The sequence below is a fragment of the Clostridium sp. JS66 genome, from assembly GCF_033561535.1.
GTDB lineage: Bacteria > Bacillota > Clostridia > Clostridiales > Clostridiaceae > Clostridium_AM > Clostridium_AM carboxidivorans.
Genome location: NZ_CP131467.1, coordinates 2710562 through 2825904, shown reverse-complemented (window position 1 = coordinate 2825904; position 115343 = coordinate 2710562). Strand labels below are relative to the sequence as shown.

The window sequence follows — 115343 nt, the reverse complement described above, 5'->3', positions numbered from 1 at the left end:
ATCACAAGTATCATTGAAGTCTCCATTTTTCATTTCCCTTAAATATTCATAATATGCACTATTATTTTGAGAAACTAAAACTTCTGAATCATTTACTGAACTATTTTTATTCCATTCTGATACCATTGAATTAACCCCCTTAAAATTTACTGATTGTGATTTGCCTTGAAATTTTGACATTATTTTTCCTCCTTTCAATTACATATTTTACATTATTTTACAAAGAATATATAATAAGTTTCCAATGATAAGTTGGAAATTTATATCTAATTAATTTTAGGTATAAAAAAAACAGCCATCCACCATGGGGCGAGAAGTCTGTTCGCGGTACCACCCAAATTTTTCACTTGATTTTATAACGGCATAACCGGCACAGCTTACTATTATTTCAGCCTGCAGCTCCAGGGTGAGTTTCAATATGCAGTATTTGTGGATTTTCACCTACTTCCACTCTCTGTAAAACACTAATCATATTTACTTGATCCCTATCTAAGCTTTTATATTATTTTGTATATATATTCCAAATAATTTGTATAAAAAAAACAGACCTCCGCTATGGGGCGAAGATCTGTCGCGTTACCACCCAAATTTATTACTCAATTATATAACGGCTTGCACCGGCACAGCTTACTATTATTTCAGCTTGCAACTCCAGGGTGAGTTTCAATATGTAACATTTATGAACTTCCACCAAAGCGTTCACTCTCTTTAAAATATTAACCATATTTACTTGGTCCCTATCACAGTTTTTAATGTTGTATATGAGTATACCTTAGATTTTATTTCCTGTCAATACATTTTTTAAATATTTTTGAAAATTTATTTTTTAACCTGTTTTGTTTTCTTGATTTTTTTAATTCTAACATTCATATTTTCTATTGTCAATACAAAAATATATTTTCATAATATTAACTTTTTTCATTTTATTGAATGTTTTATTTCATTTTAACCCTTTATTTGTTTCCAATCTTCAGCATAGTTTTCTAATATTTTACGAATAACCTCTCCAATTTTTGAATAACATTCATCACTTAAATTTGCAAGAGATATTCTTATAGACCACTCAGGTCCATGAAAACCACTTCCACTTAAAAGTACAATAGAAGATTCTTCTGCAAGCTTTAACAAAACATCTATTGGTCTATAATTATTTTTTAAGTAATTAGCAAATTCTTCACTATAGTTATATTTAGCCCATTCTAATAAATCAAACTGAGTATAATATGCAGCATCAAATGGATCCTTTGTAAGTTTCAATCCTAATCCTTTAAACAATAATTTTTGACGACGATGACAAATATCTTTAGTTAACTTTTTATATCTATTTTCCTTATCCACTAAAGCAAATAATGAGAAAAATGCCATTTGCACCTGCTGAGGAGTAGATAATCCTGCAGTATGGTTAAGAGCTACCTGCCTGCTGTCTGCCACAATTCTATCAATAAAAGGAATTGATTCAGGGTTAGTTGAAATTCCAGAATAACGTATTCTTGCTCTTTCTTTTTTATCATCATCAAGTTCTCTAAGCAGCTTATCAAATACATTATTTTCATATAGTGCAATTGTTCCAAGTCTCCAACCTGTTACTCCAAAATATTTCGAGAATGAATATACACCAATGGTATTGTACGGTAAATCTGCCATTAATGAATGAAAATCATCTACAAAAGTACCATATACATCATCTGAAATAATCATAAGATCAGGATTATGGTTTTCTACAATTTCCTTCAAATCCTTTACTATTTCTGGCTTCATTGCTACAGAAAGGGGATTACTTGGATTAACTATAAATAAGGCTTTTATACTTGGATCACAAAGTTTTTCAAGTTCTGAATAAGAATATTGACCTGTATGTGTTCCATTTTCACCCACTTCTTCTGCTAAAAGCTCAACTACTTCAAAATTGTATCTTGGTAAATGTGGAATTTCTAAATAAGGAGTAAAAATTGGAGCCATAAGTGCTATTTTATCTCCTTTTGATAGTATATTATTTGCAATTAAACTGTCAAAAATATAGCACATTCCTGCAGTAGCTCCTTCCACTGCAAATAAATCAAACTTTCTTTGTAAAGGCTCATTATAACATAGTTCTTGAATTAAATAATCATGAACTATACTTTCCACATGTTTAAGCATTCTATCTGGTACTGGATAATTATCTCCAATAATTCCATCTACTAGTTCATATATCCAATCATCAGCATCAAAACCTTTTACTGTCACACCATAATTAATCATTCTTCTTAAAAGTTCAATTCCTGGTGCATTTTCATTTTTATTTAAAAACTCTAAAAATCTAGCTCTAATTCCTGATTTTTGAGGCATGCCACCTAAATCATTATCACTCCATACTCTTCGACTTTCCTCTACAGCAAACTGTCCAAAGGTAAAGAAAGCTTCTCTAGGTGTCGCTGCAATCCAGTTAGGATTTCCTCTACCTGCGTCTAATAGTGAATGTGCACCACTTTCCTTACATTCTTCAGCTAAACTTATTAATCTATCTTTAAGTTCAAAAGGGCTAATTTTTCCATAAACTCTTTCTATTTCTTCACGTTGAAGATTATAGTTATTCATAATTTTTCCTCCTGATTAATTCATCTTTAATTTGAAAATTTTGCTATATAATTTTAATATTTTTCAGCATTGTACTTAATCATCTTCCACATCAATCTCAACTTTATCTTTTACCATTGAAGAAAGTATTATAAATGTCTCTGTGTTTCCAAATCTCTGTATTTTCTCAATTAGTCTTTCCAACTCTTCAATACTTCCTAATCTTGCTCTAAGAATTTTGCAATAAGGACCAGTAACATGATGACATTCTACTATTGACTCTTCAGTACTTATAAATTCCATGAACTTTTTAGTATTTTGCACTTTCATATCTAAATTTATAAGTACATTAATATTTTTTCCCAGTTTTTCATAGTTTATAATAGCTTTGTAACCAGATATAATATTTGCATCTTCAAGCCTTTTCATTCTTTCTGCTACTGCTGGTGCACTTAAGGACACCTTTTGTGCCAGCTCTTTCATAGATATCCTTCCATCTTCAAGAAGTATTTCAATTATTTTATAGTCAGTAATATCCATAAAACACACCTCCTAAAAAGATGTTTTTAGTAAAACTTCTTCTCAAATATTTCTTTTATTTTATTTAAATCTCTTGTAAAACCTAAAGCTGCTATAAGTTTGATTCTAGCCTTCTGACCAGGTAAGTTGTCTCCAAGAATTACTCCTTTTTCAGTAAGTTCTCTTCCTGCACCTTCATACCCATAATCCGCTGAAACTTTTCCTTTAAGGCATCTTGAAACTAAAACTACAGCTATGTTCTTACTTAAAGCATATTCTACACCTGATACCATTTTAGGAGGAATATTTCCTCTTCCCATACCTTCAATTACTATTCCATGACTTCCAGAATCCACACAAAATCTTAAAATGCTATCATCCATACCACAACCACATTTTATAAGTGCTACATTTCCATCAACTTTATCTGCAGGAATATATTGTTTTTTATCATAGCTGTAATAAAAATTGGCCTTATTATTATCAACAATTCCAATAGGTCCAAAATCCATACTTTTAAAAGTATCTAATGAATAAGTGCTAGTTTTAGTTACCTGAGAAGCAGAATGTATTTCTTTATTCATAACTACCATTACACCCTTATTAACTGCATCTTCAGATATTACAGTATTAACTGCATCCATTAAATTGGAAGGACCATCCCATCCAAATTCAGAACTATTTTTCATTGAACCAACAAATACTATAGGCTTTGATCCATTATAAGTTAAATCTACAAGATATGCAGTTTCCTCTAATGAATCTGTACCATGAGTAATTACTACTCCATCGTAACCTTCAATTTCAACTTTTTTTCTTATTATTTTAGATAACTCTAGCATTTTTTCTGGAGTCATATGAGGCCCTGGAACCATGCCAAAATCTAAAAAATCTATTTGTGCAATTTTCTCTATACCCGGAGTTAACTCAAGTATATCTCCACCACCCATAGATGGTACTGCTGCATTATTTTCATCTTTTTTCATGGATATTGTTCCACCAGTAAATATTATAATTACCTTTTTCATCGAACTGCTCCTTTTTATTATGTATTTGCTATGAAATAATGAATTCATCATTTAATGTAACTTTATTTTAGCACATTGATTTTGCATCGTACATATTTAAAATAAGGTTATAAATCATATTCACCTTATTTAATTATTTATTTTTTAAGATTTTGTTTACTAAAAAAACCAAAGAATGCTTTTATAATATTATTTGCAAGTAAGGAAATTTTATGTAAATAAAACTTCATTGAAAACTAATAAATATACACATAAAAATAAAAGCCAAGTATTATAAACTTAGCTTTTATTGGTTATAAATTATTCTATAATATTATTTTGCACTTGGTAAATAAGGTGCAACTAATTTTTCATATATGCCCCCTCCAATAAGTCCACCTATAATTGGTGCAAACATTGGTACAATAAGTCCATATGAGTTAGGTCCAAGCACTGATGGTCCCCATCCTGCTAACATGCAGAATAATCTTGGTCCAAAGTCACGTGCTAAATTCATTGAGAAACCAGTTAATGGTCCAAAAGAAACTCCTATAAATGCTACAGTTAAACCTATAGCTATTGCTGGAAATCCTGCTTTAGGACATCCTTCATTTCTTCCATCTGACACTGCAAATATAACTAATACTAAAAATGCAGTAATACACATTTCTACTAAAAATGCATTAGCCATTGTTAAACCTGCCTTTGGAAAAGTAGTAAATATTCCAGCTGTAGCCCAACCTGCATTTGATGCTCTAACTATATTTTTAGTACTTTCAAAAGCTGTAATAGTTGATCCATATAATGCATAAACTAATGCTGCTGCTAAAAAAGCTCCTATTATTTGAGATATAATAAATGGAACAACTTTCTTTTTATCAAAACCTTTCCATACTGCAAGTGCTATTGTAACTGATGGGTTTAAATGTGCACCTGAAATAACTCCAAATATAAATACTGATATGGTTATTGCTAATCCCCAACATATGGATAAGTCCCAAAAGGTTATGTTTGTTCCTGCTGCAACTAATGAGGCAACAGTTCCTATTCCTATAAACATGAAGACAAAGGTTCCTAAAACTTCCGCTAAACATTCACCAAATAAATTATTTCTCATAATAATTTCCCCCTCATATTTTAATATAATTTACTCACCATAAATTTCTTTAATTAAGTTTACTATATCTTCTTTAGTAGGTATTCTTGGATTAGTTTTTGTACAATTATCTTTTAGTGCTGCATCTGCCATATTTTCCAGCTTGTTAAATAGACTATTTTCATCTATACTTGCTTCTTTTAAATTTTTAGGAATATTTGTTTCTTTAGCAAGTATATTTATTGCACAAATAAGGCTATTAACTCCCTCTTCTATTGATGAACATGGTAAACCTAATACTTTAGATAATTCAGCATATCTTTTTGCTATTTCTGTTTCTTCCTGTGCTTCAAGATTTGCATTAAATTTAATTACATAAGGTAAAACAATTGCATTTGCCCTACCATGAGGAATATGAAAATTTCCTCCTATAGTATGAGCTATACTATGATTTATTCCTAAATTTGCATTTGTAAATGCTATACCTGCCATGCAAGATGCGTTATGGAGTTTTTCCCTTGCTATCACATTGTTTCCATCTTTATCCGGAATCATTTCATCGTCAACTAGAGGAAACTTTGCATTTCCCATAGTAATTACTGAAAAAGAAGTAACCTCAGATCCAGTACCACTTGTAGTTGGAATAGCTATAAATAATGGCTTAGAATATTCATCTCCACTGGCATTTAGTATTTTAACAGTAAATAGTATAATGCTTTTTGTAGCATCAATTGAAGAACCACCACCTAATGCAACTATCACATCTGCCTTAAAATTTATCATTTTATTTACTCCTGCAGCAACAGTTGCAATTGGCAGATCTGGTTTTATCTCTGAAAAAATTTCATACTCCAATTTATTTGATTTTAAAATACTAATTATCTTATCTGCAGCACCTGATTTGAGCATAAATGGATCTGTAACTATACACACTTTTTTATTTTTTATATTTTTTAAATATTCTACTGATCCATTATCAAAATAAATTTTAGGCTTAACGCTAAACGTATTCATATAATCCCTTCTTTTTCGTATAATATATAATGTTCTAATAGTACAATAACCACTATAACAACAAAATTGCCAACAGTTTTAAACTCATTAAGAAGTTACAATAAACTTTGAAGTAATTCTTTTCTTGGAGCAGCTATTACAGCTTTATTTACTAGCATTCCACTTTCAAGAGCAGTATTTGCCCCCACTGTTACAGCATTATTAACTGAACTTATGTCACCAGTAAGTGTTATGAAAGCCTTTCCTCCAATTCCAACTCCTAATCTAACCTCTATTAAATCTACATTTGCTGATTTAACAGCAGCATCAGCAGCAATAATAGCAGACACAATACTAAAGAATTCTAACACTCCTAAATCTTTTAATTTTTCAACATTATTAGCTGCATTAATTGCAGGAATTACTTGTGGATGCACATTTGGAACTAATAATTTATTAATTACAGATTCTTTTCCTGCAGCTTCTCCACGATTAATAGCTGCTTGAACAGCGCCCACATTTCCTGTAATCAAAATAATATATTTACCCGGACAAACAGTTTTAGCTAAAAGTAAATCTACTTCTGCAGATTTAATCATTTCATCTGCAACTTGTATTCCATGAGCAATACTATTTAATTCTATCAATCCTATAGTTCTTATCATTTTATCACCTCTGCTTAAATAGCTTTTATAGCTATGCTATCACTTATTTCAGAAATTGCCCCATTAATACTAGCATGAGCATTGGCTCCCATTTTTCCCTCTTCAACTTTTCCTATAAGCTGTCCTTTTTCCACAGTATCTCCAACATTAACAACTGGAATTGTTCCTGCACCTATTCCTTGCCTTAAAGGAATTTTCACTTCAGTAGGATTTATCTCTTCACCTTCCTGCAATCTTTGTTTTCTATATTTATCAAGCTGCAATCTAGCTATTAATCTACCTGTAGGAACTTTTCTATAGTCTCTTAGTATATTAGGTGTAAATGTATTTGTAGTGTTCTGCCATTTTACTCCACTTTCTCTTAACATTCCTTTTACATAAACATTGATACGCTTAGGTGATAATCTCATAGGGCAAGCATACATTTCACATACTCCACACTCACAACATATCATTGCTTGCTTAAGTACTTCCTCGTTCTGTTCTTTTAGTGCAATACTTCTCATAATTTTATGGGGATTTATTGGATGTCCTATAAGATTTCTAGGACACATATCCGTACAGAAATGACATTGTATGCAAGCTGACTTAGCTTGATTTTTCATATGTTCAATGGTCATTCGTTCTCTTTGAGCTAAATAATGATCCTCTGGCAGTACTATAATTGCACCATCAGTTTTTGTAATAACTCTACCTTCTATTTGATCCTTTGACATTCTCTTTCCCATCATAGGACCACCCATTATTATTGCATAGTCTTTAGTAAGCACACCACCACATTTTTCTAAAACCTCTTTTACTTTTGTGCCTATAGGTACTTTAACAATGGAAGGTTTAGCTACTTCACCTATAACAGTAACAAATTTATAAGTAACAGCCTTATCCTGCATAGCTTCAAATATATTGAGTATGGTACCAGAATTTGAAACCACAGCTCCAACATTTAGTGGAATTCCCGCTGGTGGTATTGTTCTTCCAGTTACTTCATAGACCAAAACTTGTTCATCTCCTGCTGGATAAAAAGCTCTACTTAAATGAAGTTTTATCTTAGAATCAAATTTTTCTATAGAATTTTTTAATGCTTGTATTTCATCTCTATACTCTTCTTTTAATCCTATTACTAAATGCTCTGCTCCAATAGCTTTACCTATTTCTTCTACTGCTTGTACTATTTCATTGCTTTTATTTCTCATCATATATTTATCTGATTGAAGTAATGGTTCACACTCCAATCCATTTACTATGAAATACTCAACCTTGCAGTTTAACTTAATATGAGTAGGAAAACCAGCTCCACCTGCACCTATAATTCCAGCTTGTTGAATTTTCTGAAGTAAGTCCACAATTACACCTCCCCTTTTTTAGTTAATAGTTAAGAATGAAAAGTTAATAGTTAATGTGGATTTTTTGCTACAGCAAAAATCATCCTTCACTATTAACTCTTAACTATTAACTCTTAACTATTATATTTCTCTAATTACACAATCCTAAATGACTCCGCCATAGTGCATCTTCTCTTTCTAGTGAAGGAAACTGCATTAGTTAACCCTTCTCCAGTAGGTCCAGCTATAGTGAAGGTAGTATATCCTTCACCACCAAAGCCAATTCCAGCATAGGATGGTGCATTTTTAACAAATATTGTTGTATCTATTGCTCTAGCCATTTTAGTTAAATTGTCTACATTTTTAGAATGCATAATAGCTGTGTGTCTATTTCCATGTTCATCTTGAACTGCAAGCTTTAATGCTTCTTCAAAATCCTTTGTTTTAACTATAGGAAGAATAGGCATCATAAGTTCTTCTTGAACAAAAGGATGGCTATTTTCTGCTCTATATATTAAGCATTCAACTCCTTCAGCATCATTTTTTCCAATGTTTTGTAGTATATATTTAGCATCTTTTCCTACAAAAGCTTTGTTTATAGAATAAGTATTTTTTTCTTTATTATGAACCAATACTAATTCAGCTACTTTAGCAGCTTCTTCATCATTTAATTCATATACTGCTCTATTATTTTTCATTTCTTTTATTAACTCTTCATAAACTTCTTCAACTACTAAAGCTTCTTTTTCTGCTATACAAGGTAAATTGTTATCAAAAGTGCAGCCAGCAATTATATCTCTTGCAGCCTTTTTGATATCTGCTGTTTCATCAACTACTACTGGAGGATTTCCTGCTCCAGCACCTATAGCCTTCTTTCCTGATGAAAGAACCATTTTAACTATTCCAGGTCCACCTGTTGCAACTACCATTCTTATTTTGTCATTTTTCATCATTGCATTTGTACTTTCTATTGATGGCTTCTTAACTGATGTAAGTAAGTTGTCTGGTCCACCTGCTTCTTTTATTGCTTTATTTAATGCTTTAAGCATAGCTAAAGATGATCTAAAAGCTCCTGGATGTGGTGAAAATACAGCAGTATTTCCTCCTGCAATCATTCCTATTCCATTACATGCAACTGTAGCTGCTGGATTGGTAGATGGTGTAATTGATCCTATAACACCAAAAGCACCATTTTCCACAAGTGTAAGCCCTTTATCCCCTGTAAAAGCTGTGGTCTGTAACACTTCAGTTCCTGGTGTCTTTTCTGCTGTTAACTTTAACTTCAAATATTTATGATCAACTCTGCCCATTCCTGATTCATTAACACAAAGATTTGCTATCTCCATAGCATTATCAATTATTGCTTTTCTCATAGCAGCTATTAATTTTTCACGTTGTTCAATTGTATAGCTTGAGAACTTTTTCTGAGCTTCATATGCTGCCTCTATAGCTTCCTCCATAGTATCAAATACTCCATCGCTAACTTCTTCTTTCAATTCCTTTTTATTCATTTCCTTTAAAACTTTTTCTATTATAAGTGATAATTCATTACTTTGTAATTCCATTTGTCAAACCCTCCTCAAAAGCTTTTAATCCATATTGTGCAACCTTCATATCCTGTTCAACGGTACCACCGCTGACACCTATTGCACCTATTATTTTTCCATTTATTTTTAGCGGAAATCCTCCACCAAAAGTTATTATTTTTTCAACGTTATTAATTCCATAAAGTTCACCAGTTGGCAATGATGCTTCCCTTAATTCATGAGTTGGAGATTTGAGTGCTGCTGCCGTATATGCCTTTCTCATGGCTATTTCTATACTTGCAAGTAGAGAATCATCCATACGCTCAAGCAACTTAATGTTTCCACTAAAGTCTGTTATGCAAATAACCATAGGCACACCAACTTCATGGGATTTTTCTGCACATTTTTCAGCTATATATTTAGCAGTTTCTCTATCAATAACTGTCATATTAAGCATGGCTTTATTACTTTCTTCTATATGACAATTATCTTCCATTTTGCCACTTTGATTAAACTTTTCTATGTTTTCTTTGGTCTTTTCAATTATATCTTTGTAATCAAAATATCTAGCTACGGCATAAAGACCATCAGATAATCTATTAGTATACTTCATTAAATTGCTGCTAACTTCATAGTTATTTTTAAGCTCAGATATACATCTTTCAGCTCTTCTTACAACTGTTCTTGCAATATCAAGATGTGCTGATTCTACAGTTCCTCCAGGTACTATAAATCCATTAAAGGAAGGCTTAAGTCCATCTAGCTTGTCTATAGTTTCTTCAAGAAATATTATATCTTCAGCTTTTATTCTTTCTTTGTAATAATCTGTTCCAAGGGAAGCAAGTTCAGCCCCAACTTCAAAAAGAGTCTTTTGAATTTTTAAAAGTATTTCTGAAAACTCTTTTTCTTTAATATAAGCTCTTGCTACACCTATAGATGAATTTACTTCATCTATAGTTCCATAAGCCCATACTCTTAAATCATGCTTTTCAGCTCTATCCCCGCCAACAAGGCTAGTAGTTCCTTTATCTCCAGTTTTGGTGTATATTTTCACTTTATCACCACCTAATAATCTGAATCCCATTCAACGGAATCAACAATACCCATAATTGAAGCATCTGCAGGTACAACCTTATCTGTAGCATCTAAATATCTTGCACCACTTCCTGTAACTACAATTACAGTTTCGCTAATACCTGCACCTACTGTATCAATTGCAACTATAGGCTCTCCTGATACTTTTCCACTTTCGTCTATCTTTTTAACTATTAAAAGCTTACTTCCAATAAACTTTGGATCTTTTTGTGTAGAGACAACTTTTCCAACAACCTTTCCTAAAAACATAATTACACTCCTTAACTAACAATATTTAACATTAATCTTGTTGTTATATATATAATCTTTTGCTAGAGGAGTTATTAAAGCACCCTCTTTAACACAAATTTCCTTAGACCTATTAACAGCTACTATAATATCCTCTGTTGTCAAAACTCCTGATAATACTTTGCCACTCACAGTAACTTTATTAACTATAGGGGTAACATTTTCTTCTTTCACTATAGTTTTATTTATTGGTTCTATGTTTGGAATAATTTCATTATTAATATTAAAACTACCATTTATAGCCTTCTTTATACCATCTGCATCAATAAACTTCATTCCAAAGTTAGTAAGTACATCTTGATATCCTAAAACGAACTTATTGTATGCTGGATTTTTGCTAAAACCTAAAGATATATTCTTAGGATTTTGCGGATCAAAACTATCCTTAACAGTAATTACCTCTTTGTTCATCATAAGAGCTTCGGCTATTCCTGTAGTAACTAAGTTATCTTGAATACCTGTAGCACATTTAGCTAAAGTGTTTCTTGTCATCATTGGTACTAATATTATGTCATCTTCTCTTACAGCTTTAGTCAGTTCAGCTTTGCAGTCTATTAATCTTCCATTTAAATTATTGATGTATTCTTCTGGTATAACTTTTTTAGCTGCTTCTGTCATTACTACGTCATATTGCAGCATTTTCATGGAAGCTAATGTTTCAAATATACTTTTTAAATTTACTGCACCACCAGATACAAATAAAAGAACTCGTTTGTTCATCATATTTATTATCTGTGCAATAATAGGTTTTAGTAAATCTTCAATATCCATTTACTCACCTCTCTTATCTGACACTATTCATAGATATTCCTATTGGTGTTACTAGTAATGGATTATATGGCTTTATAGTTTTAATACCTGTGTATTTTTCAACTACCTTTTCTATATCTTTAAGACAGCAGGTTCCACCTACAAGATAAATGGTCTCCACATCGTGCCCTTGTACGTGTCTTAAAACTATATCCGCCATTTTTTCTATTACTGGTCTAACTACAGGAAACACAGTATTATAATTATCAGGATTAACTTTAAATTTTTCAGCCTCTTCATATTCTATTCCCAGGCTTCCAGCTACTACCAAACTTAAATGGTGTCCTCCTGTAGGCTCATCTGCTGAATAAACTACTTCACCATTTTTTAATATGGATATTCCAGTAGTACCTCCACCTACATCCACTACTGCACCATCTTTTATTTTTAAAACTTCAGATGCAGCAGTAGGTTCATCAATTACATTAGTCACAATGAAATCTGCTGCTTCTACTACATTTTGAATAACCTTAACATTACCCTTGCTTATTCCTGGTGGTATGGCTGTAGCAGCATAATCTAAAGTTCTATTCAAAGTTTTTTCCAGCTTACTTTTTAATTCTCTAACTATTGTAACAGCCTTTAGATATTCAACCACTATTCCATCCTTTACAACGCTTGCAGGATAAATTTCTCCAGCTACTGGTACATTATTTTTATCTAATACGGTTATAACAATATTTGAAGTACCTAAATCAACTCCTACTTTAATTTCTTCCTTTTCATCTATTTCACTAGGTTTTGAAATAGTATCCTCCATTTGTTTAATAAACATATTGGCTTTATTTAGTATATCCTCTGTACTAGTGTTTCCTACCATATCCATCACCTGCTTCTACTCATTATCCTAATAAATTCATTATTTTTTAATTCTGCTGAATTAGCTTCATCAGTATCTAAATGCATTTCTAAAGCTGATGCTTCACTAACTCTAATAAGTACATTTTTAAATATTAATCCCTTATCTCCAGCAGTTTCTATATTTACAAGATCTCCATCCTTTACTCCATAAGCCTTGGCTTGTTCTGCAACCATGTGAATATGTCTTTTAGCACAAATAACCTTATTGTTAAAAGTTAGCATACCCTTTGGTCCAATAACACAAAGACTTGCTGAGTTTTCCAAATCTCCAGAGTTTCTAACTGGTGGCTTTATTCCTAACGCAAAGGCATCCGTTCTAGATATTTCAATTTGGCTGTATTTTCTTACAGGACCTAAAATTCTTACCTTCTGGAAAGAACCTTTAGGTCCTGCAATAGTTACTGTCTCATTGGCAGCAAATTGTCCTGGCTGCTTTACTTTACCTTTTATTGTAAGCTCATACCCCTTACCAAATAAGCATTCTAAATCTTCTTGAGTAACATGAATATGCCTATTAGATATACCTACAGGTATTGAAAAATCTCTATTTTTTATTTCACTTTTTGTCACAATATCTATCACTATATCTTTTATTAAATTTTCATTTATATCTACCATTTCTATCACCTTCTACTACCTTTATAGTTAATACATAAAGTTTTTGGCTGTCCTTTTTTTCTTGTACAAGCAGGATCATGGCATATGTTGCACACTTCATTATTTTCCTGTTCATTTAAAGGACTATCATCATGTGCGGACTCTTCCCCCTGCTCCTTCTCATTACTAACTTTTTCTTCTTGAAAAGCTTCAGGTGACCTTGGACTATCCAAACTGGCATCATTATCTTCTACTTTATCTTCAATCTTTTCTTCCACATCAACTATATCTTCTACTTTATTTTCTTCCTCAATACTTTTCTTTATTTCAACTTCTTTAGATTTAATACCTACAGTTTCCTCAGATTCAATAATTCCATCTATATTTTCAGCTGGTCTTGGTATTATAAGTGCTGCATATACCTTATTAATTTTAGCTGCACTAATTTTAGCTGCATCAATAGCAGCTTTCACTGCTCCTACATTTCCTCTTATTTTAATAGTTACAAGCCCAGATCCTTTAGTAAGTTCATACCCTATTAATTCCACATTGGCCGATTTAACACAAGTATCTGCTGCCTGTATTGCTGCAGCCATTCCAACGGTTTCAATAATACCGAGGGCTTCTTTATTCATTAAAACCCCTCCTTAAAAATTCAACTTAATCATACTTCTAATTTTTCTCAGGTAATTTTTATATTTAATTTATCAATAACAGAAATAACCGATGCTCTAATTCTCTCTATCAATTCCATATTAACGGATTCTATGTTTTTGAAAGGCATTGTCTTATAAAGTCTTGCTGCATTACATCCAATTATTCTTGCTTTTTCTTTCTCATACAAATTTAATTTCATATCAATAAGAGGCTTTTCTTCCTTAAGCTTGTTATAGTGAAGTACTATTCTATCCTCCATAACTCCAATAGCTATACCCATTCTGGATTCCTGTGCTTTAACATAAACCTCTCTCAAAATACTATCTTCACTAAGGTTCATATTTTTTATACTGTAAGGAATGCCTTCTTCTTCTATTCCAGCAAGAATTTCTTTTAGAAGAGCTTCTTTGAAATTTTTTGCACATACAAAAATGCAAGGCATTTCTAAATTATTAGCTATCATTTTAATTACCTCTCAAGCTATTGTAATGAGATATTACAAGTCCAGTTGCAACTGCATTTCTAGGTCCTTGATTTCCCCTTATGTTACCACTTCCACACACAACACCATAATGAGATAACTCATCAGAAATTATTTCAGGAATCTCAAAATCCAATGCAGATCCACCTACTAGTACAACAAAGTCAATACTTCTCAAATCATTATTAGGTGCAACATCTTTTAGTGCTCTAATAACATTAGTTACAAATACCTTTCTTTTTGCTTCTCTTCTAACCATTTTTATCTTTTCTAATGCATGCTTAGTTGGAATAGAAACCATTTCTTCATTTTTAACTATTATATTCCTTGCAAATAGGGATGCATCTAAAGGCTGTTGAAAGAAACATACACTTCCATCTTCATACCTTATATTAAAAAGACTTTCTACTTTAGCTAAAGGATTTTTCTTTATATCCTCTGCTAAATTATAATCTTCCAGCCCTAATTCAGATTTTATAAGCATTGTAACCATTTCTCCAGCGCCAGCATGATGAATTGATTTTACAATTCCTTCTTTGCTTATATATGCTGAATCTGTTGAACCTCCTCCAATGTCCAATATAACAAGAGGTTTGTCTGTTCCTGGAGTTGTAAGTGCTCCAAGTACTGCCATATTTGCTTCTACTCCACCAATTAAAACTTTTACTCCAGTTTCATCTTGCAGTTTTTTAGCAATAGTCTCCATTGGAAGCTTACTTGTCTTTACCATAGCTGCAAGAGCTACAGCATTTTCTAGTGCAAATTCTTCTGCTAAACCACCTTGAACCTTTTGAGGTATAAATGTATCTACAGCCAAAATATCTTGAATTTTTACATCTTCTATATTTTGTGCTGTTAAATCTCCCATTATCTGTCTTACTCGCTCAATCATGCCACCTACATTTGTACCTGATTCTCCAGTTACATCCTTTAAAGGCCACACTTCACTTAAGCTTTCCATTATTGCACTGGAACCTTGTTCTATCCCAATCTTATTTTGTTTTGTTCCCATTAGAATTAGTTTTCCAGCAGGTATAACTCTCTCCTTTACATCCCCTTCTGGGGTTCTTATGACAACAGCTGACCTGTTGCCAATAAGAGCCCTTGAAATTGGGATTATATGTTTTGTTTCTCCAGGTGAAAGTTTAAATACAGTAGCAAGTCCATAAGGATTAGATAACACCTTTATAGTTTTTCCAGGTGCCGCTACCTCAACTGCTGCAAGCATTCCCATAGGAACTTTATCAATATAAGCCACTTCATCTACAATAGGTATTTTCTTGTCCAGCCTATTTGATATTATTACTCCATCATCTGCTTGTACCACTGCTCCAGTGATTTCAACATTTCTCTTAAATGCTTCATTTAATTTCTTAGCTGCAGTTTCAAAATCCACTGATTTAGGAATTATACATATTACTTCTTCATTTGCATGAAGGTATTCTAGTTCATCAAGGAAAACCGTTTTACCAGTACCTACTCCCAGACCTCCTGGTGTATCAGGGTTATGACCTATCATAGTAGATTCTGTAATTATAGTTTCCGTTATGGTTTCCATGGCTACATCACCAATAACTGGAGTTGCTTCATTTATACATATAGTGTGCAATTTTTCTACGGGGGTACCTATATTATTGCAAGCTTCTTTCAAAGCAAGAAGCACTCCTGCCACATTATCAGTGGTCCCTTTAATTCCTGTGGTCTTAACCATACTGCTAGTCACAAATTTCAAATCAGCATCAAAATCAGCAATGGCAACTTCAGTGGTAGAATTTCCTATGTCAACTCCTGCTACAAGTTTCACTTGTATCACCTACCTAAACTTTTAGTCTATTTCTCTTTTCATATACTTCACAAGCTTCTCTAACAAGTGCAGCACTTATTTTTGCATTATATTTATTTTCTAATTCATCTGCTATATCAAGTAATTCCTGCTTTGCTGATCTATAAGGTCTTAATGCATTATAGATTTCAAGAACTCTATCATCTGGAACTGCTGTTAATTCTGCAGCTCTTCTAAGATTTTTTGCAAATGCATGTCTTCCTATAGATTCTGCTATTTCAGCTTGATATATAAGAACTTCTGGAGTTATTTTTATATCTTCTGCAGATACACTCCCATTCAATACACTTTCAATATTTATATCATTTAAGGTTTTACCACTTTTAGTTCTTATTAAATCGCTTCTCTTTTGAGCTAAAGGATAATCATTTTTAGTCAAGCTTCCAGAGGAATTTTTTTCGCATTTTTCTGCAGATTTATCTACGCCAGTTGTCATATTTTTTAAAACTTCATTGATTATTTGTTCTAATAAAGCGTTATTTTCCATAACTTCACCCCTATTCGAAAATTACTTTTAATTCTATAGGCTTAGCATGTGGTACTACATGTTCTGTTTCTTTTATATGAAGTATTGCTGCTTTAGCCTGATATTTTGGTCTTGCCATTTGATCATTTCTAACTGGAACTGGGTCTGGTGATTCTCCCTTAGCATATTTAGCAGCATTTTTACCTATAGCTCTAAAAGTTTCTCTATCTATTAATGGTGCTTGTGAAAATAATTCAAGGTTATTTAATGGTTGTAAATCTTTTTGATGTATAACTGTAGTTCCCTTAGATTGTATTCCTATGCCTATACCTGATCCACTTATTTTAGCAGCATCATTAGCCATAAAAGATACATCTGATGTACGCAGCGCTCTTACTACTCTTGGAGCAATTCCTTCTTCTTCTATACCTGCCAAAATTTCTCTTAACACTTCATCATGAGGTATTCCAACTATAGTTTCAGTTTGAGTTTTTCCAAAAGCTGCACCTAATGCTATAACAACCTCATCGCTTCTTTTTCCAATTTCAGCTGTACCAACTTCCTCTAATCTCATCTTACCAACTCTTGCAGGTGCAGTGCTAGATTTAACACTATTTGAACTTATACCTTCTGTTAATTTACTTAAAACCTGTTTGGTTATTAGCTCTATTAGTTCTTCATTAGATACTGAATTTACCATATATAAATCACTCCCCTACATTTTATCAGGATCTAAAGCGTTAGTGATATTCTTAATTTTTTCCCATTTCTCGCCTTCAAGTCTATATCCTGTTCCAGGTCCCATATAATCATTAATATCATTAACTGCACTTATAACATTGTAATTTTCATCAAAAATAGCTGACGTATGAAGGTAATCTCCTACTATTCTTTGTTTCAACAAATTAAGAAGTCTTTCAGAAATTTCCTGGAATCCACCTTTGTGAAGAGCCTTAACAATGTCAAGTCCTGTTACTCCACGAGTTAATAGCTCTTGAGCAGCTTTTAAATCCTCTACAACATTTCTAGCTGGCATATCTTTACTACCATGAGCATAAGTTGCTGCTTCAACTTCTTCATCAGTAATAGCAGGTAAGCCTAATTCTCTAAATACTGCTTGAATTGCTTTTGCTGCCTTATTTCTAATAGCTACTACATCTTCTTCTTTAACTGGAACAAGTCCTGCATCAACTTTTAAGTCTCTTTCCATGATTACCCAATCGTCATAATCTTCGGCATCCCAGTTTGAACCAGCAAACATGTTATCATAGTTTGGTGTACAGCTATATCCTGAACATATAAAATCAGTTCCTGGTAAGAATTGCATCATAGTTCTTGCAGTTCTTCTTATATCAGAATGAGTAAATGTCTGGTCATTACTTGAAGCAACTTCCAAATCTAACATTGTAGTTATAAGGTTTTCTCCAAGTACGGCTCTTATTCCACCTGGAACTGCTGCTGGAACACCTATACAGCTAACTGAACCATTTTGTAATCCTTGAGATCCAGCACCTTTAGTTATCATTATGCATCTTGCTTCTAAGTAAAGCATAGATTTTCCTTCTGCATATCCCATTTGAACTTCTGATCCAGTACCAGATGTAAATCTCATCTTAAGACCACGAGATGCATAAGCTGATGCCAAGAATGCTTTTGAATAAGGAGTATCATCACCATCAACAAATACGTTCTCAGTTCCATAAACAGATATAGTTTCTGCATATGCAGTATATCCAAGCATACCTAACTTAAGTTCTGTAGCTTCTTCTAAGGAACATTGAGTTAATATTCCTGGTCTACCAACCTGTCCTCCTACTAAAAGTGATAAAGCATTAAAAGGAGCATATCTTACTATACCTACTGTTGTTTCCATTTCATCAAAGCCTCTTAAAGCTGATTCAGCAGCATCTGCGGCAATTTGAACTGGATTATCACGTAAATTAGTAACGTGACATTGATTTGATGGAGTTCTTCTAGCCCTCATTTTTTGAAGAGCCATCATCATTTCAACTACATTTAGTTTATCAACTACTCCAACAAGCTTTGCAGGTGTTAAAGCAGTAGTTATTTTAACTATTTCATCTCTTGAAACATTTATATCTGTTAACATTCTAGCTATGGATAAAGAATCCATTGCCATAGCCTTTTCAGCATTTTCTATATTAATAGCATGATTAGCTAAGAAACTATCAATAAAGTCAAAATCTTCTCTCTTTTTTCCATCCATTTCAACTATTTTTCCATTTTCCACTTTAATGCTTGGAATTGGATCATTTGGACTTCCTATAGCTATTAATCCTACTTCTGGCCATTCTTTAACAAATCCATCATTGTGGACTGGTCTATTTTCTAAGGTTTCAAATCTTTTAGATTTTTTCATAGTAGCACCTCCACTTTTTAAATGTATGGTTGAGTATCTGATTTAGGATCTTGTCCCATTGATCTCAATATAGATAACCCAACTTCTCTAGCTGCAATTACAGATTGTCTAACAGCACCTGAATCTCCAGTAATTGTTATGATAACTTCATTTGAATGCGCTGTACCTGCTCCAGGACTAGCGTAAGTTACCATTTCAACATTTGCAGTTTTCATAGCTGTATCTGCCATTACTACACCAATACCTGCTGGAGCACCAACAATTACTCCAAAGGCCTTTCCAAGTGGAGCGCCAAATGCTTTTTCTAGTGCCAAGCTTGCTCTTGCCGTATATTGAAGTTCAAGATGCCCTACGTCACATCCATAAACATCTCCAAAGGTTCTATCCAATTCCTTAAGTGCAACCTCTACAGCTCTTCTAGCATCAGATACATCTTCTGCAGCTAATATGATCAAAGAACCATGTCCAGCTCCACCTTTTGTATCTCTTGCCATTTCAATTGATACCACTTCTGTATTAGTAGCTTTTACAGCTTCATCTGCTGCCATTATATGAGGACCTGCTCCTGTTCTTGCACTGATTATTCCTATTGAACGATATTTTTTATCTAGTCCCATTTTTTCATGTAAAAAATAGTCTACATTAGCTATAACTAAACCAACGGTGTCTCCTCTTGCAGCTCCTACGTATTCTGTTATTGCTGATGGTGCACTCATAGATAATACCTCCCTTTTTTCTTCTACCACATTTTCTTTTTCATTTATTTCTACAGCTTCTTTATCAAGTATACTTTGTGCTGCACTTTCAATAATTTTACTCATTTGTTCTTTATCTAAACTCTGCAAATTTATCTTATTTCCTAGTTCTGATAAAACCTTTTCAATCAACGCGTTATCCATAAACTTTTACCTCACATCTTTTCTATTCAGATAATTTAGGTAATATTTTTTCTACATCTGTATGTGGTCTTGGAATAACGTGTATAGATACAACCTCTCCAATTCTCTTAGCTGATGCAGCACCTGCGTCAGTAGCTGCTTTTACTGCTCCTACATCTCCTCTAACCATAACAGTTACAAGTCCTGATCCTATTTTTTCATATCCTACTAATGCAACGTTTGCAGCTTTAACCATTGAATCAGCTGCTTCAATTGCTGCAACTAAACCTTTTGTTTCTATCATTCCCAATGCTTCTTGTCCCATAAATATACCTCCTAAAAATATTAAAATAATTTTATTTGTTGTTATGGTTATATTTTATATTAATACAACCAACAATTTTTATAATATTTAGACTACTTTATTGTCAAAATCAACTTCTTAAAATTGTACTTTTTGTACCTGCTTATGTATTTTTTCGACATCAGCTAATATAATCACTCCAAAAAAATAATATTTTTTCCTAATTAATACTAATTACTAATTGCTTTTTGTATGCATTTATAAGTATAATAAAATCTATATAATAAGTTTTTTTGCAATTCTAACTTATGAGGTGTTTTTATGAGTAACTTAAATAAGTATACATTAGATGAAATTATCGACATATCGTCTCTACAAAGTATTCAAGATAAATTTTCTGAAATGACAAATATGGCTTCCATAACAGTTGATAAAACCGGTACTCCTATAACAAAGCCCAGCAGCTTCTCAAAATTTTGCAATCTAATAAGAACTTCTAAAGAAGGTTATAGGCGTTGTATGAACTGCGATGCTAAAGGTGGTTTGCATTCAACTTTACAAAAGAATCCCGCAATTTATACTTGTCATGCTGGACTTACAGATTTATGTGCACCAATTGTTGTAAACGATATTGAATTTGGTTCAATGCTTTTTGGTCAAGTTGCTGTTAAGGACAAGGATAATAAAGAATCTGTTGATTTGCAAAGACTATCTAAAGAATTGGAGCTCCCTATTGATAAGCTTGAAGCTGCATTAAAACAAGTAAAATCTATAAAATACAATAGAATAATAGCATCTGCTGATTTTCTTTCTTTATGTACAAATTTAATTGCAAAAATGGGAGTTGCCAATATAACTCACACTGAACTATTAAAGGAAACTGAAGAAAAAATGAAATTTCAACAGCTAGCTAAAGATACTCAAATTAAATCCATTCAATCTCAGCTTGATCCACACTTTTTGTTCAATACTTTAAATACAATTGCTGGAATGGCACTTATGGAAAACTGCAATGAAACTGCTAATTTGATATATTCTCTTTCAGATATATTGAGGTATAGTATTAAAAGCTCAAAAGATATGGTTGAAATAGAAACCGAATTGGAAAACATAAAAAAATATTTATTCATTCAAAAAATTAGATATAGTGACAAGCTTAATTATGATATAAAAATTCCAGAGGAAATATTCAAATATAAAATTCCATCAATGACTTTACAACCTATTATTGAAAACGCCATAATACATGGTTTAGAGCCTAAAAAAGATCCAGTAAAAGTTGAAATACACGCTAAAATGCTGCCTGATAAATTTATAGAAATTAAAGTAATTGATAATGGAGTAGGCATAAGCAATGAAAAATTAAGCATCATAAATGACAAACTTAATTCCACTACTATTAATGGAGGCATTGGAATCAAACTTGTTCATGATAGGTTAATATATTATTTTGGACCTGAATTCGGTATTAAAATTGAAAGTATTCCTAATATAAGTACAACTGTATACATTAAATTCCCACTTGTCGACTAAAACTTTTTAGGAGGTGTATAAATCATGTATAAGCTGTTAATTGTTGATGATGAAGCTTTTGAACGTAAGGTTATTCGATTTATGCTAAAGAAAAGTTTTTCCAATATAAAAGTAATAGGTGATGCTACTAATGGTGAAGAAGCTATATTATTAGCAAAAAAGCATGATCCCGATATAATTATCATGGATATTAAAATGCCAGAAAAAAATGGTTTAGAAGCACAGCAAGTAATTATGCAATTTAACCCCAATATAAAGACCATTATTTTAACAGCCTTTGATAATTTTAATTTTGCACAAAATGCCATTAAGCTTGGTGTAGTTGACTATATATTAAAACCAATAAAACCAGAAGAATTGAATGAATCCATTAGCAAAATCATATCACTATTGCAAAGAGAAAAAATAAATTTACAAACTTCAAAAGAATTAAATTATACAAAAGACTCTATTCATGAAGCCCTAGAATATATAAATAAAAATTTTAATAAAGACATAAGTCTTGAATCAGTATCAGATCACGTACATTTAAATCCTCAATATTTTAGTAGGTATTTCAAGAATAATACAGGCATAAAATTCACAGAGTATGTATCAAAGGTGCGAATAAAAGAAGGAAAAAAATTACTAGCATCTACTGATAAAAGTGTAAGTAGAATATCTATGGATATTGGATATATAGATCCTGCTTACTTCACTAAGGTTTTTATAAAATATGAAGGAATATCTCCTCACAAATATAGAGTTATGAAGAGAAAAAGCTCTATAAACTTGGATATTTCTTAGTCCATTTTATATATCAATAGAAATGGGGATAGTATTATGATTTAAGTACTATCCCCTTTATTTTAAACTTTATAAAATTATGCTCATTAGTTTTGCTAAATAAATTTATTGAAAATAACTATAACCCTAATACATCTTTAACTGTGTAAAGCCCTGGTACCTTTTCTTCTAAAAACAATGCAGCTTTACAAGCACCATTTGCAAAACATTCCCAATTATGTGCATGATGAGTAATTTCCAATCTTTCTCCCATCAGTCCAAACATAACTGTATGACTGCTAGATATATCCCCTGCTCTTAAAGAATGATAACCTATTGTACCTTCTTTCCTAGCACCTTCGCCTTCTCTGCCATATACAGCTATTTCACTTAAATTTTCACCCAATGCTTCTGCTATAATTTCTCCCATTTCCTTAGAAGTTCCACTAGGAGCATCCTTTTTATACCTATCGTGCATTTCTACTATTTCTATATCAGACATTCCTCCTATAGTTTCTGCTGAAATTTTTAAAAGCTTATACATAAGATTTACAACCATAGATGTATTGGCTGCAAAAACTACAGGAATACTTTTTGAAATTTCTACAATTCTACCATACTGTTCTTTAGAAAATCCAGTAGTGCCGCAAACCACTGCTTTTTTATATTCAAGTGCTTTTTCCATTATACTCATAGAACATTCTGGTGTAGTATAGTCAATGATTACATCAGTTTTATTTATGATACTTTCAAGATTATCTACCACAACTGCTCCTACTTTAATTCCTATGGCAGAAACCAATCCCACATCCTTTCCAATATAATCTCTTCCTTTTGGTGCCAAAGCTCCTACAATATTGAGTTCATTCATTTCATTAGCTATTTTTACAATAAGTTTTCCCATTTTACCCTTTGGTCCTGTTACAATTACATTCATACATTTATCTGGTTAACAAGTCAGCATCCTTTTATGTAAAATAAAATTTTACTAACTAAAGCATATAATAATATTCAGTCATCCTAATATTACATTTTCTATCATATGCCTAAACCAGTTTTCACCGCCTTTCCGTAAACGTTTAATAATTATCAAAAATAAGTCAGTCTTTTTATTTAATATATAAACTACTGCAATATAATACTAATTTATCATGTAATTAAATATAGTTCCATACTTTACTTAAATCTTTTAATATTAAATAATTCTATAAATATAAAATTGATGTAAATAAATTCATCTTTAGTAAAAAATAATTTATGTTCGATGACTTAAATACTTATTAATTCGAAAGCTAATTGCTAGGGTTGTGTAATATATTGTATTTCTATGCATAAAAGCATTAAAACATAAAAAAGCTAAAAAGTGATTTTATAAAATGTATTATATAAAAATTTACTCTATATAATACTTAATTATTAATCTACTTTCTAGCTTTTTATTATATATAACTTGTGCCTTTAATATTATTTACAACCCCCTTACTTTTTATTCACCAAATTCAATACCTCTGAAAAAGATAACTGTTTTTCTCCTTTTTTTTGTTTCCTTTTCACATAAGGTTCATTTAATTTTTGGTTTATTTCTAATTGTCTTATACTGGATATTTTACTTACCTCCATAACATTACCACCTTTTCAATTTAGTCTATATCCAAATTATACCATTTACTTTATTTGTAAATCAACCTTTTTTTCTATAATTGTACTTAGTATTAATAATTATTTTACACAATACTTTTTACAAAATTGTTTCATTAAAGTTACAATAGTGTTACATTGAAAACTTGTGCTTTTCAAAAAAATAAACATAGGTATTTCTACCTATGTCCATTTTTTAATAATTTGTGTTTTCAAGATTATATTATTAGTATTTTATCTAGTATTAATGGTTATTTTACAAATTCAATTAAACCTTCTTCTAACTTAGAAATACGAGCTAAAGAATACAAGTCATATCCCTTACTTATTATCATATCATGTCCAGGTTGAAAAGATTTTTCAATTACAATTCCTATTCCTGCAACTTTCGCCCCTGCTTCCTCAACTAAACGAGCTGCTCCAAGTGCTGCTTCTCCATTTGCTAAGAAATCATCAATAATTAATATATTATCTTCCTTTGTAATATACTTTGTAGATAATGTTAATTCATAATCACTACCTTTAGTAAATGAATGCACAGTAGTTTGATAAACATCTCCATCTGAATTTTTTCCTCTTTGTTTTTTTAATGTTACCATGGGTAAATCCATTTGCATTGCTGTCATAACTGTTGGAGCTATTCCTGAACTTTCAATAGTAAATATTTTAGTAATACCTTTATCTTTAAAATAGTTTTTAAAATCAGTTCCTATTTCATACATTAATTTTGGATCTACTTGATGATTCAAAAAAGAATCCACCTTTAATACAGTTGAGGACAATGCACGTCCTTCTTCTAAAATTCTTTTACACAATGTTTCCACTATATTATCACCTCATACATTTTTGTTTAACCTTGCAGACTTAGAGATTAACTTTTCCATACATTCTTGTCTGTACTTTAAGAAATATTTATCATACATGTAACCTGGCAAACTATAATTTTCAGTATTATAAAAAAACACCCCAATTCGCATTGAGGTGTTATATTTCAGAAAAATAGATATAAGTATACCTAAAAACTAAAATCAATACCTCGTAGTCTGCTAATTAACGGTAGCAGGTAGAAACCTTCGGACCATATTTCCGAATATATACGAGTTTCTTGCATGATACACCACATTATATCATATTTTGTCCTTAAAAACATTCTTTATTTTTACTAATGTACTAAATTTTTTTCCTAATCTATTGTAATTTGAATAGTTTTACAAAATAACTAAACAATGTATCTGGTTTTTCATCATCATAGTAATAATGAGATAAAGCATCGTCAAGCCATATAATTACTACACTTAGCAAATACCACGCTATACAATTATGTAAACATAACTGTCCTAAAAAATTAAATCTAATTGATGAATAATTCCATAGGTTTAAATGTAAGTATAAATTAAAAAATATACCTGCAAGCAGTTCCACCGCAGTAATTAAGGAACCACCAATAATTACCTGCTGCCACATTTTTAAATTATAATATCTAGGTTTATCATTTAAAGAACCTACAATTGCTGCACAAAACCCTCCTACTAAAAACATCCACAAGGAAGTCCATCCACACAAACTCCATTTTGATATTCCATTATAACCCACTAATGAACCACCAAAAGCCCTTGTTATTATTTCTACATTTAGATAAATGCTTCCAAAAAAAATAAAATGAATTAATTTATTTTTCCAATAATGACTGGACTTGTTATGTGTCATGTTATTTTCCCCTCCTATGCATATTAAAGTTCTTACTTAAGTTTATAAATCATTCTTTATATTTTTAGTATTAGTTATAAAACTAGATATATAACTTCCAAATTATTAAATCAACTCCCATGAATGGAATAAACTAATTTGATTTTCTCATGGATGCTAAAATTAATGAAATAATAGGAATTAGAATTATAAATATAATAGCATAAACAGAATATATACCAGCTTGATATGCTTCTTCTACTGATGAATTATACATAGTAATTGATAACACAATGCTTATAATTCCAACTGGAATTGCTATAGACCTATAAGATTGTAATTCAAAAAACTGTGCTATGGATAGTACTGTAACATAATAAAAAATACAAATTTTTAAAAACATATTAAATAGTAATGATAGTGCAATTAATATTTCAACTCTTGTTATAACTTCTCCTACATCTATAATTTTTGCTACCTGATATGATGTAAGAACATGTATAAAACCTATATTTCCAAGTACAGCTGTATTTCGTAAAATAATGAATAAAAAATACACACTTCCAATTATAAATCCTGTAAATGCCGATTTTTTTATTTGTTTTTTATCATTAACATATGGAAAAATCATTAAAAATACAACTATTTCACCAAATGGGATACTTACCATGATATTGGTTCCTTGAATAAATTCTTTTAAATTGATTTGAAAAAGAGGTAAAAAATTTGTTATATGTATATCTTTTATAGTGGATATTGTAATAAATAGAGCTACTACAATGGGTACTAAACTTAATATAAATCCAACTCTGGCTATAACTTCTAGTCCCTTTCTTACAGTATATATGCAAATCACCATAATTGATATTACAAATACACTAATATTAGTTTCCGAAAAAAGATATGTAGAAAAAAAATCTGAAATAAAACGTAAATTTGCAGGAATTATAAACCAAAAATAGCAAATATATAGTATGGATACAACCTTACCAAAATATGTTCCATATATCTCAGTATTCATCTCTATTAAATTTTTTTCAGGATACTTTTTACTTAGGAATACATAAACTAGTAGTAAAAATGATATTATAATAAATCCTGCCAGTAAAACTATCCATGTATTTTGTTTTGTTAACCCGCCTATAAAAGCCACCGTAAGTGTAGAAGTTTCAAGCAAACCAATAATTAAAAATATTAATTGTGTACTTGATATTACACCTTTTTCAATTTTCATAATTGATACTACCTCATACATTAAAACCTATTTTATTTATAATTTAAATGCAATAAATCCTTTACAACATACTCCATACCCTTTACAGGATTAGGTATAGGTATTTCTAGAATATAAAATAAACTTATTATAAAAGCTACAATTAAAAATACAAAAAATACTTTTAGTTCATGCCAATATCCACCCTTAACCATATGTGGAACCTCGTACAATATTATACTTATAAAAATAATCATCAATAAAAATACCATTTTTTATACCTCGCCATGATTAATACTATTCTTCCTTAGACATAATAGGTTTAGTAATTCTACCTGTTCTTCTCAATTTGGCATTTACGCTTACATCTACAGACATATTTCTAAAAACTTCATCCCACTCTTTTTCCATTTTAGCCCAATGTTTAGGATAATGCTGATATATAATATCTCCAAATCCAAATATATCTGAATTTAACTCTTGTGATTTTTTTACTGCTAACATTATTTCTTTCTTTATAGCCTCCTCTTCAGATTTTTGAATAATTTCAAAAGCCTTTGGATTTGCTAAATCTTCAGAAAAAGTTTGTTCCTGTAAATCCCCTTCTTGCTTTATTTCTATCTTAATACTTGGCTTATTATCCTTAATTTTGGGGGTTATTCTACTTTTAGAATGAGTTGTTACAATATTTATTTTATCGTCACTTGACGTATTTAAAACAATAACTCCATCTTTCATTTTATTAATTCCCCATAAAAGCCCTCGAGTTTCTTGTTTGTTAAGAGTTCCAATCATTTTATCTTTTTTAAACACTGCTGTCTCTGAAAGGTATGCTATTTTTTTGTCATTATCCCTTGAAACCTCAATTATAGGTGCAATGGGTGATGTAGTTTTACTCATCAATTTAGATGCAAAATCTCTTAAATCTACAGATGGTATTTGTGATATATCCTTTTCATTTTTTATCAGTTCTCCAATATTCCTTCCAGGAGTAGTCTCAAGTTCTGGCTTTATATTCAATACTTCACTAGCAGGCTGCTTAGATACTAAAACCCATGTCAAAAGACGAGTTTCCCTATACCGTAAGAAAAAGTCCACATACTTTTCGATGCCTCCTTCTGCTGCATCTTTTCCTAATATAATAATTTGATTATGTGAAAAAAATAGTTTACGATTTAATTTACGGTTAAAGGCTTTTGCTGCATCAGAAATACTTTTTCCCTTTTCCTTCAAATTTAAGTAACCAGCGTTACTTGTTTCACCATCTTTGTTTTTTGAAGAACTTTTTATACCTGATACATTAGCCAACTGAACAGTCATTTCTACAGGATAACCTTGTTCTCTTCCTTTATCAATTCCAATTCCCATTACAATAGCTAATTTGTTTATCTCATGAGCACTCCAGCAGGAAGTTAAATTCAAAGCTATCAAAATACATATAATTATTTTCAACCCTATATTTATGTATTTTTTCATTAGGTTCACCTCATATAATTACACCCATATTTCTAATTTTTCTTTTTTCCTTGTAGTAATGGCTCGGATTCCCCTGATTTTTGTCTTTTTAAATTACGCCACCCTATAGTTTCTGGTCTAGTAAGCATACTTCTCAAATGGGTTCTTACAAAACTATCCTTTAGGTCTTCTGTACTTAATGGAGCTAAAGGAGATAAATATGGCGTTCCAAAAGATTTTAAGGAAACAATATGTACAAGTACCACTAATGAACCAATACCAACTCCAAATATACCTAATGCACCACCTAAAATAAGAAATATCATTCGTAAAATAGCAGCTACATCCGTATACACTGGGACTACAAAGCTAGAAACAGCTGTTAATGCTACCACAATAACCATAAGCCCTGACACCAATCCTGCTGTTACTGCCGCCTCTCCTATTACTAAAGCTCCTACAATACTTACTGCCTGACCTACAGGACGTGGTAATCTAACCCCTGCTTCCCTTAAAATTTCAAAGGTTAGTATCATAAGACCAGCTTCCATAACTGCGGGAAATGGAACACCTTCACGACCTGATGCCATAGTAAGTAATAATGTAGTAGGTATTAATTCTTGATGAAATGTAGATAACATTACATAAGCAGCTGGAGATAATACACTTATAAAAAAGGACAAAAATCTTAAAATTCTTATAAGACTAGCAAAATATGTTCTTGAATAATAATCTTCTGCACTTTGAAATCCTTCAATAAAAAGCATTGGCATTGTAAGTACAAAAGGCGTTCCATCAACTAAAATAGCAGCTCTACCTTCTAATATTTTAGCAGCTGCTGTGTCAGGTTTTTCAGAATTCCCCACAGTAGGGAAAATAGAATAAGGTGCATCTTCTATAAATTGTTCAATGTAACCTGACTCCAAAATAGCATCTGTATTAATTCTATTTAGTCTTTGCTTTATTTCTTTTATAAGCTTAGGATTAACAATCCCCTTTAAATAAACAATAGATACACTAGTCCTTGTTTGTGTACCAATTTCCATTGTTTCAAAAGTCAAATTAGTATTTTTTATTTTGCGTCTTAATAATGTCATATTTGTAGCTATGGTTTCACAAAAACCTTCTCTAGGGCCTCTTACTACAACTTCAGTTTTTGGTTCTTCTACACCACGAGTTTCCCAGCCTTTTGAATGAATAATTAAAGCTTCACTACACCCCTCCATAAGAAATACAGTGTCTCCAGATAAGCATCCATCTACTATTTCATTTATGGATGTAATCTGTTTAACATTTCCAACAGAAAGCATACAATTTTTTATAATGCTTATGTTTCCTAATTCCAATTCACTCTCTAGGTTATATAATCTACTATCATACATAAAAGGTTTTATTATGAGTTCATTTATAGTTGCTTTTTCTGTCATGCCTTCTAAAAATACAATTGCAGCATTAATTTGCATTTTAGAACCAAAGGAAAATTCGCGATAAATTATATCATTGCTCGAACCTAAAATTTTTTTCAAGGTATTTAGGTTATCTTTAAGATTAATGGAAAGTTCAGGTTGTAGAACTTTCTTTTCTGAAGTTTGATTATTTACTTTGGGACTTTTAAGTTGTATAAACTTAAGCTTTTTATATAAATAGTTAAACACTTTCATTACCTCTAATTCTTATTTTATAGTACTATTATCTATTTAAATTTAAACTATTATTCATTTTCCTGTTCCTTTTTATCAGTATTTTTATTTAAAAAATTGTTGAACTCCGGGTTATTATATTTTATTCTAAAAACGTAAAGGAAAAACTGATATATGGCTACTACCAGCAAAACAAAAGTATATGTCCATGCGAATATAGCTAGTGCGTAGGGATAAAACCCTCTCCCCTCCAAGGATTTTTGTAAAAATTCTATAAACCACATATTATTTATCACCTTCAAAAATAATTCTATAATTCTGCTCTTTTCTTTTTTATCCAATAAATTATGAATAGTAAAACTGGATCAATGTTAGCATAAAATATACCAAAATAGTGCACATCAAATGGGAACATCCATTTGTGGTGTACATAACTAGGTTCAAATATAATAGAAAACCATAGTAGAGTAAATGCAACTAAAAAAATTGTTAGCCTATGATATTTTATTTTAAACAATGTAGTTATAACCGAAATAACAGCATTTAAATATGTAGACATCTTAAAAAATCCACCTAGAAACATAATAATTATACCTATAGCATCTATATTAGTAATTATATTTCCTATATTTATTAACCTTATAGTTTCTACTAAAGGAATTGCTGCAATAGAACTATACTTAACTCCTAATACAGTAATGTTCATAATTACGGAACAACAAAGCAGTATTCCAGACCAAAAAACTGCTTTCATTGCGGTTTTTCGTATCACCATTTTTTCATTTGCATAATTCCAATACATTAGAAAAACAAACATTTCTCCAAAAGGAAACATTATTACACTAGGCACAGCTTTTAAAACTGGCATGATACCACCTTGCAAAATTGGTGTTAATCTTCTGAAGTCCACATCTGTTGATATATAAACAAGTATATAAAGGCTAATGATAAATAATATAATAATAGGCATAATTATTTCACTGGCACGTGCTAGCACTTCAACTCCTTTTATTAAAACGTATATACTAACTAAAACAAATATAAAATTTATAAGCCATAATGGAGTTTCTGGAAGAGCAGTTATAGTTATAAGTTCTCCAAACTCTCTAAGATTACGAGCACAATGCCAAAAGTATCCTAATCCTGTAAGTATAACAAATGGAACCCCTAATTTTTTTCCTAATACAGTAAGAATTATTTCAACATAATTTTTATCTGGAAATGATTTTTGGAGTTCTGTATAAATCCATATAAACCCTAGTCCTATTAATAGAGCAATCAAAATGACAATCCATGCATCTTGTTTAGCATCAATGCCTAATACAAAAAGCGTGGTACTTCCTACCTCAAATACAAACATTAATGCGAATAGTTGATGTTTGCTTAAACGTATCATTTGAATCCCCTTCTCTGGCTCAAATTAGGTAATGTGATCTAGCTAATTTATGGTTTTCAATGAATAAAGCATATATTTTATACATACTTTAGTTTTATTTATAATTTTCTAATATATTATAAATATAATATTATAAGACCTACTTATTTTAAGTTTCTGTAATTTTAAATTTATTAATCTATTAATGTTTTTCCATAAAATATAACATCACCTATTTATGCACAAAATAGGTGATGTTATTATTGTCTAAAAGAAAACCATCTGCTATGTAAACTACCGCCTGTAATAAACAGTAGGCAGTTCAAAGCTGGTGGATCTTTATTAACAGCTTTTATATAAAATTATACTTTTTTTCATTTAACAATGAAAATTTAGTACATACTATTTTTATTTTCTAACTTTTTATTTTTTAAGTATGAAAGAAAATTATTCTCCTTTTCAATATGAACCTGTGCTAAAAGCATACCTATAAACATAAGCACACATCCCAAGATTCCTCTTGTTCCAAAGCTTTCATTTAAAATTAAAAAACCGCCTATACTTCCAAATACTGATTCCATACTCATTATAATAGCTGCCTCTGATGGTTCAGCATTTTTTTGAGCTACAATTTGAAGCGTATATGCAACCCCAGATGAAAGAATACCTCCATATAAAATAGGTATAATCGCCATAATAATTGAACTTATAGCTATTTTTTCTACAAATAAAGCATATATTAAACTAAGTATTGAACATGTAGCAAATTGAAGGAATGCTAATTTTAAGTTATCAACTTTTTTAGCAAAGTTATCTATCAAAAGTATCTGAACTGCAAAGAAAAAAGCGCATATAAGTTCAAGAAAATCACCATATGATATTGAAAATTTATCTGTTATACATAAAAAATATAATCCCATAACAGCAATTAGAGCACCAATCCAGGTATTAATACTAATACGTTGTTTTAAAAATATACCCAAAATAGGTACAACCACAATATATAGACCAGTTATAAAAGCAGCTTTTCCTGCTGTAGTATGCATTATTCCTACTTGTTGAAATGATGACCCTAAAAATATAAAAATTCCTGCAGCAACTCCTGGTAAAAATGCTTTTTTAAATTCCTTAGCATGTTCATGTTTTTCAACAGAACTATTATAAAAGAGAATAAGCGGAATTAAAGATATGCTTCCAAGTGCAAATCTTACGCCATTAAAAGTAAAAGCTCCTATATATTTTCCTCCAACTCTTTGAGCAACAAATGCAAATCCCCATATGCAAGCTGTAAGTAAAAGTAGCAAATTGGATTTAATTTTTTGTGTTTTCACTAAAGTTAGCCCCCTTATTTATGCAAATTTATGTATAAATATAAGTATAATACACATTTACTAAATAGTACACCTCTTTTCAAAAAATCAACTAACTTTATTTTAATATGAAAATAACTTAACTATCTAATGTATAATAGTTAAACCTTAAAACAACAAAAAATGGACAACTAAATTATATTTAATTGCCCATTTTTTAAAATTTACTATTCCACTACAAATTTCTTCTCCACTGTTTTATTCAATTTTTGTCCATTTTTTGATTTCAAGTCCCCAGTTATTATCAAGGTATACTCTTCGCCTTTTACAAAACCATCTTTAGTACTAATTTTCACATTATTAGATGAATCTAAAGAAATTTCCGTATCTAAAAGGTTTCCATCCTTGTCCTTAATCATAATATTTGTAGAATTTACACTTTGCTCATCTACTGCCTGTGTAAAACTCATATTCCAACTTGTCTTTTTATCATTTATTTCTTGATCAGGTAAAACTTTTTTAGCTGAGTATTTATTCACTTTGTCTAATGCTTTAGCTTCATTATCTGTTACCTTCTTTTGCAAACTAACAATTTTTTCCCTTAATGCAGTTATTTTATTTTTCAATTCGCTACTTTGGCTGTCGCTTATACCTTTAATCTTAGAAACATTTTTTTCTACTGTATTCAACTTGTTATTTATAGCATTTAATTTACCAATAAAGCTATTATTTCTTGAATTATCATCATTTTCATATTCCTTTTCGAATTCATCGCTTAATTCATCTTCTGTACCAGTTATATCAGTGTTATCACCACTAGATCCATCTGTTTGATTATCAACGGTTGTATCTTGGGTACCACTGTTTGTTGATTCATCTGATGTAGTCGTAGTATTGGTTGTATCTGTTGATGTTGATGTTGATGTTGTTGTTGTAGTATTATCTTCACCTGTTGTATTACTTGTATCTCCTGATTGAGTTGTGGTATCTGTTATGGGACTAGTAGTATTGTTTGTACTGTCCTCTGTACTCGATGATGAAGTTGTAGAATTAGTATTATCTGTACCTGCTGTTGAATCACTTGTACTTCCTGGCTGAGCCGTTGTATCTTCAGAGGAATTAGTTGTATTGTCTGTTGAAGTATCATTTGTATTACTCTGTGAAGTATCTGTACCAGTCTGAGTGTTATTTGTATCTGTTGGCGTAGCACTAAAATACTTGTCTATAGATTTTCCAATTTGATTTAGTGATAATTCTATCTTATCAATCCTATTTGACACTAAATAAATCTGTTTTGTTAACTTCTTATCACTGTTATTTTTTACACTTTTACTAGTGCTATTCTTTACATCACTATAACTAGTGTGCTTTAAATTATTGCCTTTACTATTTGTAGAAGCTGCCAATACAGTAGTACTTGATAAAGACACCATTAGTGCCACTGACAAAACTAAAATTTTACTCTTTACCACGGAAAATTCCTCCTTTATAAGAATATATTAATATTTTCGCTTTATTTATCTAAAACTTTATATATTTTTATTTTATTTTTAAATGAAATTAAAAAACATGTAATATTTTTTTGTTTTTTTACTTTTTATGCAACAAAAAACAACCTTTTGCAGGTTGTTTTGACAATATTATATAACTTTTAAATATTTCTCATCTATTATACAAACTATATGTATATATTTATAGTTACCCTATTCTAAATATACCTATTAAAAAAAAGATATTTTAAATTAGTATACTTGAATCTATTTTCCAATAGTTTCATTAAAGCTTCCTACTCTATAGCCTTGCAAATCCAATGTTACATATTTAAATCCAAATTCTTTTATTTTATTTGCAATAGTATCCAAAAGTTCCTCATTAAATAATTTGCTTCTATCATTTTTGCTCACTTCAATTCTTGCTAAATCTCCATGACATCTTACTCTAATAGCTCTAAATCCTATGCTCATCATATATTTTTCTGCATTTTCAATTTTTACAAAATCCTCTTCTTTTAATTCATTACCATAAGGTATTCTTGTTAAAAGACATGCATATGGAGGCTTATCCCAAGTGTTAAGCTTTAATTCTTTAGAAAAAGCTCTTATTTCTGCTTTTGTCAATTTACATTCTAAAAGTGGACTTTTTATTTCTAATTCCTTTAAGGCTCTAAGACCTGGTCTATAATCACCTATATCGTCAAAATTTGTTCCATCAATTACACAATCATATCCTTGCTCTTTAGCTGCATTCAATATCATACTAAATACTGCTGTTTTGCAAAGATAACATCTATCTTCTGGATTATATCTGATAGAATCAATAATTGGAGCTTCTATAATCTCATGTTTAACACCTAATTCTTTAACCAGTTCCTTTGCTTCTTCTATTTCCCATTTGGGGATATATGGAGATAAAATTGTCACTGCTTTTACATTATCACCTAATGCTTCCTTAGACACTTTAAGCAAAAATGTGCTATCTACTCCACCTGAAAATGCCAAAACTACTTTTCCTAAACTTTTAAGATATTTTATTAATTCTTTATACTTGTCATTATTTATCATGTATATTCCCTCACCTTTCATATAGAAATTATTTCACTTTTTATACTATAAAATTATTTATAGCTCTAACATAGTATTTATTCTTGAAAATTATATTTTTCTCCCAAGTAAACTCTTAAAACATTTGGAATTTCCAAATCTCTATGACCAATTCCATATGCTACCTTTTTTATTGAAAAACCTATTTTTTCAGTAAACTTTTCAACATTAGCTGCCAATATAGCTGCTCCTGTAGGTGTAGTTGTTTCAAAAGGCACCCTTCCAATATTAATTGGTATATCTTTTAGTATTTCAACAGTTGCTGGTGCTGGTATTGGTATAATACCATGAGCACATTTAACAAATCCACCTCCTAATTGAACTGGAGATGCAATAATTTTATCAACTTGCAAATAATCTAAACAAATAGCTGCTCCTACTATATCTATGATAGAATCAATAGCTCCTACTTCATGAAAATGCACTTCATATAAAGTTTTTCCATGAACTTTAGCCTCTGCTTCTGCTACCTTCATGAACATATCTAAGCTTAGTTTCTTAATATTATCTTTTAAATCACTTGAATTTATTATATTTTCTATGTCTTTTAAATTTCTGTGATGATGCTCATGAGTGTTGCCACTAATATGCACATGATTGCAGTGTTCATGTGCATGATGCTCTTCACTACTGTGGTGAATATGATCATGAATATGATGATCACCATTATGGTCATGTAAAACTTCTACTTTACTAATTGATTGTGAATTTACTATGACATCTACCCTGGTTCCCGTTATTCCTAGCTTTGCATCCTTTTTAATTTTTATTTCATACTCTGAATCTAAATTAAGCTTTAAAAGTTCTTCTATTAAATATTCTTTAGGAATCCCTAAATCTAATAATGCTGCTAAATTCATATCACCACTTATCCCGCAAAAACAATCATAATATAATATTTTCATGTTAATCACTCCTTACTAACTTTTGTGCTGCAAATAACATCTTATCTACTATTTAATAATATTTAATATATATAATACTATACTTTTTTTCAAATTCTTCATTTTTCACAATATTTTCACATCTTTATCTGCAATCATATCATTTTCCAAAAATAGTGCCTTCATTATAATAAAAATACTGTTGAACATTTTAACATTAATATGATATTTGTGAAAAGAAAGTAGAAATGAAAACTTAATTTTAAAGTAAATGAGCACCAGTGTTATTCACCAGTGCTTACTTAAACAAAATTTATTTATAATAAGGGGGACTTATTATATTAAATTTTATTATGTTTTGTTCATCTAGTACAATTATTATTATATATCTCAATTGTTACATCTTTGTGTAATTTTTGTTGATTGTTTATGTATATTTTTTTAACATTTTATGAATGAATCTTTTTTCTTCCATAAGGACATACATACAAACACATACCACATACAGGTACTTCTTCATTATTTTTCATTTCATTAAAATATCTATCACATTTTTTCACATCAAACCTCTCTTCTCGTTCTTCACCTTCTTTATAATTTCTACCATGTAGTGACTTAGTTGGACATATTTTCACACAAGCCATACAGCTTCCACATTTTTGTTCCATTTTTTTACCTGTAACATTCAAAGGTGCATCTGTCAATACGCTTATCCACCTTACTCTAGGACCATGATCAGGAGTTATTAACAGACAATTCTTGCCTATCCATCCATGTCCAGCTAACCTTGCTGCAAGCTTATGTGAAAATGCTGCATTTATGTAATCACTATTTACTCTTTCTGCTGCAGATATTGGAAGTGCTCTATACCCTTCCTTATTTATATATGAGCTTATTACTGAAGCTATATTATCCAGCCTGTTATTTATAACTTCATAACAATGATCATATTCTATTTTTACAATGTTATTAGAATCATTTAAGTGATCTACAATAGTAGAGGGAAACTCAATTCCCATTGAAATAGCTCTTGGATAACCAGCTACAAGCTCTCCACCATATTTAATAATTTCACTTTCATATTCACTTATATCTGCAACTCCATAATAGTCAATCATAAAATTGTTTAATATTTTTTTTATATTTTCTTCAAGCATAAAAACATCCCCTTATCTTTTTTTAATTATTTATAGTAAAATATTATTTAATATTAAACCCCTTTGCTGTATTTCTTCTATAACCTTTAGTATAATTAATATTAAGTATTTTTTTAAATATACATAACCTTTCCATTATAGAAATTAATAGATTTGCTATAAAAGTACCTACTGCAAACATTGCAAAGTATAAAATTATGTTTACTAATATAGATAAATGATACATATATTTATTTATATCCATTATTATTAAGATTGGTGCCAATTCTAAAATTAGAAAGATAATTAACTTTATTACGGATAATTGAATTGATTTTTGTGGACATGTATTGATGCATCTTTGGCAGCTTTCACAATTGCTGCTCCACTTAGGTTTTCCATTATGCATGCTTATTACTTTTGCCGGACAAACCTTTTCACATCTACCACAGCCAATACATGTGTCATCTGCTATAAATGTTTTTCCCAAAATCCTTCTTCCTAAATTAATAAACATAATAAAAACAACCCAGCTCACCGCTAACGCTATAGTGTTTAGTTTCTTAAAACTTTTTTCATTACTAATTATTCTTTTTGTTATTTCCATTGTTCTAATCTCTGCATCTTTAAATACTTTTTCTTCTACTTCTTTACTTTGAGGACTTAAAATTTGAGTGAAATTATAAGTATAAATAACCATATCAGTAAGAAATACTCTAAATCCTCTTTTATCTAGTATATATTTGACATGACTTAAGGATTGTCCTTCAGCTCCAGCAGATGTGCACAAAACAGCTGCCTTACATCCACTGGCAGCCTTAAGTTTTAAAATGTATTTTAACATAATTGAAGGAGTTCCAAAACCATAAACAGGAAAACAAAATATATGGAATTTATAATCACTTAATTTTCTAATCTTATCTTTTTCAATATTTAATAAATCTACTTCAAAGCCCCTACTTATTAATTGGCTTTCTATTGTCTTAACCATATGATAAGTATTTCCTGTTCCTGAAAAATAGTGAATAAGATATTTACACATAAATAATAATCCCCCTTTATCATTTACCAAATATACTATTTACAACACTCCAAAATACATCAATATCATCATTAACTTCCTCTGGTTTAAAGCCAACTACCCTAAGCATACTTATTCCTATGTACAATGCCATTAATGCATAAGCAGATTTACTTGCATCTGTTTCTTTAAAGATACCAATCTCATTTCCATAAGAAATAATTGATAAAATACCCTTATAATCATCTTTATATACCTCTTGCAAAACTGCCTGCAAATTTGTATCCAGCATTGCTCTTGAAAAGAAGCTTACAAACAATTTAGCCTTTTTAGCTGGAGGTATATTCATTGCTTCTACTCCACGAATTTCAGACACATTTATTTTAGGTTCAGCTTCCTTATCAATATTGTAATACTCCGGCAGAGCATTCTTTTGAACTATTTGAAGAATTTCAAAAGGTTTCATATCCTCTCTAACTTCACTATTTATCTTTGTATTATAGTAACTTAAAAATGCTCTAAAAGCTTCAAGAATAAGATTATCCTTACTTTTAAAATAGTAGCTGATAACACCCTTTGAACAATCAGCTTCTTTTGCCACCATGTCTAGTGACATTTTTTCTATTCCTATCATACAAATACACTCTAATGTTGAATTAATTATTTGACTTTTTCTTATAGGCTCCATTCCAACTTTAGGCATATAATTCCTCCTAGTGTATATTTATTTTATTTTGACCAGTCATCTTAAAAAAATTATATCATAATTTATAATAAAAAACAATTACAGGCTGCTACGACAAAAGAAGGAAATACATTCATAGAGGAAACAAGTTCTATGTCAGAACAATTAATTACCTACACAAAAAATAAAATAATTTACCATTATATATGGGCAGTAAATAATTTTTAAATTTACTGCCCATACATGTAATTTAAAACTTTTCTGAGCATATCAATACTCTATGCAATCTCCATCTTCTGGAATGAAGACCTGTGTTAAAAGTAAATTATCCTTTAAAAAATTTCTTAATTTTTTTCTCGTAAGCATGCAGTGATTCCAAGCTTCCATATGAACAACAATTACTTTGGAATTTGGTGTCTTGTTACAAATGTTAAGTATATCTTCTTTATCCATAGTAATAGGAATACCTCCCTCTGTCATCTGAGCAGCACCTGCAAAACTAATAATTACTTCAGGTACATAATCTTCCAATGCTTGTTCTACCTCTGAACACCATACTGTATCACCTGTTATATATAAAGAAGGTTCATTTTTAGTTTCAATAACATATCCTGAAACTGTTCCCATTTCTTTTGCAGTTTCACCTTTACCATGTTGTCCACCTACTCTTTTAAAAGTAATATCATTCCAAGAGCACACTTTTTCAATTGCATTAATACATTGAAATCCTTTTTCTTTCACCTTAATCTCATCTTCGGCTTGACAGAATATAGGTATGTCTTTAGGTATTAGCCTTACTGCAGTTTCATCAAAGTGATCACTATGCATATGAGTTAAAAGAACTGCATCAGTCTTTGTAATAATATTAGCATCAATTGGTAATTCCACCAAAGGGTTTTTATTTTTATTTGAAACATTAGGAATACAATCCATTTCTCCTTTTTTACTAAGCACCGGGTCAACTAAGATTACCTTATTATTTATAGTTAACCTTATTGTTGCATGACGTATAAGCTGAATTTTCATAGTTTTTCCTCCTTTTATATGATATATTAATTATATGTCATACTGCTTTTACTTGGAGAAAGTAGTTGTATGTTTTCAGTTACACCATGAAAGGAAGTTTATAATTATGCTTGATCAAACAGATATGAAGATTTTAACCTTATTAAAAGAAAATTCCAGACTTCAATGGCGTGAAATTGGAGAATTAGTTCATTTAACAGGGCAAGCGGTAGCAAACAGAATTAAGAAAATGGAACAAAGTGGAGTTATTGAAAAGTACACTATAATTTCAAATAACTCCAAGCTTGGCAAAATTCTAACTGCATATATAACTGTTTTTATGAAAACCCCTAACCATCCTGCTTTTATACAATTTGTTAAAAGTAATAAAGCAATAGTTGAATGTCACAGGATAAGTGGAGATGGCTGTTATTTACTAAAGGCAAATGTGACTAATGAAGAAAATCTTATGTGCTTATTAAATAAAATTTTAGACTTTGGAAATTATCGCCTTAATATATCTATTGATAGAATAAAATAACTTTTTAAAGTTTCAATTTTAATTAGACAATATTTTTTAATTTATAATTTAAAGATTTTATTCTCCTTTTTAATATTTAATAACATCTGAGGTTTATCTGATATAATTCCATCAAGATTTAACTTCAGCATATTATTCATATCTACTTTCCTATCAACAGTCCATGCATATATTTCCTTATTTACCTTGTGAATATCATGTACCATTTTTTCATTTATAGCATTTTCCTGTATACTATAAAAATTTACATTTAGTAAACTTAAATTATTCATAGGTCTACTAACTATGTAGCCTGTCTGTATATTTGGATTTAACTTTTTTATATCTAATAAAATTTTATAACTTACCGAATGAACTTTACATTGACTAACGTAATTATTTACGTCAATGATCTTAACTACTTTATTAGTAAGATCTTCAGTATTCCCATAAGGCTTTATCTCTATTATTAAATCTAATTTCCTATTACATTTTTTTATCACTTCATCTAAGGTTGGAATCCTTTCTACATCTTTTTTGTGAAAAGGTGACCCTATATTTAATTTTTCAATTTCATTGAAAGTTAATTGATCCACATTTTTGTTTAAACCAGTGAGTCTTTTAAGATTTCTATCATGCATCAATACTACTACTCCATCCTCAGTTTCTTGAACATCAATCTCTGCATAATTCACTTTATATTTTATTGAACTTTGAATTGCTTTTAAAGAATTTTCTGGTTCCCCAGAACACTGTCCTCTATGGGCAATTACTTTTACATTTTGGACTTCTAATGTATTACTATTTAAATAACTTTTTTCACCTCTAAATTTATTCGATGAGTTCTTAAGTAAAATAGCTTGATTAATATTGTTTCGTAAACTTTTTTTATGTTCACTAATACAAATTGAAGCAACTAATATTATACTCACAAAAATAAAGCAAATCTTACAAAATTTTCTTTTCACTTTATCAACTCCATATATTTCTTTAATAATTTTAATAATCTTTATAAATATTACTTATAATATTTAAATTTCACATCTAAAATTCTGTTCATTAGATATATAATATTACTTCAAGCATATTTTTGTAAATACTGAAATCATAATTTTATACTTTTTCTAGTAATTCTGATTTACTCAACTCTAATTCATTATTTATTTTCGTCCTAAAAAATAAAATTCCTTAGACTTGTTTTCAAATTCTTTATATCTTTTCAAATTACGTTCATCTGAATTAAGTAAAAAAACAATAAGCATCAAATTAAAAATTTAGATACTTATTGTTTTTGCTATGTATATTTGTTTTCTAATATTTCACTAAGAATTTGTTTTAAAATTACCTTTATCTAGATGTATTTCAACATTCATATCCGCTTTTTTGTAACCTACTAATTTTATACGATTATTACCTTTTTTAATTGATAACATCATAGATTCTTTTTCTCCATTATCTGCTTTACTACTTTTTTCTGCAAGAGTGGTAACCTTGTCATCTGGAGATATTAAAACAATTTTTCCCTTCCCACCTTTTACAGACAAATTATATGGAACTTTCAAATCAAAATCTTTATCACTTTTATATTCCCAAATTGTTGTGTCGCCACTAATTTTTAAATTTGCTTTATATACTCCTTGTTCTACCTTTTCATTACTGTTATCCATACCAAAAGTATCATACTCTTTACATATTTTAGAATTGTCATCATAAACTTTATCTGCAACATCATTGCTACATCCTACAAACAAACTAATTACCATAATCACAGCAGCAATTAATGTTCTTTTACGTTTTAAAAGCATATTTATCCTCCTAATTTATCATAGATATTGTAAAGCCATAAAAATTATACCATATAAAAACTTTTATGTCTAAATACAACATACTTTTACTCCAATTAGTAATATAAACTTTATACATTAATTTTTACTCTAATAAACTTTAGCAAAATATAAGTAATTATAATGATCCAAATACATATTATAATGCCCCCAACAATCCAATTCTTAGGTTTTCCCTTCTTAAAAATATTTTCTGATTGTTGTCTGCATTCATTCATAATATGTGCTGGTATGAGCTTTACAGCAAACATAATTCCAAGCGGTATTAAAATTAAATCATCAACATATCCAAGTATAGGTATAAAATCAGGTATTAAATCAATAGGACTTAAGGCATATCCTACTACCAGTATTGAAACTAACTTTGCATAAAAAGGTACATCATCCCGTTTATATGCTAAATATAATGCTCCAATCTCTTTCTTCATTTTTTTAGCCTTTTGTTTAACATTTAAAAAACAGGTTTTTAATCCATTATACATAAAACACCTCAAAATTTTTTGCATATTTAGTAACCTTTTTATATGCATTTAGCTGTTTAAATGTTAATTATAACTTAATCCTAGTAAATTATAAAGTTCTATTTGTGCATTGATTGTTAATTTTAAAATTAAGTTTAAAATTAACAAAATATGTAGTATCATTAAATTATTAATTTTATTGAAAGAGATGGTGGCAAATTATGATAAGAATAATATCTAAAAATACATTAAAAGATGGAAAAAGAGATGAATTCTTAAAAATAACAAAAGAACTAATAGAAAAAACTAGAAAAGAAGATGGCTGCATAGCTTATCATCTATTTGAAGATATAAATAATCCTTTGATACTTACCTTCGTAGAAGACTGGAGAGATGAAGAAGCAATTAAAAATCATAATAATACTGAACACTTTAAAAGAATAGTTCCTCAATTTGGTGACCTTCGTGTAGGTAAAAGTGATCTAAATAAGTATAAGGAAGTATAATAATTCATATTTTAAATAGTAACTTTAATACATAATTAATTTAAATTACCACAAAGAAGAGAATTCATCTCCACTTTATGGTAATTTTATTTTGTTCTAATAATCAATTTTCTTATTTTAAAATTGAAAGCATATAATCAGGAATGTTCTTATTTTTACCTTCTATAAGCTCCATTGATGTAACCTTAGGTTTTCTAGTAGACATTTTCATTTTTCCATCTTCACCTTTTGAACTCATAATTCTTAAAAGCCAGTTATCATTATCTACAAATTCATAATCATCACGTATGTGCGTTCCCCTACTTTCTTTTCTCATAAGAGCAGCTCTTACACCTGCTTCCACACAAGTTGAAAGGTTTCTAACCTGTGTTGCTTCTAGCCACTCATAGTTATAAACCTTATTTTTGCTTTTAGTACTCATTTCGTTAATATCATAATCTTGCATTTGCAAAACTTCATCTAAAGCTTTTGTAAGTCCTTCCTCATTTCTTCTAAAATTAAAGCCAACATCAGCTGTTTTTTCTATACTTCTGTGTATTTTTATAGGACTTATTCCTTCTTTTCTTTCAAGAGGTAGAAGTATGTCCTTAATTATATCATCAATGTTTGTATTTTTCATAGTTGAATCATTTGCATTTTGTATATATTCACAAGCTGACAATGCTGATCTATATCCCTGTACCAGCATTTCAATAAGTCCATCTGCAACCCTCATAGCTCCAAACACACCACTTGTAGTTTCACCAGCTGCATAAAGTCCTGGTACTCCAGTATACATGTTTTCATCTACTTCAATACCACCCATGCTGTACTCACATCCAAGACCTACTTCCCATGGAATTCCCTTTTTAATATTTTCAACGAAAGTATCTAGGTTATTTCCTTGATAAAACCCTTTTCCATACCACATACTCATTAATGGCTCAACTTGTTTTAGAAATCCTTCATAAGTCTCGAAAGGCACGTTTGAGTAATCAAAATATACTCCACCCTTTGGAGTACCTTTTCCCTTTGCAATTTCTTCTCCAAAATAGTAGGTAAATATAAGCTTTCCCATTTCACTTTCTTTGCTCATTTTAATCAATTCTTCTGGTACATTGTCTAAAATGCATTCACCCTTACCATTTTTAACAATAGGCATAAGCATATTTGAGTGTAAAAAAGGATAAATTGAACCTTTATATACTGATGGTGAAAGAGCAACTCCTGGTATATATAATAAAAATTCCATGTCTGCAAGCTTTGCTCCTGCACGATATGCCATAGCCATACCATCGCCAGTCATATCAGAAACAGTACACTTAAAGGAATAAGGTTGATATCCTCCAGTTGCCAAAATAACTGACTTTGATCTAATTTCTATAATATCTCCTGAATATATGTCTATTCCAACTGCACCTACAGCTCTTCCGTCTTCCATCAAAACATCTGCAACCATAAAATCTTGTATAACATCAATGCTGCCTGCCTCAGAAACTCCATATCGGCATCCATCTGCAACAGCTTTACCTGATGTTATATATCCTTCTTCTCCAAAGAATGCAACCTTATGTCCTGCTTTTTCAATCCACTGTTTGAGTTTCCAGCAGCATTCACCACAATCATTAACAAACTGCTCAACCATGTTTTGATCACTTAGGTAAAAAGACTGTTTCACAATTTGTTTAAATAAGTCTTCTTTTGTACTTTTAGGATCTGCTTCCTTAATTCCATATTTATAATATGCAGTTTCTCCATCCATGGAAAATCCTGCTCCTGCCATAATGGCATTACCGCTTTTCCCAAGCTTTCCTTTTACTGCAAGCAGTACTTTTGCTCCTTTTTCAGCAGCTGTTACAGCTGCCATTGATCCTGCTCCAGAGCCACCAACAACTAATATATCCGTATTAATTATCTTATCTATTTTCATCTTAATTATCTCCTTATTCTTATAACTTTTTTAAATTAAACTTGCAAACTTTATCACCCTTTGCAATACAATAAGGTCTTTCTAACTTCATATCAAAACTTTCAAATAAAATATTGTCTATAGCACAATATAAATGTCCTACCTCCATACCAGCTTTTCCATACTGTGACCATATATCCTCCATAGGACAATAAGTAATTTCTAAAGGATTATTATCTGAATGTTTCCAACCTGTTGAAGGCATATCCCTTACAGCAGCATATGTCTTTATATCATCTTCATCCAATCCTCTTTCCTTTGCTTCAGCCTTCATAGCCTTTACTCTTGCCTTACCAAATTTATTTATTGCAGATGAAATTGCTTCACTTGCATTCTCATTTCCCATTCTTTCAACCATTTCATGTGCCATAAAATAATATAGTTCAGCCATAAGCTTTGCATATCTCACTTCTGGATTTTCACTACTTTTTAAATTACTCATTTTATTTCCCTCCATCTAATTTTTACAATATAAAAATAAGAATTTAATTTACTTTTAAAATTTCTATAAAGTAACTAAATCTTTTATTAATTTTTTTCCTTTTAAAGGTTCAAGAACAATTCCTTTATCTTCCTTTACTACATGCGTACATGCAAGAACAGGCTTACCATTAACCATAAGTGTGCATCTTCCACAAATCCCATGACCACAAGTACTGTGTTTGTAATAACTAAGACTACTGTCACAATGTTCCTGTATATAATCAAGAACATTCATTACAGTCCATCTTTCTTTAAAAACTACTGGAACATCAAAATAATCATAATGCTCACTGTTCTCTACTGTTGGTTCAAATCGATATACTTTTACTCTCATTTCAAAACCTCCGATTGTAATAATTTTCGAATATAATAATTTACGAGCTTCGTAATATGTTATTAAAAAAATTTGGACGAATTCAAATATATTTAAATTAAATATTTGAATTCATACCAAATCTTCCATTCTTATTTATATAGAACTTGCTAGTTTTTTAAGAAACTTAATAAGAAACCTTTTTTCTTCTTCACTTTCTGTTGCTTCTAAATATTTTCTAGCAACAGCATAGTCAAATTTCATATGTTCTTCTTGAATATCTTTACCTAAATCAGTAATTTCAAGGTTAAAAGAACGTCTATCTTCAGGACTTATAACTCTCTTCAAAATTCCGCGCTTTTCAAGACGATTTATAACACTTGTTAATGTACTATTAGGTACTTTTAATATATTCAATAAGTCTTTTATCTGTTTTCCTGGATTTTCTGCTACTACTCTTAAAACCCTAAAATCAATCATTGATATTCCTTTGGTTAAATCAGAGTACTCGTTCATAAACTTACTGCTCATCATTTTATATATAAGTTCATGTATAGCAGCATCAACAATTTTAATATCTTCATCGTTTATCATGGCATATTTCTTCCTTACTTCGTAATATTTTGATTACGTAATAATATTAAAACAGTTCATAACATTTGTCAAGGAAATTATTTCACTTCATGATAATTATTTTATTTGCAGCTCAACTTATACAGTTTAAAAATAATGTGACACAAGTATATGTAAGCGAAGTAACTTTCAACTGTATTCCAGCTGATATATACTGTGAAGGAAAACTCACTTCATTAAGAAGTTCTAATCTTCCTTCACAGCATATATCAGTCTGCATACAGTTGAAAGTTACTTCTTAGTGCATTGCGTGTACACATAATATATTATGATATGAATCTCAATAAAAAGCGTAGCTTTCATAATACCTAATAACTAGTTTATACATACGTTGACTATTTTAACAATACCCCAATGGAATAATTTGTAAAAATAGTATAATTATTTATTAGTACCTATATTTGAAATATTTACGTATTTTGATATTATGCTTTTTAATAACTTAAATTAAATACCAATTTCTTTTAAAATATTTCTATAAAATGAAAAAAGATGATATTTAAACTAAATAAATATACTAGTAAAACGGCAAGCTACGCCTTAGTTTTATGTGTTATAAGTTATAGTTAAATATAATTTGACTTACTAAAATTATTCATAACAATGTAATTAAGAACGTGCACTTGAACTTGCTAGTTTGAATTTTAACTTTTATGCAGTGATATATGATAAGGGTGTCATCACATTAGCTAAATTGTTTTAATATTATTCTTAGCTCAAAATTTTTGAAAGCCTTAGAACTTTAGTCCTGTCTGAGGGAACCGAGTTTGACAAAGTTCTTAGGCTTTCAAAAATTTCGAGATTTAGAATAATTAAAACATTTAGCCGTGATGACACCCTTATCATATATCACGAAATAAAAGTTAAAATCCAAACTTCCACTGTACCTTTACGTCGCAATATGCTTATTATATTAAGTATCTACTATGCTGAAAATACTTTAGCTATAACTGGAGTATTTTTTAATTTTATTTCATTAAAATTTAGGTCTAAAAGAGCTTCTAATTGATCATCATTAACCATTAACATTGCTTCTTCCTTTGTAATAAGCCCTTCTTTCACTAGATCAACAGCAATCTTTAAAGCCGCCTTAGCTGTCCTTTTACCATTTCTTGTTTGAAGAAAATATAGTTTTCCCTGTTCAATGGTAAACTCTATATCCTGCATATCCTTGTAGTGTCTTTCTAATGTTTCTGATATATTTATAAACTCCTCATAACAGTCTGGTAACTCCTGCTCCAATCTTGATATTTCATGAGGAGTTCTTGCTCCAGCCACCACATCTTCTCCTTGTGCATTTATTAAATATTCGCCAAATATATGGTTTTCTCCAGTACATGGATTTCTTGTAAATGCAACTCCTGTTCCTGATGTTTCTCCCATATTTCCAAATACCATTGCTTGAACATTAACAGCTGTTCCCCATTCTGTTGGAATGTTATTTAATTTTCTATACGCCACTGCTCTTTCATTATTCCAGGATCTAAATACAGCTTTTATTCCCTCTAGTAGTTGTTCTTTAGGGTCTTGTGGAAATTCCCTTCCTATTTCTTTTCTATATAGAGCTTTATACTTTTCCACTACTTCTTTTAAATCATATGAATCTAGATCATTATCAAATTTAACTTTTTTGTTTTCTTTTACTTCATCAAGAATATCCTGAAATTTTATCTTTTCTATTTTCATGACAATATCAGAAAACATTTGAATAAATCTTCTATAGGAATCGTATGCAAATTTTTCATTATTAGTTAAATTACTTAAAGCCTTCACAGTTTCATCATTTAAACCTAAGTTTAATATGGTATCCATTATTCCCGGCATGGAAACCCTAGCTCCAGATCTTACTGAAACAATCAATGGATTGTGTGGACTTCCAAATTTTTTGCCAGTTAACTCTTCAACTTTAGCTAATGATCTATATATCTGAATTATTACTTCTTCAGATAAGTTTTTGTCATCTTTATAGTATTTTGTACAAGCTTCTGTAGACAGCGTAAAACCTTGTGGAACAGGTATTCCTAAATTTATCATTTCAGCAATGTTGGCACCTTTTCCACCAAGCAAATTCTGCATCTTTGCATTTCCTTCATTAAAAAGGTATACATACTTTTTGCATTCCATAAAACAGCACTCCTCTTAATGTAAACATTTCAATACATAATATTCACCGATCACTATATAGTATATATTATATAACATTTAGTATACACTTTTCAATATATAGTGTATGCTACTTGCATTGCAATATGCACTATTTTGTGTGCATCTATTACTTTTTCCATAAAGCACCAAATTAAATTTAATACAAAACTTACATAAAAAATAAAGGTAAACTTTCTAAATTAAAAGTTTTACCTGTTTTTAATCTATCTTTTATATTATGCAATTTTACCAAGTTTATTCTCTAGAATATCATTAAAATATTTAATTATTATAAATTTCTTAGGATATACAGATAAAAATCTATCTACAAATATTTTTGTTAACAACATTTAATATAGTTTTATTGTTAATTATGACCCTTGGAATTTTAATTTGATTTTTAGATATTCCTTTATTGAATAAAGCTTCTCTTATCAAATTAAAGGTATTTGGTTTTAAAAGTATTACCTTTACTTTATCCAATCTTTTATTATTTCTAGCTCTATCATAAGCTAAATTTGACTTTTTAAGTTCACTGTCTAAAGTTTTTTCTATTAACTGAATTTTATAATCTGGAATAACATCTTTAAATTCAAAATAAAAAATGTACCTTCCAGGCGTAACTGAATTATCAGGTATTGTGGTATAATCCACTAAGTTTAAATTCAAATTTTCCATGGTATTTCTTATAGAATTGACTAAATGTTCTTCATTAGTCTTTTCTGCCGCCATATTAAGTACTTGATTTTTTCTATATAAAAATTCAACTTCCGGACAGTTATTGTAAAAATCAACTACTTTAATAACATCCCCAATTCTATATCTATAAAGTCCAGCATAATTAGTAATCACTATCTCATATTTTTTTCCTACTTTTAATTCATCTAAACAATAGGTATGATTGATATTTGCCTTTCCATCTTCAATTGGAATAAACTCATAAAAAACAGTATCAGGAATAATTATATATCTTATTTTTTTTGCATAAGGATTAATTCCCATCATAGCTTCAGTAGCAGCATAGCCTGGAGAATAAATACTAAGAGAATTCGTATAATAATTTACTTTGTCATCATATATAGAAAAATTTGCCCCTGTTACAGTTATAATATATAATAAATTAGGCCATATCCTTTTACTTATTCCCTTAAAGCCTTTTTTAAATTCACATTCTAACTGATAAGCTCTACCTGCATTAGGTGAAAGAAGCTTATTTAAGCTGCACTTAGTACTTTCGTCAATATTTAAATTATTACTTATACGACCTCTTCTTATGTCCCTTACCAAGCTTTCATGTTTACTTTCTAATACTCTAAATAAATCTAATATGTTAGAAATAAAAACTCCACCTATATATAAAAGTCCAACTTCCTTTAGCGCAAATAGTAAATGAAGGTAAAGAGCAGCTTCTCTATCTTTTATTTTCATTACCTCTATTGGAGAAGTATATAAATAAGGCAATATACGTTTTATACCATTCATTCCTCCAGACGTAGCAGAACATATTGGAATTCCTGCCTTAGTATAAGTTGTCATAACCATGTCAGCTATCATCAATCCTTTTCCATAATTCCAGTTTTCTTTAAAATTATCATAAGAATATTTATTAATAAGCAGTGCCATATACTTTGAAGCAATTTTTCTGCTTCTTTTAGTACAAGGAATTAACTTTTGTTTACCTGTAGTTCCTGAGGTATGTCCAAAGTATTCAACCTTGTCACTTATTAAAACTTTTTTTTCTCCATTTGCCATTCGTTCTATATAATCTTCATAATAAAGATATTCCGTTAATGGAACTTGTTTTTTAAAATCATCTATGGATTTAATATTCCTAAAATTAAACTTGATTCCAATTTCACTTTTATAATTTAACTTCAATATTTTAAATAACACTTTTTCATTTACTTCCCTAGAATTTTCAGTTTCTATGTCAAAGTTCCTTTTAACTGCTGCTCCACCCTCTATTGAAATTTTATATAATATCTTGCTTATTATACTCGTAATAATACACTCCTTAAGTATTTTTCTATAATCAATATATGAAAAAAATTAAATGGTTGATATTTTCTTTTTATCACTTTCAAAATTATTTTATCCGATCGCTACCATTGCTAATCCCCCACCTTCTTTGATAGATTTTGGCTCTCTACTTAACTTGGGGATAAGTTCTTCTAAGACTCACTTAATTAATAATTACTATTGACAAAGTTTAATTTTCATGATAAATTTAAATCACACAATGATTGTACGCAATTTAATTGTATATAAAATAATTTTATAAAATATATTTATCGGAATAAAAGGAGGAAAAATTTATGTCAGTTTATGATTACAAAGTTATAAGAATAGATGGAGAGGAAATATCTCTTGAAAAATATAAAGGAAAAGTATTAATAATAGCAAATACTGCAAGCAAATGTGGATTTACACCTCAATATGCAGACTTAGAAAAACTTTACAATAAATATAATAAGCAAGGTCTTGAAATATTGGGCTTCCCTTGCAATCAATTTGCTGGACAGGAACCTGGAAATAATAAAGAAGTTAAAAACTTCTGTCAGCTTAACTATGGGGTATCCTTCCCACTATTTGAAAAAATAGATGTAAGAGGTGCTTCAGCACATCCTCTATTTAAATACTTAAGTGAAGAAGTTCCTTTTAAAGGCTTAAACTTAAACCACCCAGGCGGACAAATATTATATAACTTTTTAAAGGAACAATTTCCTGAATATTTGATAGGCAACTCTATAAAATGGAACTTTACTAAATTTTTAATAGATAGAGAAGGTAATGTAGTTGGTAGATTTGAACCTACAACCGAACCTTTAGACATGATTTCTGAAATAGAAAAACTATTATAAAAAGTTAAAAGGCCGGTGATAAAATGATTAAAAAAGAAAAAAAATTAGACCTTTTAATAATAGGTTCAGGACCAGCAGGACTAACAGCAGCTATTTATGCAGCAAGACTTAAACTTAAAACTTTAATCCTTGAAGATGAATTAGTGGGTGGGCAAATAAAAGATGCATATACAGTTGAAAATTATCCTGGCTTTATTTCCATAAGTGGATCAGAATTAATTGATAAAATTCAAAATCAAGCTATAAACTGTGGTGTGGAAATAGATGAATTTGATAAAATAGTATCTGTAAAACTTACAAATAGTGAAAAAGTTATTGAAACTAAAAGCTATATATATAAGCCTAAAGCAGTAATAATAGCAGCCGGAGCTAAAAAAAGAGAATTACCAATACCTGAAGAAGAAAAATTCCATGGAAAAGGAATTCATTACTGTGAACTATGCGATGGCCATTTATATGAAGGCAAACATATTGCAGTTGTAGGTGGTGGAAATTCAGCACTTCAAGCCGCTAACTTTTTATCTAAATATGCAAAAAAAATAACATTAATCCATAAACGAAATTACCTACGGGCAGATAAAAAAAATCAACAAGAATTGTTTGATAACAAAAAAGTAGAAATCCTATGGAATTCCAAAATACAACATGCAATTGGAGATAATAAATTAGAAGCTGTTCTTATTGAAAATGAAAAAGAAACTTACAAATTAGACTTAGATGGTATCTTTGTATATATAGGAGTAGCTCCTAGAACTGATTTGTATAAAGATTATTTGAATCTTAATAGCTCTGGCAACATTCAAGCAGGTGAAACTTGCGAAACTAATATAAAAGGTGTTTTTGCAGCTGGTGATGTGCGAACTAAGCCTTTTAGACAATTGACAACAGCTGTAAGTGATGGAACAACAGCCGCATTAATGGCAGAAAAATATATAAAAAATGAGTATTAATTTTAAAAATGAGGTGATTTTATGGTAAAAGTATATTCAATGCCTGATTGTCCTTGGTGTAAAAAAGCAAAAGCTTATCTTAACACTAAAGGAATAGATTATATAGATATAAATGTTGAAAAAGATATAGCTGGAAGGAAGGAATTGCTTGAAATATCAAAGGAACAAAATATACCAACAATAAATATAAATGGTAATATAATTGTGGGATTTGATAAAGATAAAATAGATGAATACTTAAATTTGTAAACTTCTTGATAATGATGTAAAATATTATAGAAAATATTTTACATCATTATTAATTTGCAAGGTTGTGATAATATATGAATTATGAATCATTGAAATTGGATAACCAATTATGTTTTGCACTATATGCTTGTGCTAAAGAAGTAACTAGAATTTATAAACCATTTCTTGATAAGTTTAGTATAACTTATACTCAATATATTACTTTGCTAGTACTTTGGGAACAGGATAACTTAACTGTAAAAGAGCTTGGAAAAAAGCTTCACCTGGATTCTGGCACACTTACGCCTTTATTAAAGAAGCTTGAAAGTATGAAATTATTAAAAAGAATAAGAGATACTCATGATGAAAGAAATGTATATATTAAATTAACCGATAAAGGTTTAAATATGCGAAACGAGGCCTTGGAAATACCTAAAAAAGTGTTTTGCAGTACAGGTCTTTCTATAGAAGAAGCCTCAGATTTAAAGGATAAGCTAAAAAACTTATTAAATAGTTTAGATGAAAAAGCATAGGATTCTATTCTTTATTTAGAATCCTATGCTTTTATTATACTTTAAATATTTTTAGTTAATAGTTAATTATGAATAGTATTTTTAATTCTGCAAATTATATAAATTGAAATATTTATATAGAATGGGGAATTAACATGAAAATAGGACTTGTAAGACACTTTAAAGTAGATTTAAAAAGAAGTTCCTTTATGTCATCGAAAATGTATAATGAGTACATGAATAAATATGAAGAAACAAGAGTTATTCCTAATGAATTAGTTATAGATAAGAACTGGGATAAATGCTACTGCAGTAGTATGCAAAGAGCTATTACCACTGCAAAAACTATATATCATGGCGACATAATAGTAACAAATAAACTAGTAGAAATATCCTTTACAGCCAGAATAAATACCAAGCTTCCACTCCCTTACTATTTTTGGACTTTTATAAATAGAATTGCTTGGTTTAGAAATCACATTTCACAACCTGAAGGCAGAACAAAAACTTTAAAAAGACTTAATGAAATAGTTGATGAAATATTAGAGCAAAAAGATAAAAATATCCTAATTGTAAGTCATGCTGGAGCATTATATGAAATAAGAAAAATACTTAGAAGAAAAGGATTTAAAGGACATAACTTTATAAAAGCTAGAAATGGCAAGTTATATGTTATGGAAAATGACTCTCTTAGTTAATTTAATAGTATTAATCTTCCACCCTCAACTATTATAATTTAAACGACTTTAGCCCAGTATATCTTAGAACTTTAGTCGTTTAAATTAGTTTTTGTTACTGACAATATATACTTTGACAAACCACAATCAAGAATTGTACTCCTATGTTAATGGAACTATTTTACCTGAGATTTCTTTTATTGATATACCTGTTTGAGCATTTACTTTTAGATGTTTAACTAAATTATCTCTATTTAATTTAATTATATCCTTATTATCCCTGCCATATTTTAAAATTTTATCTGAAAGGCCTTTTATTTTCTTTCCTGTCACAGGCATAGTACAAAATTTCTTAATTGATGGCGCACACTCATCACCATCCTCTGCTTGTTCATATTTATCCAATTTATAACTACCATCTGTATTTTTAACATAAGTAATTGCAGACGGACTTATACTACCGCATTGTTCATACAAGGTTTTTCCGTAAAACTGATAAGTTGCAGCATAAGTTGTAACAAATATTTTCAGCTTATTTTCCTCCTCATAACTTCCATGAATATGAGGTGCTACAATAAGAAAAGTTAAGTCATTTCTTATATTTTGATTTTTTTCTATTTCAGTTTTATATACCAATTTTTCAATAAGATCTGTACCATTATAAGAATAATAAGGTGTTACATTTTTTTCTACTATTTGAAGCTTGGAATACCACTGTGTAGGCAGTAAATTTGTATCCTGTACATTATTTCTTTTTCCCAATAAATCTTTACAAAGTCTCATCACAATTTGTCCACGCAAATCATTTTCAACATTTCCCTTTCGGAATTGTAATAACATGTAACCTAATGCATCATCTCCATTTTTTAATATATTTTCATACTCAGTACTATGAGCTGAAATATACTTCTCTGGATTAGAAGAAATACTAGGTGATGATAAAATAATTTTTAAATTTTCCTCCACTAAAAGGGATGATTTTTTTAAATTTTCAGACGGAAAACCTTTGGAGTTTAAGTTTTCTGCCTTCGCATATTTTTCATTTTCTAAAAGGACTGCTTCAGAGTTAACCTTCTTACTAATTGGATTAGAAATAAGTGCTATACCTATAACAATACTTACAATTACTCCTAAAGCTAAAACCCAAAAAGCTGGCTGCTTATATTTCAATATATTTTTTATACGATTTTTGGTATTATTCTCTCCAAAAGCAAGCGGACTTCCAACTGCAAGCTTTCTACCCACTGACATAGACAAAAGAGATCTGCTGTAATCTTTTTTTATGCTGCTTCCAAATTCTTTAATTACCTTTTCATCACAAGACATTTCCATATCATTACTCATAAGTATAAAGCTCATCCATACAAGTGGATTAAACCAATGAATGCACAAAAGCAAAAAAGCAAAAAGTTTTATAATATAATCAAATCGTTTTATATGAATTTGTTCATGTTTTAAAATATATTTCTTTTCCTCTTCTAGTAAGCCTATTGGCAAATAAATTTTAGGCTTTATAATTCCAAGAACAAATGGAGTTTTAATTTTTTCACACTCAAAAACATCATCATTAACTAACATGGCACAGCTAACTTTCTTTTTTAGCATTATATAAGATATACTGCCATAACTAACCATAATAAGAATACCTAAAAACCATATTATTGAAAGTACAAGTAAAACCATATCTATTGAATTTATTACAGTACTAACTGACGATGAAATAGCAGACTTATCAAGTATTACATTAACTCCACTTATACTTGCCTGTACTTTAGGTTGTGCTACATTGCCTACATTTAAAGGAATGTATTGTATTTTTTTAGGAGTATCAAAAATAGGTTTTAAAAAACTAATTGCAGAAGAAAAAGAAAAAGGACTCATTAATCGAAACATTACCACTATCCAAAGACTATAGGAAAATATCTTTGGAGCTTTTTTCAAAAACAACCTTGCAATCACAACAAATAAAATAACACAGCTGGCAGTTATGTTCATATTAAGCACTGTGAAAAACAAGTTTTGTACATAATGATCCATGTATTACTCCTCCTCATAATTGTCTATAAGTTTTTTCAAGTAATCTGCATCAGCTTTAGATAATTTTTTATCACTCATAAAGCTTGTAATGAACTTAGGTAGTGACCCGCCAAAATTTTTTTCTAAGAATTGTTCGCTTTCAAATTTTTGTATTTGTTCCCTCTTTACAACAGAAGTGACAATTGAATTTTTATTCTGTAATATTTCTTTCTGGCATAATTTTTTCAGAACTGTATATGTTGTAGACTTTTTCCATCCAAGCTTTTCGCTGCAAAGCTCTACAAGCTTTCCTGACCCTAAAGGCTCATTTTCCCAAACAATACTTGCAAAACGATATTCACTTTCGCAAAGATTAAATTTATCCATAGCAACCTCCTTGGTCTATAATAATAGACCAACTTATTAATAATAGTCTATCATTATAGACCCGTTATGTCAATTAAATGAAAATAACTGTAAATGAAGTAATTTTCAATTTCATTTACAGTTGATTTTATTTTTTAATATTTAATTATCATTTCATAATATACATGTTTTTTACTATTAATACTTCTATATAAAATTAGATTTATAATTTATTCATTATATTTTTAGCCCATTTTTCTGCTCTACTTTTATTTAATTCTTTATCATTTTTTAATGGTTCCTTAAAACCTATTTCCCCTACTACTGTACTTTTAGCTAAATGTTTTCTAAAATTACCAAAGATTTTTCCACTTTGTCCTCCATAACAACAAAATAATGCTACTTTTTTATTTTCTATTTTATTTTTAGAAAAAAGCGTATTAAAAGCAGGTGTGAAAGTTCCTGCCCATACAGGAGAACCTAAAAAAATCATATCATAATCTTCAATACTTTTTTCTAAAGTTTTCAACTTTGGACATTCTTTAAAAATAACTTGCTTTCCACCAAGCACAAATTTTAAAAAACCTTTACTTGGTATATCCTTTTCAGGTTTAAGTTCTAATATATCCCCATTAACACATTTTGCTACAGCTTCTGCAATAAACCTCGTATTACCTTCTAAGGAATAATAAACAATAAGTGTTCTCATCATATCATCCCTTTCTATAAATGATGGATTAATATAGTATTTTAGATATAGGACCCATTGGACCTATTATATTTCTTATTTTACTATATGGAATTTCTATTTTAAATAAACCATAAGCATAAGGTGTATATTCATAAACTTGATAATATAATACTAAACTACTGTTGGTTAAATAATATTGTTGGTCTCTGGTTATCCCATTGTACTTATTTATCAGTAAAATATTATTTTCTTTAATATACTTTTGTGCTAATTCATTGAGAATAGGAATATAATACATTTTAGGATTAAACAAGTCACTAAAACTATAAACCTCACCATTCTCTACATTAACTGTTATGGATGAATATAAAGTGAATCCATGGGCTGCTCTTCTTTCATAAACATACAAAGCAAAAAGTATACTTAAAATACCATTTCTATTTAAAGTTACTTCATAAGTTCCCAGTACCTCTTCAAAATCTATAACTTCAGGACGTAATACTTGAATACCAAAAAGTTTATCTACTTCGTCTGCAATTATATTATTAACTTTTGTTATACTCTTCTTAGAATCTGGATTCTCAATTACTGGATATGAAATTTTAAATTTAGGAGGCATTAAGTTTTGAGTTTTCAAATTTATAGCTTTTCTAAAATTTCTATAATTATGAGTGCTATTTTTATAAGTCAAAACATCTTTTTCATAAAATAAATTGTTACAATTGTCAGGATAACTAAAATAAAACATTCTTAACTCCTTTAAAAAATACATTTTATAATATATTTATTCTTTATAGTTAAATATATACTATGTATTGCCTTCGTATAGTTTTTAATAATACTATTATGACTTTACGCTTAAAATCTGCAAACAGACATATTAATAGCTATTTTAATACTATATATGTACTAAAAATTAGTGATAACTATGAAATTTTATATTGACATAAAAAAAGTAGATGATATAATACATATAAATAGAATTTATACCAATAATCTATAGAATTCATCTATAGTAAAAATATTTAGGGGGATAAAGTTATGAAAAATATCATTGGAAAGGGAATAAGCGGAAAATACTATTTTTATTTTAGCTGGGGTTACTTTTATTTTAGCGCTGGTTATTTTTTCTGCAAAAAAATATTTATTCCAATTTTCAATGAGTTTAATAAGTCAAAATTTATCTCGTATAAGAAACCTTTATACGTATAAGATTATAAATTTGATTTACGCAATAAGGCTCATTAGAGCCTTATTTTTTTTACTTAATTTTATGTAAAACACATCATATTTAATATATAATTAAGAACCTCTATAGCGCGCAAGAAGTTTTTGATTATATATTTAATAGTAAACCATTGACACCAAATCATAAATTTCGTTTCACTGCTTAAGAATTAAATAAAATTTATTTATAAAGGAGAGATATTGTAATGGGAGAATTAAATAAAAATATAATTTTAATAGGTATGCCTGGTTCTGAAAAAACTACTATAGGTAAAATTTTGTCTGAAAAGCTTGGATTCAAATTTATTGATACAAATGAAGGCACAGATAAATCTTCATCTAAACTTACAAATGCTTCAGGTGGACAATATTCTATAATTTCCACTGAAGTAGACGCATTAAAAAAATGTTTTTCTATAAAAGAAAATGGAGTTGTAATTTTCATAGATAAACCCGTAGAAAAAATCATAAAAGATGAAGAAGTCCTTAATAATAGAACTCTTTTGGAAGCTGAAATTCATAATCTTAAAGAACATTTTCATGAAAAATACAAAAGCTACAAAAATTGTTGTGATTTACATTTAATTAATAATAATAATATTAATGAAATTGTATATTATATTTGTTCTCTTTGGAGCTAGTACAATATTTAAAGAAAAAAAGTTACTACAAGGTATGATAAAACTATACCTTGTAGTAACTTCTAAATTAATAATCCCATGCATTAACTTTACACTGCTTTATATTAATTCTTGTTCTATTTTGAAAATCTAGTATTCTATTCTTGGTCTTGTAGGATCACATTTAGGTTCTTTTACATCGGAATACATTGAAAGCTTTGTAAGGTAATAACATTCTTCTCTTGACATATGGTCAGCTGCTAAAGGCTGAAGTGTACCAAGTACTTTTTTTCTACTATTTCTTCTTTTAATTCATCTAAAAAGTCTTTAAAACAAGTCATTATTTTGTCTGCGTTATGATTAAGTTTTCTAAGTGCAGGAAAATCAAAAATACCAGTTCTTGTATATCCATTGTATTCCATACTCTTTGAGTACAAATTATCAAATTCCTTAGAATATTCCCTACTCTTCTTAATTAATTCTTTTTCTGTACTATCAAGATTACTAGCTATAGTTGAAGCATGACCTGATCCGTCAAGCAGCCACAAAATATGAAGATGAATGACCCCCACATTAGCTATTTGACCTCTTATTAACGCATTTAAAATTAATATATACTCATCCAACTCGTTAAGCATATGATTAATAAAGGTAGGTGGCAAGGACATGGCAATTTTACCTGTAATATGTTTATTAAGTATATGAAGCTTGAATTTTCTGATTTTTATTGCTGCATTATATGCTTGTTGATTAAGCTTAGGAAAATCAGGTCTGGACAATGGCTCTCTAGATTTTTTCAACAAATTATCAAATAAGTTTATAAATTCCTGTGCCTGCTTAATAAGAGCTTCTTCCTTTGGAGAAAGTGAATTCAAAATAAAACGAGAATGGTCTCCTAAAATCTGAAGCCAAAATTGATTTTCAAATAATGCCACTTCTTCAATACTACTAAATTTCAAATGTATCCTCCAACACAATTATTTCACTAACTATATAATATGTTTATATTTAAAATATGTTACTAAATTTTATATAAAAATTCTCATACTTATACTCAATCTTCAAAAAACGGAAAAAACTTTCCCACACTTTTATTTATAGGCACTTCTGAAAATATAATATTAGTAGATGTAGTAGCATCTAGTGTTGAAACCTCATCAACAAACTTTTCAATTTCTAAAATGGATTTAGTACTTAATTTCACAAGTATACAAGAATGTCCTGCTATCCTATAACAAAAAATTACGCGTGGGTGATTATAAATGAATTCTTTGAACTTATCAAATTTACTGTTTTTAAGATCAATTTGAATTATACATTGTATAGACATATCTAAAGCTTTCTCATTTATCTTTATAGTATACCCTTCTATCACTCCACTATCTTCCAACTTTCTTATCCTCTCTGTTACAGATGGAGGTGATAAATTAATTCTTTTTGATAATTCTCTTATAGATAAACGGCTATCTTTTTGAAGTTCCATTAAAATTTTAATATCTGTATTGTCCATTTTCATATGATATAAATTTCCTTTCATTTCATTTCATTTGAAATATATTTATTAATAAATAGCATTAAATATTAAGTTAATTTTACCATTTATATATTATAATATAGTTAATTTCAATTATCAAATTCGAAAGGATGATTAAAGTGAAGAACATTAAAAGTTATACAATTTTGAACAATGGAGTAAAAATGCCATGGCTTGGCTTTGGTACCTACAAAGCTAATGATAAAAATAGCATTGTTGAAGTTGTAAAGGAAGCATTAAAAATTGGATACAGACATATAGACACAGCTTCTTTCTATAATACTGAAGAAGGCGTAGGAATTGCAATAAAAGAAAGTAAAATTTCTAGAGAAGAAATATTTTTAGTAAGTAAGGTCTGGAACTCAGATCAAGGTTATGAAAAAACTCTTCAGGCTTTTCAAACTACTATTAAAAAGATTGGAACCAATTATCTTGATTTATATTTAATTCACTGGCCTCAACCTTTAAGTAAAGAAACTTGGAAAGCTTTAGAGAAGCTCTATAAATAAGGTTATATTAAAGCTATAGGTGTAAGCAATTTCACAACTGAACAATTAGGCGAATTATTTCAAAGCATTGAAATACTACCTATGGTAAACCAAGTTGAATTCCACCCTTATCTTGTTCAAAATGATTTAGTAGAATTTTGCAAAAAACATAACATCCAATTAGAAGCTTGGTCACCTTTAATTCGTGGAAAAATCTTTGAAATTCCACTTTTAAAGGAGCTTTCAAATAAATATAAAAAAACAATTTCTCAAATTGTACTAAGATGGGATTTGCAAATAGGTATTGTTACCATTCCTAAATCAACTAGTCCATCAAGAATAAAAGAAAATGCAGACATATTTGATTTTGAAATAAGTAAAGAAGATATTGATAAAATAAAAAAACTAAATATTAATTTTAGAATGGGAATGGACCCCTATAAGGTTTTTGAAGGACAAATAATTAAAGATTAATATATTTCAATTACTTGCCAAGCTGCAACACAACCTAAACTTAAAGCATCAAATTAAAAATCTTAACTTATAGCTTAACAATATTAATTTAAAGCTTTAAAATATAAATTAATAACTTAATAATATTAAAATATAAGCAAATTAATATTAATTTTTTTAATTTTAATATTGATTTATTTAATTTAAAGTGATATATTATAAACAGAGGAAAGGAAGTGATAATTTGGCATATAAGATTATTAGTAAATGCCCTGTTTGTTCTTCTAAGCTTTTCATTTCAAAACTAAAATGCTCTAAATGCAATACTGTAATTGAAAATGATTTTGAAATGTCAAAGTTTGAATATCTTTCAGGAGAACAACTGAAATTTATAGAGGTATTTTTAAAAAACAGAGGAAATATAAAAGATGTTGAAAAGGAGCTTGGCATCTCCTATCCAACCGTAAGAGCAAAATTAGATGAAGTTATAACTGCTCTTGGATACAAGGTAGCAAAGGAACCTTCAGTAGATAAAAAGAAAATAGTAGATATGCTGGATAAAGGAGAAATAACTCCAGATCAAGCAATAAAAATGCTAAATGAATAATATGTTAATTAAAAGCAGCTTTATTATTTATGAAAGTATAAAAATAAGTAAATATATAAAAAAATTTAAAGATTACAAAAAGGAGATTTTAAAATGAATGAAGAAATATCAAAAATATTAAAAATGGTAGAAGAAGGTAAAATAACTTCTGAAAAGGCAGGACAGCTTATTGAATCACTTAATCCTAAGAATACATCCATTGAGACCTTTCAAAGTACTTCAAATGATGAAGATATTATGAATAAAATGCTAAAAATAAAGGTTACCTCTCATGACGGAGACGATGTAAATGTTAATCTTCCAATTAAGTTTATAAAAACCATGTTAAAAACTATAGGTAAAATACCAATAACTGATAATATTAAAGGAATGGAAAATTTAGATTTAAATCTTATTTCAGATGCAATAGATAATAACCTTTCTGGAAAAATAGTAGATGTTAAAAGTGCAAATGGCGATTTAGTAGAAGTTAGTATAGAATAGAGAGGATATATTATGAAAATATATATTAAATCGGGTAAAATGGGATTTACAATACCTGTTCCTAATGTACTTTTAAAATTTGGAATTTCAATTGTAGATGCCCCATTTATTCAAAAACATATATCTGAAAAAGATAAAAAGTATGTAAATATGATTAACTGGAAGGAACTTTCAAGTTCTATTGACATCTTAAGAGAATACAAAGGCTTAAAAATTGTAGATGTACACTCTAAAGATGGAAGCCATGTTACCATAACTTTATAAATAAATTTAAAAGAGTAATTTTAATATATAAGGAGACAAAATGAAACTTGAAAAAAATTTATCATTTTATATGTTGGGAAGATTTATATCCTATATTGGAACTGGAATACAGCAAATAGCAATGCCACTTTATATATTGGATATAACTCATTCCGCAATTATGATGGGAATGTTTTCTGCTCTTAATTTATTACCTAATGTAATTACATTACCCTTTGCAGGTATTTTAGGTGATAGAAAAAACAGAAAAAACATCATGATAATAACCGATATTGTAAGAGGAGTTTTAATATTAACTTTAGGTTTTTTAGCCTCTTGGAACAGCTTGAATATTTATATACTGTTTTTAATGCAAATATTTATTTCTATTATGGATAGTATCTTTTCAGCATCATCTACAGCAATTCTTCCAGAACTTATAAAAGAAGAAGAACTTATGAAAGCTATGTCCCTGAGAGGCAGTAGTGATGCAATTTCCATGATTATAGGTCCTTCTCTTGGAGGTATAATCTATGGACTTTGGGGAATAAAAACAGTATTTTATTTAAATGGTTTATCTTTTATGTTATCAGCAGTTTCTTCAATTATCATAGTTTATAAGAACCTAAATGTAAAAAAAGAAAAGATAACTTTAAAATCATTTTTCATAGAAAATGCCAGTGTAGTTAGCTTTATAACGAAAAATAAAGCTTTAACCCAGCTCTTCCTATTCTGCTTATTAATTAATTTTCTTGTTGCACCATTCTTTGATATAGTATTTCCCTATGTATTAAAAAAGTGTGTAGGTTTTAATTCACAGCAATATGGTTATTTAATTTCATGTTTTACTGTTGGAATACTTCTTGGAAACATAGCCATAGGTATTTACTTAAAAAACTTTAGTACAAAAATAGTAATAAAGGTTGCAATTTTACTTCAAGCAGCTATGCTTTTCATTCTTACATTTTCAGTATATCCAAATTCCATAAACTATCTTGGTGGACATGATCTTAAATTATTTATAATACTAGCAATAGTAATATTGCTATGTGGATTATTCAATTCAGGAATAAACACACCTATGAATGTAAATCTTCAAAAAATGGTGCCAAATGAAATGAGAGCAAGGTTCTTTGCTATACTTGGTGTATTCTGTCAAGGAGCTGTTCCTTTTGGATCATTAATTTATGGATTTGTACTTGGCAAATTTGCTTATCAATATGTACTTCTCATTGTAACCGTAATATTTCTTGCTGCTTGCTTTATTTTTATCCTGAAAGCAGTTGCAGAAGTTTATGAACCACAAATATTACACCAAATATAGTTTTTACATTAAATTGTGACGTCCTTATTCACTGACTAGCCATTTTAATACTTCAGCTTATCAAATCCTAATATTGGACGTCTATATCCCTGAATAGCAATTTTTTTAAATAAAACATCTCTATAATTTAAGTGCAGCTGAACCATTTTCTAAACACATTTTTAATACTGTGTTTTTACTAAATCCAATATTCTGAAAGTGATTTATTTCATCAAAAATACCAGCAACCTGAGGCACAGCATATGCACCAGCATCACTTCCAAGTGCAATTTTAACACCCATTTCATAAGCTTTTAATACATTTTCAACCTGCATGGTATATACTTTTCTTATTATGTTCATCTTATCTTTAAAATTACTATCATTTCTTTTAAGTATATTCCCCAGCGGAGAAAGAGTAGGTACCCATACTATCTCTTTCTCTGCCATCTCATATATCTCCTTATCTGAAATAAGGAATCCATGTTCTATGGTATTAACTCCTGCCTTTATAGCCTGAGATACCCCCTGTTTACCATTAGCATGCACCATAATTGGAACTCCATATTCCTTTGCACTTTTCACCATATATTCCAGTTCATCATATGAAAATGCCACATCTCCCACATCACCAAATTTATCAAAATTAACTATTCCAGTTACTATAATTTTAAGATGATCTAATTTATTTTCTTTTAATATATGAAATTCTCTTTTAAAATCTTCTATTCCATCAACAGCTCTTCCTAAAAATGATCCATAATGGCCTTTTTTGCAAATTGCAAATATAGGTGTTCTGTATATTATTCCTTCCTCTTTTGCAATTTTCCGTGCTAAACATGAAACAAATATTCCATCTCCTCCATCCCTTAAAGCACATACATCTTTCTTTTTATATTCCCTCAAAATTTCAGTAAGCCATTGCCTTTGCAATTCAATTGGAGAATTACTCCACTGACTTTTTTTAAACAAATTATTATGCGCAATATGTATATGCGAATCAATTATCAACAAAATCACCTTCTTAACTATATCTATTATTTAACATTACTTTTATCTAAAACATAATCCAAGAAATCATATTTCCCATTAAAGTATGAAGAAGCTTTAAGAGGAATGTTAACATCAGGGTATATAGAATCCGTTTCCTTATCAGTGGTTTTAAAATAATTACTAGAATAATATATATTTACATTTGTATTTGATAAATGTATTACCTTTACTTCACCAAAATGATTGGGTTTACCTCCTGTAGGTTCACCAATAAGTATTGCTTTCGTGCTATTCCTCAAATCCATAGAATTTAATATTGCAGAAGAAAATGTCTTTCTTCCCACTATAACAAACAAATTTCCTTTTTTATTAATATTATTCCTTTTCTTTATTTCATCTAAAAAATTATCAAAAAGCTTAGAATTCCCACCACCATTATCACTAAAATCTATAACTAAAGTTTTAACTTTTTTGCTATCAATGGTATTAAAAACATCCTTTGTAAATTGTGAAAAAGAATAATTAGGCATATTGGAACAACTATTATACTTTACATAAAGCAAATTACTGTTTTCAATATAATCAAACCAATAATTTTTATCCTGCTTTTGCTTTGAAATTGGAAGCCTCTTACTGTAATCAGTATTATCTGATAAAAACTTTACATTTTTGTAATCTGATTTTTTCAAAGGTTGTACATTTACACTGTTTGGATAACCTTCAAAATTTAAAACTATATTATCTTCTTTAGTTATTCCCGCAATTTTAAGCACTTCCACAGATCTTAATAAACTACAAAATTGGCTCTTTATAATAGCTTTATTATCTTTAGATATAAAAGGATCAATTTTTTCTTGAACTTGTGCCATAGAATATCCATTAACCGAAGTTAATTTTTTTCCCCATAACTCTTTGTATTCAATGGACGAATCAACTACATAAATTCCATCATCAAATTGAAAAAAACTTACTGGATACGATGAATCTCCTTGAATGTCAACTGTTGTATGACTATCATTTATAGAACTTATTATTTTTGCAAGCTCACCCTTAATTTCCATATCATTATATTTATTAACTTTTCCAATAAGTGAATCCATTTGATTATAAAATTCAGTTTTACTCTTGGAAAAAAATAAATTTTTATGTTTTTTAGGTAGTTCTTTTTTTACAAATTTTAAGTCTGATGTCCACTTTTCATTTCTATTTGAATTATTAAGTGCAGGTGAACTAGTGATTCTATTAAACATAGCATTATAAAAATAAATACCTGCTGCTGCAGCTATAACTATTATACCTGTTACTATAAAAATCAAACTTTTCTTTTTTAATTTCATGATATATAATTCCCTTCTTTAAAATTATTATAATTGATTCTAGGTTATATTTACCATTTAATTATAGTATCTTTAACTTTAAGATACAAATAGATGTTTTAACAATTTCATATTACTATCTTTTTCATAGTACATTTCCCTTTTCTATACCATATAATGATATTGTATAAGTTTTATAAGGAGAAGTATACTATGCAAATCCACGTTGTTCAAGCAGGACAATCTATATTTGATATTGCCCGATTATACAACTCTACAGTTTCAGCAATTGTAGGTTCCAATGAAGTGCCAAATCCTAACCAATTAGTTGTAGGACAGACGCTAGTGATACCTATAATTGGAAGTTATTATTGGGTTCAACCAGGAGATAGCCTATATAGCATTGCACGCAGCTTTGGTATCAATTACCGAAGGCTTGCACAGGTTAATGGAATTTCACCTGGTACACCTCTAAAAGTTGGATTAAGATTGTACATCCCACCACGTCCTAAAAGAAATGCAGAAATAAATGCATATGTTGAACCAATAGGAGGAAAAGTTGACCCTGAATTAGAGCAGTCAGCTCGAAGTGCAGCACCATTTCTCACATATCTGGCACCATTCAGCTTCCGTATTCAACGAAATGGAACTTTGGATCCACCTCCTCTAAATAATTTTGCAGCCATAGCTAAAGCAAATAATGCAAGCTTAATAATGGTAGTTACTAATATTGAGGAAGGAAAATTCAGTGCAGAACTTGGAAGAATTATTTTAACAAACACAGAAATACAAAATCGTTTGCTTAATAACATCATTGCACTTGCAAAACAATATAATTTTAGAGACATACACTTTGATATGGAATTTTTACCTCCTGAACTGCGAGAAAACTATAACAGCTTTTTAAGAAAGGCAAAAGCAAGATTATCTTCTGAAGGATTATTAATGTCAACAGCTCTTGCTCCAAAAACCAGTGCTACTCAAGTAGGCGCTTGGTATGAAGCTCATGATTATAAAGCTCATGGACAAATTTCAGATTTTGTTGTAATAATGACTTATGAATGGGGTTACAGTGGTGGTCCGCCAATGGCTGTATCGCCAATAGGTCCTGTGAGAAATGTTCTAGAATATGCTCTAACTGAAATACCTGCTTCTAAAATTATGATGGGCCAAAATTTATATGGATATGATTGGACATTGCCTTTTGTGCCTGGAGGAAAATTCGCAAAAGCAGTTAGTCCTCAACAGGCTATTGAGCTTGCTGCTAAGTATAATGTGCCAATTAAATATGACTATAAAGCACAAGCTCCTCATTTCAACTATACAGATGAGGCTAGAAGGCAGCATGAAGTATGGTTCGAAGATGCAAGATCAATTCAAGCAAAATTTAATCTTGTAAAAGAATTAGGTTTACGAGGTGTAAGCTACTGGAAATTAGGTCTTTCTTTCCCTCAAAATTGGCTGCTTATAGAAAATAATTTTAATGTAGCAAAACGCTAGATAATACTATTTCTGATATTACCCAAACATAATACTTTCATTAGTATTTTGTTTGGGTAATTTAGAAACATGTTAATTATTTCCTGGAAAATATTTCTCATTAACACTTTTTCTGTGAATTTTGTTGAATATGTAAATGTTCTTCTCCCCATTGTCTTATAGACGTCATAATAGGCTTCAAACTCTTACCATTTTCAGTTAAAGAATACTCTACCTTAGGTGGAATTTGATTATATGATTTTCTACTAATAATATTACAGTTTTCAAATTTTTTCAGTTGTTGTATCAACACTTTTTCAGTAATATTAGGCACCTTTTTTCTTATTTCTCCAAATCTTAAAGGCCCATCTTGTAATACCCATAAAATCCACATGCTCCATTTCCCACTGATTAAATCAATTGTAAAATCGATAGGACATGTATATATTTTTTCTTTCATATCTACCATAAATATTCTCCTTTACACATACCTTTTGCATAGTATTATACTAAAAAGTAGGTACTTGTGCAATTTATAGTATTAGTTTAAATTTATACTATAAATTGAAGGAGAGGTAAGCTCATTATGAATAAAATTAAACTAGGAAATAAAAATCACCTTTACCCAAATCCTGTAATACTTGTTGGAGTTAATGTTAATGGAAATCCAAATTATTTAAATGTTTCCTATGCAGGAATAGCTAATAGGGTTCCTTCCATGATTTCAATATCACTTAATAAATCTCACTACAGCTGTAATGGCATTAAAGAAAACATGACCTTTAGTATTAATATTCCCTCTTTAGACATGCTAGAAATTACAGATTATTGTGGCATTGTATCTGGAGCAGATGTTGATAAATCAAAACTTTTTAACACCTTTTATGGAAGTCTTAAAAATGCACCTATGATAGAAGAATGTCCTATAAATATAGAATGTAAGGTTATTCACAAAATGGATTTAGAAGGAAGTAATATGCTTTTAATTGGAAAAGTAATAGAAACATATTCTGATGAAAAATATCTTACAAATGGAATTCCTGATATAAATAAGGTAAATCCAATTTTACTATCTATATACGAATTTAATTATTATAGTCTAGGGAAAAAAGTAGGTAAAGCTTGGAGCATAGGGAAAAATATTAAGGTAATTTAATGAAAAAGCACTATACTAGTATTCAATTTTTTTAATACTAGCAAAGTGCTTCAAATCATACCTACACAAAAATTAGAGTCCATTAAACATAAGTTTATAATATTTCTAATATTTCCACTGTATAATTTTCACTTGGAGCGTTAACTTCAACTATATCTCCAGCTTTTTTGCTCATTAACGCTTTACCTAAATCTGATTCTACACTTATGAGCATATTTTCTGGATCTGCATCTACAGTAGTTACTAATGATACAACTTCTTCATCTTCATCCTCTACAAATTTAATTTTAAATTTACTATTGACTCCTATAACTGACTTATCTTGGCTCTTATCATCTACTACAATTGCAGTTGAAATCATGGTTAATAAATATTGAATTCTATTATCGTTTTCTCTATAGTTTGCACAAGCTTCCTTATATTCTGCATTTTCTGACCTATCACCATGTGCAGCAGCTACTAATTTTTCTTTTGCTATCTGAGCTCTTTTTACAGTCATTCTATAGTCTAGTTCTTCCTTTAATTTATCGATATTTTCTTGTGTTAGTATATTCTTCATATGAGAATAACCCTCCCTGACATATATTATGTTAATATTATATAATATATAGAAAAAAATTCAAATTAATTTATTCAATATTATTATAAAAAATAGCATTCACATAAAACTTTAATTTTCATGCAAATGCTGCCTTTATTTAACCCATTATTATTTTGTTCTCTTTAATTATTAGAATTTGTTAATCTATTTAACGTATCAGTAAATTCTGCAATTTGCTGTAAACTTGCAGTAACCTCTTCAATTGCAGCAGATTGTTGCTCTGTATTTTCCAATGTAGAATTGGACGATTCTATAGTTTTATCAACTGAACTCTCTATCTTACTTGTAAGATCTGATATTTTTAAAGCTGTTTCCTTAGAGTTTTGTGATAAACTTCTTATTTCAGTTGCAACAACTCCAAAACCTCTTCCAACTTCTCCTGCTCTAGCTGCTTCTATAGCTGCATTTAATCCAAGCATTTTTGTTTGATCCGCTATGCTTTTTATTGAATCAAGTATTGCATTAATCTCTGTTGATATATTTTTTACATTAACTATTTCTTCACTTAAAGTATGTTGATTATTAGTTACATTAACTGAAGATGCCGATAATTCTTCCATAGTAGATGAAATCTGACTAAAATTTTCTGAAAGCACTTGAGACATATTTCTAATCTTTAATTCTTCATAACCTATTTTTGATAAGGCATTAGAAATAATATATAATACTTCTGCAGCTGCTCTTATACTTCTTTCACTAGTAACTTTTATTTTATTTACTGCTTCCACATATCCATTTTCATTAACACCTAATTCTCTTGCAGTTTCCCTATATCTTGCTTCTTCAGGACTAGAACTCAATATTTGTCCACCTAAAATTGTTCCAATTTGTCTGCCTTCTATTAATATAGGAGCAGCAAAATCAATTAATCCTGCGTGACAAGTATAAACATATGGTCTTCCTGTTCTTGCAGCTTCTTCTCCACCTCTTTTATGACATTCATCACATTTGTCCGTACCTACCTTAGTGGACTGAGTAAATTTCATACAAAAATCTGTATAAAAACTTGGTCTAGTTACTGGCCTTCCATTAATATCCACTGTTATACTGGCAATATCCATACTTTCTGCAAAATTATCTTGAAATTTTTGAAGCAATTCAATATCGATAACATCCTTTATCTCTATTAAATTTAAATCAATATCATTACTACTAACTATTTTTGACATATTAATTCCTCCAAAATATAATAAATTTTATTTTTTAATTTAATACCAACTAAATTTGGAATTTTTCAATTAAATCTGATAGATTAGACGTTTCTTTCATAGTTTTTTCAGAATCATTTTTAACTATCTCTGACTTATTTGAAATTTCACAAGCTGTTTCTGCTATATTTTGTGTTCCTTCAGCAGCTTCATTACTTGCAACTGTTATTCCATTAATTACTTGTACCATACTCTCCATTGAAGCATGTAATTCTTCAGATGTAGAACTAAAATCTGTTACTAGTTTTTCCATAAATACAGCATCATTACTGTACTGCTCTGCTGTTTCAGCTAATGTTTCATAATCTTTAATAACATTACTTTCTATAAATTCTAGTATATTTTTTGAATTATTACTTAGATTGTCCACAGATAAAACAACACCTTTAATTACCCGTTGTATTTCATTAACTGCCTCTTCTGATGTTTCTGCCAATTTTCTTATTTCTTCTGCAACTACAGCAAAACCCTTGCCTGATTCCCCTGCTCTTGCAGCTTCTATAGCAGCATTCAACGCTAACAAATTAGTTTGAGATGCTATAGCTAGAATAGATTCAGATAGAACTGAAATCTTTTCTACTGCTTTTGCTTGATCAATGGATTCAGATAATTTCACCTCACTATCTTTATAAATTGATAATGTATTATCTTTAGATGTCATTGCTCTTCCTTTTAAATCCTCCGCTCTGTTTTTTATTTCACTAACTGCATTTGAACCTTTTTCAGCTTCAGTAGCAATATTCTCTACAGCTTTCTCTATTTCTAAAGCAGTAGCATTCATTTCTTCTGCTGATGTTGAAGTTTCCTGCATAGCAGCAGCTAATTGTTCTGTTATTGCAGATATTTCCATAACACCATTATTTAATTCCTCCATACTCTTATCAATTCCATTTACATTACTTACAGTTGAATTAGAACTATTCATTACACTTGCTACCAGTTCTCTTACAGAATTTTGCATTTCATCAACAGCTCTAGCAATTTCTCCAGTTTCATCTTTTAACATTAACAGATCCTTTGGAATATTAACACTGAAGTCTCCATTTGCCACATTATCCAAATGTTTACTGGTAACTTTAAGTGCTTTTGAAATTTTCAAAGCTATAATATAACTCAAAACAAAAGAAACTACTAGTAAAATTACAAATATTGATATAAGCATTACTAATGATATTTTATAATTTTTATCATTTTGTGTCTTTATTTCATCAGCCAGCTTAACATTGTGATTAATTAAATCTTCAAAACCTTGTAAATACTTTTGGGATAAATCAATATTTTTATAAAGTAATATTGCTGCTTCTTTTGAATTTCCACTGTTCACAAGCTCTATAGCTTTACTTCTTACTTCTCTAAAATCATTTAAATTCTTCTCTATCATTGACAATGTGCTTAACTCATAGGAATCCAATTTTAATGCTTTATAAGATTTTAATGATTCGTTATTTTTTTTAGCATTTTCATCAATTTCAGAAATTTGTTTATTTGTAAATTCTTTATTATCACTATAACTTATGATATATAAAATATCTGCTTCGTTATTCTTAGCTGTTAAATTGCAAGTATCCAAATATTCTATTGCTTTCATTTTATTATCATACATGTTTTTCATATCACTATTTGATTTGTTCAAAAAGTAAATACCGCTTCCTCCAACGATACACATGAAAATACAACATATAAAGGATAAAAATAATATTTTCTTTAAAATAGATAACTTTTTTAACATATTTGACTTCACCTTTCTCAGCAGCTTAATAGATTTCTATATTTATTATATCAACACGCACTGACCATATTCTGACCAGCTTCTATGTTTTACTACAAAATACAATATATAACTTCACAAATCGCAAATTACATAAATAATGTTTCTAAACAATATCTGTAAAAAACAAACAGTTCAGAAACATAAGAAATAACTAGTACACTATGTGAGATACTACACATTTAAAATTAATTTAAAGCATGTGCTATTCCTCAAAATTATTATATTTATATGCAATCTTGCGAAATTCTTCCTGAACATTTATAAAAGCATCAACAATTTCTGGATCAAAATGCTGTAACCTACCTTGAACAATGATTTCCACCACCTTTTCGTGTGGGAAAGCAGACTTATAAAGTCGTTTACTAGCAAATGCATCATATACATCAGCTACAGCCATAATTCTTCCAGACAAAGGAATTTCTTTTCCTATGAGGCCGTCAGGATAACCACTTCCATCCCATTTTTCTTGATGAGAACGTGCAAGTTCTATTGCACATTTCAAAAAAGAGTTATCATCAAACTTCTCAGCAACTTTTACTAAAAAGTCATATCCTAAAACAGTATGTTTCTTCATTTCGTTAAACTCCTCATCAGTGAGCTTTCCATTTTTAAGTAAAATATCATCTCTTATACCTATCTTACCTATATCATGAAGAGGAGCTGATTTATATATGCTCTCTATAACATTATCATTCAAAATATTCTTGAAATTCTGTTTTTTTCTAAGCTCTTCACATAATATTTTTACATAATTTTTGGTACGCTTAATATGTGCTCCAGTTTCAGGATCACGATATTCTGCCAAACAAGCCATAGCTTCAATAATTGCTTCCTGTATAAGGCTAATTTTCTTTGTTCTTTCTATTACTTTTTCCTCAAGAATTTCATTTTGCCTTAATAATTCATTTTGAGCAAGTCTTAAGCATAGGTGAGTATTAACCCTAGCCTTTATCTCAAGAATTTCAAAAGGCTTTGTGATATAATCCACTGCTCCTAATTCAAATGCTTTTGCCTTACTGTTTATATCTGTCATTGCAGTTAAAAATATAATAGGAATTTTTGCAGTGATTTTATTTTCTTTAATCCTACTACATACTTCATAACCATCCATACCAGACATCATAATATCCAATAAAATGATATCAGGTACTTCCTCATCTATATTTTCAAAAGCAGATTCTCCATCCATAGCAACAGATATATCATATTCATCTCCAAGGGCTTCTACAAGAATATCTATATCAGCTTCTGTATCATCTACAATAAGCACCTTACATTCAATGTACTTCTTCATATCATTTCATCTCCTTTAAATTTGTAATTAGTAGTTTTAGTATTTTCATTGCATCCTTAAACTTATATTTTGAAATGAATTTTTGGAGATCTATAGCTTGTGTTTGAACTTGATAAGGCCATATTAATTTTTTATATTCTTTCATAACTTCAGCACACTTTTTAGGTTTTCGTGTTTCCACAAAGGGCTCAAGTTCATTTAAAAATTTTAATAACTCTTCCTTTTCAGAAATAGTTCCTACAACCTGCGGTATAATCTCCTCTTCTGGCAGCGCATTTTCTAAGTATTCTATCATTTTTGCAAGCATTACATTTGTTTCTTTTGTTATAGGATTTAATATATCATAGGAAGCATGTTCTTTAATAGCTGCTTCTAAGACAGCTGCTTTCTCTTGAATAACAATAGCCCCAATACTACCAGATAATCCTTTTAAAGTATGAACAAGCCGCTCTGCAGAATACCAATCTCCTTTAGATAGCATCTTTTCCATTTGTACGAAAGTATCTTTTTGTCCTGATATGTATTTTCTAAGCAAATTAATATAGAACTTTTTCTTACCAAGCACTCTTCTCAATCCTAATTCTGAATCTAACCCCGGTATGTTAAATTCCAATTTATCACATGATGATTTAATTAACTTGATTTTCTCTTGCTTTAACAAATCCTTCTTTAATTCAAATCCATCATATGGTAACTTAATCAATGATTGATGAACCTGTTCCTCTTTTGATTTTTTAGGAGGTATCCATTTGAGAAGCGCTGAAAATAATTGATTAGGATTAATTGGCTTTGCAATATAATCATTCATTCCTGCTTGCATACATTTTTCTCTATCTTCTAACATAGCATTTGCTGTCATTGCAACAATAGGCAATAATGCATATTTAGAATTTTTCCTAATTTCTTTTGCAGCAGTTACTCCATCCATTACAGGCATTTGCATGTCCATAAGTACAATATCATAATGTGCTTGACCAAGTTTCTCAATAGCAATTTCTCCATTTCCCGCAATATCGATTAAAAATCCACCATGCTTCAGCAATTCTACCGCAACCTGTTGATTTAACTCATTATCTTCCACTAACAATATATGTGCCCCAGATATAGACTCAAGATGTTTTTCACTGGTATTAATAGAATGGTACTCTACACCTTCTCTTTCTACTAACTTATTTATGCTAAGCTTTGCAGTAAACCAAAAAGTGCTTCCTTTTCCTACTTCAGTTTCCACTCCTACTTCCCCATCCATTAAATCTACCAGCTGCTTAGAGATAACAAGTCCCAATCCTGTACCTCCATATTTTCTAGTAATAGAAGTATCTGCCTGTTGAAAAGGCTGAAAAAGCTTATTTTTCTGCTCTTCTGTCATACCAATACCTGTATCCTGAACTTCAAATTTCACTATGCAATTATTTCCAAACTCTTTTTTATTTCTAATCCGTACAATAATTTGTCCATTTTCTGTGAATTTAACTGCATTATTTGTATAATTTATTAAAACTTGACCAATCCTTAATGGGTCTCCTCTTAAACTATTTGGCAATTCAGTATCAAGATCAAATATTAATTTAAGTCCTTTAGAGGAACATTTTTCACCAATAAGTGTTGCTAAATTTTCCAGTACTTCATCTAACTTAAAATCTATTCTTTCAATTTCAAGTTTACCTGCTTCTATCTTTGAGAAATCCAATATATCATTAATAATTCCCAATAAATGTTCACTAGATGCCTGTATCTTATGAATATAATCTTTTTGTTTTGGATTAAGATCTGTTTTTTCAATTAAATAAGTCATTCCCATAATAGCATTCATTGGAGTTCGGATTTCATGACTCATATTAGCAAGAAAGTCAGCCTTAACCTGAGCAGCTTCTTCCGCAATATTTTTTGCTTTCTTTAATCCTTCTGCATAAGTAATTAGCTCATTATTCTTTTTTTCTAGTTCATTCATAAGTTCTTCTCTTGACAACATTGATAATTCTTTTCTCATTTTTTCAATAAAATCATGCGTCAAAGAAAAACTTAAATGACTTAAATAAGAAAATGCCTCCACAATTAATGAACCATCTTGTGAATTTTCTAAATGAAATTCATCAAAAAAATCTTTTCCAAAGAGGTAGTTTCCATGATTTGAAATTGAAATAAACTTAAATAGAAGTGATTTTTGATTATCCATATCAGCAATAAAAATTGAAATGAATATATCATTATCCTTAATATAACCTATACGGCATATTTGTGATATTGCAGTTTCAATTCTTACAGCCTTAATTTCATTAAATTCTAGCAACATAATAATCCTTCGAATTTTTTTTCTAACTTCTATTATAGAATCTTTACTATTAATCTTAAGTATACCTAATTGAATCATGTTCCTTTACCTCTTCCTAAAGTTCTACATTAAATATTTTAGTACAACGCAGGATGCATCATCATCTTTTTTTCCAAACTTCTCCAAAATTCCTGCAGCAATATTTTCTGCATCTTCCTTTAATAATCCTGCACATTCAAACTCATCAAAATGTTCTTTAATTCCATCTGAATACATAAGTACAATATCATTGGGATACAGTTTCACAATACGTTTTTCAGGATTTGTCATTATGTACCCAACTACCCCATCTCTTGGAACAAGCCTTATGGGCTTTGCTCCAAAAATTCTAAAAGTAATATTACCCACTCCAACATAAGTTAATTCTCCTGTAAAAATATCCAAACAATACATTGCTGCTGCAGCGCCTCTTGTTCCTTCCAAGTGCTTATGAAGTCCTTTCATAAGGTCTATAAGTTCATTTTTATAATTACTTTCTAAATACTTTTTTGCTGAAAGTGCTATCTCTCTTGCCTCAGATCCATGTCCAAGCACATCAATCAATGCAATAAAACACTGATTATCATATTCCTTTATTACTGATATATCACCACATTCCCATTCAGGTCCAAGAAGAGCTTTGAAGCACATCCCTAAATCAACATTTGACATCATCTTATCCATTTTCGTGCAATGACACGAGTTCCCCTTTCCAGTAAAGATTCTATATAAAATTCATCCATAATTCTTTTTACACTTGGCAGTCCCAAACCTAAACTATTAGGTAATGAACTATATTTTTCCTTCATAGCAAGCTTAACATCTCTTATTCCATGACCAGAATCACTAGCATACACTTCAATTCCCTTTTTTTCATAATTTAAGTCTTTAATAATGCTAATGATAATTTCACCTTGCCCAGCATAGCGAATAATATTTGTAGATAATTCTGAAGCTGCTGTGGCAATCATTACTTCATCAGTACACATAAAACCTGCTTTTACTGCCATTTGTCTTGTAAGAAATACTGCATATCCATTATCATAATCCTCTACCAACTTTACGACTTGGTATTCCAATATACTTACATTTTTTCCATGATAAAGACTAAATTTTTCTTCCATTTTATCCATTACCTATTACCTCTATACTTATTTAGTTGAGCATCTGTAATAATCTTAAGCCCATGTTGTAAATTCATTGCAGCTTTTATATTACTCACATCCACATTCAAATCTATTAAAGCAGACACTACTCCAGGCTTCAAACCAACCCATACAACCATAACTCCCATAAGTGAAATTGCCTTTGAAACTTTTTCAAAGGCTTTAAAATTATAAGAATCAAGTACAGATATCATACTAAAATCTAATATTGCACCTTTAATGGAAGATTTATTGGCCATCATCAATATCCTGCTGCTGCCTACTTTTATTTCATCATCTGTAGTATCATTTGGTAAAGTTACAATAAGGCATCCCTCTACTACTGTAACAGATGTATTTAAGCTATTATTAAACTCATCCATTTTCTTCTTCCTTATTATTATTTTTTATTTCTCACTTCTAAATTAAGTATTGTAAAAGCTTCTGCAAGAGCATCACTTAAAGTAGACTTTGTTTTTATATTATCCATATTAATTCCCAGCTGTATTATAGTTTGTGCAACTGCAGGGGTAATACCTGAAAGTATACATTCACAACCCATAAGTTTTGTAGCTCTTGTTATTTTTATAAGATGATTTGCAACTGCAGTATCTACAGCTGCCACACCTTGGATATCCATAATTATGACTTTTGAATAAGTTTCTGCAATTTTATTTAACATGCTATCCATCATATGCTGTGCTCTCATAGAATCTACAACTCCTAACACCGGAAGAACCAGTACTCCATCCCATAATTCTATAGTTGGTGTTGACATTTCTCTTATTGTATGACTTTGTTCCTTTAGTCTTTCTTCATAGTGAACTCTCTCTGTTATATCAATAACGAATTCAAGTCCTCCAATTATATTGCCAGCTTCATCCTTTAAAGGCACTGTATGATATTCAACAGGCTTCTTTAAATCACCTATTATTACTTCATTTCTTGCAGAATACATATTACCGGTTTCTATTGCTTTGCGCATACGACATTCATCTGTATTACAATGTAAAGAATTCCAAAAGTCACAACATTTTTTTCCAGAGATATCTTCCCATTTTTTGTTGATAATCTTTTTACCAGCATAATTTATATAAGTTATTCTCAACTCTCTATCTACAGCCATTACTGTAGTTGGAATTTGATCTAATATTTGCATTTTAATCATAGTATTCGCTTCTTCAAAATTTTGAACAATGTTCTCCATAATTTTTTACTCCTTAATGTTTATAACTTTTATAAAATAATTGCTTAAGATATGTATTAACTATATTATACATACATAATATTATTATGATAATGAAAAATATTAAGTTTATACCAGGAAAAAAACTAGATTTAACCATTTTCTTTATCTGTACATGTACAACTAGCTTTGAATTTAGAAGGAGTCATTGTTGTATACTTTTTAAATAATCTTCCAAAATATTCAACATCTTTATATCCTAATTTGCTAGCAATTTCATAATTTTTTATATTACTATTATGTAAAAGCATCTTTGCCCTCTCCATTTTAACCATAGTTATATATTCCACAAGTGAATTCCCTGTTTTTTCTTTATATAACGTACTTAGATAAGATTGATTTAAAAACATATGATCCGCAATAATTCTAACTGAAACTTCAGTATCCATACGTTCAAGAACTATTTTACATATGTTGCGAACCATACTATTCATTTCACTTCCAAACTGAAATTTTTTTATATCCATAATAAGTTTTCTTATTATTCCTAAAAAAATTGTTTTCATATCTGAAAAACTTAATGTTTTTGTAAAATCAATATCAGTATATTTTGATATACATACAAGTTTCGGTAGCCATGGATAAATTTCTTTCAAAGCTTCAATTAAAGTTGATGTAACCCTCTTTAACACATATTCAACTTTTAGTGAATCATAATCAACTGCAGCTCCAATTGTTTCAACTAAATTGAATGCCACTTCTATAACTTTTACATCTACATCTTTAAATAGATTGATTATTTTTTCAACATCTTCTGGAGCATAAAAAATTTCTAATTTTTCTTCAAGTTCATTTTCTAATTTTTTTACTTTTTCTTCTTCAAGTTTCTTTTTTTCTATATATTTGGCAACTTTTACAAGTAAACCTTCTATTTTTTCTTCATCTATAGGTTTTACGATATAATCAAAAGCTCCATATACAATACCTTGGCGTGCATATTCGAATTCACTGTATTCACTTAATAAAACAACGCAATAACTCAATTTCTTATCAATAATTTTTTTTAAAAGCTCTATACCATCTGCAATTGGCATTTTGATATCTGTAATTACAAGGTCTACCTTTTTTTCTTTCAACTTTTTAATAGCATCTTGTCCATCTTTTGCTTCTTCTGCAACAATAAATCCAGTGCGCTTCCCCCATATTTTTAAACTTTTTAATTCTCTCCTCATAATTTCCATATCATCTACAATCATAACCTGAAACAATCTAATTTACCTCTTTTCACTAAAATGCATAAATTAATCAATATCAACTGGTAAAGTAAAATATACTGTTATTCCTTCATTTACTTTCCCCTCAATCCATGTTTTTCCGCCATGCTTTTGAATTATTTTTCTTACTGTAGCAAGTCCTATTCCATTTCCTTCAAAGTCATCTGATGAATGTAACCTTTGAAAAATTCCAAACAACTTTCCTGAAAACTCCATATCAATTCCTACACCATTATCCCTTACATAGAAAATGTATTCACCTATTCCTCTTTTACACCCAACAACAATAAGTGCTTCTCTCCTATTTTTAGTAAATTTTACAGCATTGGAAATTACATTATTAATAACTTGTTTGAGTAAAACTGCATCTCCTAAAATATTAGGGATTCCCGTTTCAAATTCAAACTTAATAAAACGTTCTGGACAAATAGACTTACATTGTGAAAAAGATGAATTAAACATTTCACTAATATTTACTTGCTCTTTGCAAATATCTAAATGAGCCATTTGGGAATACTCTAGTAATTTTTCAATCATAATAATCATGTTATCACATATATTTTTAACACTGTTAATCATTTCATTTGTATCATCATCCAGTATTTCATTTTTTTCTTTAAGAATTATTTTACTATATGTTTCAATAGCTCTTAAAGGTGATTTTAAATCATGAGATACAGTATATGAAAAAGCTTCAAGTTCACTAACTGCAGCCTGAAGCTCTAATGTTTTCTCATGAAGAATTTTGTTTTTGTCTGACAACTCATGTTGCGCACGCTTCAAAGATAAATGAGTACGCACTCTTGCTTTTACTTCAATAATTTCAAAGGGTTTTGTTATATAATCCACAGCACCCAATTCAAATCCTTTTGCTTTACTCTCTATATCAGTAATTGCAGTTAAAAAAATAATAGGAATATCTTCTGTGCTTTTATTTGATTTAATTTTCCTGCACACTTCGTAACCATCCATTCCAGGCATCATAATATCTAACAAAATAATATCTGGGATTTCCATTTCCACACTTTCCAGTGCAGCTTCTCCATCCATAGCCACAGAAACTTCATAATCATCCCCAAGTGCTTCTACAAGAATATCTAAATTTTCCTCTATGTCATCCACAATTAAAACTGTACATTCTGAAAGTCTTTTCATTAAAAATTTCCTCCTTTAAATCCTACTAACAAAAGACATTAAAATTTATTTAAAATAACTACTCTTTTGCATTTTCAAAATATACCATGTTGGAATACTACCGCAACCATAACACATACGAATATCTCTATTATTTATTATACAGATTTATTCTGAACATTTTCTGAACATTTTAAAGAATATTGTTAGTATTGTTCTTTTCCTCACTATAAATTTCGAACATCTATCACCAACTATTTATAGTTTTACAGTTTAAATTTTAAAGCAAGTTAAATTTTAATATTGTACATCTATAGTTATTTACACATTAAAAGTATATATATAACTAAATTCATAGCTATAATGAAAAATATCACGTTCTTACCAGAAGTTTCTTAGGTCTTATAATAATGTTCTTGCAATTATTGAATATGGGATTTATTATTATGTATGAATTCAACCTATAGCAATGAACTAAGTTCTTACTATGTGAGCATTTTCGTATTGGCACAAAATAATAAAAATAGAACAGGTGAAATTATGGATACTTTTAATACTACAAAAGAATACTTAGACTTAATTGAAAAATACAAGTTAATTGCAGAAAACATAGATGAATGTATATGGTTATTTGATTTAGCAAATAAACGTTTCAAATATATTAGTCCTTCTATTTTTAATTTAAGAGGATTGACCGTAGAAGAAGCAATGAATGAAAAGCTTGAAGATTGTCTTACCCCTGAATCACTAAAAAAAGTAAAATCTCAAGGTATTAATAGATTACCACAATTCTTACATGGAGATAGAGGTGAAAATATTGCATCAAGTATTGATGAATATGATCAATATTGTAAAGATGGTACAATAAAAACAATAGAAATTTCAACTAAACTTATACTTAATAAAGAAACAAATAATGTGTATGTTTTAGGTGTATCAAGAGATGTAAGTTATAGGAAGAGTTTAAATAAGAAAACTGATTGTAAATCAGAAAATTCCTTTAATACTGTTCATGGACTTTTAGGTATTGATAAAGGTCGTGTATATTGCTTTGGTAAATTATTAGTTTATGGAAACAGTAGTAATTCTCCTGTGAAATGGCGTACAAAAAAATCTGAAGAACTATTTGCCTATTTACTGCAAAATAGAGGACAAGAAATTTCTAAATGGAAAATTTGTGACACTCTTTGGTCAGAATGTGATCCTAATAAAGTTAATAATCGATTACATACAACCCTATATAAAATGAAAAAAACTTTAAATTCAGCTAATATAAACTTTAATATTAAATTTATTAACGGTTGCTACTGGTTTAATCTTCCTGATGCATATATTGACATTGCAGAATTTGATTCCGCTATAACTTCTGATATGATTATAAATGATGATACAGTAAAAAAGTATAAAAAAATTTTTCTACTATATAAAAATCGTTATCTAGATGGAACTGACTTTGTTTGGTCCTTCGCTCAAATGGAATTATATTCAATAAAATATCATAAATTAGTAAGATGTTTAATAGATTACTACATGAAAAAAAATAGCTATATTGACGCTAAAAGAATAGTTCATAATGTTTTAGAAATATATCCTTTAGATGAATATGCAAATGAAATATGCTTAAAATTACATTTAATCCTTAAGGATAGAATATCGTTTATAAATCATTATAAATATGTACAAGAACTATATAAAGCTGAATTAGGAATTGAGCCAAGTTCTGCTATACAGAAGCTATATAATTCTATAAAATAAGAAACTAGGTATCATTAATATGCCTAGTTTCCTATTTTGCTATTTTAATAATTTATTTTTAATTTAATAAGTTCTTATAAGCATTTTAAAAATCACCTTATCATCTTTTATACTTCCTTCTGCATATCCATTATGAAGTCTTAATATTTCTTTAACAATAGATAATCCTAATCCACTTCCTTCCGAATTTCTAGATTTATCTTTTTTATATTGCCTTTTAAAAAAGTTTTGTATATCGTCTTTGGATACATGATCTTTTGGTACATTACCTACAGATATAACAGAAAAAGTATCTTTTCTTATTCTTTCTTTATACACTTTTATGTTAACCTCTGTGCCTTGCTTTGAATACTTTAATGCATTAGATAAAAGATTGCTTACAGCTCTGACTAATAATTCCCCATCACCTTTTACTTGAATTGGTTCTTCCGCTAAACTTGAACATATTTTTAAGTTCTTATATTGAAAAACAGGTTCTTCTTCCTCAACTAGCTGTCTTACCAATTCTTGAATATATATAGTATTACTATTAACTTCAATATCTCTAGAGGATAACTTGGAATATTGAAAAAAATCATCCAGCATAGATTTTAAAAATAAGCTCTTACTGGTTACTTTGTCTATATAGCTTTTAAATTCACTATCATCCTTATATTTTTGTTCTTTTATCATATTTAAATATCCTAATATAGAGGTTAAAGGCGTTCTTAAATCATGAGAAATATTTGTTAAAAATTCCTTTCTCTTTTCATCTTCAATTTCAAGTTCTGATGCCATATAATTTATATCTTCTGCTAGTTCTCTTAATTCATTTCTATATTTTAGCTGTACTCTATAAGAAAGTTTTCCTTGAGTAATAATCTTAATAGATTTCTTTATATTTACTATGTAATTTATTCTTCCTAAACTAAGTAAACTAAAAATTATTATAAATGTAAAAATTGCTATTAAAATTGTTGTAAATTCATTATCGCTTCTACCTAATGATGAAAAATACACATAGTATCCATCCTTTAGATAATCACAACCTGTTATTAGAGACATATTTTTATCCACTTTTAAATTTAAAATTTCCCTTTTACCATCTATAATTTTATTTGCGTCTAATCTTTTTATATCCTTATTGGAGGATGCAATAACTTCTCCATCCTTTTTTACAATATAAAAGTTGAATCCATGCTCAATACTCATAGCATTAAATTTTTCACAAATATTCTTATCATTTAAATTGATTTTTTCAATATCTTTTTTAAAGTAATGTGAATAAAGAGAATTAACCCATGCAATTTTTTCTTGATCACTTTTATTAGACTGTATTATAGGATTCTTTTGCAAATAAAAAAATGCTGATACTGAAATTATTAGAGCTATAAATGCAAATAAGGTAAATTCTACTTTTAAACTAGCTATCCTTTTCAATTTTATACCCAACTCCCCAGATAGTTCTAATATACCTGCTTTCTTTAAACTTATCACCTATTTTTTCCCTTAAATTTCGTATATGTACTAATACACTATTATCATTTTCTAAGAAAGCATCTTTCCATACAAGTTCATAAATTGTTTTAGTAGAATAAACTCTTCCTTTATTTGAAGCTAAAATATATAATATTTCAAATTCCTTCGGGGTTAATCTTATATATTTTTCTCCCTTCTTAACACTATATTCTTCTTGGTTTATTTCCAGATCCTTAACCTTCAAAATACACTTCTCATCTTTATCAAAATTTTTACATGTTCTTTTTAAAATAGCGCGAATTCTAAAAGAAAGTTCTGTAAAATCAAAGGGTTTAACTACATAATCGTCACATCCTTTAATAAAACCAGAAACCTTGTCCATTTGTTCTCCTTTTGCTGTTAAAAATATTACTGGAATGTCTGTGAATTCCCTCATTTTAGAAATAGTTTCATATCCATCTAAGTTTGGCATCATTATATCTAATAAAACAAGTGAAAAGTTATCACTCCTTATAAGTTCAAGTGCTTTATATCCATTTTCCGCACACTTTACTTCATATCCCTCTTTAAAAAAATAATCAAACATCATTTCTCTTATATCATTATCATCATCAACAATTAATATTTTTTTATTCATTATAATCACCTATACCTAAATAATATAATGCTATTATACTATTTATAGGTAAAATTGTATAATAATATTATATTCATTTTAAAGTTATTACTTTTCTTTTTGTAGCTTGTCTATTAGTCTCTCAACATTTATAATGGTACCATATTTGTATTTTTTACCATCCTTTTCTATAGTTTTCACGTCACCTGTAGCTATTGCTTCTTTAAAAAAAAGCTCTGGAGTAATATCTGATTTAACTTGACAAGCTAATGCATAAACCCCTGCTACATATGGAATTGACCAACTTAACCCTCCTAATCTGTAGAAAACATAATCAGAATTTCCAGTAGGACTTGCAACACATCTGCTGTCCATAGGTGTCATAATAGTATTATTTACTATTTTGTCACACTCTTCAGGTCTATGTTCATAGAACTCTTTCCAAAATAGACCTATACCATAGCTATCAAGTTTATCTGGATCACTTAATGGTTCTCTTCCAAGTCCTCTTAAGTTTATATTATAATACCTATCTAAGCTTGAGGAAACTACTAATACACCTTCATTTTTAGCTCTTTTTACTGCTGCATCTACTTCTTTAAATCCTTTTTGTCCTGGCTCCCAACCTATTGATATAGATATTACTCTTATTTTTTCATCTTTAGGAAGTGCTTTATTTATTTCAAGTACCCTATCAATAGACTTTGCTAAATAGGTAAAGTCCCAACCATATTTTGAAAACATGCTTATTGGAGTTCCATTTGTAAAAGAAACTCCAATATAATATAAATTAGCCTTTGGTGCAACTCCAACATTCTTGCCTGCCAATATGGAACTAATGGCACATCCATGCATAGCTGCTCCTTCTTGTGATGCATGGAGTTCTTCATAAAACTTTAATCTATCTTTATATTCTTCATGACTTGTTAAAAGCATTCCATCAAGTACAGCAACACCTACACCTTTACCAGTAACACCTTTATCATGTACTCTTTTCACATTTAGTCCTGGATTTTTTCCATACTCCATAATAGCCTCAGGATTAAATTCTTTAGGCAGTGATTTAGGCCATTTTGTTTTACTATCAAAATCAGCATACATAAGATCATTAAGCCTATCCAAAACATTTAAATGTGAAATGTCAGCACTTCTTAAATCTACTTGAAACATCCTCTCAGGATTTTTATTATATGAAGGTAATTTTTTTAATTTACCTTTATCAAAATTTGCTGTTTCAGGTCTCCTAGCTATTCCACTATTACCATTAACAGGAGACGTCTTAAAAGATGTAAGCGGCAGATACATCACTATCAAAGCAATTACTACCAATATGCTTGAAATTACAATTAATACTTTTTTCTTATTTATATTTTTTTTACTTTTACTAAACATAAATTTACTTCCTTTCTCCAATGCAGATATGCACTATATTTTTAATTTCAATTAATATTTTAAGGTGTAAATATTTATATTTTGTATAGTAAAAATAAAGAAAAAATAAAGATTTGAATTTAAAAATAATATAACCTTTTGTAAACATACGCTTACAAAAGGTTATCAATTTTAATATAAACTTAATAATCACTATAAATGTCAATTTTTTTAGAAAATTCCTTAATGGATCCAATGTTTATAGGCTGCTTTACAAGTGTATCCATCAATGATTTATTTTTAATATTAATTATAATTCTCCCTTCTGCTTGGTGAGAAAAAGATTTATCTTTAAAAAATAGTTCTTTTGGACATTCTAATTGATTGCAAAAAGCTACACTCTTATCCACATATTCAATAGGTTGATCTAATATTTCTGATTCTTGAACCCCCATAGATATAAGCTTTTTCTTTATCATTTTTATAAATTTATTACCATCGTTAATTATCACTATGGCTGGTCGTTCTTTTTTATCTAAAAGCATTATTTGCTTACTTGTCATTCCATATTCAAAGTCTTCAAAGTATCTACCCATGGCATTGGCTAAAAAAGTTCGTCTGCTTTCTTCTTTCCTACTCTCAAAATAATTTGATTTAAATGTATAAAAACAAAAGGCCGGCATATACATTACACTCTTACGTCTAAAATATATTAGTTTATCATTAATTTCAAATTCAACATCATCATATTGTTTATGAAAAGATATCATTGAATTAATATCTAATATATTACAAGCAGCAAATGATCCTTCATACACGTCTCCTTGTCCCTGTCCTTTTTTCTTTGCTATGTCTACCCAGTTCTGAGCACAGTTAAACATTATAGTTCCTTTTTCTATTAAATCGTTTGCATATTTAACTCTAGTACATTTAAGAAATGCATAACTTTTATCTAAATGTTCCCATTCCATATTTTAATATAACCTTTCTTTAAATAAACTTTGTATTATTATAAGGCAAGATTCTAATATTACCAGTAAGCAGCTGTTTAAACTGCCTACTAGTACTTATCAATATACATGGTGGAAGCAATACCTATAGAAAAATTATATAATTTTATTTATATTCTTCTAATGCCTTCAATAAAGTTTCAGTAGTAAAAGGTTTCTTAACATAACCTTTTGCTCCTGATGCTATACATTCATCCTTCACTTCTTCATGTCCTACTGCTGACATGATAATTACAACTGCTTCAGGATCAACTTGCATTATATCACTTAATACATGCATACCATCCATTTTAAACTCCGACATGTTCAAATCTAAGAGTACGATATCTGGTTTTTCATCTTTAAATATTTCTATTGCATCTTCTCTTCCTGATGCTTCAAAGGTGTTAAAAAAGCCTCCTTTTTCAATAATTTTTTTCACAAACATTCTCATATATGAGGAATTATCAACTATTAATACCTTTTTCATATCAAAAACTCCTTTACATCTCTGATTTTTAAAGTTCTTCTAGCAGAATAAAGCTTTTATTTCAGCAAAAATCCTACCACATTCATCTCCCTCGTGTTTGAAAGCAGCTGCTTCTAACTTTATTGCCAATTCATGAATAGACATTATTCTTAAAGTTCCAGAAGAACCTTTTAACTCATGAGTCACCCCTGCCAATTTATCAAAATCCTTGTCATCAATGGCACGGTTAATATCTGCCAATAAATCAGGTAGACATCTTGTATATTCTTCAAGTATTTCTCTTGCATCAGCTTTTTCAAGTCCTGTAATTTGAACAAAATAATCAATATTGTTATCTATTATTTTATTATAATCAGGCACAATTTCACTCTTTTTAGTATTCGACTCTATCATTTTAAACATAATATCAAAATTAATGGGTTTACTTATATAAGCATCCATTCCAGCTTCAATACATTTTTCTGAGTCACCTTCCATAGCATTGGCAGTCATTGCAATAATTGTAGTATGCTTTTTATCTCCTTCTAAAATCCTTATTTTAGATGTACATTCATAACCATCCATTACTGGCATCTGGCAATCCATAAAAACAACATCATAATCTTTTTCTGATACTGCTTTTAGTGCTTCACTGCCATCTACTGCCACATCACAAGTCATGTCATGTAGTTTAAGTATATTTATAACTATTTTACGGTTCATTGCATTATCTTCAACTAATAAAATCTTAGGTTTTAACTCATCCTTAACTTCTCTAACTATATGTTTGGTTACAACTTCACATTCTTCCTCATCTTCTTTTTTAAGTCCAAGCACCATGGCAATACAATTAAGTAAATCATCCCTTTTCACAGGTTTGCCCAAATAACATGAAAAGCCATGCTCTTTTGCACTCTTTGTCTCTCCCTTTTGATTTACAGAAGTTAGAAGTACTAACTTAACATCCTTTGCAAAAGGTATTGTTTTCAATGTGGTTGCTAGTTCATATGCACTCATATCTTTCATTTGATAATCTATGATAGCAATATTTATTTTATTTTTTGTATTTGCTTTTGAAATAATTGTAGTAATAGCAGTAGCTGCATTCTTAGCTTCAAATACCATAAGTCCAGTTTCTTGAAGATATGAACCTACAATTTTTCTATTATTATCATTGTCATCAACAACTAAAACATTCATACCACGAAGCTTTTCAAAGTCAAATTTCTGCACCGAAGCTCCTTTTACAATGTTTAATTTTACATTAAATTTAAATGTAGATCCTTCCCCTACTATGCTTTCTACTTGGATTTTACCGCCCATCATCTTTACTAACTCACTAGATATAGCAAGTCCAAGACCTGTTCCTCCATACTTTCTAGTAGTAGAAGCATCTGCCTGACTAAAAGATTTGAAAATAGTGTTAATATGTTCCTTACGAATTCCAATTCCAGTATCCTTTACTTCAAAATTAAGAAACGCTATTTTATTCTCTTCCTTTAAACAATCAACTTTGATAGAAATTTCACCCTTGCTTGTAAATTTTACTGCATTACTTATTAGATTGTTTAAAACCTGTCTAAGCCTTGATGGATCACCAATAACCTCTTCAGGAACATTAGGATTAATCATGGTATAAAGCTCTAGATTTTTTTCTGCAGCCTTGGGGGCAAGTAATGAAACTGCATCTTCAATAGAATTCCTCAAATTAAATTTAATTTTTTCCATGGTTAGCTTTCTAGCTTCAATCTTTGAAAAATCCAATATATCATTAATGATATGTAATAATATTTCTGAAGCAGATTTTGCTTCACGTATAAATTCTTTTTGCTCCAAGGATAAATTAGTTGCTTGCATAAGCTCAAGAAATCCAAATATTCCGTTCATAGGTGTTCTTATTTCATGAGACATATTGGCAAGAAATCGGCTTTTTGCTGTATTAGCTGCTTCTGCTTGTTCTTTTGCCTTGTACAATTCTTTTTCTGCCAACCTTTGTTCTGTAATATCATTAGCAGTGCAAATAAGATACTGAATATTACCTGTATCATCTCTTTGAGGTCTACTTTTAATTTTAAGCAGTCTATTTTCGCCTTTAAAATTTTTAATTTCAAGTTCTTTTTCTGCTGGTTCACCCTTTCGGAATAATTCCCAATTACTTTTAGAAAGCTTATTTGCAGTATCTATATCAAATATATCGTATAAATCTTGATATTCTAAATCACTTTTTGTCTTTCCAAAAAACTTTGCATGAGCCTCATTTGCAGTTGCATAGGAAGTAACATTGCTTAAAGCCCAAATTTGTGATTCAGAATTATTAAGCAAAATTGATTGTCCATTAATGTCTTTTTCATATGCTTTTTCTTTCTCTATTCTTGCTTTTGTATGTGAAAATGCTTTTGAAATATCTCCTAATACCCTAATTTGATCTTCTTTCCAAATTGTAGACTTTAGCAAGCTTTCATATCCTATAAATCCAATTAATTTATTTTCACTTTTTAGTGGAATTATAAGAAAAGATTTTACTCCTTCCTTTGAAAAGGTTTCTATTTCCGATATTGCTTCATCTGGAATCTCATTTATGTCATTTATTACAACATCATTGCTATTTTTGATTTTCCGAATTAACCATGGCAAAGCATAAACTACCTCTTCCTCGTTAAATTCTCTTTTAGGTCTTACTTCCTTCCTATTCCATTGACATTCTATTTTCATAAAAGTAGGATCTTTGGAAAAATAATATATATAAATTCTATCCAAATCAAAAAATAAACCTATTTCCTCCAATGATTTTTTTAATTCAATATGATAATTAGTACTATGTATATCTAAGAACTTCTGAAAATTACTATTAACTAGCTTCAGACAGTCAATATTTATACAATTATCTTCACCATTCATAAAATCCCCCCTAAATTTAAAGCTCACAAGTTTTTGAAATAAAAAGAGTTAATTCTTCTAATAAATCTATTTCATAAGGCTCTGAAAGTAAATTTCCTGATTTGTCATATATAACTTTTACCACTGGTCTCGTTGGCATTGAGTTATTTTGCTTTATTACTAACCCCTTTTCACTTGAACTTAACATAACTCCACTTCCAGTTGGAAATGCAGCTATGTTCATAGTAAATTTTCTAACCATTTCTACATCGAAATAAGTATTACTCGTGCCTACAAGATATTCAATAACCTCACTGACACTTTTGGCTTCCCCATTATTTCTGCCTGATATCAAATTATCAAATACATCACATATAGATACCATTTTTGCAATTTGATTTATCTCATCACCTTGTAATTTTAAAGGATATCCACTTCCATCGCTTCTTTCATGATGCATTAACGCAACTACCTTTACAGTTGCATTCCAAATATGCTGATCTCCTAAAAAATCATAGCCAACTCTTGGATGCATAAGTGTAATATATTTCTCCAATTCTTCTTTAGTTTTGAATTCTGATAAAAGTTTCTTATCCTTCAAAATTTTTATCTTACCTATATCATGTAGCAATGCACCAGTTGCTATATCCTTAAGCTTTAATGGACTGTATCCCATATGAGTTCCTATTATTGTAGCTAATACACAAACATTTACGGAATGGGAATATATGTTATTATCACTTGAACTTATTTCTGCAACATTTATCAAAACATCTTTATTTGATACTACATCCTCAATTACTGAATTAACTGAATTCATAACACTGCTATCATCAGTTTTACCTTCACGGCAATACTTTCCAATCATTTCCTTAACAGCATTTTTACTCATTTGTCTTGTCTTTTCAGAAATACTTTCTTCAATAACCACATTTTTTGATATATCATCATCAATATATACTGAAATAATTCCAAGTTCTTTAATTTTTTCTATATAATAAGGCTTTAATTGTACTCCAACATTAAGTAAAACCCTGCCTAATTCATCGTAAATCTGCCTTCCAAGGACTTCATCCCCCTTCAGGCTAGAGACACCAACAACTCTCATATATACCTCCAAATGAAATAATTAATTTTTTCTAGATAATGAAGATTTCTTATAAAAAATATATTTTATACTAAAAATACGCTCTTAATACTGATTATTTTAAATATAAATATAAACAAATTATATAATAAGCATATAATTTTTTTTGCACTTGTAATAAATTCTACAATTCAACCTTAATTCCTTTATTTATAGAATATATTTTAATTAAATCATTCATGATACATAATTATCGGTTTTCTATTATACTCTAAATCCAGAAACTATTTCTTTTAATTTTCTTGACATTTCTGATAAATTTTCTGTAGTTCTTTCAACTTCATTCACAATACTCAATTGTTCTTCAATACTTGCACTTATATTTTCAGTTCCTGCTGCTATTTCACTTGAGTTAGCAGCTATAGTATTTATAGCCATTTCCATTTCTTTGGTACTTTCAACTTGAGTTTCTGTAGATTTATCAATTTCTTCTACCTCACTTACAATCTCTTGTGTATTTTCGATTATATTCTGCATGATTTGTCCAACTTCAGAAGCTTTGTTAACTCCAAGAGATACTTTTTCTTCTACTTTGCTAACTGAACATACAGCTGAAGCAGATTTTAACTGATTTTCTTTTATTAAATCAGATATTTGCTTAGCTGCAGAATTACTTTCATCTGCAAGCTTTCTTATTTCATCAGCTACTACAGTAAAGCCCTTTCCAGCTTCGCCAGCACGTGCTGCTTCTATTGCTGCATTTAGTGCTAACATGTTAGTCTGTTCTGATATACCTGTTATAATTTGAATGATATCTCCTATCTTTTGGGAAGAATTGTCTAATTCACTTATCATAAGAGATACTTGTTTAGAAGAATCTTCTATATCTGTTATAGATGAAACAATTTCAGATATTTTAATTGAACCATTCTCTGCTGATTCTTTTGCTCTTTTACTATTACTTGTAGTATTTTTAGTTGCTAAAGAGGTTGCTTCAGTAAACCTTGCTACTTCTGCAAGATGCGCTGAAGTTTCTTCGGAAACAGCTGCTCCATCAGAAGTGCTGGATGCTATTTCTGCAACAGTGCTTGATATAGTATCAAGTGACTCTGCAGTAGTTTTTGTTGCCATGCTTAATTCTTCACTTGAAGCTGAAATAGTATTGGCAGAACCATATATCTCTTTAATAATCACATGCAGCTTATTAATAAACATGTCAAAATTTGAACTAAGCTCTCCTATTTCATCTTTACTTTCATAACCTATTCTTTGAGTTAAATCTCCATTATTATTGGAAATTTCTTTCAGCCTTTCAGTAACTTTTTTAATTGGAACAACAGTTTCTTTAATTATAATCAAGGATAAAATTCCTGTTATAATTAAGCATACAGCTGCAAGTGATATTATTATAATCATTGTACTTCCAAAAACCTTTTTACTCATTTCATAAGTGGAATTTGCTGATGCAACATGCTTATTTATAATTTCATCAAAAGATGCTACAACAGAAATCTTGGCTTTATCAAGATTAATTGCTTCAGTAGGAGGTCCTTGTTTTGTAATATTTCCAGATTCAGCTATTTTTATGAAAGCTTCCTCAGCTGATATAAATTTATCATAGTTATCAAGTAAGGTTTTATATTCACTATTACTTTTATAGTTTTCTAAAGCTTTATCTACAGCAGTTATATGAGTTGTAAGATCAGCTTTTACAGTCTTTCTTGTGTTATCATCTGTTGCATCCATTAATGAACTAGATTTAGTTCTAATATACTCTATATTGGATTTGGCTTTTTCTAATTCTACAATTGGTGTCAATCTTGATTCACTTAATTGTTTAATTCCATAATTGACCTTTGATACTTGTAATATTGAAGTAATACCCAGTAATAAAAGAAAAATAAAGAAACTAGCAGAAAGTAAACTGATTTTATGTACTATTTTTAAGTTTTTAATAAAATTCATGTTGAATCCCCCTCGCATTTCATTTGTGTAATTATTTTATGGAAACTTAGTCTAAAAGTTGAAAACTTATCTAACCTCCATTTGATGATTTTATTTTATATTGTAAATGTTACAATTTAATCACAATTTCATTGCAATTTAGACTTAGTTTTGTTTCCATAAAATTTGAGGACTTAAAACCATGAATTTTTTAAAAGCTTTATTCCATTTTCTATTTTCTCAGAACTCAAATGTCCATATCCCATTAGTACCATATTAGGTTTCTTATAATTATTTTGATCAAAATAATAAAATGATATAGGGTAAACCTTAACTCCATTTTCTGAAGCTTTATTTATAAGTTCCAATTCGCTTAAATTGTTTTTTACCTGAAGTGCAATATTAACTCCTGAGCTTTCACCATAAACCTGAACATTATCTCCAAATTCTTTTCTTATACAATTTATAAGAAACTGCTGTTTTTTAGCATATATACTTCTCATTTTTCTGAGGTGAGCTTCAAATAAACCTTCTTTCATAAATTCTGCAATGGTAAGCTGATGAATTTTTGATGCAGTTTGATTTATAAAGCTTCCCTTTTCAATAAAAATATTCATTATATTTTCAGGTAAAATCATATAACCAACATGCATTCCAGGAAAAAGAGTCTTAGAAAAGGTTCCAAGATAAATTACTCTATTTTCACTATCCAAATTTCTAAGTGAAGGTATCGGATTTACATTATATCTAAATTCACTATCATAATCATCTTCAATAATATATCCACCACACTTATTAATAAAATTAAGAAGTTTTATACGATTTGAAACAGGCATAGACATTCCTAAAGGGTGCTGATTAGATGGTGTCACATATATAAACTTAGGATTTATTTTAATATCTTCAAGTTTTTCTATATTCATTCCCATTTTTGTTAATTCAATTGGATTTATATTATATCCATACCACTCAAAAACCTTTCTCACAGCTGAAAATCCTGGTTCTTCAAAAGCAATGTTCTTATTGTTTGACTCACTAAATAAATCACATAATATGGCCATTAAGGTTTGAGTTCCTGCACCTATAATTATCTGTTCAGCTGAACAAACCACCCCTCTTGAATTTTTAACATACTCTGCAATCTGATTTCTTAGTTCAAATTCACCTCTAGGATCTGAATAAGCTAATATACCTATGTTTTCTTTTTTCATAACACTTTGCTCAATTTTCCTCCAGTTCGCAAATGGAAAACTTTCCTGATCCACTGAACCAGGTTTAAAATTGTAAGTATATACTTTATCATCTGTATGAATACTCTTTAACTTTTTAAGCTTCAAAGGTCTATTTTCATTTCTAATAGTTTTTATTTGATGTTCTATAGCCTCCACATAATATCCACTTCCATTCTTACTGTAAATATATCCTTCACATAATAGTTGATCATATGCTGCCTGAACTGTATTTCTACTTATACCAAGTCTGTTCTTAAGCTGCATTATGGATTCCAGCCTATCCTCCTTTTTAAGTGTTCCTTCCAGTATAGCTTTTTTGTAAAATTGGTATATCTGAATATAAAGTGGTTTTTCACTATGTTTTTCAATAAATATTGGTATTTCCATAAAAATCATCCCCATAAATTTTATAAAAATTGTACCTTTTTATAGTTACAATTTTATAGTATTATTTTATCAAATTTACAAATAAGATTCCATTTGCTTTTCACCAGCAAATTCTTACACATATTAAACAAATTTATTAGGGAGGTTATATTATGTTAAAAGAAATACTGTTACTTGGAAATGATGCTTTGTATAAAAAAAGCTTACTTGTTGAAAAGGAAGAACTAGATTCAATAAAAGGAACTGTTTTAGATTTGCATGATACTTTAATTGATTTTCGCAAAAAATATAATGCAGGAAGAGCAATTGCTGCTCCACAAATTGGTGTATTTAAAAGATTAATATATATGTATATTAATAAGCCTATAGTTTTTATTAATCCTATATTAAAATTTGACAACAAGGAAATCATGGAAGTAATGGATGACTGCATGTCTTTTCCAAATCTTTTAGTAAAAGTTAACCGTTATAAGGAATGTACTGTTATGTATAAAGATATAGACTTTATAGACAGAACAATAAAATTCCAAGGTGATCTATCAGAATTAATCCAACATGAATATGATCATCTTGATGGCATACTGGCTACAATGAGGGCTATAGACAACAAATCTTTCTATCTAAAAAAGCAAAGCAAGGGAAGCTACTAGCTTCCCTTAAAAATGTATGAGTTCAGTTTAAATATTAAAGTTTTATTTTGTAGCGCAATACTACTTGAACTTATTGCAAAAATATCACTGCAGATGAGTCATCACTTTTTTTAAATCTAGGAAATTTCACTACATCTGCATCCTCATTTTCAATAAGTCTTATAGTCTTATATACTTGATGCAATCCTTGTTTTTCAATAATTGAAATAAGATTATCAGCCTCCATATATTTGTAATTATCAAAAATTGCTGAAAACCCATCGGACATTAATAAAGCCTTTTTACATTCTTCCAAATCCAAATACCCATAGAGAGAATTTTCTACTGCACTTTTATCAAATCCTAATGTCCAGTAACCTTCTGGAGTATTTTTAAGCAATCTATGTTTAATAAGCAGTGGATTTATTCTCTGTCTAGCTTCAATAAAACTTATTCCTTCATTCAACATTAACTTGTTCATTTCAGCTTTAGCTATATTATCCAGTTTATCAAGCAAAGTCTGTTTAATAATACTTGACTTTCCACTATTATTCTCAACTATAAGTGTACAATCTCCAAGTAAAAAATATTCTACTTTATTATTGTTAATTATAGCTATAGAAGCAGCTGGCAAATCAACTTTATCAGGATATTTTGTTGAAGAAATTTTATTAAATTTATTACCTATAAAATCTATTCCGGTAGAAACAATTTCTTTAATATCTTTTGATTTATCTAAAATATTATCTTTAAGATAGTTATTCCATTCATTAACAAACCAATACACATCACCTTTAGAACCTGTCAGATTAGTTTTGTTAAGTCCTGTTGCACCATCTATAACCCAGCCATAATTATTCTCTGCATAAGCAATATCCTCATTAACTCTATCTTCTGACATGGAAATAAAATCATATGTTGAAAACTTCATAAATCATAACCCCTTAATCTTATTGTATATTATTTTGTATTTATTGCATAACCTGACATTTCCAATAATATATTTTTTATATAATCCTTTATATTATATCATAACTCAACTTTCGGACATGCAAAATTTTCAATTAATATAGAAAATAAATGGATTTTTGGAGGTAAAATTATGAACATTTCTTCTAATTACTATAATTATAGCTATTATAATCAAGCTTATCAGATAAATGCCCTTTCAAATCCTCAATTATATATTACACGTACAAGTTCGTCTCCTAATTCAGATTCTTCTGAGGATAAAGTTCAGAAAGTAACTTCAAAATCCTCTATGCACACTGAATATGATAGCAATCCAAGTTTTTCTAACTTAAACTACACTTCAAATTCATTAATAAATTTGCTTAAATTAAAAGGTATTAATTTTTCAAAAAATCCTTAACAATTTAGCATCTGATGTAAAATCTTTAAAAATTTCAGGTGTAAGTTCTCTTATGGGTATTTAAGAAGTATATTATAAAACTAAAAATTTCAAATAATATTTTGAGTCAATTTTACTATAATAAAAAAGTGATAAATACCATTATCACTTTATGCAGCATTTTATTTACTAATATCTCTTACTTATGACTTTATGCAAATTTAATATACTTCTATTAAACTTTTTTCTTGTTAACTCTATAACCAGTTTTAAAATCCACTATATTCTTTAATGGCTGCTGATTTTTAAAATATTCAAGATTTTCAATACTTATGTTGACAATTCTTCTTAAAGTTTCTGGAAGATGAAAAAATCCTGATATGTGAGGAGTAATAATAACCCCTGGCGCATCCCATAATCTGTGTTCAGATGGCAGCGGTTCTGGTTCTGTTACATCAAGACCTGCACCACTAATGATTCCATTTTCAAGAGCATCACACAAATCTTCAGTACATATACAGTTTCCTCTTCCCACATTAAGAATAATTGCATTTCTTTTCATTAAATTAAATTTATCTTTATTAAATAAATGGTGAGTATCCTTTGTCCCAGGAAGACTTAAAGCCACTACATCAGCTTTAGGCAAAAGTTCATCCAAAGCTTCCATTGTATACAATTCATCAATATATTCTGGCTTTTGTCCTTTGGTTCTCTTTACTCCTATGGTATAGCTTCCAAGTGCTTTCATTTTCCTAGCAAAGTCCCCTCCAATGTCACCAAGACCTACAACTAATGTTGTACTTCCTTCTATTGAGGTAACATTTCCTTCATCCTTCCATATATGTTTTTTCTGATTCATATAATATAAATTCAATTTCTTTTTAATTTCAAATAACATACCAAGCATATGTTCAGATATTGCAAGACCATAAGCACCTGATGCATTTGTAAGATATGCTCCTTCAGGGATTACACCAGCTTCGCAATATCCATCAGTACCTGCACTGTTTAATTGAAGCCATTTAAGCTTTTTACTTCCCTTTATGTATTCTGGAGGAACATTTCCAATAATTATATCAGCACTTTTTACAATTTCATCGCTAATTTCTTTATTTGATATAAAAATATACTCCGCTTCTGGCATCTTTGATTTAAGTTTTTCCTTTTCTTCTTCACTTAATGGAATTACAACTAAAATTCTCATATAATATCACTTCCTTCTAGTACCATTATACTATAAATACTATTATAAATTTAATAAGCTAAAACTTTACATTTTCAATTGCATATTATTTCTTTATAGAATGATTACTCATTTTCTTCCATAGAATTTATATAAACTTTTCCCCACTCTCCCATAGTTTTCAATACAGGAACAAAAGAACGTCCCATTTCCGTTAATGAATATTCCACTCTTGGAGGTACTTCCTTATAAATTTCTCTATGAACCAATCCATCATCTTCAAGTTCTCTTAACTGTTTCGCCAGAATTGGTTGAGAAATCTGTTTACATAACCTTTGAAGTTCATTAAATCTCCTTGTTTTTTGACTTAAATGAAATAGTATTATCATTTTCCATTTTCCCGAAATCAAATATTGTACTGTTGCTATTGGACATGATTTATTAGACTGGGGATTTTTTAATATTCTTCCCATTAAAACCTCCTTCCTCCTCAATAGTACTATTTTTGTTAGTATCTAATAAAAAAGTACGTACTTGAATGATTACATCTATTACCATAATATTATAGTAGCTTATAAAGCAGAAATCAATTTTGAAAAGGAGCATGATTACAAATGGAAATAAAAAAAGTTTTAAATCGTTTCTATGTAAATGACATGAAAAAAGCAATAAAGTTTTATGAAAAAATCTTAAATGAAAAATGCAGTAATATATTTAAATATTCTGAAGCAAGCTTAGAACTAGCTACAGTTGGAAATATTTTGATAATAAGTGGTTCTGATGAATCATTAAAGCCATTTAAAGACACTCAAGCAACATTTCTAGTTGACTCCATTACTGAATTTAAAGAATTTTTATTAAATAATGGTGCTGTTATCATTAGAGATTTAAAAATAGTACCCTCAGGAATGAATATGACTGTAAAACATTTTGATGGTACAATAATTGAATATGTTGAGCATAAAGCCAATTTTAACTGGTTAATAAAATAATCATATAAATCTTATTTGAAATGAATGGAGAATCATACAATCAGGCTCCTCCATTCATATTGTTAATCAACTTACAATTCAATCTGTATGCATGTACCAACATTTTGTTTGCTTTTAACATTAATTTCCCCTTCATGTGCTTCTACTATTTGCTTAGCAATTGCCATTCCAAGGCCTGAACCTTTAACACTTACCGAACTTTTTGTACCCCTATAATATCTTTCAAAAAGCTTTTTCACTTCTTCTTCTGACATACCTTTTCCATTATCCTCAATGGTTATATATATTTTGTCCTCTTGTCTTACAGAAACTTTTATTATAGTATCTGGAGCATTATGAATTACTGAATTATATAAAAGATTAGTAAAAGCTCTTCTCAAAAGTGTATTGTCAAAATTAAAGTTTATCCTATCTTCTGTACAATTAAAGATAATATTTCTTTCTTCATATTTAGGATGGTTCAATATGTTTATAATTACTTCCTTTAATAAACGCACTAAATTTTCCTCGCTGCGATTTACAGGAAGCATGCCATTTTTTAATTGATATGTAAAATTCAAATTTTCAACTATATCCTCCACATTTTCTGCATTTCTAAGTATTACTTCTCCATACTTTTTTACATCCAAAAGACTAACATCATATTTAGAATCAGTTAATATTTCCGCATAACCTTTTATTGGTGATAATGGAGTTTTTAAATCATGAGAAATATTAGCTATCCATTCCTCTCTTAAAGTTTGATTTCTTCTTCTCTCTTCTTCACTAGCTTTAAGCTTACTATCTAAAAGATTAAGGCTATAAAGTACATCCTTATACATTCCTTCTTCCTTCATAGGAATATAATCATTTGAAGCAAGCCCTTTTATGCCTGTTGTTATATTAGATAATGTATGATTCATCCATATACCATAAACTGCAACAAGAAGTATAAGCAATATAAATAAACTTAATATAATAAACTTAATCTTCGAAAACTTATCATAATTCACATACATAGTAATTTTTGATATTTTCGCAGGGAAACCTATAATGTACGTCCATTTTTCTCCTCTGTTATTAACACTTCCAACAAACATAGTATAATCCCCTGCACTGTATCCATTTTTGTACAATTGAACTATATCTATTGGAGAATAGTGTTTTAAAGCTCCTTCAGGTTCATTATATTCTAATGCTGAATCTCCATTTTTATCAACAATTTGAAAGGAAAGCTTGTACTCCTTCAATTGACTTACTGCTGAATCTGTAAGCTTTGGTTTACCTTCTTCAAAACTAATTTTTTTATAGAAATTTGATGTGAAGTATCCAGGCCAGCTGCTCCAGTTAGCATAACTGTTTTCACTATACATATTAACATTTAATATATACAATACTATTCCCATAAAAATTGAAATTAAAATAAGAAGACCAATAAAAAATTTAAAATATAAGTTAAATATTATTTTATATCCTGATTTTTTCATTCTATTCCTTTCTTTTTACAAGCTTGTACCCAAGTCCTATTACAGTAACTATAATTTCTGGTTTAGAAGGATTCTTCTCAAGCTTTTCTCTTAAATGTCTTATGTGAACAGAAATTGTATTATCATACCCAATATAATCCTCTCCCCATACTACTTCACATAATCTTTCTTTATTAACTATTTTATTTGAGTTTTCTGCTAAATATAAAAGAAGCTTGTATTCTTTCGCTGTAAGCTTTACTTCTATATCTTCTTTATATACCTGACTGTGAAGCTTATCAATAGTAATATTACTAATTTTTATATTATCATTTACGTTGTCACTAACTTCCTTTATACCATTATACTGCTGTCTTCTAAACTGTGCCTTAATACGAAAAGCAATTTCCTTTGGACTAAAAGGCTTAGTAATATAATCATCTCCACCAATGCTCAATCCAACAATTTTATCAACATCGCTATTTTTTGCTGATAAAAATAAAATTGGACAGTAGGAAAATTGCCTTATTCTTTTACATACTTCTATTCCATCAATATCTGGAAGCATTATGTCAAGCACTATTATATCAGGCTTTTCATCCTCACATATTTTTATACCATCTAAGCCACAATGAGCCTTTCTGATATTCTTAAAGCCTTCCTTTAACAAAATATCTTCTATTAAGTCTGTTATATCTTCTTCATCATCTATAAGTAATATTTTTTTATCTGCATTGTTTACTAAATTCACTCCCAAAACACCTCTTTATATCATTAGATTCCAAGCATTCTATTAACTTGGAATCTAATTTTTAAATTATATATTTAGTATACAACATTTTTTGTTATAATTTTCATATAAGATTTAATAGAAAGAAGATAAAAACATAAATAAATTACTGCATATACTCCCATTGTCATACCCATCCATTCCATCTGTGATATTGAAAAGCCACAGAGATATTTCATATAGGCTATAAGTGGAAATATACTATGAAGAATACCAAATAGAAGTGGCATTACAAAAATAAATCCCAATTGCTTTGATATAATTCTTAAAGTCTCTTTTTTAGTTAAACCTATTTTTGAAAGTACAGAGTATCTATTCTTATCTTCATAAGCTTCTGTTAATTGCTTATAATACATTATACTTCCAGTAGAAACAACAAAGAGAATACCTAGGAAGGCACCTATAAACACATAGCTTCCATACAAAGTATGAACCTCAGTATACATGTCATTGTAAGAAGAAAAAATTCTGCCCTTTGGCATCATTTGAGAAATCTCTGCAACAACACTTCCACTTTTTAATACATTATCAAAATTATATGCTCTTATAACAGTTGTATTATTTCTATTATCATTTAAAAGCTTATTAAAAAATATATCTGGTACTACTATAGTTGTCTTTTGAAGTTTAACTCCTAAAACACATTTCTTACTTGAGTCGGAAATATCAAGATTATAAGCTTTCTCTCCAATAGTTGCATTAAGCTCATCACCTGCAAGTCTTCCTCTTGCTTCAAGTGAATTACTTACTTCAATGAAAAAACATTGATTTTCTTTATTAATTTTAATATCCTTAGCTCTATCGACAACGTCTGTACCATCATTAAAACCTGAATTATTTACAATATCCTTGTATTCAGATGCAGACATTATAAACATATCAAAAGGAGCCTTTAAATCTTTCTCAAAGGGCCCATTATATTTTTGTGTGAGCCCACTTCCATTTATCATTACAATATCTGTTTTATAAGTTGTTTTAATCTCTTTATGATTATTAATAACAGCCTCAACTTTTTTATTTAATTCCTGGTTTCCGCTTTGATACATTATTGAAAAAGGACATCCACTTGGTGCAATTTTATCAAGGGTCAAATTAAGACTAAATGTAAAACATAATGCGGTAATAGCAACGCTAGATACAACCGCTATAGTTGCCAGAAGATTAGAATTCCCTTTAATTCTGTAGATTATTTGAGATACTCCTATTAGATTTTCTCCTTTATAATAAGCTTTTTTATTTTTCTCAAATAGCTTAAAGATATAAATTATGAAATTGTTGAACAATATATAAGTTCCTGCAACAACAAACAGCGTTATAAGGAGACCTTTGTACAACATTTGGGCTCCTCCAGACTCCAAATTCATTTTTAATACACCAATATATCCGCTGATTATCATTATTAATGATAATAATGCTAGGAGCTTAGAAAATTTAGGTTTCTTCTCTCCTTCCTTAGCCGCATGTATAAGCTCTATAAGCCTGAACTTATATATTATTCCGTAGGCTTTTATGGAGTTTAACAAAAATATAATCATAAAAACAAAAACCGTCATTAATACAGATCTAATATCAAAGTTATACTGTATAGGCTTGTTTGATTTCATACATACATTAAGTATTTTTAAGAAGAACCTGGAGGTAAATGCTCCTAAGGGTACTCCAACAATTAAGGCCAATATCCCTAGAAAGATATTTTCAAAGAACATGAGTGTTCCTATTTCTTTCTTCTTCATACCAAGCAGTGAATATATAGCAACTTCTTTCTTTTTATTTTTTATAAAAAAGCTATTAGCATAGCCTATGAAAATGGCTGAAAATATTATAACTACAAAAGCTGCCGCTTTAAAAATAGCTCCAACCTTAACTTTATCTGAACTAAATGAATGTATTTGTTTACTATAATACATAGAATAAAATATCATGAGAATAAAAATTGAGGTTAATGTACTTATAAAATAAGAAACATAATTTTTAAAATTGTGTTTAACATTATTTATTCCAAGATTAAATAGTGTCATTTTCAGTACCTCCTATTATATTTAAAAATATGGTGTCTAGTTACTTTCTGTTTCTAAGCAATTTTTATATCATTGCTACATTGATAACCCCACCATTCTTTGTATGAACCTCCATATGAATCTAAAAATTACTTGATAATTTTCATATATGATTTAACCGAAATCATATAGTAGCATAAATAAATTGCAATATAAACTAATACTATTCCACCAACACATTCTACGATAATTTTAGCTTCACTGGCATAGGCAATAAATATATATAGAGCTGCAATACTGTGAAACAAACTCACTAAAACAGGCAATCCAAATATTAGTGCAAGTTGCTTAACAACAGTATGTCTTTTTTCCTTTTTACTAACACCTATCTTTTTCAATATACCGTATCTTTCCTTATCCTCATATGCTTCCATAAGTTGTTTATAGTAAAGTATACTACCTGTTGAAAGTATAAATAAAATTCCGAGAAATGCACCAATAAATACATAACACCCATATATTCTATAAGAAATACTATAGGCATTATAGAACGAATCAAAGTATCTATCCTGAGCAATTACATGACTTAATTCAGAAACAAGCTTCCCAGAATTTAAAGGATTATCTAACATATATCCTCTTATTTTAGTAGTATTATCTTTATTACTATTAAGTAATTTATTGAAAGTATGATCTGTAACAACAAGCATGGTTTTTGCAAAATTTTTTCCCACAACGCCCTTACCATCAGAATCTATAATATTTAAATTAAATTTATCACTAGAGTCTTGAACGCTGACCTTCTCTCCTTTGAGCCTTCCATGTTGACTTTCATTAGTAACCTCAATAAAAAAGCACTGATTATCATTTGTAAATTTTAAGTCTTTAACTACCTGAAAGCCATCAACGGAATTAGTCCTACTCATTTCTGAATTATTCATGATTTCGTTATATTCACTTTTAGACATTATATATGCATCAAAAGGTGCCTTTAAATCCACACCATAAGGTCCCTTATACTTTGATGTAAGTGCTTTTACATTAATCAGCTCTATATCTGACTTGTGAGTAACTTTTACTTCACCATACTTATTTATTATTTGTTCTACTTTATTGTTTAAATCTTCATCTCCGCCCTTATACATTAATGAAAAAGGTGAGACATACGAAGGCATTTTTTGCAAAGCTACATAAAAACTAAATGTAAAACCTATTGCAGTAAGTGCAACCGCTGACACTATTGCTATAGTAGCAAGAGTATTAGAATTTGCTTTTATCCTATATAGTATCTGAGAAATGCTTATAAGATTTTCTCCTTTATAATACAACTTTTTATTTTTTTTAAGCTTAGTAAGCATTACTATAATAAAATTATTGAATAAAATATAGGTTCCTGAAATTACCAATATCAATACAAGAAGTGCAAAATACATCATTTTGCTTCCGCCTTGAAGAATTTTAGTGGAAGCAATAAAATATCCAAGCAAAATCATAACGATAGATATTAGTGCCTTTACTTTTGAACCTTCAGGAACCTTTTCAGCTTCCTTGTCTGCGTGTAAAAGTTCAATAACGCTAAATTTATATATTACCCTATACGCCTTAATTGAATTAAATACGAATAAAGCCATAAATATTATAGTTGTAGCAATTACTGCTCTTATGTCTAAAGTAAAATATGCAGCAACACTAGCCTTCATCATATTAACAAGAAGCTGAAAAAGAAATTTTGAAGCTATAACACCTAATGGTACACCTATAATTATTGCTAATACTCCAAGAAACATATTTTCACAAAATAAGAGAACTCCTATTTCTCTTTTTTTCATACCAACAATGGAATATATAGCTATTTCTTTTTTTCTGCTTTTTATAAAAAAACCGTTAGCATACCAAATAAAAAGAGCTGAAAAAATTATTACTATAATTGAAGCAACTTTAAATACAGTATATAACTTTAACCTTCCACTACTATAACTTTCCATTTCCCTATTGAAATAAATAGAAAAAAACACAAAAAGTATGAAAACAGAAAATACAGTACTAATAAAATACGAAACATAACTTTTAAAATTGTGTTTGACATTGTTTATTCCAAGATTAAGCAAGCTCACTTTCAGTACCTCCTACAATGGAAAGGGTTCTTAATATTTCATTGTAGAAATCTTTTCTACTTCCTGTTTTTTCAATCTCAGTATCGAGTATTCCATCCTTTATAAATATAATTCTGTCACAGTAACTTGCTGCAAATGCATCATGAGTTACCATAACAATTGTTGCTTCATTATCCTTATTTAATAAAGAAAGGTTGTTTAAAAGCTCTGTTGAAGATTTTGAATCCAGTGCTCCTGTAGGCTCATCTGCAAAGACTATTTCTGGATCAGTTATTATAGCCCTTGCAGCAGCTGCTCTTTGTTTCTGACCTCCTGAAACTTCATAAGGATATTTTCCTAGTATATCTTCAATATTCAAAATGCCGCTGATTTTTTTTAATTTCTCTTCCATAGATGCCACATCCACCTTAGATAAAGAAAGTGGTAAAATAATATTTTCTTTTAAGGTTAAAGTATCAAGAAGATTGTAGTCTTGAAAAATAAATCCAAGCTGTTTCCTCCTAAATATTGATAGTTCATCTTCATTAAGATTTAAAAAACTTTTTCCTCCAAGTGTAATTGTTCCTGAGGTTGGACTATCAATGGTGGATATTACATTTAATAATGTGGATTTACCTGCTCCTGAAGGCCCCATAATTCCAAGAAATTCACCCTTTTGAACAGAAAAGCTCACCCCATTTAATGCATTTGATTTACTTCCTCCATTTTTTGAACCATACTCTTTTTTTACATCTCTAACTTCCATTATATTCATTAAGATTCCCTCCTGTATTTTCTTTTAAATTTAACTTCAGTTAGATTGTATATGTATGAGATTAAGGTGGATTTAAAATGATCTTAAATTCATCTTAAGTTTATTTGACTAAGCGATAAGTTACTCAGTTTGAATTATTGTCATAAGAAAAAGATAGCAAAACCTTAGCACAAAGTCTTTACTACCTTTTTATAATTATACTGCTTATATTTTTTTAATAGTGAACATTTCTTCATATGCTAGGTACGTGGAAATATTTCTCAATACAATTTTTGCCTTGCTTAGTTGTCCACATATAAAATTTAGCATATCACATTCTAAATTTATTTGATGGTTGTCATTCACAACACTCTTATCACACAGTAAAAGCAAAATAACCAAATCAAAGATTTAGGGTATCTGCTTTTCTTCATGTGGGAGATGTTAGAACTTTTGGGCATCAGCGATTTAGAGTCCTTATGCTATACATAACGGCTTATACGCCCTGAATAAGTTTTTCTAAGACCCAGATGAGTTAAATGCCTAATTGGCAATATATAAATAGCAATGCGCCTTTCCATCTTTCGTATATTCACCAGGAACGGTACTCTCATAATCTTCGGTAAAAACTCTCTTTATATCTCCCGATTTTTGTTCCCGCCATACTTTTTCCCATGCCTTTCTTGTACATATGCCCACTATCAAAAAGAAGGGGCAGTTTTCCGCTCGCAATATCCCCCCATATTTCACTAATAATTTTTGTTACTTCTTTCAATTTATAAGCCATAGTTTTACTCCTCTCCTATACAAATAATTTAATATCATCATTTTTACTCTTGTTTGTATAAATTAGATTTTCTTGCTTAGTATTTAGACATTATTACTCATTATTGTGTGAGCTATACATGCCTTGGGAAGTTTTTCTTTGCAAAAATCCCACCATTGACTTTCTGTCATATTTCCTACTTTAATTTGATGAGGAAAATAATTAAAGATTACCCCAGGAACGGAAATTCCAAGAAGCATTCTAACATTGCCACATCCCATTTCACTAGAAAACAATTCATCACATTTAGAGCGGAATTCTGAAATAACATTAATACCTATTAATTCTTTCATTTTATCTTTAATTAAAATACAATCTTTAATTGGATAACGCAATAACTCTATCCTAGCGTCTAATATAATCATATCTGGTACAGATACATCTACTATTACTTGAATATCATGCTGATAATCCATTAAATGTGAGATAGTCCTCCAAATGTTACCCTCCACTTCATAATAGTTAACTTCAAAGTTTCTTGAACAAATACTCTTTTCCATAAATATACCTCCGTAATTATACTCAGCACTGACTATAATAACATTTTTTTGGAACTCTTAAGAGAGTTCCTTTAATGTTTCATTTATCCATTTTAATTCAGTTTCTAAATGATATATATGATGATTAAATATACTAATACAGTAACTTCTGTAATCAGGTAACAATCTACTTACTGTATTATCTTTAGTTCTAGCTAATTCTTTCAGCTTATTTTCTATATACTCTTTTTGTCTATTTAAATTTTTAATAACAGCATCCTTATCAGCAAAGTCAGAAAAATATAATACTCCATCAAAATCAAATTCTACACTATAATTTTCAGCTAAAATTTTATTAATCAAAGAATTAAAATAAGCAATTCCTGAGTCAGTAATAGAGTATACCGTTTTTTCAGGCCTATTGCCATCTTTTTCAATAACAGAATTTATATAGCCTTTTTCAGCGAGTTTATCTAAATGATAATAAATTGTAGGAAGTTTGATTTTAGCAAAGGCTGCTATGTTATCTGATACTATTTGTTTTATACTATATCCATGTTGAGGGCCATATCTCATAAGAAGCCCTAGAATATATAATTGTATTTTCATTTGTAATCTCCTTATACTCAGTACTGACTATAAGTATATCATATTTTTTAGTACTGTCAACAATATATACAAATTATGATTACAATGCACAAAATAACAAATACAATCCCTATACCTATGAACATTAAGCTTAAGCCCCAAATCTTTGCCTCGCTGACACATAAACCAGAAAAAATTTGTACTTCTCCATAATTTGCTGTAAATTAATAATTATCAATTTAAATATTCTAAGGGGTGAAGCCATGAAAGGAACTATACAAAATTTAAATATCAATGATCATCATTGTTCACTATACCTTCCACCTAACTACAATATACTTGATATTAATTATCCTGTTGTATATATGAACGGAGATAATAATATGGAAGAAATAATAAATTCTATAGAATCTCATTTTGATATAGACTGCAGCACTTTTATACTTGTAAGTATTGAATCAAAAAACTGGAATCATAATTTTTCTCCATGGCCTGCACCAGCTTTAACAAAAAACAGTGAAAACTTTAGTGGAGGTGCACATGAATATCTAAGTAAACTCACTAATGTTATCAAGCCTTTTATAGATACACACTACAAAACAAAAACTGAACCTGAAAATACTGCACTAATTGGCTATTCCTTAGGTGGGCTTACAACTTTATACAGCCTTTATCTGTTTGAAACCTTTGGAAAAGTAGGAAGTTTATCTGGTTCATTATGGTATGATGGTTGGATTGAATTCATGAGTTGTAATTCTCCTATACATAATGCTACAAAAGTATACCTTTCTCTTGGAAAAAGTGAAGAACGCAGTAGAAATCAGCGTATGGCTAAAGTTGGAGATTGCACTCAAAAGACTTTTTCTATATTGTCAAAACAGCTTGTGTTTTCACAAAACATAATACTAGAATGGAACAATGGAGGTCATTTTACTGAAATTCCAAAAAGATTTAGTAAGGCACTGTTATGGCTTATGCATATATAAGCATAATGAATGAAATAGACTTCCTTATACTTCAATTCATGATATAATTAGTTAATGATTTAATTTACAAACTTGGAAGTGTAAGGAGGGGTTTTCATGGACATAAAACAAAATAAAACTATTGAGGATCTTATGACTGAAGCTGAGAGTATTGCTAGAAATTATTTTAGACAAGGTTTAAACTGTTCAGAATGTGTTTATCGCACTATTTTAGACTTGTATCAACCAGATTTATCACCAGATACCATTTGCCTTGCTTCTGGATTTGGCGGCGGCATGGGATATTGATTTGCAAGGAACTTTCAGCACCACATGGTGATTTTCAAAGCAGGGAAAGGGAAAAAACTGCCAGCAAATCATTGGATACCGTGCTTCTTTAGTAGCAAAGTATGCTGGTGAAACCAATAACGAAAAAGCCGAGTAATCATTTTATTTATAATAAAAGCTTATTAATGTAATAAAAAAATTCTTACATATTGATAAATGTAAGAATTTTTTATCTTTAATTAGATATTTTCAAAAAATTTATTCTCAATTTTAATTGTGCAATATCCTCATTTAATAAGATTCAAAATTAACTCGTATACACACGGAACTAAAAGTGCTGGCAGCATATTGCCTACATTAAATTTCTTCCCAAATGCAATATTTACACCAACGCAAAAAATAAGCGCTGCTCCTACAAAAGACATATTTTCAATTAGTGTATTTCCTAAAAAAGGACCAATAAAAACAGTAAGAAGTGTAATACCTCCTTCATACACAAAAATTGCAGCAGCAGAAAACATAACACCAAGTCCATGAGTTGAAGCAAAAACCAAAACTATTACAAAATCTAAAATAGATTTGGCAAGCAGCATTGAATAATCGCCCTTAAGTCCATCCTGTATGGAACCGACTATGGCCATAGCTCCTACACAAATAATAAGAGATGTATTAACAAAACCTTCTACAAACTGATTGTCCTCTTTTGCTTTTGCAATAGTTTTAATTTTTTCACCTAAAGCATCCAGCCATTTCTCAATATCTAATGCCTGTCCAATAAATCCTCCTATTACCAATGAAAAAATTAAAAGCATAGTTCCTTTTGTTTCTATATTTCCTCCATGTATAGTAATCATACCCTGCAAAGTTCCCGCAACGCCAATAAAGATTACTGCTACACCGCAAGCCTGCATCAAGATATTCTGCATTTTCTGTTTCATTCCATTTTTAAGAAACAAACCAATACCGCTTCCAATGATTACAGCTATAGTATTTATAATTGTACCTAACCCTTTCACAATATCCTCCTTTTATCCTTCGTTATATCAACAGCCTTCTATTAAGTTACTATTTAACGCTTGCCATCGGTATTGACTTTATTCATTTTAGATTATATCATTAATGCTATGATATGAAAATTTAATATATTTAATATTATTATTAAAAATTATTTACAGATAGTGAATAATGGAATTAAGAGAGATCAATACATTTCTTGTGGCTGCTGAAAAAATGAGTTATTCGTTAAAATAAGAAGAGAATGTTATATTTCCTCTTATCTCTAAAATTTAAAACAATATTATATTGTGGTACTTAAGAGATTTATGTCCGTGATGTCAGAAGTTTTATCTACATTGTTACAATATGATTGCTGCTGTTTAGCAATTTTTGAATTTCCACTTCTGTCAAGAGCCGATACTGACCTTTTTCCATTGATTCGTCTAACATTAATCCTCCAATAGAAACCCTTTTTAAATATACCACATAACAACCTGCTGCCTTTAACATACGCTTTACTTGATGGTTACGTCCCTCTGTAATACTAAGATAGCCAGAGACAACTGGCTGGTTATACTGATTTGAATCTATATTGCTTAAATTGTCAATGGGCATTTCATGTTTAAAGTCTTTATACATTCCACATTTATGTACTTCTATTTTTGCAGGTTTTGTTAGTATTTCACCTTTTCCTATATAAATTCCCTGCTCTAATTGCTTTCTGCTTTTCTCGTCTAAAGAACCTAAAGCCCAAAAAAAATAAGTTTTTTCAATATGTTCTTGTGGATGCATTAATTTATGTTCAAATTCACCATCATTGGTAAGTAACAATAACCCTTCTGTATCTTTGTCCAATCTCCCAACATGAAATACTTCATTCATTTTATCATCATCAAAAAAATCAAATACTGTTCTGTGAGCTTTATCCTTTCTTGCAGTAATATACCCAGCAGGTTTATTAAACATATAATATACTTTTCCAGTATAAGTAACTACTTTACCAAGATACTTAATAACATCAGAGTTTTCGTCAATGTCCATTGCAGGTTCTGTTATAACTTTTCCATTTACTTTAACCAAACCTTCTTTGATATAAATCCTAACGATTTTCCTTCTTCCAACAGATGATTCTGCTAAAAATTTATCTAATCTCATATTTTATAACTTCTCTTCCTTTGTAAAATCATTTTATCACCTAGGGTATTATAACAAAATATTTAACTAATATCCATAATATTAAGTTTTCTATTTTAAAGAACAAATATAGCTAGTGCTTTGACATAAAAAAAGAACTCCAGCTTTTATATAGAATTCTTTTTACTAATACTATTTTTCAACTTAAAAATAATGATACTCTCTGCTTAACTTTCGTTTAATTCCTGATACAGTATTGGTATGCTGGCAAATGTTTGAATATTTTTGGAGTAGACTTATTGTCTTAATTTTTCACAAAAACTTATGCTATAATACTACCAATTCATGCAATGGACAGATGTTAATTGCATAATCAGAGAAATTTTAGTATTTAAGGAAGTGGTATTTATAATTAAGAACAAAAAATAGTAGGTACAATAATATTACTTATAGCAATTGCAGGAACTGCAGGAATTACAGTAAATACTTCTATCATAAATAAAGGAGTTACAATAACAGCAAAAGATGTTACAAATGTAAAAACAAAGGACATTACAAATGAAGAATTCATGATATAATTAGTTAATGATTTAATTTACAAACTTGGAAGTGTAAGGAGGGGTTTTCATGGATATAAAACAAAATAAAGACATTAAAGATGTTATGACTGAAGCTGAGAGTATTGCTAGAAATTTTTTTAGACAAGGTTTAAACTGTTCAGAATATGTTTATCGCACTATTTTAGACTTGTATCAACCAGATTTATCACCAGATACCATTTGCCTTGCTTCTGGATTTGGAGGCGGCATGGGACATACGAGAAATACCTGTGGTGCTGTAACAGGCGCTGTATTATCATTGGGTTCTATTAAAGGAAGAAAGAATCCTTTTGCAAAAGAAACACCTGCTGAACGAGCACAAGAGCTTAAAGAGGTTTATGCTCCTTTTGCTGATATGGTTAATGAAATTGAGAAAAATTATGGAACATTGATTTGCAAAGAACTTTCAGCACCATATGGTGATTTTGAAAGCAGAGAAAGGAAAAAAAACTGCCAGCAAATCATTGGATACTGTACTTCCTTAGTAGCAAAGTATGCTGGTGAAATCAATAAGAAAAAAACTGAATAATCATTTTATTTATAGAGAAATCCTTATTAATGTAATAGAAAAAAGAGCTGTCGCACTAAGGAATTTACATACAATATGTTGTAATATCTATTCTTAATGCGACATACCCTTTTTTATCTTTAATTAGATATCTAATAAGTTATTCTTGTATTCATTGTATAAGCTTCTAAGTTCATCTATCTTAGCATCCATTTTAATTTGAAGTTCTGAAACTGTTGCATACTCACCAGCATTTATAGCATCTTTTATACTTGTGAATAAGCTCTTTGTTGAATAGCTATTTTTTAACAAGTATTGTCTTAAATCATTAACCTTTTGCCAGTTAGCTACATCAAGGTCTAAGGCATTCTCAACACAATGAAGTTTCTTGAAGCCCCTAATTTCATCAGTGTAGTTAGAAATTATTCTTGAGTCAATTTCAGTTAACCATCTTCTTTCTACACCAATACGAAAACTGTTAAGTATTTCCTCTGTAAATACATTACCAGACTTTAACACATCAACTTTTTCAGGATACTTATCCAATGCTAGTACATTTTCATAAACTGTAGCTGGTGCTTTACCAAATAATCTTGATCTTTCTTCATCAGAGTAATCTTCAAATACATCTTCTTCACTTCTATAAGCTCTATCTTTTTCAAGATATGCAGCTTCTTCTCCAGCAGCCTTTGAAAGCTCGGAAAGTAAATCAGCTTCAGTTTTCTTATTTGATATAGCATAGCTTATACCATCAATTGAAGTAACAAATAATGCTGCTAATGCTAAATAAGTGTTTGTAAATGGGTTTGGAGCTCTAAGTTCAAACCTTGTTGCCATTGGGTTATTAAGATCTCTAATAGCACCTAATAATATAGTTCTATTTCTTGAAGGAACATCAACTGAATGTCCTAAGGATGTAACTATACATACTGGAGCTTCAAATCCAGGTTTTAATCTTCTTAATGAATCATTAGTTGCAGATACAATTGGATTTATAACTTCATAATTTTTTAATATACCCATTAAGGAACCATATCCATATATACTTAAGAAATTGTTATCAGTTGAGGCATATAAATTAAATCTTTTACCGTTCTTCAATTTTAAAGCAATACTTAAATGAGTGTGTTCTCCACTTCCAGCTACTCCATCAATTGGCTTAGCTAAAAATGTAACATCAAGTCCATGCCTTCTGAAGGTTTCTTTTACTAATGTTCTAACAAAAAGTTCGTTATCCGCAGCTTGCAATGCATCAGCATATTTCCAATCTATTTCAAGTTGTTCCATAACATGAGTAAGGTTACCAGTTTCAGTTAAATGAGCCTTTACCCCACCAACCTCTTTATGACCCATTTCAGGATCTAAACCGTACATTTCCATTAATAATAAAGTTTCTTCAAGAGCTGATCTTACAACACCTTTAGTTCTAGTCCAGTATTGTTCTTGAAGTACTTGAGATGTAAAAAGTTCTTGAACTTCAGCTTTGTCTTCTGGAGTTTTTACCCAAAATTCAAGTTCAGTAGCAGCTGTAGCTATTACATCAGTTACATCATCAAATGTAGCTCCATATGCAGTTAATAGCTCAGGATACTTCTTATATGAATCAAATAATGTGTCTTTAACATAAGTTGTTGCCGCTTTTAAAATATGTCTAGAATCTACGGCTTTACCTTCGTGTATTAAGAAACAAGGAATTCTTACTGTACCTATTGGTTTGCTAGTTTCTTCATCTATAAACTCAAAATTATAGTCTACAAACCAGTTAACATCTATATCAGCTATCATATCAACTTTAGCGTTATTTAATGTTGCTATTCCTGGAAGAACAACTGATGATCCGTCTGTTTGAATTGCTCCTTGTATGAAACCAGAAATGTCTTCTAAGAAAACCTTCATAGGAATTCTTTCATCAGTATCATTTCCTGATAGGTCTATTCCAATTAAAGATACAAACTTTATTTCAGAATGAGAAGTTAATATATCCCTTAAATCCTCCTCGGAATGCTTTTCTTTTGGTATAACATATATTAGATCCTTAAACATAAATACTTACCTCCTACAAATAATAGATAAATGACTCTATACATAATATTTTTTTAAAAATAGAACTTAAATAATACTTTTACTTGTTTTATACAATAAAAAAAGGTGCCACTAAAAAAGAAAAAATTACAGTTTTTTCTTTCTTAAGACACCGTTGCCTTATCAATTATTCATTTTTATATTCACCTAAATAGTAAACATAACCTTTAAGAACTATTTTTAATCAAT

The 115343-nt window shown here is 29.5% G+C and carries 111 protein-coding genes, 5 pseudogenes, 1 riboswitch and 2 other annotated features (1 of these 119 cut by a window edge); of the genes and pseudogenes, 24 read left to right on the top strand and 92 right to left on the bottom strand.

All coding sequences use genetic code 11. The features are described from left to right. The 22 genes from Q6H37_RS13245 to eutM form a co-directional block, all read right to left on the bottom strand. A protein-coding gene (locus Q6H37_RS13245) for a hypothetical protein (RefSeq protein ID WP_318742380.1) crosses the window boundary here: on the bottom strand, nucleotides 1-180 show its 5' portion. 27 nt of this gene lie to the left of the window's left edge; only the first 180 of its 207 coding nucleotides appear in the window; the start codon lies at nucleotides 178-180; its stop codon lies beyond the left edge, outside the window. A gap of 122 nt (nucleotides 181-302) precedes the next feature. Further along, nucleotides 303-501, bottom strand: a binding site (T-box leader). Nucleotides 502-553: 52 nt separating this feature from the next. Continuing rightward, nucleotides 554-753 (bottom strand) — a binding site (T-box leader). Nucleotides 754-945: 192 nt separating this feature from the next. Next, nucleotides 946-2577 carry an aspartate 4-decarboxylase gene (gene aspD, locus Q6H37_RS13240; RefSeq protein ID WP_007059939.1) on the bottom strand — a complete coding sequence of 544 codons (1632 nt, stop codon included), beginning with the start codon at nucleotides 2575-2577 and terminating at the stop codon, nucleotides 946-948. Nucleotides 2578-2652: 75 nt separating this feature from the next. Further along, nucleotides 2653-3096 carry an Lrp/AsnC family transcriptional regulator gene (locus tag Q6H37_RS13235; RefSeq protein WP_318742379.1) on the bottom strand — a complete coding sequence of 148 codons (444 nt, stop codon included), beginning with the start codon at nucleotides 3094-3096 and terminating at the stop codon, nucleotides 2653-2655. A gap of 26 nt (nucleotides 3097-3122) precedes the next feature. Further along, on the bottom strand, nucleotides 3123-4103 hold the full coding sequence (locus tag Q6H37_RS13230; RefSeq protein ID WP_318742378.1) for an asparaginase: 981 nt from the start codon (nucleotides 4101-4103) through the stop codon (nucleotides 3123-3125). 313 nt (nucleotides 4104-4416) lie between these two features. Continuing rightward, a complete protein-coding gene (locus Q6H37_RS13225) occupies nucleotides 4417-5199 on the bottom strand; it encodes an MIP/aquaporin family protein (protein WP_318742377.1) in 783 nt (260 codons plus the stop codon). Nucleotides 5200-5229: 30 nt separating this feature from the next. Beyond that, complete coding sequence (locus Q6H37_RS13220) at nucleotides 5230-6192, bottom strand: iron-containing alcohol dehydrogenase (RefSeq protein WP_318742376.1); 963 nt, start codon at nucleotides 6190-6192, stop codon at nucleotides 5230-5232. A 95-nt stretch (nucleotides 6193-6287) separates the two neighbouring features. After that, a complete protein-coding gene (locus Q6H37_RS13215; RefSeq protein ID WP_318742375.1) occupies nucleotides 6288-6836 on the bottom strand; it encodes a BMC domain-containing protein in 549 nt (182 codons plus the stop codon). 14 nt (nucleotides 6837-6850) lie between these two features. After that, nucleotides 6851-8179 (bottom strand): 4Fe-4S dicluster domain-containing protein, encoded by a 1329-nt coding sequence (locus tag Q6H37_RS13210; RefSeq protein ID WP_318742374.1) that lies wholly within the window; start codon nucleotides 8177-8179, stop codon nucleotides 6851-6853. A gap of 134 nt (nucleotides 8180-8313) precedes the next feature. Beyond that, nucleotides 8314-9723, bottom strand: a complete 1410-nt coding sequence (locus Q6H37_RS13205) for an aldehyde dehydrogenase family protein (protein ID WP_318742373.1) — start codon at nucleotides 9721-9723, stop codon at nucleotides 8314-8316. After that, entirely contained in the window at nucleotides 9707-10738 is a 1032-nt protein-coding gene (locus Q6H37_RS13200; RefSeq protein WP_318742372.1) for a cob(I)yrinic acid a,c-diamide adenosyltransferase, read from the bottom strand. Before Q6H37_RS13200 ends, Q6H37_RS13205 begins: the two co-directional genes overlap by 17 nt. An 11-nt stretch (nucleotides 10739-10749) precedes the next feature. Next, nucleotides 10750-11028 carry a EutN/CcmL family microcompartment protein gene (locus Q6H37_RS13195; protein ID WP_318742371.1) on the bottom strand — a complete coding sequence of 93 codons (279 nt, stop codon included), beginning with the start codon at nucleotides 11026-11028 and terminating at the stop codon, nucleotides 10750-10752. A gap of 15 nt (nucleotides 11029-11043) precedes the next feature. Further along, on the bottom strand, nucleotides 11044-11838 hold the full coding sequence (locus Q6H37_RS13190; RefSeq protein ID WP_318742370.1) for a flavoprotein: 795 nt from the start codon (nucleotides 11836-11838) through the stop codon (nucleotides 11044-11046). 13 nt (nucleotides 11839-11851) lie between these two features. Further along, entirely contained in the window at nucleotides 11852-12697 is an 846-nt protein-coding gene (gene eutJ, locus Q6H37_RS13185) for an ethanolamine utilization protein EutJ (protein ID WP_318742369.1), read from the bottom strand. Nucleotides 12698-12702: 5 nt separating this feature from the next. Continuing rightward, complete coding sequence (locus Q6H37_RS13180; RefSeq protein WP_318742368.1) at nucleotides 12703-13356, bottom strand: phosphate propanoyltransferase; 654 nt, start codon at nucleotides 13354-13356, stop codon at nucleotides 12703-12705. Between the two features lie 5 nt (nucleotides 13357-13361). Then, on the bottom strand, nucleotides 13362-13970 hold the full coding sequence (locus tag Q6H37_RS13175; protein ID WP_318742367.1) for a BMC domain-containing protein: 609 nt from the start codon (nucleotides 13968-13970) through the stop codon (nucleotides 13362-13364). 47 nt (nucleotides 13971-14017) lie between these two features. Next, entirely contained in the window at nucleotides 14018-14455 is a 438-nt protein-coding gene (locus tag Q6H37_RS13170) for a glycerol dehydratase reactivase beta/small subunit family protein (RefSeq protein WP_318742366.1), read from the bottom strand. A 1-nt stretch (nucleotide 14456) separates the two neighbouring features. After that, nucleotides 14457-16277 carry a diol dehydratase reactivase subunit alpha gene (locus Q6H37_RS13165; RefSeq protein ID WP_318742365.1) on the bottom strand — a complete coding sequence of 607 codons (1821 nt, stop codon included), beginning with the start codon at nucleotides 16275-16277 and terminating at the stop codon, nucleotides 14457-14459. A 13-nt stretch (nucleotides 16278-16290) separates the two neighbouring features. Next, entirely contained in the window at nucleotides 16291-16803 is a 513-nt protein-coding gene (locus Q6H37_RS13160; protein ID WP_318742364.1) for a diol dehydratase small subunit, read from the bottom strand. A gap of 10 nt (nucleotides 16804-16813) precedes the next feature. Beyond that, nucleotides 16814-17482, bottom strand: coding sequence for a propanediol/glycerol family dehydratase medium subunit (locus Q6H37_RS13155; protein ID WP_318742363.1), 669 nt, complete (start codon nucleotides 17480-17482; stop codon nucleotides 16814-16816). A gap of 15 nt (nucleotides 17483-17497) precedes the next feature. Beyond that, nucleotides 17498-19162 (bottom strand): propanediol/glycerol family dehydratase large subunit, encoded by a 1665-nt coding sequence (locus tag Q6H37_RS13150; protein WP_318742362.1) that lies wholly within the window; start codon nucleotides 19160-19162, stop codon nucleotides 17498-17500. 17 nt (nucleotides 19163-19179) lie between these two features. Further along, entirely contained in the window at nucleotides 19180-19983 is an 804-nt protein-coding gene (gene pduB / locus Q6H37_RS13145; RefSeq protein ID WP_318743017.1) for a propanediol utilization microcompartment protein PduB, read from the bottom strand. A gap of 100 nt (nucleotides 19984-20083) precedes the next feature. Next, nucleotides 20084-20365 carry an ethanolamine utilization microcompartment protein EutM gene (gene eutM, locus Q6H37_RS13140; protein WP_007059959.1) on the bottom strand — a complete coding sequence of 94 codons (282 nt, stop codon included), beginning with the start codon at nucleotides 20363-20365 and terminating at the stop codon, nucleotides 20084-20086. A 300-nt stretch (nucleotides 20366-20665) separates the two neighbouring features. Between eutM and Q6H37_RS13135 the strand changes: the two genes are divergently transcribed. Together Q6H37_RS13135 and Q6H37_RS13130 are read left to right on the top strand one after the other, a co-directional pair. After that, nucleotides 20666-21877 carry a PocR ligand-binding domain-containing protein gene (locus tag Q6H37_RS13135; RefSeq protein WP_318742361.1) on the top strand — a complete coding sequence of 404 codons (1212 nt, stop codon included), beginning with the start codon at nucleotides 20666-20668 and terminating at the stop codon, nucleotides 21875-21877. Nucleotides 21878-21901: 24 nt separating this feature from the next. Beyond that, complete coding sequence (locus Q6H37_RS13130; RefSeq protein WP_318742360.1) at nucleotides 21902-22663, top strand: response regulator transcription factor; 762 nt, start codon at nucleotides 21902-21904, stop codon at nucleotides 22661-22663. Nucleotides 22664-22781: 118 nt separating this feature from the next. Here the strand turns inward: Q6H37_RS13130 and dapB are convergent, their stop codons facing one another. The 18 genes and pseudogenes from dapB to Q6H37_RS13040 all read right to left on the bottom strand — a co-directional run bounded on the left by dapB (nucleotide 22782) and on the right by Q6H37_RS13040 (nucleotide 40311). Then, nucleotides 22782-23579 carry a 4-hydroxy-tetrahydrodipicolinate reductase gene (dapB, locus tag Q6H37_RS13125; protein ID WP_318742359.1) on the bottom strand — a complete coding sequence of 266 codons (798 nt, stop codon included), beginning with the start codon at nucleotides 23577-23579 and terminating at the stop codon, nucleotides 22782-22784. 542 nt (nucleotides 23580-24121) lie between these two features. After that, nucleotides 24122-24262 (bottom strand): hypothetical protein, encoded by a 141-nt coding sequence (locus Q6H37_RS13120; RefSeq protein ID WP_318742358.1) that lies wholly within the window; start codon nucleotides 24260-24262, stop codon nucleotides 24122-24124. A 269-nt stretch (nucleotides 24263-24531) separates the two neighbouring features. Continuing rightward, on the bottom strand, nucleotides 24532-25104 hold the full coding sequence (locus tag Q6H37_RS13115; RefSeq protein WP_318742357.1) for a xanthine phosphoribosyltransferase: 573 nt from the start codon (nucleotides 25102-25104) through the stop codon (nucleotides 24532-24534). Nucleotides 25105-25299: 195 nt separating this feature from the next. Next, nucleotides 25300-25400: riboswitch (purine riboswitch) on the bottom strand. Between the two features lie 68 nt (nucleotides 25401-25468). Beyond that, a complete protein-coding gene (locus Q6H37_RS13110) occupies nucleotides 25469-25987 on the bottom strand; it encodes a putative ABC transporter permease (protein ID WP_007064078.1) in 519 nt (172 codons plus the stop codon). Nucleotides 25988-26120: 133 nt separating this feature from the next. Then, complete coding sequence (locus tag Q6H37_RS13105; protein WP_318742356.1) at nucleotides 26121-27200, bottom strand: endospore germination permease; 1080 nt, start codon at nucleotides 27198-27200, stop codon at nucleotides 26121-26123. Nucleotides 27201-27232: 32 nt separating this feature from the next. Further along, nucleotides 27233-27451 (bottom strand): hypothetical protein, encoded by a 219-nt coding sequence (locus tag Q6H37_RS13100; protein ID WP_318742355.1) that lies wholly within the window; start codon nucleotides 27449-27451, stop codon nucleotides 27233-27235. Nucleotides 27452-27476: 25 nt separating this feature from the next. Further along, nucleotides 27477-28655 carry a Ger(x)C family spore germination protein gene (locus tag Q6H37_RS13095; protein WP_318742354.1) on the bottom strand — a complete coding sequence of 393 codons (1179 nt, stop codon included), beginning with the start codon at nucleotides 28653-28655 and terminating at the stop codon, nucleotides 27477-27479. Nucleotides 28656-28687: 32 nt separating this feature from the next. Next, on the bottom strand, nucleotides 28688-30289 hold the full coding sequence (locus tag Q6H37_RS13090) for a spore germination protein (protein ID WP_318742353.1): 1602 nt from the start codon (nucleotides 30287-30289) through the stop codon (nucleotides 28688-28690). Between the two features lie 56 nt (nucleotides 30290-30345). Beyond that, complete coding sequence (locus Q6H37_RS13085) at nucleotides 30346-30558, bottom strand: hypothetical protein (protein WP_318742352.1); 213 nt, start codon at nucleotides 30556-30558, stop codon at nucleotides 30346-30348. 26 nt (nucleotides 30559-30584) lie between these two features. Further along, entirely contained in the window at nucleotides 30585-31670 is a 1086-nt protein-coding gene (locus Q6H37_RS13080; protein WP_318742351.1) for a GerAB/ArcD/ProY family transporter, read from the bottom strand. A gap of 371 nt (nucleotides 31671-32041) precedes the next feature. Continuing rightward, nucleotides 32042-32980, bottom strand: a complete 939-nt coding sequence (locus Q6H37_RS13075) for a DMT family transporter (protein WP_318742350.1) — start codon at nucleotides 32978-32980, stop codon at nucleotides 32042-32044. A 206-nt stretch (nucleotides 32981-33186) separates the two neighbouring features. Then, on the bottom strand, nucleotides 33187-34431 hold the full coding sequence (locus Q6H37_RS13070; protein WP_318742349.1) for a hypothetical protein: 1245 nt from the start codon (nucleotides 34429-34431) through the stop codon (nucleotides 33187-33189). Nucleotides 34432-34716: 285 nt separating this feature from the next. Further along, on the bottom strand, nucleotides 34717-35520 hold the full coding sequence (gene larE / locus Q6H37_RS13065) for an ATP-dependent sacrificial sulfur transferase LarE (protein WP_318742348.1): 804 nt from the start codon (nucleotides 35518-35520) through the stop codon (nucleotides 34717-34719). A gap of 98 nt (nucleotides 35521-35618) precedes the next feature. After that, nucleotides 35619-36464, bottom strand: a pseudogene (locus tag Q6H37_RS13060) (LarC family nickel insertion protein); the annotation flags it as partial. Between the two features lie 428 nt (nucleotides 36465-36892). Continuing rightward, nucleotides 36893-37600 carry a 4Fe-4S double cluster binding domain-containing protein gene (locus Q6H37_RS13055; protein WP_318742347.1) on the bottom strand — a complete coding sequence of 236 codons (708 nt, stop codon included), beginning with the start codon at nucleotides 37598-37600 and terminating at the stop codon, nucleotides 36893-36895. 43 nt (nucleotides 37601-37643) lie between these two features. After that, nucleotides 37644-38621, bottom strand: a complete 978-nt coding sequence (locus tag Q6H37_RS13050; RefSeq protein ID WP_318742346.1) for an EFR1 family ferrodoxin — start codon at nucleotides 38619-38621, stop codon at nucleotides 37644-37646. Nucleotides 38622-38640: 19 nt separating this feature from the next. Then, nucleotides 38641-39303: a TetR/AcrR family transcriptional regulator gene (locus Q6H37_RS13045; protein ID WP_318742345.1), complete on the bottom strand. Its 663-nt coding sequence runs from the start codon at nucleotides 39301-39303 to the stop codon at nucleotides 38641-38643. A gap of 252 nt (nucleotides 39304-39555) precedes the next feature. Then, nucleotides 39556-40311: an MBL fold metallo-hydrolase gene (locus Q6H37_RS13040; protein ID WP_318742344.1), complete on the bottom strand. Its 756-nt coding sequence runs from the start codon at nucleotides 40309-40311 to the stop codon at nucleotides 39556-39558. Between the two features lie 106 nt (nucleotides 40312-40417). Here Q6H37_RS13040 and Q6H37_RS13035 point away from each other — a divergent pair, with 106 nt between their 5' ends. Further along, a complete protein-coding gene (locus Q6H37_RS13035) occupies nucleotides 40418-40831 on the top strand; it encodes an Lrp/AsnC family transcriptional regulator (RefSeq protein ID WP_318742343.1) in 414 nt (137 codons plus the stop codon). A gap of 41 nt (nucleotides 40832-40872) precedes the next feature. Here the strand turns inward: Q6H37_RS13035 and Q6H37_RS13030 are convergent, their stop codons facing one another. The 3 genes from Q6H37_RS13030 to Q6H37_RS13020 form a co-directional block, all read right to left on the bottom strand. After that, entirely contained in the window at nucleotides 40873-41778 is a 906-nt protein-coding gene (locus Q6H37_RS13030; RefSeq protein ID WP_318742342.1) for a glycerophosphodiester phosphodiesterase, read from the bottom strand. 354 nt (nucleotides 41779-42132) lie between these two features. Continuing rightward, entirely contained in the window at nucleotides 42133-42615 is a 483-nt protein-coding gene (locus Q6H37_RS13025) for a 50S ribosomal protein L7ae (RefSeq protein WP_318742341.1), read from the bottom strand. 110 nt (nucleotides 42616-42725) lie between these two features. Beyond that, nucleotides 42726-43136 (bottom strand): YkvA family protein, encoded by a 411-nt coding sequence (locus Q6H37_RS13020; RefSeq protein ID WP_318742340.1) that lies wholly within the window; start codon nucleotides 43134-43136, stop codon nucleotides 42726-42728. Nucleotides 43137-43336: 200 nt separating this feature from the next. On the opposite strand from Q6H37_RS13020, the gene Q6H37_RS13015 reads away from it, so the two are divergent. After that, a complete protein-coding gene (locus Q6H37_RS13015) occupies nucleotides 43337-43621 on the top strand; it encodes a putative quinol monooxygenase (RefSeq protein WP_318742339.1) in 285 nt (94 codons plus the stop codon). 112 nt (nucleotides 43622-43733) lie between these two features. Here Q6H37_RS13015 and Q6H37_RS13010 read toward each other — a convergent pair whose 3' ends face one another. The 6 genes and pseudogenes from Q6H37_RS13010 to Q6H37_RS12985 all read right to left on the bottom strand — a co-directional run bounded on the left by Q6H37_RS13010 (nucleotide 43734) and on the right by Q6H37_RS12985 (nucleotide 51135). Next, on the bottom strand, nucleotides 43734-45530 hold the full coding sequence (locus Q6H37_RS13010) for an FAD-binding protein (RefSeq protein WP_318742338.1): 1797 nt from the start codon (nucleotides 45528-45530) through the stop codon (nucleotides 43734-43736). Between the two features lie 19 nt (nucleotides 45531-45549). After that, nucleotides 45550-46011: an L-2-amino-thiazoline-4-carboxylic acid hydrolase gene (locus Q6H37_RS13005; RefSeq protein ID WP_318742337.1), complete on the bottom strand. Its 462-nt coding sequence runs from the start codon at nucleotides 46009-46011 to the stop codon at nucleotides 45550-45552. Between the two features lie 63 nt (nucleotides 46012-46074). Beyond that, nucleotides 46075-46386 carry a 2Fe-2S iron-sulfur cluster-binding protein gene (locus Q6H37_RS13000; protein WP_318742336.1) on the bottom strand — a complete coding sequence of 104 codons (312 nt, stop codon included), beginning with the start codon at nucleotides 46384-46386 and terminating at the stop codon, nucleotides 46075-46077. Between the two features lie 135 nt (nucleotides 46387-46521). After that, on the bottom strand, nucleotides 46522-46959 hold the full coding sequence (locus Q6H37_RS12995) for a MarR family winged helix-turn-helix transcriptional regulator (RefSeq protein ID WP_318742335.1): 438 nt from the start codon (nucleotides 46957-46959) through the stop codon (nucleotides 46522-46524). A 981-nt stretch (nucleotides 46960-47940) separates the two neighbouring features. Beyond that, nucleotides 47941-49122 (bottom strand): annotated as a pseudogene (locus tag Q6H37_RS12990) (PEP/pyruvate-binding domain-containing protein); the annotation flags it as partial. A gap of 342 nt (nucleotides 49123-49464) precedes the next feature. Next, nucleotides 49465-51135, bottom strand: coding sequence for a GH3 auxin-responsive promoter family protein (locus Q6H37_RS12985; RefSeq protein ID WP_318743014.1), 1671 nt, complete (start codon nucleotides 51133-51135; stop codon nucleotides 49465-49467). 323 nt (nucleotides 51136-51458) lie between these two features. On the opposite strand from Q6H37_RS12985, the gene Q6H37_RS12980 reads away from it, so the two are divergent. The 5 genes from Q6H37_RS12980 (at nucleotide 51459) to Q6H37_RS12960 (ending at nucleotide 54392) form a co-directional block, all read left to right on the top strand. Then, entirely contained in the window at nucleotides 51459-52004 is a 546-nt protein-coding gene (locus tag Q6H37_RS12980) for a glutathione peroxidase (RefSeq protein WP_318742334.1), read from the top strand. A gap of 26 nt (nucleotides 52005-52030) precedes the next feature. After that, the gene (locus Q6H37_RS12975; protein ID WP_318743012.1) at nucleotides 52031-52954 is read left to right on the top strand and encodes an NAD(P)/FAD-dependent oxidoreductase; all 924 of its coding nucleotides are present in this window, start codon (nucleotides 52031-52033) and stop codon (nucleotides 52952-52954) included. Nucleotides 52955-52975: 21 nt separating this feature from the next. Beyond that, on the top strand, nucleotides 52976-53203 hold the full coding sequence (locus Q6H37_RS12970; protein WP_007063702.1) for a glutaredoxin domain-containing protein: 228 nt from the start codon (nucleotides 52976-52978) through the stop codon (nucleotides 53201-53203). Nucleotides 53204-53277: 74 nt separating this feature from the next. Continuing rightward, nucleotides 53278-53715 (top strand): MarR family transcriptional regulator, encoded by a 438-nt coding sequence (locus tag Q6H37_RS12965; RefSeq protein WP_318742333.1) that lies wholly within the window; start codon nucleotides 53278-53280, stop codon nucleotides 53713-53715. A gap of 134 nt (nucleotides 53716-53849) precedes the next feature. Then, nucleotides 53850-54392 carry a histidine phosphatase family protein gene (locus tag Q6H37_RS12960; protein WP_318742332.1) on the top strand — a complete coding sequence of 181 codons (543 nt, stop codon included), beginning with the start codon at nucleotides 53850-53852 and terminating at the stop codon, nucleotides 54390-54392. 141 nt (nucleotides 54393-54533) lie between these two features. On the opposite strand, the gene Q6H37_RS12955 is transcribed toward Q6H37_RS12960, so the two are convergent. The 4 genes from Q6H37_RS12955 to Q6H37_RS12940 all read right to left on the bottom strand — a co-directional run bounded on the left by Q6H37_RS12955 (nucleotide 54534) and on the right by Q6H37_RS12940 (nucleotide 58192). Beyond that, nucleotides 54534-56408, bottom strand: coding sequence for a M56 family metallopeptidase (locus tag Q6H37_RS12955; RefSeq protein WP_318742331.1), 1875 nt, complete (start codon nucleotides 56406-56408; stop codon nucleotides 54534-54536). A 3-nt stretch (nucleotides 56409-56411) separates the two neighbouring features. Next, nucleotides 56412-56774, bottom strand: a complete 363-nt coding sequence (locus Q6H37_RS12950; protein WP_318742330.1) for a BlaI/MecI/CopY family transcriptional regulator — start codon at nucleotides 56772-56774, stop codon at nucleotides 56412-56414. 202 nt (nucleotides 56775-56976) lie between these two features. Then, complete coding sequence (locus tag Q6H37_RS12945) at nucleotides 56977-57465, bottom strand: flavodoxin family protein (RefSeq protein WP_318742329.1); 489 nt, start codon at nucleotides 57463-57465, stop codon at nucleotides 56977-56979. A gap of 25 nt (nucleotides 57466-57490) precedes the next feature. After that, complete coding sequence (locus Q6H37_RS12940) at nucleotides 57491-58192, bottom strand: DUF3298 and DUF4163 domain-containing protein (protein ID WP_318742328.1); 702 nt, start codon at nucleotides 58190-58192, stop codon at nucleotides 57491-57493. Between the two features lie 685 nt (nucleotides 58193-58877). Here Q6H37_RS12940 and Q6H37_RS12935 point away from each other — a divergent pair. After that, nucleotides 58878-59312, top strand: coding sequence for an AAA family ATPase (locus tag Q6H37_RS12935; protein ID WP_318742327.1), 435 nt, complete (start codon nucleotides 58878-58880; stop codon nucleotides 59310-59312). A gap of 129 nt (nucleotides 59313-59441) precedes the next feature. Here Q6H37_RS12935 and Q6H37_RS12930 read toward each other — a convergent pair. Continuing rightward, nucleotides 59442-60250: pseudogene (locus Q6H37_RS12930) on the bottom strand (DUF2935 domain-containing protein). A gap of 95 nt (nucleotides 60251-60345) precedes the next feature. Beyond that, nucleotides 60346-60807, bottom strand: coding sequence for an Lrp/AsnC family transcriptional regulator (locus Q6H37_RS12925; protein WP_318742326.1), 462 nt, complete (start codon nucleotides 60805-60807; stop codon nucleotides 60346-60348). A 137-nt stretch (nucleotides 60808-60944) separates the two neighbouring features. Here Q6H37_RS12925 and Q6H37_RS12920 point away from each other — a divergent pair. The 5 genes and pseudogenes from Q6H37_RS12920 to Q6H37_RS12900 all read left to right on the top strand — a co-directional run bounded on the left by Q6H37_RS12920 (nucleotide 60945) and on the right by Q6H37_RS12900 (nucleotide 64423). Then, nucleotides 60945-61787 (top strand): annotated as a pseudogene (locus Q6H37_RS12920) (aldo/keto reductase). Nucleotides 61788-62010: 223 nt separating this feature from the next. After that, nucleotides 62011-62373: a DUF2089 domain-containing protein gene (locus Q6H37_RS12915; protein WP_318742325.1), complete on the top strand. Its 363-nt coding sequence runs from the start codon at nucleotides 62011-62013 to the stop codon at nucleotides 62371-62373. A gap of 93 nt (nucleotides 62374-62466) precedes the next feature. After that, complete coding sequence (locus tag Q6H37_RS12910; protein ID WP_318742324.1) at nucleotides 62467-62856, top strand: SHOCT-like domain-containing protein; 390 nt, start codon at nucleotides 62467-62469, stop codon at nucleotides 62854-62856. A 12-nt stretch (nucleotides 62857-62868) separates the two neighbouring features. Next, the gene (locus Q6H37_RS12905) at nucleotides 62869-63120 is read left to right on the top strand and encodes a hypothetical protein (RefSeq protein ID WP_007059623.1); all 252 of its coding nucleotides are present in this window, start codon (nucleotides 62869-62871) and stop codon (nucleotides 63118-63120) included. A gap of 40 nt (nucleotides 63121-63160) precedes the next feature. After that, complete coding sequence (locus tag Q6H37_RS12900; protein WP_318742323.1) at nucleotides 63161-64423, top strand: MFS transporter; 1263 nt, start codon at nucleotides 63161-63163, stop codon at nucleotides 64421-64423. A 120-nt stretch (nucleotides 64424-64543) separates the two neighbouring features. On the opposite strand, the gene Q6H37_RS12895 is transcribed toward Q6H37_RS12900, so the two are convergent. After that, on the bottom strand, nucleotides 64544-65422 hold the full coding sequence (locus tag Q6H37_RS12895) for an amidohydrolase family protein (protein WP_318742322.1): 879 nt from the start codon (nucleotides 65420-65422) through the stop codon (nucleotides 64544-64546). Between the two features lie 17 nt (nucleotides 65423-65439). Next, entirely contained in the window at nucleotides 65440-66732 is a 1293-nt protein-coding gene (locus Q6H37_RS12890) for a S41 family peptidase (RefSeq protein WP_318742321.1), read from the bottom strand. Nucleotides 66733-66924: 192 nt separating this feature from the next. Between Q6H37_RS12890 and Q6H37_RS12885 the strand changes: the two genes are divergently transcribed. Further along, the gene (locus tag Q6H37_RS12885; protein ID WP_318742320.1) at nucleotides 66925-68211 is read left to right on the top strand and encodes a glycoside hydrolase family 18 protein; all 1287 of its coding nucleotides are present in this window, start codon (nucleotides 66925-66927) and stop codon (nucleotides 68209-68211) included. Nucleotides 68212-68311: 100 nt separating this feature from the next. Here the strand turns inward: Q6H37_RS12885 and Q6H37_RS12880 are convergent, their stop codons facing one another. After that, a complete protein-coding gene (locus Q6H37_RS12880; RefSeq protein ID WP_318742319.1) occupies nucleotides 68312-68659 on the bottom strand; it encodes a helix-turn-helix domain-containing protein in 348 nt (115 codons plus the stop codon). Between the two features lie 117 nt (nucleotides 68660-68776). Between Q6H37_RS12880 and Q6H37_RS12875 the strand changes: the two genes are divergently transcribed. Then, nucleotides 68777-69346, top strand: a complete 570-nt coding sequence (locus Q6H37_RS12875) for a flavin reductase family protein (protein WP_318742318.1) — start codon at nucleotides 68777-68779, stop codon at nucleotides 69344-69346. Between the two features lie 94 nt (nucleotides 69347-69440). On the opposite strand, the gene greA is transcribed toward Q6H37_RS12875, so the two are convergent. From greA to Q6H37_RS12820, 11 genes are all read right to left on the bottom strand, one after another. Further along, nucleotides 69441-69905, bottom strand: a complete 465-nt coding sequence (gene greA / locus Q6H37_RS12870; RefSeq protein ID WP_029161926.1) for a transcription elongation factor GreA — start codon at nucleotides 69903-69905, stop codon at nucleotides 69441-69443. Between the two features lie 164 nt (nucleotides 69906-70069). Further along, on the bottom strand, nucleotides 70070-71116 hold the full coding sequence (locus Q6H37_RS12865) for a PocR ligand-binding domain-containing protein (protein ID WP_318742317.1): 1047 nt from the start codon (nucleotides 71114-71116) through the stop codon (nucleotides 70070-70072). 49 nt (nucleotides 71117-71165) lie between these two features. Then, a complete protein-coding gene (locus tag Q6H37_RS12860) occupies nucleotides 71166-72884 on the bottom strand; it encodes a methyl-accepting chemotaxis protein (RefSeq protein ID WP_318742316.1) in 1719 nt (572 codons plus the stop codon). A 244-nt stretch (nucleotides 72885-73128) separates the two neighbouring features. Beyond that, the gene (locus tag Q6H37_RS12855) at nucleotides 73129-74220 is read right to left on the bottom strand and encodes an HD-GYP domain-containing protein (RefSeq protein ID WP_318742315.1); all 1092 of its coding nucleotides are present in this window, start codon (nucleotides 74218-74220) and stop codon (nucleotides 73129-73131) included. Nucleotide 74221: 1 nt separating this feature from the next. Continuing rightward, nucleotides 74222-76591: a response regulator gene (locus Q6H37_RS12850; protein WP_318742314.1), complete on the bottom strand. Its 2370-nt coding sequence runs from the start codon at nucleotides 76589-76591 to the stop codon at nucleotides 74222-74224. Nucleotides 76592-76615: 24 nt separating this feature from the next. Next, nucleotides 76616-77203, bottom strand: a complete 588-nt coding sequence (locus tag Q6H37_RS12845) for a SpoIIE family protein phosphatase (RefSeq protein ID WP_318742313.1) — start codon at nucleotides 77201-77203, stop codon at nucleotides 76616-76618. Further along, nucleotides 77203-77664, bottom strand: coding sequence for an anti-sigma regulatory factor (locus tag Q6H37_RS12840; protein ID WP_318742312.1), 462 nt, complete (start codon nucleotides 77662-77664; stop codon nucleotides 77203-77205). Before Q6H37_RS12840 ends, Q6H37_RS12845 begins: the two co-directional genes overlap by 1 nt. Then, nucleotides 77664-78059 (bottom strand): STAS domain-containing protein, encoded by a 396-nt coding sequence (locus Q6H37_RS12835; protein ID WP_318742311.1) that lies wholly within the window; start codon nucleotides 78057-78059, stop codon nucleotides 77664-77666. Before Q6H37_RS12835 ends, Q6H37_RS12840 begins: the two co-directional genes overlap by 1 nt. 17 nt (nucleotides 78060-78076) lie before the next feature. After that, the gene (locus Q6H37_RS12830) at nucleotides 78077-78883 is read right to left on the bottom strand and encodes a PAS domain-containing protein (RefSeq protein ID WP_318742310.1); all 807 of its coding nucleotides are present in this window, start codon (nucleotides 78881-78883) and stop codon (nucleotides 78077-78079) included. Nucleotides 78884-79014: 131 nt separating this feature from the next. Continuing rightward, the gene (locus Q6H37_RS12825; protein ID WP_318742309.1) at nucleotides 79015-80130 is read right to left on the bottom strand and encodes a response regulator; all 1116 of its coding nucleotides are present in this window, start codon (nucleotides 80128-80130) and stop codon (nucleotides 79015-79017) included. Nucleotides 80131-80163: 33 nt separating this feature from the next. Continuing rightward, complete coding sequence (locus Q6H37_RS12820) at nucleotides 80164-81291, bottom strand: sensor histidine kinase (protein ID WP_318742308.1); 1128 nt, start codon at nucleotides 81289-81291, stop codon at nucleotides 80164-80166. Nucleotides 81292-81720: 429 nt separating this feature from the next. Between Q6H37_RS12820 and Q6H37_RS12815 the strand changes: the two genes are divergently transcribed. Next, nucleotides 81721-83025 (top strand): PAS domain S-box protein, encoded by a 1305-nt coding sequence (locus Q6H37_RS12815; protein ID WP_318742307.1) that lies wholly within the window; start codon nucleotides 81721-81723, stop codon nucleotides 83023-83025. 63 nt (nucleotides 83026-83088) lie between these two features. Here the strand turns inward: Q6H37_RS12815 and Q6H37_RS12810 are convergent, their stop codons facing one another. From Q6H37_RS12810 to Q6H37_RS12770, 9 genes are all read right to left on the bottom strand, one after another. Then, nucleotides 83089-84501 carry a HAMP domain-containing sensor histidine kinase gene (locus tag Q6H37_RS12810; RefSeq protein ID WP_318742306.1) on the bottom strand — a complete coding sequence of 471 codons (1413 nt, stop codon included), beginning with the start codon at nucleotides 84499-84501 and terminating at the stop codon, nucleotides 83089-83091. Continuing rightward, nucleotides 84428-85120 (bottom strand): response regulator transcription factor, encoded by a 693-nt coding sequence (locus Q6H37_RS12805; protein ID WP_318742305.1) that lies wholly within the window; start codon nucleotides 85118-85120, stop codon nucleotides 84428-84430. Before Q6H37_RS12805 ends, Q6H37_RS12810 begins: the two co-directional genes overlap by 74 nt. An 87-nt stretch (nucleotides 85121-85207) precedes the next feature. Further along, nucleotides 85208-86491 (bottom strand): S8 family serine peptidase, encoded by a 1284-nt coding sequence (locus tag Q6H37_RS12800; RefSeq protein ID WP_318742304.1) that lies wholly within the window; start codon nucleotides 86489-86491, stop codon nucleotides 85208-85210. Between the two features lie 182 nt (nucleotides 86492-86673). After that, on the bottom strand, nucleotides 86674-87441 hold the full coding sequence (locus Q6H37_RS12795) for a hypothetical protein (RefSeq protein WP_318742303.1): 768 nt from the start codon (nucleotides 87439-87441) through the stop codon (nucleotides 86674-86676). A gap of 145 nt (nucleotides 87442-87586) precedes the next feature. Next, nucleotides 87587-87949 (bottom strand): response regulator, encoded by a 363-nt coding sequence (locus tag Q6H37_RS12790; RefSeq protein WP_318742302.1) that lies wholly within the window; start codon nucleotides 87947-87949, stop codon nucleotides 87587-87589. 39 nt (nucleotides 87950-87988) lie between these two features. After that, the gene (locus Q6H37_RS12785; protein WP_318742301.1) at nucleotides 87989-90826 is read right to left on the bottom strand and encodes a response regulator; all 2838 of its coding nucleotides are present in this window, start codon (nucleotides 90824-90826) and stop codon (nucleotides 87989-87991) included. 16 nt (nucleotides 90827-90842) lie between these two features. Then, entirely contained in the window at nucleotides 90843-91913 is a 1071-nt protein-coding gene (locus tag Q6H37_RS12780) for an HD-GYP domain-containing protein (RefSeq protein ID WP_318742300.1), read from the bottom strand. Nucleotides 91914-92156: 243 nt separating this feature from the next. After that, nucleotides 92157-93857, bottom strand: coding sequence for a methyl-accepting chemotaxis protein (locus Q6H37_RS12775; protein ID WP_318742299.1), 1701 nt, complete (start codon nucleotides 93855-93857; stop codon nucleotides 92157-92159). 173 nt (nucleotides 93858-94030) lie between these two features. Next, nucleotides 94031-95455, bottom strand: coding sequence for a PLP-dependent aminotransferase family protein (locus tag Q6H37_RS12770; RefSeq protein WP_318742298.1), 1425 nt, complete (start codon nucleotides 95453-95455; stop codon nucleotides 94031-94033). A 152-nt stretch (nucleotides 95456-95607) separates the two neighbouring features. Here Q6H37_RS12770 and Q6H37_RS12765 point away from each other — a divergent pair, with 152 nt between their 5' ends. Continuing rightward, the gene (locus Q6H37_RS12765; protein WP_318742297.1) at nucleotides 95608-96105 is read left to right on the top strand and encodes a peptide deformylase; all 498 of its coding nucleotides are present in this window, start codon (nucleotides 95608-95610) and stop codon (nucleotides 96103-96105) included. A gap of 70 nt (nucleotides 96106-96175) precedes the next feature. Here the strand turns inward: Q6H37_RS12765 and Q6H37_RS12760 are convergent, their stop codons facing one another. Next, entirely contained in the window at nucleotides 96176-97015 is an 840-nt protein-coding gene (locus Q6H37_RS12760; protein ID WP_318742296.1) for a hypothetical protein, read from the bottom strand. Between the two features lie 171 nt (nucleotides 97016-97186). On the opposite strand from Q6H37_RS12760, the gene Q6H37_RS12755 reads away from it, so the two are divergent. After that, complete coding sequence (locus Q6H37_RS12755) at nucleotides 97187-97456, top strand: hypothetical protein (RefSeq protein WP_318742295.1); 270 nt, start codon at nucleotides 97187-97189, stop codon at nucleotides 97454-97456. A 214-nt stretch (nucleotides 97457-97670) separates the two neighbouring features. Here the strand turns inward: Q6H37_RS12755 and Q6H37_RS12750 are convergent, their stop codons facing one another. Together Q6H37_RS12750 and Q6H37_RS12745 are read right to left on the bottom strand one after the other, a co-directional pair. Continuing rightward, nucleotides 97671-98639, bottom strand: a complete 969-nt coding sequence (locus tag Q6H37_RS12750; protein ID WP_318742294.1) for a D-2-hydroxyacid dehydrogenase — start codon at nucleotides 98637-98639, stop codon at nucleotides 97671-97673. A gap of 104 nt (nucleotides 98640-98743) precedes the next feature. Continuing rightward, a complete protein-coding gene (locus Q6H37_RS12745) occupies nucleotides 98744-99091 on the bottom strand; it encodes a helix-turn-helix domain-containing protein (protein ID WP_318742293.1) in 348 nt (115 codons plus the stop codon). Nucleotides 99092-99232: 141 nt separating this feature from the next. Between Q6H37_RS12745 and Q6H37_RS12740 the strand changes: the two genes are divergently transcribed. Beyond that, nucleotides 99233-99610, top strand: coding sequence for a VOC family protein (locus tag Q6H37_RS12740; protein ID WP_318742292.1), 378 nt, complete (start codon nucleotides 99233-99235; stop codon nucleotides 99608-99610). Nucleotides 99611-99681: 71 nt separating this feature from the next. On the opposite strand, the gene Q6H37_RS12735 is transcribed toward Q6H37_RS12740, so the two are convergent. From Q6H37_RS12735 to Q6H37_RS12700, 8 genes and pseudogenes are all read right to left on the bottom strand, one after another. Next, entirely contained in the window at nucleotides 99682-101076 is a 1395-nt protein-coding gene (locus Q6H37_RS12735; protein WP_318742291.1) for a HAMP domain-containing sensor histidine kinase, read from the bottom strand. 1 nt (nucleotide 101077) lies between these two features. Beyond that, a complete protein-coding gene (locus tag Q6H37_RS12730; RefSeq protein ID WP_318742290.1) occupies nucleotides 101078-101806 on the bottom strand; it encodes a response regulator transcription factor in 729 nt (242 codons plus the stop codon). Nucleotides 101807-101880: 74 nt separating this feature from the next. Continuing rightward, a complete protein-coding gene (locus Q6H37_RS12725; protein ID WP_318742289.1) occupies nucleotides 101881-103863 on the bottom strand; it encodes an ABC transporter permease in 1983 nt (660 codons plus the stop codon). A 128-nt stretch (nucleotides 103864-103991) separates the two neighbouring features. Next, entirely contained in the window at nucleotides 103992-105956 is a 1965-nt protein-coding gene (locus Q6H37_RS12720; protein WP_318742288.1) for an ABC transporter permease, read from the bottom strand. After that, a complete protein-coding gene (locus tag Q6H37_RS12715; RefSeq protein ID WP_318742287.1) occupies nucleotides 105943-106710 on the bottom strand; it encodes an ABC transporter ATP-binding protein in 768 nt (255 codons plus the stop codon). The genes Q6H37_RS12720 and Q6H37_RS12715 overlap by 14 nt, the downstream gene beginning before the upstream one ends. Before the next feature lie 522 nt (nucleotides 106711-107232). Next, nucleotides 107233-107476, bottom strand: a pseudogene (locus Q6H37_RS12710) (hypothetical protein). Nucleotides 107477-107559: 83 nt separating this feature from the next. After that, nucleotides 107560-108015: a DUF2889 domain-containing protein gene (locus Q6H37_RS12705; protein WP_318742286.1), complete on the bottom strand. Its 456-nt coding sequence runs from the start codon at nucleotides 108013-108015 to the stop codon at nucleotides 107560-107562. Nucleotides 108016-108072: 57 nt separating this feature from the next. Next, nucleotides 108073-108603 (bottom strand): PadR family transcriptional regulator, encoded by a 531-nt coding sequence (locus Q6H37_RS12700; protein WP_318742285.1) that lies wholly within the window; start codon nucleotides 108601-108603, stop codon nucleotides 108073-108075. A gap of 242 nt (nucleotides 108604-108845) precedes the next feature. Between Q6H37_RS12700 and Q6H37_RS12695 the strand changes: the two genes are divergently transcribed. After that, nucleotides 108846-109568: an alpha/beta hydrolase gene (locus Q6H37_RS12695; protein ID WP_318742284.1), complete on the top strand. Its 723-nt coding sequence runs from the start codon at nucleotides 108846-108848 to the stop codon at nucleotides 109566-109568. A 96-nt stretch (nucleotides 109569-109664) separates the two neighbouring features. Continuing rightward, nucleotides 109665-109856: a hypothetical protein gene (locus Q6H37_RS12690; RefSeq protein WP_318742283.1), complete on the top strand. Its 192-nt coding sequence runs from the start codon at nucleotides 109665-109667 to the stop codon at nucleotides 109854-109856. Nucleotides 109857-110122: 266 nt separating this feature from the next. On the opposite strand, the gene Q6H37_RS12685 is transcribed toward Q6H37_RS12690, so the two are convergent. Both Q6H37_RS12685 and Q6H37_RS12680 read right to left on the bottom strand, forming a co-directional pair. After that, nucleotides 110123-110851, bottom strand: a complete 729-nt coding sequence (locus Q6H37_RS12685; protein ID WP_318742282.1) for a DUF554 domain-containing protein — start codon at nucleotides 110849-110851, stop codon at nucleotides 110123-110125. Between the two features lie 331 nt (nucleotides 110852-111182). Then, nucleotides 111183-111986 carry a pseudouridine synthase gene (locus Q6H37_RS12680; RefSeq protein ID WP_318742281.1) on the bottom strand — a complete coding sequence of 268 codons (804 nt, stop codon included), beginning with the start codon at nucleotides 111984-111986 and terminating at the stop codon, nucleotides 111183-111185. A gap of 606 nt (nucleotides 111987-112592) precedes the next feature. On the opposite strand from Q6H37_RS12680, the gene Q6H37_RS12675 reads away from it, so the two are divergent. Then, nucleotides 112593-113093 carry a C-GCAxxG-C-C family protein gene (locus tag Q6H37_RS12675; protein WP_318742280.1) on the top strand — a complete coding sequence of 167 codons (501 nt, stop codon included), beginning with the start codon at nucleotides 112593-112595 and terminating at the stop codon, nucleotides 113091-113093. A gap of 123 nt (nucleotides 113094-113216) precedes the next feature. On the opposite strand, the gene Q6H37_RS12670 is transcribed toward Q6H37_RS12675, so the two are convergent. Then, entirely contained in the window at nucleotides 113217-115115 is a 1899-nt protein-coding gene (locus tag Q6H37_RS12670; RefSeq protein WP_318742279.1) for a glutamine synthetase, read from the bottom strand. Nucleotides 115116-115343 lie beyond the last annotated feature (228 nt).

Bases quoted from the DNA above. Each gene is read 5' to 3' on its own strand.
- aspD (WP_007059939.1), bottom strand. From the start codon at position 2,577: ATGAATAACTATAATCTTCAACGTGAAGAAATAGAAAGAGTTTATGGA.
- Q6H37_RS13235 (WP_318742379.1), bottom strand. From the start codon at position 3,096: ATGGATATTACTGACTATAAAATAATTGAAATACTTCTTGAAGATGGA.
- Q6H37_RS13230 (WP_318742378.1), bottom strand. From the start codon at position 4,103: ATGAAAAAGGTAATTATAATATTTACTGGTGGAACAATATCCATGAAA.
- Q6H37_RS13225 (WP_318742377.1), bottom strand. From the start codon at position 5,199: ATGAGAAATAATTTATTTGGTGAATGTTTAGCGGAAGTTTTAGGAACC.
- Q6H37_RS13220 (WP_318742376.1), bottom strand. From the start codon at position 6,192: ATGAATACGTTTAGCGTTAAGCCTAAAATTTATTTTGATAATGGATCA.
- Q6H37_RS13215 (WP_318742375.1), bottom strand. From the start codon at position 6,836: ATGATAAGAACTATAGGATTGATAGAATTAAATAGTATTGCTCATGGA.
- Q6H37_RS13205 (WP_318742373.1), bottom strand. From the start codon at position 9,723: ATGGAATTACAAAGTAATGAATTATCACTTATAATAGAAAAAGTTTTA.
- Q6H37_RS13195 (WP_318742371.1), bottom strand. From the start codon at position 11,028: ATGTTTTTAGGAAAGGTTGTTGGAAAAGTTGTCTCTACACAAAAAGAT.
- Q6H37_RS13190 (WP_318742370.1), bottom strand. From the start codon at position 11,838: ATGGATATTGAAGATTTACTAAAACCTATTATTGCACAGATAATAAAT.
- eutJ (WP_318742369.1), bottom strand. From the start codon at position 12,697: ATGGTAGGAAACACTAGTACAGAGGATATACTAAATAAAGCCAATATG.
- Q6H37_RS13180 (WP_318742368.1), bottom strand. From the start codon at position 13,356: ATGGTAGATATAAATGAAAATTTAATAAAAGATATAGTGATAGATATT.
- Q6H37_RS13175 (WP_318742367.1), bottom strand. From the start codon at position 13,970: ATGAATAAAGAAGCCCTCGGTATTATTGAAACCGTTGGAATGGCTGCA.
- Q6H37_RS13170 (WP_318742366.1), bottom strand. From the start codon at position 14,455: ATGATAGCTAATAATTTAGAAATGCCTTGCATTTTTGTATGTGCAAAA.
- Q6H37_RS13160 (WP_318742364.1), bottom strand. From the start codon at position 16,803: ATGGAAAATAACGCTTTATTAGAACAAATAATCAATGAAGTTTTAAAA.
- Q6H37_RS13155 (WP_318742363.1), bottom strand. From the start codon at position 17,482: ATGGTAAATTCAGTATCTAATGAAGAACTAATAGAGCTAATAACCAAA.
- Q6H37_RS13150 (WP_318742362.1), bottom strand. From the start codon at position 19,162: ATGAAAAAATCTAAAAGATTTGAAACCTTAGAAAATAGACCAGTCCAC.
- pduB (WP_318743017.1), bottom strand. From the start codon at position 19,983: ATGAGTAAAATTATTGAAAGTGCAGCACAAAGTATACTTGATAAAGAA.
- eutM (WP_007059959.1), bottom strand. From the start codon at position 20,365: ATGGGACAAGAAGCATTGGGAATGATAGAAACAAAAGGTTTAGTTGCA.
- Q6H37_RS13135 (WP_318742361.1), top strand. From the start codon at position 20,666: ATGAGTAACTTAAATAAGTATACATTAGATGAAATTATCGACATATCG.
- Q6H37_RS13130 (WP_318742360.1), top strand. From the start codon at position 21,902: ATGTATAAGCTGTTAATTGTTGATGATGAAGCTTTTGAACGTAAGGTT.
- dapB (WP_318742359.1), bottom strand. From the start codon at position 23,579: ATGAATGTAATTGTAACAGGACCAAAGGGTAAAATGGGAAAACTTATT.
- Q6H37_RS13120 (WP_318742358.1), bottom strand. From the start codon at position 24,262: ATGGAGGTAAGTAAAATATCCAGTATAAGACAATTAGAAATAAACCAA.
- Q6H37_RS13110 (WP_007064078.1), bottom strand. From the start codon at position 25,987: ATGACACATAACAAGTCCAGTCATTATTGGAAAAATAAATTAATTCAT.
- Q6H37_RS13105 (WP_318742356.1), bottom strand. From the start codon at position 27,200: ATGAAAATTGAAAAAGGTGTAATATCAAGTACACAATTAATATTTTTA.
- Q6H37_RS13100 (WP_318742355.1), bottom strand. From the start codon at position 27,451: ATGGTATTTTTATTGATGATTATTTTTATAAGTATAATATTGTACGAG.
- Q6H37_RS13095 (WP_318742354.1), bottom strand. From the start codon at position 28,655: ATGAAAAAATACATAAATATAGGGTTGAAAATAATTATATGTATTTTG.
- Q6H37_RS13085 (WP_318742352.1), bottom strand. From the start codon at position 30,558: ATGTGGTTTATAGAATTTTTACAAAAATCCTTGGAGGGGAGAGGGTTT.
- Q6H37_RS13080 (WP_318742351.1), bottom strand. From the start codon at position 31,670: ATGATACGTTTAAGCAAACATCAACTATTCGCATTAATGTTTGTATTT.
- larE (WP_318742348.1), bottom strand. From the start codon at position 35,520: ATGATAAATAATGACAAGTATAAAGAATTAATAAAATATCTTAAAAGT.
- Q6H37_RS13055 (WP_318742347.1), bottom strand. From the start codon at position 37,600: ATGCTTGAAGAAAATATAAAAAAAATATTAAACAATTTTATGATTGAC.
- Q6H37_RS13050 (WP_318742346.1), bottom strand. From the start codon at position 38,621: ATGTGTAAATATCTTATTCACTATTTTTCAGGAACAGGAAATACTTAT.
- Q6H37_RS13045 (WP_318742345.1), bottom strand. From the start codon at position 39,303: ATGCCTAAAGTTGGAATGGAGCCTATAAGAAAAAGTCAAATAATTAAT.
- Q6H37_RS13040 (WP_318742344.1), bottom strand. From the start codon at position 40,311: ATGAAAATTCAGCTTATACGTCATGCAACAATAAGGTTAACTATAAAT.
- Q6H37_RS13035 (WP_318742343.1), top strand. From the start codon at position 40,418: ATGCTTGATCAAACAGATATGAAGATTTTAACCTTATTAAAAGAAAAT.
- Q6H37_RS13025 (WP_318742341.1), bottom strand. From the start codon at position 42,615: ATGCTTTTAAAACGTAAAAGAACATTAATTGCTGCTGTGATTATGGTA.
- Q6H37_RS13020 (WP_318742340.1), bottom strand. From the start codon at position 43,136: ATGTATAATGGATTAAAAACCTGTTTTTTAAATGTTAAACAAAAGGCT.
- Q6H37_RS13015 (WP_318742339.1), top strand. From the start codon at position 43,337: ATGATAAGAATAATATCTAAAAATACATTAAAAGATGGAAAAAGAGAT.
- Q6H37_RS13010 (WP_318742338.1), bottom strand. From the start codon at position 45,530: ATGAAAATAGATAAGATAATTAATACGGATATATTAGTTGTTGGTGGC.
- Q6H37_RS13005 (WP_318742337.1), bottom strand. From the start codon at position 46,011: ATGAGTAATTTAAAAAGTAGTGAAAATCCAGAAGTGAGATATGCAAAG.
- Q6H37_RS13000 (WP_318742336.1), bottom strand. From the start codon at position 46,386: ATGAGAGTAAAAGTATATCGATTTGAACCAACAGTAGAGAACAGTGAG.
- Q6H37_RS12995 (WP_318742335.1), bottom strand. From the start codon at position 46,959: ATGATAAACGATGAAGATATTAAAATTGTTGATGCTGCTATACATGAA.
- Q6H37_RS12980 (WP_318742334.1), top strand. From the start codon at position 51,459: ATGTCAGTTTATGATTACAAAGTTATAAGAATAGATGGAGAGGAAATA.
- Q6H37_RS12970 (WP_007063702.1), top strand. From the start codon at position 52,976: ATGGTAAAAGTATATTCAATGCCTGATTGTCCTTGGTGTAAAAAAGCA.
- Q6H37_RS12965 (WP_318742333.1), top strand. From the start codon at position 53,278: ATGAATTATGAATCATTGAAATTGGATAACCAATTATGTTTTGCACTA.
- Q6H37_RS12960 (WP_318742332.1), top strand. From the start codon at position 53,850: ATGAAAATAGGACTTGTAAGACACTTTAAAGTAGATTTAAAAAGAAGT.
- Q6H37_RS12955 (WP_318742331.1), bottom strand. From the start codon at position 56,408: ATGGATCATTATGTACAAAACTTGTTTTTCACAGTGCTTAATATGAAC.
- Q6H37_RS12950 (WP_318742330.1), bottom strand. From the start codon at position 56,774: ATGGATAAATTTAATCTTTGCGAAAGTGAATATCGTTTTGCAAGTATT.
- Q6H37_RS12945 (WP_318742329.1), bottom strand. From the start codon at position 57,465: ATGATGAGAACACTTATTGTTTATTATTCCTTAGAAGGTAATACGAGG.
- Q6H37_RS12940 (WP_318742328.1), bottom strand. From the start codon at position 58,192: ATGTTTTATTTTAGTTATCCTGACAATTGTAACAATTTATTTTATGAA.
- Q6H37_RS12935 (WP_318742327.1), top strand. From the start codon at position 58,878: ATGGGAGAATTAAATAAAAATATAATTTTAATAGGTATGCCTGGTTCT.
- Q6H37_RS12925 (WP_318742326.1), bottom strand. From the start codon at position 60,807: ATGAAAATGGACAATACAGATATTAAAATTTTAATGGAACTTCAAAAA.
- Q6H37_RS12910 (WP_318742324.1), top strand. From the start codon at position 62,467: ATGAATGAAGAAATATCAAAAATATTAAAAATGGTAGAAGAAGGTAAA.
- Q6H37_RS12905 (WP_007059623.1), top strand. From the start codon at position 62,869: ATGAAAATATATATTAAATCGGGTAAAATGGGATTTACAATACCTGTT.
- Q6H37_RS12900 (WP_318742323.1), top strand. From the start codon at position 63,161: ATGAAACTTGAAAAAAATTTATCATTTTATATGTTGGGAAGATTTATA.
- Q6H37_RS12890 (WP_318742321.1), bottom strand. From the start codon at position 66,732: ATGAAATTAAAAAAGAAAAGTTTGATTTTTATAGTAACAGGTATAATA.
- Q6H37_RS12885 (WP_318742320.1), top strand. From the start codon at position 66,925: ATGCAAATCCACGTTGTTCAAGCAGGACAATCTATATTTGATATTGCC.
- Q6H37_RS12880 (WP_318742319.1), bottom strand. From the start codon at position 68,659: ATGGTAGATATGAAAGAAAAAATATATACATGTCCTATCGATTTTACA.
- Q6H37_RS12875 (WP_318742318.1), top strand. From the start codon at position 68,777: ATGAATAAAATTAAACTAGGAAATAAAAATCACCTTTACCCAAATCCT.
- greA (WP_029161926.1), bottom strand. From the start codon at position 69,905: ATGAAGAATATACTAACACAAGAAAATATCGATAAATTAAAGGAAGAA.
- Q6H37_RS12865 (WP_318742317.1), bottom strand. From the start codon at position 71,116: ATGTCAAAAATAGTTAGTAGTAATGATATTGATTTAAATTTAATAGAG.
- Q6H37_RS12860 (WP_318742316.1), bottom strand. From the start codon at position 72,884: ATGTTAAAAAAGTTATCTATTTTAAAGAAAATATTATTTTTATCCTTT.
- Q6H37_RS12855 (WP_318742315.1), bottom strand. From the start codon at position 74,220: ATGAAGAAGTACATTGAATGTAAGGTGCTTATTGTAGATGATACAGAA.
- Q6H37_RS12850 (WP_318742314.1), bottom strand. From the start codon at position 76,591: ATGATTCAATTAGGTATACTTAAGATTAATAGTAAAGATTCTATAATA.
- Q6H37_RS12845 (WP_318742313.1), bottom strand. From the start codon at position 77,203: ATGTCAAATGTTGATTTAGGGATGTGCTTCAAAGCTCTTCTTGGACCT.
- Q6H37_RS12840 (WP_318742312.1), bottom strand. From the start codon at position 77,664: ATGGATAAAATGGAAGAAAAATTTAGTCTTTATCATGGAAAAAATGTA.
- Q6H37_RS12835 (WP_318742311.1), bottom strand. From the start codon at position 78,059: ATGGATGAGTTTAATAATAGCTTAAATACATCTGTTACAGTAGTAGAG.
- Q6H37_RS12830 (WP_318742310.1), bottom strand. From the start codon at position 78,883: ATGGAGAACATTGTTCAAAATTTTGAAGAAGCGAATACTATGATTAAA.
- Q6H37_RS12820 (WP_318742308.1), bottom strand. From the start codon at position 81,291: ATGAAAAGACTTTCAGAATGTACAGTTTTAATTGTGGATGACATAGAG.
- Q6H37_RS12815 (WP_318742307.1), top strand. From the start codon at position 81,721: ATGAATTCAACCTATAGCAATGAACTAAGTTCTTACTATGTGAGCATT.
- Q6H37_RS12805 (WP_318742305.1), bottom strand. From the start codon at position 85,120: ATGAATAAAAAAATATTAATTGTTGATGATGATAATGATATAAGAGAA.
- Q6H37_RS12800 (WP_318742304.1), bottom strand. From the start codon at position 86,491: ATGTTTAGTAAAAGTAAAAAAAATATAAATAAGAAAAAAGTATTAATT.
- Q6H37_RS12795 (WP_318742303.1), bottom strand. From the start codon at position 87,441: ATGGAATGGGAACATTTAGATAAAAGTTATGCATTTCTTAAATGTACT.
- Q6H37_RS12790 (WP_318742302.1), bottom strand. From the start codon at position 87,949: ATGAAAAAGGTATTAATAGTTGATAATTCCTCATATATGAGAATGTTT.
- Q6H37_RS12785 (WP_318742301.1), bottom strand. From the start codon at position 90,826: ATGAATGGTGAAGATAATTGTATAAATATTGACTGTCTGAAGCTAGTT.
- Q6H37_RS12780 (WP_318742300.1), bottom strand. From the start codon at position 91,913: ATGAGAGTTGTTGGTGTCTCTAGCCTGAAGGGGGATGAAGTCCTTGGA.
- Q6H37_RS12775 (WP_318742299.1), bottom strand. From the start codon at position 93,857: ATGAATTTTATTAAAAACTTAAAAATAGTACATAAAATCAGTTTACTT.
- Q6H37_RS12770 (WP_318742298.1), bottom strand. From the start codon at position 95,455: ATGGAAATACCAATATTTATTGAAAAACATAGTGAAAAACCACTTTAT.
- Q6H37_RS12765 (WP_318742297.1), top strand. From the start codon at position 95,608: ATGTTAAAAGAAATACTGTTACTTGGAAATGATGCTTTGTATAAAAAA.
- Q6H37_RS12760 (WP_318742296.1), bottom strand. From the start codon at position 97,015: ATGAAGTTTTCAACATATGATTTTATTTCCATGTCAGAAGATAGAGTT.
- Q6H37_RS12755 (WP_318742295.1), top strand. From the start codon at position 97,187: ATGAACATTTCTTCTAATTACTATAATTATAGCTATTATAATCAAGCT.
- Q6H37_RS12750 (WP_318742294.1), bottom strand. From the start codon at position 98,639: ATGAGAATTTTAGTTGTAATTCCATTAAGTGAAGAAGAAAAGGAAAAA.
- Q6H37_RS12745 (WP_318742293.1), bottom strand. From the start codon at position 99,091: ATGGGAAGAATATTAAAAAATCCCCAGTCTAATAAATCATGTCCAATA.
- Q6H37_RS12740 (WP_318742292.1), top strand. From the start codon at position 99,233: ATGGAAATAAAAAAAGTTTTAAATCGTTTCTATGTAAATGACATGAAA.
- Q6H37_RS12735 (WP_318742291.1), bottom strand. From the start codon at position 101,076: ATGAAAAAATCAGGATATAAAATAATATTTAACTTATATTTTAAATTT.
- Q6H37_RS12725 (WP_318742289.1), bottom strand. From the start codon at position 103,863: ATGACACTATTTAATCTTGGAATAAATAATGTTAAACACAATTTTAAA.
- Q6H37_RS12715 (WP_318742287.1), bottom strand. From the start codon at position 106,710: ATGAATATAATGGAAGTTAGAGATGTAAAAAAAGAGTATGGTTCAAAA.
- Q6H37_RS12705 (WP_318742286.1), bottom strand. From the start codon at position 108,015: ATGGAAAAGAGTATTTGTTCAAGAAACTTTGAAGTTAACTATTATGAA.
- Q6H37_RS12700 (WP_318742285.1), bottom strand. From the start codon at position 108,603: ATGAAAATACAATTATATATTCTAGGGCTTCTTATGAGATATGGCCCT.
- Q6H37_RS12695 (WP_318742284.1), top strand. From the start codon at position 108,846: ATGAAAGGAACTATACAAAATTTAAATATCAATGATCATCATTGTTCA.
- Q6H37_RS12690 (WP_318742283.1), top strand. From the start codon at position 109,665: ATGGACATAAAACAAAATAAAACTATTGAGGATCTTATGACTGAAGCT.
- Q6H37_RS12680 (WP_318742281.1), bottom strand. From the start codon at position 111,986: ATGAGATTAGATAAATTTTTAGCAGAATCATCTGTTGGAAGAAGGAAA.
- Q6H37_RS12675 (WP_318742280.1), top strand. From the start codon at position 112,593: ATGGATATAAAACAAAATAAAGACATTAAAGATGTTATGACTGAAGCT.
- Q6H37_RS12670 (WP_318742279.1), bottom strand. From the start codon at position 115,115: ATGTTTAAGGATCTAATATATGTTATACCAAAAGAAAAGCATTCCGAG.